The sequence below is a fragment of the Cupriavidus necator genome (assembly GCF_013141915.1).
In the GTDB taxonomy this organism is placed as follows: Bacteria; Pseudomonadota; Gammaproteobacteria; order Burkholderiales; family Burkholderiaceae; genus Cupriavidus; species Cupriavidus necator_B.
In genome coordinates, this window is the sequence record NZ_SROX01000002.1 from 337,703 (window position 1) to 450,456 (window position 112,754).

Annotated in this window: 102 protein-coding genes and 1 tRNA gene; 51 read left to right on the forward strand and 52 right to left on the reverse strand. The window is 67.4% G+C overall.

The window, feature by feature from the left end; genetic code table 11:
* Positions 1-58 precede the first annotated feature (58 nt).
* From aspS to E5S69_RS06595, 12 genes are all read right to left on the reverse strand, one after another.
* Positions 59-1,867, reverse strand: a complete 1,809-nt coding sequence (aspS, locus tag E5S69_RS06540; protein WP_171514201.1) for an aspartate--tRNA ligase — start codon at positions 1,865-1,867, stop codon at positions 59-61.
* Between the two features lie 65 nt (positions 1,868-1,932).
* Positions 1,933-2,646, reverse strand: a complete 714-nt coding sequence (locus E5S69_RS06545) for a DUF502 domain-containing protein (protein WP_171514202.1) — start codon at positions 2,644-2,646, stop codon at positions 1,933-1,935.
* A gap of 14 nt (positions 2,647-2,660) precedes the next feature.
* Positions 2,661-2,999 carry an FmdB family zinc ribbon protein gene (locus tag E5S69_RS06550; protein ID WP_171514203.1) on the reverse strand — a complete coding sequence of 113 codons (339 nt, stop codon included), beginning with the start codon at positions 2,997-2,999 and terminating at the stop codon, positions 2,661-2,663.
* Positions 3,000-3,162: 163 nt separating this feature from the next.
* On the reverse strand, positions 3,163-4,599 hold the full coding sequence (locus E5S69_RS06555) for a sodium:solute symporter family protein (RefSeq protein ID WP_171514204.1): 1,437 nt from the start codon (positions 4,597-4,599) through the stop codon (positions 3,163-3,165).
* Positions 4,600-4,889: 290 nt separating this feature from the next.
* On the reverse strand, positions 4,890-5,510 hold the full coding sequence (locus E5S69_RS06560) for a methyltransferase domain-containing protein (protein WP_171514205.1): 621 nt from the start codon (positions 5,508-5,510) through the stop codon (positions 4,890-4,892).
* A gap of 33 nt (positions 5,511-5,543) precedes the next feature.
* Positions 5,544-7,121 carry a ubiquinone biosynthesis regulatory protein kinase UbiB gene (ubiB, locus tag E5S69_RS06565; protein ID WP_171514206.1) on the reverse strand — a complete coding sequence of 526 codons (1,578 nt, stop codon included), beginning with the start codon at positions 7,119-7,121 and terminating at the stop codon, positions 5,544-5,546.
* A 67-nt stretch (positions 7,122-7,188) separates the two neighbouring features.
* Positions 7,189-7,869 (reverse strand): ubiquinone biosynthesis accessory factor UbiJ, encoded by a 681-nt coding sequence (locus tag E5S69_RS06570; RefSeq protein WP_171514207.1) that lies wholly within the window; start codon positions 7,867-7,869, stop codon positions 7,189-7,191.
* Between the two features lie 124 nt (positions 7,870-7,993).
* A complete protein-coding gene (locus E5S69_RS06575; protein ID WP_171514208.1) occupies positions 7,994-8,989 on the reverse strand; it encodes a Tim44 domain-containing protein in 996 nt (331 codons plus the stop codon).
* 62 nt (positions 8,990-9,051) lie between these two features.
* The gene (gene ubiE, locus E5S69_RS06580) at positions 9,052-9,783 is read right to left on the reverse strand and encodes a bifunctional demethylmenaquinone methyltransferase/2-methoxy-6-polyprenyl-1,4-benzoquinol methylase UbiE (protein ID WP_171514209.1); all 732 of its coding nucleotides are present in this window, start codon (positions 9,781-9,783) and stop codon (positions 9,052-9,054) included.
* Positions 9,784-9,814: 31 nt separating this feature from the next.
* Positions 9,815-10,231: a gamma-butyrobetaine hydroxylase-like domain-containing protein gene (locus tag E5S69_RS06585; RefSeq protein ID WP_171514210.1), complete on the reverse strand. Its 417-nt coding sequence runs from the start codon at positions 10,229-10,231 to the stop codon at positions 9,815-9,817.
* Positions 10,232-10,310: 79 nt separating this feature from the next.
* Complete coding sequence (locus tag E5S69_RS06590; protein WP_171514211.1) at positions 10,311-12,176, reverse strand: ABC transporter ATP-binding protein/permease; 1,866 nt, start codon at positions 12,174-12,176, stop codon at positions 10,311-10,313.
* Positions 12,177-12,312: 136 nt separating this feature from the next.
* Complete coding sequence (locus tag E5S69_RS06595) at positions 12,313-12,750, reverse strand: HIT family protein (RefSeq protein WP_171514212.1); 438 nt, start codon at positions 12,748-12,750, stop codon at positions 12,313-12,315.
* Positions 12,751-12,909: 159 nt separating this feature from the next.
* Between E5S69_RS06595 and E5S69_RS06600 the strand changes: the two genes are divergently transcribed.
* Positions 12,910-13,929, forward strand: coding sequence for a fimbrial protein (locus tag E5S69_RS06600; RefSeq protein ID WP_171514213.1), 1,020 nt, complete (start codon positions 12,910-12,912; stop codon positions 13,927-13,929).
* A gap of 18 nt (positions 13,930-13,947) precedes the next feature.
* Here the strand turns inward: E5S69_RS06600 and E5S69_RS06605 are convergent, their stop codons facing one another.
* A complete protein-coding gene (locus tag E5S69_RS06605; RefSeq protein ID WP_171514214.1) occupies positions 13,948-17,922 on the reverse strand; it encodes a DUF3683 domain-containing protein in 3,975 nt (1,324 codons plus the stop codon).
* A 179-nt stretch (positions 17,923-18,101) separates the two neighbouring features.
* Positions 18,102-18,680 (reverse strand): YqaA family protein, encoded by a 579-nt coding sequence (locus E5S69_RS06610; protein ID WP_171514215.1) that lies wholly within the window; start codon positions 18,678-18,680, stop codon positions 18,102-18,104.
* Between the two features lie 333 nt (positions 18,681-19,013).
* Between E5S69_RS06610 and E5S69_RS06615 the strand changes: the two genes are divergently transcribed.
* From E5S69_RS06615 to E5S69_RS06650, 8 genes are all read left to right on the forward strand, one after another.
* Entirely contained in the window at positions 19,014-19,508 is a 495-nt protein-coding gene (locus E5S69_RS06615; RefSeq protein WP_171514216.1) for a (2Fe-2S)-binding protein, read from the forward strand.
* A gap of 12 nt (positions 19,509-19,520) precedes the next feature.
* Complete coding sequence (locus E5S69_RS06620) at positions 19,521-21,902, forward strand: xanthine dehydrogenase family protein molybdopterin-binding subunit (protein WP_171514217.1); 2,382 nt, start codon at positions 19,521-19,523, stop codon at positions 21,900-21,902.
* Positions 21,903-21,929: 27 nt separating this feature from the next.
* Positions 21,930-22,730, forward strand: coding sequence for an FAD binding domain-containing protein (locus tag E5S69_RS06625; protein ID WP_171514218.1), 801 nt, complete (start codon positions 21,930-21,932; stop codon positions 22,728-22,730).
* A gap of 99 nt (positions 22,731-22,829) precedes the next feature.
* Positions 22,830-23,726, forward strand: coding sequence for an AAA family ATPase (locus E5S69_RS06630; RefSeq protein ID WP_171514219.1), 897 nt, complete (start codon positions 22,830-22,832; stop codon positions 23,724-23,726).
* An 8-nt stretch (positions 23,727-23,734) separates the two neighbouring features.
* On the forward strand, positions 23,735-24,979 hold the full coding sequence (locus E5S69_RS06635; protein ID WP_171514453.1) for a vWA domain-containing protein: 1,245 nt from the start codon (positions 23,735-23,737) through the stop codon (positions 24,977-24,979).
* Positions 24,970-25,527, forward strand: a complete 558-nt coding sequence (locus tag E5S69_RS06640; protein WP_171514220.1) for a CoxG family protein — start codon at positions 24,970-24,972, stop codon at positions 25,525-25,527. Before E5S69_RS06635 ends, E5S69_RS06640 begins: the two co-directional genes overlap by 10 nt.
* Positions 25,500-26,537, forward strand: a complete 1,038-nt coding sequence (locus E5S69_RS06645; protein ID WP_171514221.1) for an XdhC family protein — start codon at positions 25,500-25,502, stop codon at positions 26,535-26,537. Before E5S69_RS06640 ends, E5S69_RS06645 begins: the two co-directional genes overlap by 28 nt.
* Before the next feature lie 18 nt (positions 26,538-26,555).
* Complete coding sequence (locus tag E5S69_RS06650; RefSeq protein WP_171514222.1) at positions 26,556-27,161, forward strand: nucleotidyltransferase family protein; 606 nt, start codon at positions 26,556-26,558, stop codon at positions 27,159-27,161.
* Between the two features lie 117 nt (positions 27,162-27,278).
* On the opposite strand, the gene E5S69_RS06655 is transcribed toward E5S69_RS06650, so the two are convergent.
* The 4 genes from E5S69_RS06655 to otsB form a co-directional block, all read right to left on the reverse strand.
* A complete protein-coding gene (locus tag E5S69_RS06655; RefSeq protein ID WP_171514223.1) occupies positions 27,279-27,629 on the reverse strand; it encodes a 4a-hydroxytetrahydrobiopterin dehydratase in 351 nt (116 codons plus the stop codon).
* Between the two features lie 31 nt (positions 27,630-27,660).
* Complete coding sequence (gene otsA / locus E5S69_RS06660; protein WP_171514224.1) at positions 27,661-29,052, reverse strand: alpha,alpha-trehalose-phosphate synthase (UDP-forming); 1,392 nt, start codon at positions 29,050-29,052, stop codon at positions 27,661-27,663.
* Positions 29,053-29,150: 98 nt separating this feature from the next.
* Positions 29,151-31,016 (reverse strand): glycoside hydrolase family 15 protein, encoded by a 1,866-nt coding sequence (locus E5S69_RS06665; RefSeq protein ID WP_171514225.1) that lies wholly within the window; start codon positions 31,014-31,016, stop codon positions 29,151-29,153.
* Between the two features lie 10 nt (positions 31,017-31,026).
* Positions 31,027-31,839, reverse strand: a complete 813-nt coding sequence (otsB, locus tag E5S69_RS06670) for a trehalose-phosphatase (protein WP_171514226.1) — start codon at positions 31,837-31,839, stop codon at positions 31,027-31,029.
* Positions 31,840-32,127: 288 nt separating this feature from the next.
* On the opposite strand from otsB, the gene ilvA reads away from it, so the two are divergent.
* The 7 genes from ilvA (at position 32,128) to E5S69_RS06705 (ending at position 40,145) form a co-directional block, all read left to right on the forward strand.
* A complete protein-coding gene (gene ilvA / locus E5S69_RS06675; RefSeq protein WP_171514227.1) occupies positions 32,128-33,666 on the forward strand; it encodes a threonine ammonia-lyase, biosynthetic in 1,539 nt (512 codons plus the stop codon).
* A gap of 16 nt (positions 33,667-33,682) precedes the next feature.
* Entirely contained in the window at positions 33,683-34,516 is an 834-nt protein-coding gene (gene queF / locus E5S69_RS06680) for an NADPH-dependent 7-cyano-7-deazaguanine reductase QueF (RefSeq protein WP_171514228.1), read from the forward strand.
* Positions 34,517-34,785: 269 nt separating this feature from the next.
* On the forward strand, positions 34,786-35,520 hold the full coding sequence (locus E5S69_RS06685) for a TetR/AcrR family transcriptional regulator (RefSeq protein WP_171514229.1): 735 nt from the start codon (positions 34,786-34,788) through the stop codon (positions 35,518-35,520).
* The gene (locus tag E5S69_RS06690) at positions 35,517-36,506 is read left to right on the forward strand and encodes an HlyD family secretion protein (protein WP_171514230.1); all 990 of its coding nucleotides are present in this window, start codon (positions 35,517-35,519) and stop codon (positions 36,504-36,506) included. The genes E5S69_RS06685 and E5S69_RS06690 overlap by 4 nt, the downstream gene beginning before the upstream one ends.
* The gene (locus E5S69_RS06695) at positions 36,503-37,471 is read left to right on the forward strand and encodes an ABC transporter ATP-binding protein (protein WP_171514231.1); all 969 of its coding nucleotides are present in this window, start codon (positions 36,503-36,505) and stop codon (positions 37,469-37,471) included. Before E5S69_RS06690 ends, E5S69_RS06695 begins: the two co-directional genes overlap by 4 nt.
* Positions 37,468-38,631 carry an ABC transporter permease gene (locus tag E5S69_RS06700; RefSeq protein WP_171514232.1) on the forward strand — a complete coding sequence of 388 codons (1,164 nt, stop codon included), beginning with the start codon at positions 37,468-37,470 and terminating at the stop codon, positions 38,629-38,631. The genes E5S69_RS06695 and E5S69_RS06700 overlap by 4 nt, the downstream gene beginning before the upstream one ends.
* An 11-nt stretch (positions 38,632-38,642) precedes the next feature.
* Positions 38,643-40,145 (forward strand): efflux transporter outer membrane subunit, encoded by a 1,503-nt coding sequence (locus E5S69_RS06705; RefSeq protein WP_171514233.1) that lies wholly within the window; start codon positions 38,643-38,645, stop codon positions 40,143-40,145.
* A gap of 21 nt (positions 40,146-40,166) precedes the next feature.
* Here the strand turns inward: E5S69_RS06705 and E5S69_RS06710 are convergent, their stop codons facing one another.
* The 6 genes from E5S69_RS06710 to E5S69_RS06735 are packed head-to-tail and all read right to left on the reverse strand — an operon-like array spanning position 40,167 to position 46,667.
* Positions 40,167-43,439, reverse strand: coding sequence for a pilus assembly protein (locus tag E5S69_RS06710; RefSeq protein ID WP_171514234.1), 3,273 nt, complete (start codon positions 43,437-43,439; stop codon positions 40,167-40,169).
* A 50-nt stretch (positions 43,440-43,489) separates the two neighbouring features.
* Complete coding sequence (locus tag E5S69_RS06715) at positions 43,490-44,041, reverse strand: pilus assembly PilX family protein (RefSeq protein WP_171514235.1); 552 nt, start codon at positions 44,039-44,041, stop codon at positions 43,490-43,492.
* A 38-nt stretch (positions 44,042-44,079) separates the two neighbouring features.
* Positions 44,080-45,120: a PilW family protein gene (locus E5S69_RS06720; RefSeq protein ID WP_171514454.1), complete on the reverse strand. Its 1,041-nt coding sequence runs from the start codon at positions 45,118-45,120 to the stop codon at positions 44,080-44,082.
* A 29-nt stretch (positions 45,121-45,149) separates the two neighbouring features.
* The gene (pilV, locus tag E5S69_RS06725) at positions 45,150-45,770 is read right to left on the reverse strand and encodes a type IV pilus modification protein PilV (RefSeq protein WP_171514236.1); all 621 of its coding nucleotides are present in this window, start codon (positions 45,768-45,770) and stop codon (positions 45,150-45,152) included.
* Positions 45,767-46,249, reverse strand: a complete 483-nt coding sequence (locus E5S69_RS06730) for a GspH/FimT family pseudopilin (RefSeq protein WP_171514237.1) — start codon at positions 46,247-46,249, stop codon at positions 45,767-45,769. Before E5S69_RS06730 ends, pilV begins: the two co-directional genes overlap by 4 nt.
* Position 46,250: 1 nt before the next feature.
* Entirely contained in the window at positions 46,251-46,667 is a 417-nt protein-coding gene (locus E5S69_RS06735; protein ID WP_236901237.1) for a type IV pilin protein, read from the reverse strand.
* Positions 46,668-47,062: 395 nt separating this feature from the next.
* Here E5S69_RS06735 and E5S69_RS06740 point away from each other — a divergent pair, with 395 nt between their 5' ends.
* Positions 47,063-47,980, forward strand: a complete 918-nt coding sequence (locus E5S69_RS06740; protein WP_171514239.1) for a MurR/RpiR family transcriptional regulator — start codon at positions 47,063-47,065, stop codon at positions 47,978-47,980.
* Positions 47,981-48,028: 48 nt separating this feature from the next.
* Here the strand turns inward: E5S69_RS06740 and E5S69_RS06745 are convergent, their stop codons facing one another.
* From E5S69_RS06745 to E5S69_RS06755, 3 genes are all read right to left on the reverse strand, one after another.
* Positions 48,029-48,379, reverse strand: coding sequence for a hypothetical protein (locus E5S69_RS06745; RefSeq protein ID WP_171514240.1), 351 nt, complete (start codon positions 48,377-48,379; stop codon positions 48,029-48,031).
* A 47-nt stretch (positions 48,380-48,426) separates the two neighbouring features.
* Complete coding sequence (locus tag E5S69_RS06750) at positions 48,427-49,866, reverse strand: HdeD family acid-resistance protein (protein ID WP_171514241.1); 1,440 nt, start codon at positions 49,864-49,866, stop codon at positions 48,427-48,429.
* Between the two features lie 141 nt (positions 49,867-50,007).
* Complete coding sequence (locus E5S69_RS06755) at positions 50,008-50,511, reverse strand: two pore domain potassium channel family protein (RefSeq protein ID WP_171514242.1); 504 nt, start codon at positions 50,509-50,511, stop codon at positions 50,008-50,010.
* A gap of 713 nt (positions 50,512-51,224) precedes the next feature.
* On the opposite strand from E5S69_RS06755, the gene E5S69_RS06760 reads away from it, so the two are divergent.
* On the forward strand, positions 51,225-51,518 hold the full coding sequence (locus E5S69_RS06760; protein WP_171514243.1) for a hypothetical protein: 294 nt from the start codon (positions 51,225-51,227) through the stop codon (positions 51,516-51,518).
* 86 nt (positions 51,519-51,604) lie between these two features.
* Here the strand turns inward: E5S69_RS06760 and E5S69_RS06765 are convergent, their stop codons facing one another.
* Positions 51,605-51,943: an RcnB family protein gene (locus E5S69_RS06765; protein ID WP_171514244.1), complete on the reverse strand. Its 339-nt coding sequence runs from the start codon at positions 51,941-51,943 to the stop codon at positions 51,605-51,607.
* Positions 51,944-52,333: 390 nt separating this feature from the next.
* Here E5S69_RS06765 and E5S69_RS06770 point away from each other — a divergent pair, with 390 nt between their 5' ends.
* On the forward strand, positions 52,334-53,506 hold the full coding sequence (locus tag E5S69_RS06770; RefSeq protein WP_171514245.1) for a diguanylate cyclase: 1,173 nt from the start codon (positions 52,334-52,336) through the stop codon (positions 53,504-53,506).
* Between the two features lie 147 nt (positions 53,507-53,653).
* Here E5S69_RS06770 and E5S69_RS06775 read toward each other — a convergent pair whose 3' ends face one another.
* From E5S69_RS06775 to E5S69_RS06800, 6 genes are all read right to left on the reverse strand, one after another.
* Positions 53,654-54,469 carry a transporter gene (locus E5S69_RS06775; protein ID WP_236901238.1) on the reverse strand — a complete coding sequence of 272 codons (816 nt, stop codon included), beginning with the start codon at positions 54,467-54,469 and terminating at the stop codon, positions 53,654-53,656.
* A 90-nt stretch (positions 54,470-54,559) separates the two neighbouring features.
* A complete protein-coding gene (locus tag E5S69_RS06780; protein WP_171514246.1) occupies positions 54,560-55,072 on the reverse strand; it encodes a hypothetical protein in 513 nt (170 codons plus the stop codon).
* Between the two features lie 10 nt (positions 55,073-55,082).
* Complete coding sequence (locus E5S69_RS06785; RefSeq protein WP_171514247.1) at positions 55,083-55,901, reverse strand: DUF2092 domain-containing protein; 819 nt, start codon at positions 55,899-55,901, stop codon at positions 55,083-55,085.
* Positions 55,902-56,005: 104 nt separating this feature from the next.
* On the reverse strand, positions 56,006-57,454 hold the full coding sequence (locus E5S69_RS06790; protein WP_171514248.1) for a DUF1254 domain-containing protein: 1,449 nt from the start codon (positions 57,452-57,454) through the stop codon (positions 56,006-56,008).
* Positions 57,455-57,521: 67 nt separating this feature from the next.
* On the reverse strand, positions 57,522-59,270 hold the full coding sequence (locus tag E5S69_RS06795) for a DUF1254 domain-containing protein (RefSeq protein WP_236901239.1): 1,749 nt from the start codon (positions 59,268-59,270) through the stop codon (positions 57,522-57,524).
* Positions 59,198-59,470: an H-NS family nucleoid-associated regulatory protein gene (locus tag E5S69_RS06800; RefSeq protein WP_171514249.1), complete on the reverse strand. Its 273-nt coding sequence runs from the start codon at positions 59,468-59,470 to the stop codon at positions 59,198-59,200. The genes E5S69_RS06795 and E5S69_RS06800 overlap by 73 nt, the downstream gene beginning before the upstream one ends.
* A 91-nt stretch (positions 59,471-59,561) precedes the next feature.
* Here E5S69_RS06800 and E5S69_RS06805 point away from each other — a divergent pair, with 91 nt between their 5' ends.
* Positions 59,562-60,545 (forward strand): AraC family transcriptional regulator, encoded by a 984-nt coding sequence (locus tag E5S69_RS06805; protein WP_236901240.1) that lies wholly within the window; start codon positions 59,562-59,564, stop codon positions 60,543-60,545.
* A 112-nt stretch (positions 60,546-60,657) separates the two neighbouring features.
* Positions 60,658-62,451: a diguanylate cyclase gene (locus E5S69_RS06810; RefSeq protein ID WP_171514251.1), complete on the forward strand. Its 1,794-nt coding sequence runs from the start codon at positions 60,658-60,660 to the stop codon at positions 62,449-62,451.
* Here the strand turns inward: E5S69_RS06810 and E5S69_RS06815 are convergent.
* Positions 62,448-63,002, reverse strand: a complete 555-nt coding sequence (locus E5S69_RS06815) for a single-stranded DNA-binding protein (protein ID WP_171514252.1) — start codon at positions 63,000-63,002, stop codon at positions 62,448-62,450. The genes E5S69_RS06810 and E5S69_RS06815 overlap by 4 nt on opposite strands.
* 227 nt (positions 63,003-63,229) lie before the next feature.
* Positions 63,230-64,480, reverse strand: coding sequence for an MFS transporter (locus E5S69_RS06820; protein ID WP_171514253.1), 1,251 nt, complete (start codon positions 64,478-64,480; stop codon positions 63,230-63,232).
* A 224-nt stretch (positions 64,481-64,704) separates the two neighbouring features.
* Between E5S69_RS06820 and uvrA the strand changes: the two genes are divergently transcribed.
* On the forward strand, positions 64,705-67,566 hold the full coding sequence (uvrA, locus tag E5S69_RS06825) for an excinuclease ABC subunit UvrA (protein ID WP_171514254.1): 2,862 nt from the start codon (positions 64,705-64,707) through the stop codon (positions 67,564-67,566).
* A 143-nt stretch (positions 67,567-67,709) separates the two neighbouring features.
* On the forward strand, positions 67,710-68,486 hold the full coding sequence (locus E5S69_RS06830) for a hypothetical protein (protein ID WP_171514255.1): 777 nt from the start codon (positions 67,710-67,712) through the stop codon (positions 68,484-68,486).
* Between the two features lie 70 nt (positions 68,487-68,556).
* On the opposite strand, the gene E5S69_RS06835 is transcribed toward E5S69_RS06830, so the two are convergent.
* Positions 68,557-69,150, reverse strand: a complete 594-nt coding sequence (locus tag E5S69_RS06835; RefSeq protein WP_171514256.1) for a histidine phosphatase family protein — start codon at positions 69,148-69,150, stop codon at positions 68,557-68,559.
* 115 nt (positions 69,151-69,265) lie between these two features.
* Between E5S69_RS06835 and E5S69_RS06840 the strand changes: the two genes are divergently transcribed.
* The gene (locus E5S69_RS06840) at positions 69,266-69,751 is read left to right on the forward strand and encodes an adenosine-specific kinase (protein ID WP_171514257.1); all 486 of its coding nucleotides are present in this window, start codon (positions 69,266-69,268) and stop codon (positions 69,749-69,751) included.
* 9 nt (positions 69,752-69,760) lie between these two features.
* Here E5S69_RS06840 and E5S69_RS06845 read toward each other — a convergent pair whose 3' ends face one another.
* The 3 genes from E5S69_RS06845 to E5S69_RS06855 all read right to left on the reverse strand — a co-directional run bounded on the left by E5S69_RS06845 (position 69,761) and on the right by E5S69_RS06855 (position 72,875).
* On the reverse strand, positions 69,761-71,440 hold the full coding sequence (locus tag E5S69_RS06845) for a Na/Pi cotransporter family protein (protein ID WP_171514258.1): 1,680 nt from the start codon (positions 71,438-71,440) through the stop codon (positions 69,761-69,763).
* 210 nt (positions 71,441-71,650) lie between these two features.
* On the reverse strand, positions 71,651-72,262 hold the full coding sequence (locus tag E5S69_RS06850; protein ID WP_171514259.1) for a LysE family translocator: 612 nt from the start codon (positions 72,260-72,262) through the stop codon (positions 71,651-71,653).
* 40 nt (positions 72,263-72,302) lie between these two features.
* Positions 72,303-72,875: an adenine phosphoribosyltransferase gene (locus E5S69_RS06855; protein ID WP_171514260.1), complete on the reverse strand. Its 573-nt coding sequence runs from the start codon at positions 72,873-72,875 to the stop codon at positions 72,303-72,305.
* A 184-nt stretch (positions 72,876-73,059) separates the two neighbouring features.
* On the opposite strand from E5S69_RS06855, the gene E5S69_RS06860 reads away from it, so the two are divergent.
* Positions 73,060-73,638 carry a DJ-1/PfpI family protein gene (locus tag E5S69_RS06860; protein ID WP_171514261.1) on the forward strand — a complete coding sequence of 193 codons (579 nt, stop codon included), beginning with the start codon at positions 73,060-73,062 and terminating at the stop codon, positions 73,636-73,638.
* Between the two features lie 98 nt (positions 73,639-73,736).
* Positions 73,737-74,111, forward strand: coding sequence for a ribbon-helix-helix domain-containing protein (locus tag E5S69_RS06865; RefSeq protein ID WP_171514262.1), 375 nt, complete (start codon positions 73,737-73,739; stop codon positions 74,109-74,111).
* 43 nt (positions 74,112-74,154) lie between these two features.
* Here E5S69_RS06865 and E5S69_RS06870 read toward each other — a convergent pair whose 3' ends face one another.
* Positions 74,155-76,134, reverse strand: a complete 1,980-nt coding sequence (locus E5S69_RS06870; RefSeq protein ID WP_171514263.1) for a monovalent cation:proton antiporter-2 (CPA2) family protein — start codon at positions 76,132-76,134, stop codon at positions 74,155-74,157.
* 144 nt (positions 76,135-76,278) lie between these two features.
* On the opposite strand from E5S69_RS06870, the gene E5S69_RS06875 reads away from it, so the two are divergent.
* The 11 genes from E5S69_RS06875 (at position 76,279) to E5S69_RS06925 (ending at position 85,685) form a co-directional block, all read left to right on the forward strand.
* Positions 76,279-77,262: a KpsF/GutQ family sugar-phosphate isomerase gene (locus tag E5S69_RS06875; protein ID WP_171514264.1), complete on the forward strand. Its 984-nt coding sequence runs from the start codon at positions 76,279-76,281 to the stop codon at positions 77,260-77,262.
* A gap of 42 nt (positions 77,263-77,304) precedes the next feature.
* Entirely contained in the window at positions 77,305-77,934 is a 630-nt protein-coding gene (lptC, locus tag E5S69_RS06880; RefSeq protein WP_171514265.1) for an LPS export ABC transporter periplasmic protein LptC, read from the forward strand.
* A gap of 77 nt (positions 77,935-78,011) precedes the next feature.
* Positions 78,012-78,662, forward strand: coding sequence for a lipopolysaccharide transport periplasmic protein LptA (gene lptA, locus E5S69_RS06885; protein ID WP_171514266.1), 651 nt, complete (start codon positions 78,012-78,014; stop codon positions 78,660-78,662).
* A gap of 57 nt (positions 78,663-78,719) precedes the next feature.
* Positions 78,720-79,520, forward strand: a complete 801-nt coding sequence (gene lptB, locus E5S69_RS06890; RefSeq protein WP_171514267.1) for an LPS export ABC transporter ATP-binding protein — start codon at positions 78,720-78,722, stop codon at positions 79,518-79,520.
* 121 nt (positions 79,521-79,641) lie between these two features.
* The gene (locus tag E5S69_RS06895; protein WP_171514268.1) at positions 79,642-81,120 is read left to right on the forward strand and encodes an RNA polymerase factor sigma-54; all 1,479 of its coding nucleotides are present in this window, start codon (positions 79,642-79,644) and stop codon (positions 81,118-81,120) included.
* A 48-nt stretch (positions 81,121-81,168) separates the two neighbouring features.
* Complete coding sequence (hpf, locus tag E5S69_RS06900; RefSeq protein WP_010814386.1) at positions 81,169-81,519, forward strand: ribosome hibernation-promoting factor, HPF/YfiA family; 351 nt, start codon at positions 81,169-81,171, stop codon at positions 81,517-81,519.
* A 350-nt stretch (positions 81,520-81,869) separates the two neighbouring features.
* Positions 81,870-82,325 carry a PTS sugar transporter subunit IIA gene (locus tag E5S69_RS06905; RefSeq protein WP_171514269.1) on the forward strand — a complete coding sequence of 152 codons (456 nt, stop codon included), beginning with the start codon at positions 81,870-81,872 and terminating at the stop codon, positions 82,323-82,325.
* Between the two features lie 81 nt (positions 82,326-82,406).
* Positions 82,407-83,378 carry an HPr(Ser) kinase/phosphatase gene (hprK, locus tag E5S69_RS06910; protein WP_012351664.1) on the forward strand — a complete coding sequence of 324 codons (972 nt, stop codon included), beginning with the start codon at positions 82,407-82,409 and terminating at the stop codon, positions 83,376-83,378.
* A 172-nt stretch (positions 83,379-83,550) separates the two neighbouring features.
* On the forward strand, positions 83,551-83,943 hold the full coding sequence (locus E5S69_RS06915) for a PsiF family protein (RefSeq protein WP_171514270.1): 393 nt from the start codon (positions 83,551-83,553) through the stop codon (positions 83,941-83,943).
* A 108-nt stretch (positions 83,944-84,051) separates the two neighbouring features.
* Positions 84,052-84,933, forward strand: a complete 882-nt coding sequence (rapZ, locus tag E5S69_RS06920; protein WP_171514271.1) for an RNase adapter RapZ — start codon at positions 84,052-84,054, stop codon at positions 84,931-84,933.
* A 92-nt stretch (positions 84,934-85,025) separates the two neighbouring features.
* The gene (locus E5S69_RS06925) at positions 85,026-85,685 is read left to right on the forward strand and encodes an LON peptidase substrate-binding domain-containing protein (RefSeq protein ID WP_171514457.1); all 660 of its coding nucleotides are present in this window, start codon (positions 85,026-85,028) and stop codon (positions 85,683-85,685) included.
* 24 nt (positions 85,686-85,709) lie between these two features.
* On the opposite strand, the gene mutY is transcribed toward E5S69_RS06925, so the two are convergent.
* The 3 genes from mutY to mutM form a co-directional block, all read right to left on the reverse strand.
* On the reverse strand, positions 85,710-86,888 hold the full coding sequence (gene mutY, locus E5S69_RS06930) for an A/G-specific adenine glycosylase (RefSeq protein ID WP_171514272.1): 1,179 nt from the start codon (positions 86,886-86,888) through the stop codon (positions 85,710-85,712).
* A 100-nt stretch (positions 86,889-86,988) separates the two neighbouring features.
* A complete protein-coding gene (locus E5S69_RS06935) occupies positions 86,989-88,941 on the reverse strand; it encodes a dynamin family protein (RefSeq protein ID WP_171514273.1) in 1,953 nt (650 codons plus the stop codon).
* 260 nt (positions 88,942-89,201) lie between these two features.
* Positions 89,202-90,080: a bifunctional DNA-formamidopyrimidine glycosylase/DNA-(apurinic or apyrimidinic site) lyase gene (gene mutM / locus E5S69_RS06940; RefSeq protein ID WP_171514274.1), complete on the reverse strand. Its 879-nt coding sequence runs from the start codon at positions 90,078-90,080 to the stop codon at positions 89,202-89,204.
* A 153-nt stretch (positions 90,081-90,233) separates the two neighbouring features.
* Between mutM and E5S69_RS06945 the strand changes: the two genes are divergently transcribed.
* From E5S69_RS06945 to E5S69_RS06980, 8 genes are all read left to right on the forward strand, one after another.
* Entirely contained in the window at positions 90,234-92,180 is a 1,947-nt protein-coding gene (locus tag E5S69_RS06945) for a tetratricopeptide repeat protein (protein ID WP_171514275.1), read from the forward strand.
* Between the two features lie 90 nt (positions 92,181-92,270).
* A complete protein-coding gene (gene lolB / locus E5S69_RS06950; RefSeq protein ID WP_171514276.1) occupies positions 92,271-92,870 on the forward strand; it encodes a lipoprotein insertase outer membrane protein LolB in 600 nt (199 codons plus the stop codon).
* On the forward strand, positions 92,867-93,757 hold the full coding sequence (gene ispE / locus E5S69_RS06955; protein WP_171514277.1) for a 4-(cytidine 5'-diphospho)-2-C-methyl-D-erythritol kinase: 891 nt from the start codon (positions 92,867-92,869) through the stop codon (positions 93,755-93,757). Before lolB ends, ispE begins: the two co-directional genes overlap by 4 nt.
* Positions 93,758-93,829: 72 nt before the next feature.
* Positions 93,830-93,906: transfer RNA gene (locus E5S69_RS06960), tRNA-Gln, on the forward strand.
* 97 nt (positions 93,907-94,003) lie between these two features.
* The gene (locus E5S69_RS06965) at positions 94,004-94,957 is read left to right on the forward strand and encodes a ribose-phosphate pyrophosphokinase (RefSeq protein WP_171514278.1); all 954 of its coding nucleotides are present in this window, start codon (positions 94,004-94,006) and stop codon (positions 94,955-94,957) included.
* A 134-nt stretch (positions 94,958-95,091) separates the two neighbouring features.
* Positions 95,092-95,709 carry a 50S ribosomal protein L25/general stress protein Ctc gene (locus E5S69_RS06970; protein WP_171514279.1) on the forward strand — a complete coding sequence of 206 codons (618 nt, stop codon included), beginning with the start codon at positions 95,092-95,094 and terminating at the stop codon, positions 95,707-95,709.
* Positions 95,710-95,859: 150 nt separating this feature from the next.
* Positions 95,860-96,456: an aminoacyl-tRNA hydrolase gene (gene pth, locus E5S69_RS06975; RefSeq protein ID WP_171514280.1), complete on the forward strand. Its 597-nt coding sequence runs from the start codon at positions 95,860-95,862 to the stop codon at positions 96,454-96,456.
* A 207-nt stretch (positions 96,457-96,663) separates the two neighbouring features.
* Complete coding sequence (locus E5S69_RS06980; protein ID WP_171514281.1) at positions 96,664-98,535, forward strand: PhoX family protein; 1,872 nt, start codon at positions 96,664-96,666, stop codon at positions 98,533-98,535.
* 115 nt (positions 98,536-98,650) lie between these two features.
* On the opposite strand, the gene E5S69_RS06985 is transcribed toward E5S69_RS06980, so the two are convergent.
* The 5 genes from E5S69_RS06985 to E5S69_RS07005 all read right to left on the reverse strand — a co-directional run bounded on the left by E5S69_RS06985 (position 98,651) and on the right by E5S69_RS07005 (position 103,368).
* The gene (locus E5S69_RS06985) at positions 98,651-98,911 is read right to left on the reverse strand and encodes a YfhL family 4Fe-4S dicluster ferredoxin (protein WP_012351650.1); all 261 of its coding nucleotides are present in this window, start codon (positions 98,909-98,911) and stop codon (positions 98,651-98,653) included.
* A 67-nt stretch (positions 98,912-98,978) separates the two neighbouring features.
* Complete coding sequence (coaD, locus tag E5S69_RS06990) at positions 98,979-99,464, reverse strand: pantetheine-phosphate adenylyltransferase (RefSeq protein ID WP_092307516.1); 486 nt, start codon at positions 99,462-99,464, stop codon at positions 98,979-98,981.
* A gap of 254 nt (positions 99,465-99,718) precedes the next feature.
* On the reverse strand, positions 99,719-100,366 hold the full coding sequence (gene rsmD, locus E5S69_RS06995; RefSeq protein ID WP_171514282.1) for a 16S rRNA (guanine(966)-N(2))-methyltransferase RsmD: 648 nt from the start codon (positions 100,364-100,366) through the stop codon (positions 99,719-99,721).
* 61 nt (positions 100,367-100,427) lie between these two features.
* The gene (locus E5S69_RS07000; protein WP_171514283.1) at positions 100,428-101,810 is read right to left on the reverse strand and encodes a M16 family metallopeptidase; all 1,383 of its coding nucleotides are present in this window, start codon (positions 101,808-101,810) and stop codon (positions 100,428-100,430) included.
* Between the two features lie 10 nt (positions 101,811-101,820).
* Entirely contained in the window at positions 101,821-103,368 is a 1,548-nt protein-coding gene (locus tag E5S69_RS07005) for a M16 family metallopeptidase (protein WP_171514284.1), read from the reverse strand.
* A 229-nt stretch (positions 103,369-103,597) separates the two neighbouring features.
* Between E5S69_RS07005 and ftsY the strand changes: the two genes are divergently transcribed.
* Entirely contained in the window at positions 103,598-104,791 is a 1,194-nt protein-coding gene (gene ftsY / locus E5S69_RS07010; protein ID WP_171514285.1) for a signal recognition particle-docking protein FtsY, read from the forward strand.
* A 69-nt stretch (positions 104,792-104,860) separates the two neighbouring features.
* Here the strand turns inward: ftsY and maiA are convergent, their stop codons facing one another.
* Together maiA and E5S69_RS07020 are read right to left on the reverse strand one after the other, a co-directional pair.
* Positions 104,861-105,508, reverse strand: coding sequence for a maleylacetoacetate isomerase (maiA, locus tag E5S69_RS07015; RefSeq protein WP_171514286.1), 648 nt, complete (start codon positions 105,506-105,508; stop codon positions 104,861-104,863).
* Positions 105,509-105,512: 4 nt separating this feature from the next.
* Positions 105,513-106,214: a fumarylacetoacetate hydrolase family protein gene (locus E5S69_RS07020; protein WP_171514287.1), complete on the reverse strand. Its 702-nt coding sequence runs from the start codon at positions 106,212-106,214 to the stop codon at positions 105,513-105,515.
* Between the two features lie 207 nt (positions 106,215-106,421).
* Between E5S69_RS07020 and E5S69_RS07025 the strand changes: the two genes are divergently transcribed.
* The 5 genes from E5S69_RS07025 to ybiB all read left to right on the forward strand — a co-directional run bounded on the left by E5S69_RS07025 (position 106,422) and on the right by ybiB (position 111,589).
* Positions 106,422-107,063 carry an ANTAR domain-containing response regulator gene (locus E5S69_RS07025; RefSeq protein WP_171514288.1) on the forward strand — a complete coding sequence of 214 codons (642 nt, stop codon included), beginning with the start codon at positions 106,422-106,424 and terminating at the stop codon, positions 107,061-107,063.
* Positions 107,064-107,429: 366 nt separating this feature from the next.
* The gene (locus E5S69_RS07030) at positions 107,430-108,764 is read left to right on the forward strand and encodes a CmpA/NrtA family ABC transporter substrate-binding protein (RefSeq protein WP_171514289.1); all 1,335 of its coding nucleotides are present in this window, start codon (positions 107,430-107,432) and stop codon (positions 108,762-108,764) included.
* Between the two features lie 130 nt (positions 108,765-108,894).
* On the forward strand, positions 108,895-109,698 hold the full coding sequence (gene ntrB / locus E5S69_RS07035) for a nitrate ABC transporter permease (protein ID WP_216621266.1): 804 nt from the start codon (positions 108,895-108,897) through the stop codon (positions 109,696-109,698).
* 18 nt (positions 109,699-109,716) lie between these two features.
* Complete coding sequence (locus E5S69_RS07040) at positions 109,717-110,520, forward strand: ABC transporter ATP-binding protein (RefSeq protein WP_171514291.1); 804 nt, start codon at positions 109,717-109,719, stop codon at positions 110,518-110,520.
* A gap of 76 nt (positions 110,521-110,596) precedes the next feature.
* Positions 110,597-111,589: a DNA-binding protein YbiB gene (ybiB, locus tag E5S69_RS07045; RefSeq protein WP_171514292.1), complete on the forward strand. Its 993-nt coding sequence runs from the start codon at positions 110,597-110,599 to the stop codon at positions 111,587-111,589.
* A gap of 19 nt (positions 111,590-111,608) precedes the next feature.
* Here ybiB and E5S69_RS07050 read toward each other — a convergent pair whose 3' ends face one another.
* Positions 111,609-112,484, reverse strand: coding sequence for a pirin family protein (locus E5S69_RS07050; protein ID WP_171514293.1), 876 nt, complete (start codon positions 112,482-112,484; stop codon positions 111,609-111,611).
* Between the last annotated feature and the right edge of the window lie 270 nt (positions 112,485-112,754).

The following is a 112,754-nucleotide window of genomic DNA, read 5'->3' on the forward strand; positions in this document are numbered from 1 at the left end:
AAGCAAAAAAGCCGCGCAATCGCGCGGCTTTTTTGCGGACCAGACGACCCGGAACCGGTCAGGCGTTGGGCTTGGGCTCGGCGGTGCGCAGGCGGATATGCAGCTCGCGCAGTTGCTTCTCGTCGACCGAGCTCGGCGCCTGCGTCAGCAGGTCCTGGGCGCGCTGGGTCTTCGGGAACGCGATCACGTCGCGGATCGAGTCGGCGCCAGCCATCATGGTGACGATGCGGTCCAGGCCGAAGGCCAGGCCACCGTGCGGAGGCGCGCCGTACTGCAGTGCGTCGAGCAGGTAGCCAAACTTGGCGCGGGCTTCCTCGTCGTTGATGTTGAGCGCGCGGAACACCTTGCTCTGGATGTCCGAACGGAAGATCCGCACCGAGCCGCCGCCCATTTCCCAGCCGTTCAGCACCATGTCGTAGGCCTTGGCCAGGCACTTGCCCGGATCGGTCTCCAGGTACTCCATGTGCTCGTCCTTGGGGCTGGTGAACGGGTGATGCATCGCCACCCAGCGCGCGTCTTCCTCGTCGTACTCGAACATCGGGAAGTCGACCACCCACAGCGGCTTCCAGGCGTCCTCGAACAGGCCGCTGGCCTTGCCGAAATCCGAGTGGCCGATCTTCAGGCGCAGCGCGCCGATCGAGTCGTTGACCACCTTGGCCTTGTCGGCGCCGAAGAAGATGATGTCGCCGTCCTGCGCGCCGGTGCGCTTCAGGATCTCGGCAATGGCGGCGTCGTGCAGGTTCTTGACGATCGGCGATTGCAGGCCATCGCGGCCCTTGGCCACTTCGTTGACCTTGATCCAGGCCAGGCCCTTGGCGCCGTAGATGCCGACGAACTGGGTGTAGGCGTCGATCTCGCCGCGCGAGATGGCACCGCCGCCCGGCACGCGCAGGCCGACCACGCGGCCGTTGTCGCTGTTGGCGGGGCCCGAAAACACCTTGAAGTCGACGTCCTTCATCACCTCGGTCAGCTCGGTGAATTCCAGCTTGACGCGCAAGTCAGGCTTGTCCGAGCCGAAGCGCGCCATGGCCTCGCGGAACTCCATCACCGGGAATTTCGCGTCGAGGTCGACATCGATGGCGTTCTTGAACACCGTGCGCATCATGTCCTCGAACAGGTCGCGGATCTCCTGCTCGGTCAGGAACGAGGTTTCGCAGTCGATCTGCGTGAATTCCGGCTGGCGGTCGGCGCGCAGGTCTTCGTCGCGGAAGCACTTGGTGATCTGGTAGTAGCGGTCGAAGCCCGACACCATCAGCATCTGCTTGAAGATCTGCGGCGATTGCGGCAGCGCGAAGAAGTGGCCCGGGTTCACGCGCGACGGCACCAGGTAATCGCGCGCGCCTTCGGGCGTGCTCTTGCCCAGCATCGGCGTCTCGATGTCGATAAAGCCCTGGGCGTCGAGGAACTTGCGCACTTCCATCGCCACCTTGTAGCGCAGACGCAGGTTGTACTGCATCTGCGGGCGGCGCAGGTCCAGCACGCGGTGCGTCAGGCGCGTGGTTTCCGACAGGTTGTCGTCATCGAGCTGGAACGGGGGCGTGACCGACGGGTTCAGCACGGTCAGCTCATGGCACAGCACCTCGATCTTGCCCGAGGTCAGGTTGGCGTTTTCGGTGCCGGCCGGGCGCGGGCGCACCTTGCCGGTGATGCGGATGCAGAACTCGTTGCGGATCTCTTCCGCGGCCTTGAACATCTCGGGGCGATCCGGATCGCATACCACCTGCACCAGGCCCTCGCGGTCGCGCAGGTCGATGAAGATCACGCCGCCATGGTCGCGGCGGCGCTGGACCCAGCCGGTCAGGGCCACTTCCTGGCCCGAGAATTGTTCGGTCACCAGACCGCAGTAGTGAGTACGCATGGAGGACATAAGGAGATTCCCGGTAAAACGCGGCTGCCCGATTGTATCGGGCAGCCCGTGATCAGTTTGGAGGCTCAAGGATCGGTCGTCTCGACCGGTTCCTCGCTGCTGGCCCTGCCGGCCGGATGGGCGGGGACCGCCGGCCGGGGGGCGCTGCCGTTCTTGCGCGGCAATTCCGCCGGTGCCACCACGCCCATCGAGACGATGTACTTGAGCGCGGCGTCGACGGTCATGTCGAGTTCGATGGTGTCGGCCTTGGGCATCATCAGGAAGAAGCCCGAGGTCGGATTGGGGGTGGTCGGCACGTACACGCTGACGTATTCGCCCTGCAGGTGGTTCTGCACGTCGCCGCCGGGGCGACCGGTCAGGAACGCGATGGTCCACGAGCCTTCGCGCGGGTACTGCACCAGCAGCGCCTTGCGGAAGGCATTGCCGGAGGATGACAGCAGCGTGTCCGAAACCTGCTTGACGCTGGTGTAGATCGGCCCCACCACGGGGATATGGCCCAGCAGCGCTTCCCACCAGCGCACCAGGCGCTGGCCGATAAAGTTATGCGCCAGCAGGCCGACCAGCAGGATGAACAGCAGCGTCAGGATGGCGCCGAGGCCGGTCACGCGCTTGCCGAACATCAGCCGGTCCGGGCGCCAGGCCTCTGGCAGCAGCGCCAGGCTCTGGTCCATCGTGCCGATGATCAGGCTGAGCACCCACAGCGTGATGCCCAGCGGCACCAGTACCAGGAGCCCGGTCAGGAACCAGGTTTTGAGGGCGGAAGTCTTCTTGGCGACCACGGCGCGGGTCCGGCTCAGTGGCAGGCGCAGGCGCTGCCGCAACCGCCGGCGGCCGGCGCCGCGGCAGCCGTGCTGCCCGACGATTCAGCCGCCGCCGGGGCGCTGGCGCTTGCCTCGGCCGCACCGCCGGTGGCGCTGGCGGCCGCTGGCGCGGCGGCGCCGCCGCTGCCGCCGCGGAAGTCGGTCACGTACCAGCCCGAGCCCTTGAGCTGGAAGCCGGCAGCGGTCAGCTGCTTCTTGAACGCGCCGGCGGCGCCGCAGGACGGGCAGTCGGTCAGCGGGGCATCGCTCATTTTCTGCAGCACATCGCGCCCGTGGCCGCAGGCGTCGCAACGGTAGGCATAGATCGGCATGGTGTTATTTCGCGAGAAAACTTCGGAATCGGTACAAGGGCGGACATCGCCGCAAGCCATGGCGGCAGCGGGATATCCCGCTCGGCGATGCAAAGCCTTGAATTATAAACCGTTCCGGGGCTGCCTGATCGGCGGAAATAAGGGGGTGGCGACCGCCGTGCCGTCAGGCGATATGGACTTCCTTGACCGGCGCGTGATCTGCAATCCACTGCGGCAGCAGCGAACCGACCACCATGCCGCTGATCGAGAACATCAGGCCCACCATCTGCGGCGGCACCATGGCGTCGGCAAAGGCGACCTCGCAGGTCAGCCACGACGACAGGCCCAGCAAGATCGCCGCCAGCCCGCCCTGGCGGGTGGCGTGTTTCCAGAACATGCCGAAGGCCAGCGGCACGAACGACGACACCAGCGTGACCTTGTAGGCATTTTCAACCATATGGAAGATCGACAGGTGCGAGTTCAGCGCGAACAGCGTGACCAGCGCGGTGAACACCAGCACCACGGTCTGCATCACCCGCAGGAACTGCTTGTCGTCCAGATGGCGGAAATACGGCCGCAAGATGTTCTCGGCGAAGGTCACCGACGGCGCCAACAGCGTAGCCGAGGCGCAGCTCTTGATCGCCGACAGCAGCGCGCCGAAGAACATCACCTGCGCGAACATCGGGGCGTGCTGCAGGATCAGTTGCGGCAGGATCAACTGCGAATCGGTGTCGATGTACTTTGACACCATGCCCGGGTCGATCATGGTGGCCGAATACGCCAGGAACATCGGGATAAAGGCGAAGCAGAAGTACAGCACGCCGCCCAGCACCGAGGCGCGCCCGGCGATCAGCTCGGTGCGCGACGAGGTCACGCGCTGGAATACATCCTGCTGCGGGATCGAGCCCAGCATCATGGTGAACAGCGCCGCCGCAAAGCCGATGATCTGGATCAGGTCCAGCGACGGCAGGAACTCGAACTTGCCGGCCGCGGCCGCGTGCGACACCACGGCCGTGACGCCGCCGGCCTGGCCGCTGACCTCGTAGCCGATATAGAGCATGCCGATCACGATGATGATCATCTGGATGAAGTCGGTGATGGCTACCGACCACATGCCGCCGAACAGCGTATAGACCAGCACGCTGGCCGCGCCGATCATCATGCCTGCCTCCTGCGACAGCGCGCCGTCCGAGACGGTATAGAACACCAGCCCCAGCGCCTTGATCTGCGCCGCGACCCAGCCCAGGTAGGAAACCACGATGCACAGCGTGGTCAGCACCTCGGCCAGCCGGCCGTAGCGGTTGTGGTAGTAGTCGCCGATGGTCAGCAGGTTCATCCGGTACAGCGGCCGGGCGAAGAACAGGCCGACCAGGATCAGGCACAGCGACGACCCGAACGGGTCCGACACCACGCCCGACAGGCCTTCCTTCAGGAACACGGCGGGGATGCCCAGCACCGTCTCCGAGCCAAACCAGGTGGCGAACACGGTGGCGGTGACGATATGGAACGGCAGGCTGCGCCCGGCGACGGCGAAATCGGTGGTGTTGCGCACGCGCAGCGCCGCCCACAGGCCGATGCCGACCGAGATTACCCAGTAGATGATGACAAACCAGATCAGCATGCCGCTGCCCTATGCAGAAAGTGCCCTTGTGGCGAGAAACCGAATGCCGGGCGGCAGGGCGCGGGGTCGCGCGCGGTGGCCCGGAGTCCAATTCATCGGTCGGGGCCGCATATCGGGGTGCCTGGCGTTGCCCCGACGGGGCGGGCAACGCGGCCGGGGCCCGCGGTCGTAGCCGAATCAAAACGCGGATTATAGCGACGCAGACCCGTCCGGGCGAAAAAAATTCCCCGCTGGCGCGCAGGCGCCACGCGGTGCAGCGCCTTCACCACAGGGGCTGGCCGGTTGGGGCTTCAGCCGCCTCGCCGGCGCCAGACCTGCCACCGCTCCTGCCCCTGGAACACCGGCAGCGGCGCGGCCGAGGGCCGGTCCTCCATGCGCTCGAAGGCGGGGCCCAGCAGTGCGTCAAGGGCCTCGGCCGGCATCGCGAACGGCGGCCCGCCGCGGTTTTCCCCCAGGTAGAAGTAGCCGGCCAGCAGCCCGCCCGGCGGCAGCAGCTGCGCCACCCGGGCGGCATAGTCGGCCCGCATCGCCGGCGGCAGCGCGCACAGGAAGGCGCGCTCGTAGATCAGCTGGCACGCCGGCTGTGGCGTGAAGGCAAAAAAGTCGGCCTGCTGCACCACGGCACCGGCCGGCCCCAGCGCGCGCCGTGCCGACGCCACCGCCTGCGCCGAGAAGTCGATCGCCGTCACCGGCCAGCCGCGCTCGAATAGCCACGCCGCCTCCCAGCCGTTGCCGCAGCCGGGCACCAGCGTGGGACGCGGCTGATGGTCTTCGATAAAGCAGCGAAATTCCTCGGGCACGCCGCCCAGGTCCCAGGGCGTGAAGCCCTCCTTGAAACGCTCGTCCCAGAACGCCGGATCCCCGGCGTTGCGCGTGGTGAAGCCGGGCACGGGCTTGGTGGTATCGCTCATCGGTCTCCTCCCGTCCCCTTGCCGGGGCTGCACTTACCAGTAGCCCGCCCAGCCCAGCACGTGGGTGAGCACGATGCCGGCGACAAAGCCGCCCACCAGCAGCACCGCCGTGCCGAGCAGCCGGTTGGTGCGGCGCTGCTCCAGCACCAGCATCGACAGCAGCTTGTCCTGCTCGCCGTTGCTGGTCAGCGCGCGCCGCTCGAGGAACTGGTGCGCCAGGCGAGGGAAGTCGGGCAGCATCTTGGCCCACAGCGGTGCCTCGACCTTGATCCGCTCCCAGGCCCCCTGCCAGCCCACCTGCTCGTGCATCCAGCGCTCCAGGAACGGCTTGGCGGTCTTCCACAGGTCCAGGTCCGGATCGAGCTGGCGGCCCAGCCCTTCGATATTGAGCAGCGTTTTCTGCAGCAGCACCAGTTGCGGCTGGATCTCGACGTTGAAGCGGCGCGAGGTCTGGAACAGCCGCATCAGCACCATGCCCAGCGAGATTTCCTTCAGCGGCTTGTCGAAGTACGGCTCGCAGCAAGCGCGCACCGCGCTTTCCAGTTCTTCGACGCGGGTCTCGGGCGGGACCCAGCCGGATTCCACGTGCAGCAGCGCCACGCGGTGGTAGTCGCGGCGGAAGAAGGCGATGAAGTTCTGCGCCAGGTAGTTCTTGTCGAATTCGGACAGCGCGCCGACGATGCCGAAGTCCAGCGCGATATAGCGGCCGAAGGTCTCGGGCTGGACCGACACCAGGATGTTGCCCGGGTGCATGTCGGCGTGGAAGAAGCCGTCGCGGAACACCTGGGTGAAGAAGATCTCGACGCCCTCCTCCGCCAGCTGGTGCATGTCGACACCGGCGGCCTTGAGCGATTCCGTGCGCGAGATCGGGATGCCGTGCATGCGCTCCATCACGAACACCGTGCTGCTGCACCAGTCCCAGAACACCTCGGGCACCAGCAGCAGGCTGGTGTCGGCAAAGTTGCGGCGCAGCTGGCTGGCGTTGGCCGCCTCGATCATCAGGTCGAGCTCGTCGTGCAGGTACTTGTCGAACTCTGCCACCACCTCGCGCGGCTTCAGCCGCTTGCCGTCAGCCCAGAAGCGCTCGAGCCAGGTGGCCATGTCGCGCATCAGCGCGAGGTCGCTGTCGATCACCGGCAGCATGCCGGGGCGCAGCACCTTGACCGCAACCTCGCGGCCGTGGCAGGGGCCGCCCTTGAGCGTGGCGAAGTGCACCTGCGCGATCGAGGCGCTGGCCACCGGCTGATGCTCGAAGGTCTCGAACAACTGGTCCAGCGGCCGGCCGAGCGCACGCTCGATGATCTTGACCGCCACCACTGAATCGAACGGCGGCACCTGGTCCTGCAGCTTGGCCAGTTCGTCGGCAATGTCGGGCGGCATCAGGTCGCGCCGGGTGGACAGCACCTGGCCGAACTTGACGAAGATCGGGCCCAGCCGTGTCAGCGCCAGCCGCAGCCGCACGCCGCGCGGCATGTCGAGCTTGCGCCCGATGGTGATGACGCGTACCAGGAAGCGGATCCGGCGGCTGCTGAAGCCCGAGAGCACCAGCTCGTCCAGGCCATAGTAGAGGATAACGAAGAGGATCTTGCCAAGGCGCAGGAGGCGGGTCATTCGGGAGTCTTCACAGGGCCGGGCAGGCAGTCAGGTTGGTGGTGGATGAAGGCGCGGCGCGGCCGGCTCAGCGATGCGGAGACGGCAGCTTGCCGGACGGCCCCGGCGCCGGCGGCGTGGCGCCGCGCTCCAGCCGTTCCAGGCGCTTCTCCAGCCGCGCCAGGCTGTCGCGCAGGCGGCCCACGTCGGCGCCGAAGTCGTCCAGCGCGGCGTGGCGCACCAGCGTCGGGTGTTCGTCGAGCAGGTAGTCGGTGACGTTGTCCACCAGCGCGCGGCCCACGCGCGTGGCCTGGGCATGAACCTCGCGCGCGCCGTCGACCACGCGCTGCGCCACGCTGTCGCTGACCGGCCCGCCCAGGATCCCGCGCAGCGCGCGCGACAGGTCCTCGGCGGCGTCCCAGCGCAGGTTGCGTGCCAGCGTCGACACCGTATTGGCCAGTTCGGCATCGCCCTCGATGCGGACATGGCGCATGGCGGCGGCCTGGCCGCCTTCGGCCACGTCGGCGGCCACCAGCGGCCACTGCTGCACCGGCACGCGCAGCGTCACCGCGGGCGCCTCGGCCGCGGGCGCCAGCTCCGTGCAGCCGTGTTCGGTCACCTTCAGCGACAGCTCGAAGGCGGCGGCATCGAAGCGGATCACGCGCCCGGCGAACGGCGCCAGCTGGTTGCGGGCCCACGGCTCCTGCTCGAGCAGGTGGTTCAGTGCCGAGACGGCAGGCGTGGCCAGGGCGGAAGGCAGAGTATTCATGACAGCGCGGTTGGCGGGCAGGTGGCGACGCGCGGGGCGGCATCGCAACAAAAAGGCCCACGCTTTCACGTGGGCCTCCATTCTAAGCTACTCCCCCCGGCGCATCACCGCCGCGGGTGCGGCATCAGGACTCTTGCTGGATCCCGGCCAGCAGCCAGCCGCCGCTGCCGCTGGCAGGCTTGGCCAGGTTCCAGACCTCGCCGAACGGCTGCGCCGCCTCGCCCGCCTTCTCGCGGATCATGCCCGAGAAACGCACGCTGGCCAGGTGCTGCGCCGGCGCCGACTCGATGCCGAGCAGCTGGGCTTCCAGCGTGACCACATCGGTCTTGTTGACCTCGGCGCCGCGCTCGGACAGGTCCATCTTGATCTCGGCGAACATCTCAGGCGTGGTGAACTCGCGGATATCGTCCAGGTTGCCTGCATCCCATGCGGCCTGCAGGCGCACGAAGTGAACCTTGGCGTTGCGCAGGAAGGCTTCGGTGTCGAAGTCGGCCGGCACGCCCCACGGCTGCTGCGCCACGGCATCGGCCGCGAGCGGGGCCGACGAGGCCGCCGCCAGTACCGGGCTGGCCGAGGGGCTGCCCGACGCGGTGCTGGACGGCAGCGGCGTCGGCTCGCCGCGGAACATCGGCTCCGCGTTGCGGCCCAGGTTCGGCGCATTGCCGGCACCGGCGTAGGCCGGCTGCGGGCTGCGCTTGCTGCCGCCGCGGAACTTGCGGATCAGCCAGATCGCGGCGAACGCTACCAGTGCGATCAGGATCAGGTTGGACAGGAAGCCCAGCGCCGCGCCGCCCAGGCCGAAGTGCGACAGCAGCCAGCCAATGCCCAGGCCGGCGGCGATGCCGCCCAGCATGCCACCCCAGTTGCGCTTGGGCGCCGCAGCGGCGGCCGCTCCGGCGGCACCGGCGGTGGCCGGGGCTGCCTGGGTCGGCTGCTGTGCCGGTTGCTGGGTCGGCGAAGTCGGCTGCGGCGCCTGCTGGCGCTGCTGCGTGACCGTCGACGACTGCTTGCCGATGCTGCGCGAGCCGCCCATGCGCTTGGCATTGGCGTCGAACACCATCCCGAAGGCAAGCGCGGTAATCAGCGACCCAACCAGGAATTTTCCACGAAATGACGACATATTCAGCTATCCCCTGTCAGTTTCACCCCATCTTGGGGCGAGGCATGGCGATTTCAATGCTTCTAATACTTGCGCCCGACGTGGAGCGCCACCACTCCGGCCGTCAGATTGAAGTATTCGACCTTTTCCAGGCCCACATGTTCCATCAAGCGTACAAGTGAAACCTGGTCTGGATGCATTCTGATCGATTCCGCGAGATAGCGATAGCTGGGGCCATCCCCTGCCACACGCTCGCCCAGCCACGGCAGCACCTTAAAAGAATAGACGTCGTAGGCCTTCTCCAGCGGTTTCCAGACCTTGGAGAACTCCAGCACCATGACCTTGCCGCCCGGCTTGACCACGCGGCGCATCTCCGCCAGCGCGGCGTCCTTATGCGTCATGTTGCGCAGGCCGAAGGCCACCGTGACCAGGTCGAAGTAGTTGTCGGGGAAGGGGATCTTCTCGGCGTCGCACAGCGCCACCGGCGTGACGATGCCCTGGTTCAGCAGCCGGTCGCGGCCGACGCGCAGCATCGACTCATTGATGTCGGTCAGCCAGACCTGGCCGGTCGGGCCGGCCTGTCTGGCGAACGCCTTGGCCAGGTCGCCGGTGCCACCGGCGATGTCCAGCACCTTGTGGCCCGGGCGCACGCCGGCCTGGGCAATGGTGAACATCTTCCAGAGCCGGTGCATGCCGCCGGACATCAGGTCGTTCATCACGTCGTACTTGCTGGCCACCGAATGGAACACGCCGGCCACCTTGCCGGCCTTTTCCGTTTCGTCGACCTTTTCGAACCCGAAGTGGGTTTCACTCATCTTTCAAGACTCCAGGATTGTCGGGGGCGGCTCAGTGATGGCCGCAGGCGTGCCCGCCGCCGGCGGCGGGCATCGGGGTGTCGCGGTCGGCGCCGGCCGCTTGCAGGCGCTGCAGGTAGTCCTGCCACAACGCGTCCTGGTTGTCGCCCAGGCGGTACAGCAGGTCCCAGGAATAGATGCCGGTGTCGTGGCCGTCCGAGAAGCGGATCTGGATGGCGTAGTTGCCGACCGGCTCGACCGCCTCGACGCCGACCTCGCGCTTGCCGGTCTGCAGCACCTCCTGCCCCGGGCCGTGGCCCTGGACTTCGGCGGAGGGCGAATAGACGCGCAGCAGCTCGAACGGCAGCCGGAAGCTGCGGCCGTTGTCGAAGCCGATCTCGAGCACGCGCGATTGCGTGTGGACCGTCAGCGCGGTGGGATGGGGGGTGTCTTTTTCCAGGCCTGCCATGATGATCGCGGCCCGATGAGGGGCGCTCGTGAGGGTGATTGCCGCGCAATGCGGCGCTGGCTGCCGCGGCAGCCCCGCGTCACGCTTCGCATACGACCCGATAGCTTACCCCAGGCTCGCCGGCTTGCGCAGCCCGGGCCGCCGCCTCGTCCTGCGGCAGGTAGCGCAGCCGGCGCTGGTGGAACGCGGCTACGGTGCTGCGGTGCGCAATGCTGACGATGGCGGCTTGCGGCAACTGCTGCACCATCAGCTGGTACATGGCGCGCTCGGTATCTTCGTCCAGCGCGCTGGTGGCTTCGTCGAGGAACAGGTAGTCCGGCTTCTGCAGCAGCGCGCGCGCAAAGGCCAGGCGCTGCTGCTCGCCCGGCGACAGCCGCAGCGACCAGTTGTCGAACACGTCGAGCTGGTCCGCCAGCGCCGCCAGGCGGGTCTGGCGCAGCGCCGCCTGCAGGACTTCCTTGCTGTGCTCGGTACCGGCATCCGGGTAGGCCAGGGCATCGGCGAGCGTGCCGATCGGCAGGTAGCTGCGCTGCGGCAGGAACAGCCGGCGCTTGTCTTCCGGCATGGTCACGGTGCCGCTGCCATACGGCCAGATCCCGGCCAGCGCGCGGAACAGCACGCTCTTGCCGCAGCCCGACGGGCCACTGACCAGCCAGCGTTCGCCCGGCGCCACCGCCAGCGAGAACGGCGCCACCAGCGGCCGCTGGCCCACCGCCGCGCCGCGCGCGGCGCGCACCGGCAACGCCAGTGCCAGGCCGTCGATGGCGATACCCTCCTGCGGCCGGCCATGGTAGGCCACCTCGATGTCGCGGCTGCCGTCATGCGATGCTTCCTGGCGCTCGGCCACGCGGATCGCTTCCTGGAAGTCGATCAGGCGGTTGGCCGCCGCCTTCCAGCCCACCAGCGTGGCATAGCTGTCGACAAACCACGACAGCGCGCCCTGCACCTGCCCAAAGGCCGAACTGGTCTGCATCAGCCCGCCCAGCGTCATCTTGCCGGCAAAGTAGCGCGGCGCCGCCACCAGGATCGGGAAGATGATGGCGAACTGCGCATAGCCGGAACTGACGAAGGTCAGGCGCCGCGTATAGCGCATCAGCTGGTTCCAGTTGGCGCGGATGCGGTCGAAGCGTGCACGCAGGCCGGCCTGTTCGGTCGGCTCGCCGCGGTACAGCGCCACCGGTTCGCTGTTCTCGCGCAGGCGCACCAGCGTGAAACGGAAGTCGGCTTCGTATTGCTCCTGCTGGAAGTTCAGGCCGATCAGCGGGCGGCCGACCACGTGCGCCACCAGCGAGCCGATCACCGCATAGCCTGCCGCGAACCACACCATGTAGCCCGGGATGGTCCATTCAGTACCACCCAGCGCAAAGCTGATCGGGCCGGACACGGTCCACAGGATGCCGACGAACGACAGCAGCGTCACCACCGAGTTGAGCAGGCCCAGCGACAGCGACAGCGCGCCGTCGGTGAACAGGCGCAGGTCGTCGGCGATACGCTGGTCGGGGTTGTCGGTGGCATGGGTCTGCTCGATGCGGTAGTAGGCCTGGTGTCCCAGCCAGTGCCCCATGAAGCGGCCGGTCATCCAGGTACGCCAGCGCATCTGCAGCATCATGGTGTAGTACTGCCGCGAGATCGCCGCGACGATAAAGAACGCGGCGATCCACGAGAAACGCAGCAGCAGCACCTTGAACGAGGCATAGTCGCGCTGCTCCAGCGCGTTGTAGAACACGCGGTTCCATTCGTTGAGCAGCACGTTGATATAGACGATGCCCAGGTTGAGCACCACCACCAGTGCCAGCAGCCCGAGCCCGGCGACGCGGTCTTCGGATTTCCAGTAGGGCTTGATCAGCGCCCAGGTGGCGCTCATGCGCAGGCGGCTCTGGATCTTCAGGGCCCTGGCCGGTACGGCGGGGCCCGGTACGGTAACGGAAGTTGGAGTGGAGGACATAGCGGCAGCGCTTGGCCCGGCTGCGCAGCCGGCCGGGCTTTTTGTTCTGGATACCGTGGCGGGCCACGGCGGCAACAGCATTCAGACGGTCACGGCCCTGCGCGGGTTCCGCCCGCGCGGCTTGACGCTGGCGGCCTCAGGCGTCGCTCGCTTCGACCAGCGCCAGCGCCGTGCGCAGCGCCGGCAGCCGGCTGGCCAGTTCCTGCACGCGCACGGCGTCGGCCGCGCGCTGCGGCGCGGCCCAGATCGCCTCGGGGAAATGCGTGTCCCAGCGGTAGCGCGGAATGATATGCCAGTGCAGGTGCGGCACCATGTTGCCGAACGCCGCCAGGTTGACCTTGTCGGGCGTCATCACCTCGCGCACCACGCGTTCGACGCGCGCGACCAGCCGCATCAGCCAGGCCTGGTCAGTCTCGTCGAGGTCGCTCAGCTCGGCCACGTGGTCGTTCCAGACGATGCGGCAGAAGCCGGGGAAACGGTCATGCTCGACCAGGATCAGGCGGGCGCGGTCGCCCATCCAGACCAGTTCACCGCCATCGGTTTCGCACAGGGGGCAGTTGGGGGAGCGGCTCATGAAGCGAATCTTTCCATGGTTATGGCGTGGCCCGTGGTCGTTGGAGAAAGCGGCGGCACTCACGCGCCGTGATCGGGCGTTTTAAGTAACGCCTGATTCTATTACCTTCTTCGGGCTGGAATACTGGTTCTTTCTCCCTCGCCAAGGTCAAGGAAGGCCATGCCTCACCGCCACCACCCGCTCTTACGCAGGGCCATCGTGTCGTGCACATTGGCGCTGGCGGCCCTGTTGCTGTCCGTACCGGCAGCCGCCGATTGCAGCTTCGTCAGCGGCAATGCGCGCGGCATCGCAACCATTTCATTGCCGGTACAACTCAGCGTGCCCCGCAACACCGCAGCGGGCACCATTCTTTACGATTCCGGCTGGGTCACCGCAGGTCCCACCAGCATTCTCTGCACGGGCACCGTCATGCAGAACTGGGGCTATACGAGCCCCATGGTCGCCGTGCCCGGGTACGGCAATGTGTACCGGACGCCGGTAAACGGCATCGGCATCAAGACCGGCTGGGCCAACTGGCTTTCGGGCTCCCCCGATGTCGACAGCACGGCGCTGGTCTGGCCGCAGACTTCACAGGCCGTCGCCAACCCCTCCACGACGCCCTACGGCCCGATGGGACGCTACCGGCTGCAATTCGTCGTGACGGGTCCGGTGATGCCGGGCACCATCACCCTGCCGGCCCTGCTGGCCCAGGCCAGCTATGGCTCGCTGATCGTGAACCAGCTTACGGTGGCGGGCAACACCAACATCGTTGCGCCAGCCTGCGCCGTACAGAATACGTCGGTGGTGGTGAACATGCCGACGGTCAGCGCTGCCGCCTTGCCGGCCGCCGGGGCGACCGCCGGACGAACCGGCTTCAATATCTCGCTCAGTTGCTCCGGGGCGACTGCAATCACCATGACCATCACCGACGCCACCCAGCCTGGCAACGCCGGCAGCAACCTGTCGCTCGGGCAAGGGTCGGGCGCCGGCGGAGTCGCCTACCAGATTCTCTACAACGGCACACCGGTGAGCTTCGGCCCCGACTCGGCCACTGCCGGCAACCTGAACCAGTTTAACGTCGGTACCATTGCCGGCGCCACCACCGTAACGATCCCGCTGGCGGCGCGCTACATACGCACCGGTCCGCTGACGCCAGGGTCGGCGCTCGCCAATGCGACCTTCACCATGAGCTATCAGTAGCCCGGACGCCGGCCATACTCAGACCAGCACGCGCTCGATACCGCCAGCGTTGGCCCGGGCGACATACTCGGGCATCCAGTTCTCGCCCAGCAGGTGCTTGGCCATCTCGATCACGATGTAGTCGGCCTGCACCGACGCATCTTCCTTGTAGCGCGACAGCCCCTGCAGGCAAGACGGGCAACTGGTCAGGATCTTGACGTCGCCGGTAAAGCCGTCGGCGCGCAACTTGTCGGCGCCCTTGGTCATTTCCTCTTCCTTGCGGAAGCGTACCTGCGTCGAAATGTCAGGACGCGTCACCGCCAGCGTGCCCGATTCGCCGCAGCAGCGCTCGTTCTTCTCGATCTTGCCGACGCCGGTATTGCCGCCCATCAGGTCGTTGACCAGCTTGGTCGGGTCCATGGTCTTGATCGGCGTATGGCAGGGGTCGTGGTACATGTAGCGCGTACCGGTCACGCCCTCCAGCTTCACGCCCTTCTCGAGCAGGTATTCGTGGATGTCGATGATGCGGCAGCCCGGGAAGATCTTGTCGAATTCATAGCCCGCGAGCTGGTCGTAGCAGGTGCCGCAGCTGACCACCACCGTCTTGATGTCGAGGTAGTTCAGCGTGTTGGCGACGCGGTGGAACAGCACGCGGTTGTCGGTGACGATCTTCTCGGCCTTGTCGTACTGGCCGTTGCCGCGCTGCGGATAGCCGCAGCAAAGATAGCCCGGCGGCAGCACGGTCTGCACCCCGACGTGCCACAGCATCGCCTGCGTGGCCAACCCCACCTGCGAAAACAGCCGCTCCGAGCCGCAGCCCGGGAAGTAGAACACCGCTTCCGTCTCCGGCGTGGTCGCCTTGGGGTCGCGGATGATCGGCACGATCTCGTTGTCTTCGATGTCGAGCAGCGCGCGCGCGGTCTTCTTGGGCAGGTTGCCCGGCATCTTCTTGTTGATGAAGTGGATCACCTGCTCGCGCACCGGTGGCTTGCCGACCGTGGCGGGCGGATGCGCGGTCTGCTTCTTCGCGATCTTCTTCAGCACGTCGTTGCCCAGGCGCTGCGCCTTGTAGCCCCAGTCGATCATGACCTTGCGGGTCAGGTTGATGGTCTCGGGGCTGGTGGCGTTGAGGAAGAACATCGACGCCGCGGTGCCGGGGTTGAACTTCTTCTGCCCCATCTTGCGCAGCAGGTTGCGCATGTTCATCGACACGTCGCCGAAATCGATCTTGACCGGGCACGGCGTCACGCACTTGTGGCATACGGTGCAGTGGTCGGCCACGTCCGAGAACTCGTCCCAATGCTTGACCGAGATGCCGCGGCGGGTCTGCTCTTCATACAGGAAGGCCTCGACCAGCAGCGACGTTGCCAGGATCTTGTTGCGCGGGCTGTACAGCAGGTTGGCGCGTGGCACGTGCGTGGCGCACACCGGCTTGCACTTGCCGCAGCGCAGGCAGTCCTTGACGCTCTCGGCAATCGCGCCGATGTCGCTCTGCTGCATGATGATCGACTCATGCCCCATCAGGCCGAACGATGGCGTGTAGGCATTGCGCAGGTCGGCGCCGGGCAGCAGCTTGCCCTTGTTGAAGCGGCCCTGCGGGTCGACCTTCTGCTTGTACGCGCGGAAGTCGCCAATCTCTTCCTCGGTCAGGAACTCCAGCTTGGTGATGCCGATGCCGTGCTCGCCCGAGATGACCCCATCCAGCGAACGCGCCAGGTCCATGATGCGGGCCACCGCGCGGTGCGCGTCCTGCAGCATGTCATAGTCGTCGGAGTTGACCGGGATATTGGTGTGCACGTTGCCGTCGCCGGCGTGCATGTGCAGCGCCACGAAGACACGGCCGCGCAGCACCTGCTTGTGGATCTTCTGGGCTTCGTCCAGGATCGGCTTGAACTCGCCGCCGTTGAAGATCTTGCGCAGTTCGGCGCGGATCTCGGTCTTCCACGACACGCGGATGGTGCGGTCCTGCAGCAGGTGGAACACGCTGGCGTCCGGCTGCTGCTGCAGCCGCGCCTCGAACTCCTGCCTCAGCAATCCCAGCCCGTGCCCGATCAGCGAGGCCTTGGCCTGCACCAGGGGCAGGTCCAGGTGGTCCTGCAGGTAGCGCCAGCGTGCGCGGACTTCGCGCAGCAGCGTGAGCGCGTGCTGCACCCGGTCTTCGAGCAGCTCTGCGCTGGGGATCTCGTTGGCGTCGTCGCTGCGTCCCAGCGGCAGGTTGCCGCGCGCGAAGAACGCTTCGAGCGTATCGACCAGCTTGAGCTTGCTCTTGATCGACAGTTCGATATTGATGCGCTCGATGCCGTCGGTGTACTCGCCCATGCGGTTCAGCGGGATCACCACGTCTTCATTGATCTTGAAGGCGTTGGTGTGCTTGGCGATGGCGGCGGTGCGCGAGCGGTCGAGCCAGAACTTCTTGCGTGCCTCGGGGCTGACGGCGATAAAGCCCTCGCCGCTCTTGCCGTTGGCCATGCGGATCACTTCCGAGGTGGCGCGCGCCACGGCATCTTCGTCGTCGCCGACGATATCGCCGATCAGCACCATCTTCGGGAACGCGTTGCGCTTGCTCTTGGTGGCGTAGCCGACCGCACGCAGGTAGCGCTCGTCCAGGTGCTCCAGGCCGGCAAGGATGGCGCCGCCCGGCTTCTTCGTCTCGGCGTCGAGGTAGTCCTTGATCTCGACGATGCTGGGGATCGCGTCGCGCGCCTGGCCAAAGAACTCCAGGCACACGGTGCGGATGTACTTCGGCATGCGATGCAGGATCCAGCGCGCGCTGGTGATGATGCCGTCGCAGCCCTCCTTCTGCACGCCCGGCAGGCCCGCCAGGAACTTGTCGGTGACGTCCTTGCCCAGGCCTTCCTTGCGGAACTTGCGGCCTTCGATGGCGAGCGTTTCGGTGCGCAGCACCTTCTCGCCCGGGGCGCGGTTGCCGTCCGACCACTTCAGCTCGAAGGTGGCCACCGGCACGTCGTGGATCTTGCCCAGGTTGTGGTCCAGCCGGGTGATTTCCAGCCAGTTGCCTTCCGGGTCCACCATGCGCCACCACGCCAGGTTGTCCAGCGCGGTGCCCCACAGCACGGCCTTCTTGCCACCGGCGTTCATGGCAACGTTGCCGCCGATGCATGAGGCGTCGATGGAAGTCGGGTCGACCGCGAACACCAGGCCAGCCTTGTCTGCCGCATCGGCCACGCGGCGCGTCACCACGCCGGCGCCGGAGAAAATGGTCGCGACCTTATGCGACACGCCAGGCAGGTCGGTCTGCTCAACCGGGCCGAGCTGCTCGAGCTTCTCGGTATTGATCACCGCGCTCATCGGCGTCAGCGGCACGGCGCCGCCGGTATAGCCGGTGCCGCCTCCGCGCGGGATGATGGTCAGGCCCAGCTCGAAGCAGCCCTTGACCAGGCCGGCGATCTCTTCCTCGGAATCCGGGGTCAGGACGACGAACGGGTACTCGACGCGCCAGTCGGTGGCATCGGTCACGTGCGACACGCGCGACAGGCCGTCGAACTTGATGTTGTCTTTCTGCGTGACGCGGCCCAGCACGCGCTGCGCGCGCTTGCGCAGGTCATAGGCGGCGGCAAATTCGTTCTTGAAGTCCTCGATCGCCTGCTTGGCGAAGGCGACCAGCTGCTCCACGCGGTGCGAGCGGTCCTCGGCGGCGGGCTCAGCGTGCTCGGCACGGTCGGCGGCGCGGCGCTTTTCGATCTCGGAGAGGCGGTGGTGCAGTGCGCTGACCAGCATCTGGCGGCGCTTGGGATTTTCCAGCAGGTCGTCCTGCAGGTAGGGGTTGCGGCGCACCACCCAGATATCGCCCAGCACCTCGTACAGCATGCGCGCGGAGCGGCCGGTGCGGCGCTCGCTGCGCAGCTCGTCCAGGATGCGCCAGGCTTCCTCGCCCAGCAGGCGGATGACAATCTCGCGGTCCGAGAAGGACGTGTAGTTATAGGGAATTTCACGCAGGCGCGGCGGGGCGTCCTGCGCGGCGAGCTTGGCGTCGAGCACGAGTGGGGCGTTCATTGGGGGACCGCTTCCTGCTGCGCACGGGGACTGTGCGCGAATCGTTCAGTAAAGGGCGATTGTACTGCAACCCCTGGTTTCGCCGCACCGCAGCATGGCGGAATCCTTGTGGGAACAAGGGATTAGAGCCTGAGCGGCGGGCCGGATGGGCCCCTGCAATGGCGCCGGCGGCACGGTGATCAGAACCAGGCCTTCACCGTATGCGCAATGTTCTGCCAAAAACTGTCCGGTATCCACAGCAGGCTGGCGGTCATGGCCAGATAGCGCAGGAACTTGCCGACCGCCATCCAGGCCAGGCTGGGCCAGAACGACAGCCGCAGCCAGCCTGCCAATGTGCACAACGGATCACCAACGCCGGGCAGCCACGACAGCAGCAGCGTGGGCGGGCCGAGCCGCCGCATCCAGCGGAAGTAGCGCGCATCCAGCTTGGGCTTGGGCGGCTTGCGCGCGTGGGCGCGGTGCTGCAGGTGCTCGGCCTCGTGCTCGCGCGCGCGGCGCCGCTTGTGGTAGCGCACCAGCGCCAGCTTGGCCGCGTAGCCCAGCCACCAGTCGATCGCGCCGCCGACGGTGTTGCCGGCGGTCGCCACCAGGATCGCCGCCCAGAACATCTGCGGATTGAGCTTGACGTAGCCGAACACGGCCGGCTCGGACCCGAGCGGCAGCAAGGTCGCCGACACCAGGCTGACCAGGAAGATCGCGGGCAGCCCTACCTTGGGCAAGGCAACGGTTTCAAACAGCCAGTCGAAGAAGGCTTCCATGTATGGGGACAGGGCCGGTGGCGCGGCTCATTCTAGCTGGCCGTGCCCCGGACGGGGCGCGGGCAAACCACATGGCACCTGTGCTGGATTTGTGATTAACTGTTAGAGCCTGTCGCGGCCAATCGTTCGCCGGCCGTGCCAACGCGCCGGCCGCAGCGTGCGCCGGCGCACCCTCAGCAGTTGCAGCGGCAGCACCAATATCACGAATTAGCCGTCCTATAGCCGTTCCAAGCGGCAGTACCAAGCGGCAGTACCGCGTCGTGGCCAGTCCCGCGCAGTGGCTTTCGGGGTTCTGGAATTGGTCATGCGCGTCCACCCCACATGGAGACAAGCATGGCGATTCCGATCCGCCTGACGGTCAACGGCAAGCCCGTTGACGCGCAGGTAGAACCCAACACCCTCCTGGTCCAGTTCCTGCGCGAACAGCTGCGCCTGACCGGCACCCACGTCGGCTGCGATACCGCACAATGCGGCGCGTGCACGGTCCACCTGGATGGGCGGGCGGTCAAGTCGTGCAACTTGCTGGCGCTGCAAGCGGACGGCGCCACCGTGACCACCATTGAAGGGCTGGCGGGCCAGGCCGGCAATGGCCTGCATCCGATGCAGGAAGCCTTCCGCGAATGCCATGGCCTGCAATGCGGCTTCTGCACGCCCGGCATGGTGATGAGCGCGACGGCGCTGGTGCAGGAACATCCGGACGCCGATGCCGCCACCATCCGCGCGCACCTGGACGGCAACCTGTGCCGCTGCACCGGCTACCACAACATCGTGCGCGCGGTGCAGCAGGGCCAGGCGGCCATGCAGGGCACCGCGGCCAGCGCGGAATAACGGAGACCGGCCATGAACGCACCCGAGAATCAACGCCTGGTCGGCGCGCCGGTCAAGCGCAAGGAAGACTACCGCTACCTGACCGGCAACGGCCAGTACACCGACGACATCGTGCTACCGCAGCAGAGCTACGCGTATTTCCTGCGCTCGCCGCACGCGCACGCACGCATCCGCGCGATCGACAAGAGCGCGGCGCTGGCCGCGCCCGGCGTGATCGCCGTGCTGACCGGCGCAGACCTTGCCGCCGACAAGGTCGGCGGCCTGCCCTGCGGCTGGCTGATCCACAGCATCGACGGCACGCCGATGAAGGAGCCGCCGCACCCGGTGATCGCCCACGACAAGGTGCGCCACGTCGGCGACCAGGTGGCGCTGGTGATCGCCGAGACCCTGCAGCAGGCGCGCGACGCCGCCGAGCAGATCGAGGTCGACTACGAAGAGCTGCCGGCAGTGGTCGGCGCCGCCGATGCCGCATCGGCGTCGACGCTGGTGCATGACGAGGTGCCGGCCAACACCTGCTATACCTGGGGCCACGGCGACAAGGCCGCCACCGAAGCCGCCTTTGCCAAAGCCGCGCACGTAACCACGCTGGAGATCGTCAACAACCGGCTGATTCCCAACGCGATTGAGCCGCGCGCGGTCAACGCCAGCTATGCGCGCCAGGACGACAGCTACACCGTCTACGTGGCCAGCCAGAACCCGCATGTCGAGCGCCTGCTGATGGGCGCGTTCGTGCTGGGCCTGCCCGAATCGCGGCTGCGCATCATCGCGCCCGACGTGGGCGGCGGTTTCGGCTCCAAGATCTTCCTGTATCCGGAAGACGTGGCGCTGACCTGGGCCTCGAAGAAAATCGGCCGGCCGGTCAAGTGGACGGCGGACCGGTCCGAGTCCTTCCTGACCGATGCGCACGGCCGCGACCACGTGACCCGGGCCGAGCTGGCACTCGACGCCGACGGCAAGTTCCTGGCGCTGCGGGTGCATACCGTGGCCAACATGGGCGCCTACCTGTCGACCTTCGCCAGCAGCGTGCCGACCATCCTGTATGCCACCCTGCTCGCCGGCCAGTACGCCACGCCGGCGATCTACGCCGAGGTGCAGGCGGTCTTCACCAATACCGCGCCGGTCGATGCGTATCGCGGCGCGGGCCGCCCCGAGGCCACCTTCGTGGTCGAGCGCCTGGTCGAAACCGCGGCGCGCGAGATGAAGATCGACCCGGCCGAACTGCGCCGCAAGAACTTCATCCGCCAGTTCCCGTACGCCACTCCGGTGGGCCTGACGTACGACACCGGCGACTACGAGCCCTGCCTGGCGCGCGCGCAGGAGCTGGCCGACGTCAAGGGCTTCCCGGCCCGGCGCGATGAAGCGAAGCAGCGTGGCAAGCTGCGCGGGCTCGGCTATTCCTGCTACATCGAGGCCTGCGGGCTGGCGCCTTCGAACATCGCCGGCGCGCTCGGCGCGCGCGCCGGCCTGTTCGAGGTCGGCGAGATCCGCGTGCATCCCACCGGCACGGTAACGGTCTTTACCGGCTCGCACAGCCACGGCCAGGGGCACGAGACCACCTTCGCGCAGGTGGTGGCCGACCGCCTCGGGCTGCAGCTCGACCAGGTCGAGATCGTGCACGGCGACACCGGGCGCGTGCCGTTCGGCATGGGCACCTACGGCTCGCGCTCGCTGGCGGTGGGCGGCTCCGCCATCGTCAAGGCGCTCGACAAGATCGAGGCCAAGGCCAAGAAAATTGCCGCGCACTTGCTGGAGGCGTCGGACGCCGACATCGAGTTCAGCGACGGCGTGTTCCGCGTGGCCGGCACCGATCGCACCAAGACCTTTGGCGAGGTCGCGCTGAGCGCCTATGTGCCGCACAACTATCCGCTCGACAAGCTCGAGCCGGGCCTGAACGAAAACGCGTTCTACGACCCGACCAACTTCACCTACCCGTCCGGCGCCTATGTGTGCGAGGTGGAGGTCGACCCCGACACCGGCGCGTCGCAGGTGGTCAAGTTCACCGCGGTGGACGACTTCGGCAACATCATCAACCCGATGATCGTCGAAGGCCAGGTGCACGGCGGCATCGGCCAGGGTCTGGGCCAGGCCATGCTGGAGCAGTGCGTCTACGACAACGACAGCGGCCAGCTGCTGACCGGCTCGTACATGGACTACGCCATGCCGCGCGCCGCCGACCTGCCCGACTTCACCGTCGAGACCGCCAGCGGCACGCCCTGCACGCACAACCCGCTGGGCGTGAAAGGCTGCGGCGAGGCCGGCGCGATCGGCTCGCCGCCGGCCTTTATCAACGCGCTGGTCGATGCCCTGTCGCCGCTCGGCGTGAAGGATGTGCAGATGCCCGCCACGCCGCATCGCGTGTGGCAGGCGATCCGGGCCGCGCAGCCCCAGCCGTGATCCAACCGCATCGCAAAGGAAACCGACATGTACGCATTCAACTTTGAACGCGCCGCGGATGCCCAGGCGGCGGTGGCCAAGCTCAAGGCCGATCCCGACGCCAAGTTCCTCGGCGGCGGCCAGAGCCTGCTGGCGGCGATGAAGCTGCGACTGGCCTCGCCGTCCATGCTGGTCGACGTGGCCAGGATCCCCGGCATGGCCGCAATTCGCGTCGAAGGCAATGAGGTGGTCATCGGCGCCGCCGCGCGCCATGCCGACGTCGAGGTCAACGCCGAGGTGCGCCAGCGCATTCCGGCGCTGGCGGTGCTGGCCGGCGGCATCGGCGACCGGCAGGTGCGGGCGATGGGCACCCTCGGCGGCGCGCTGGCCAATGATGATCCGGCCGCGGATTATCCGGCGGGCGTGCTGGGACTGGGCGCGACCGTGGTCACCGACCGGCGCAGCATCGCGGCGGATGACTTTTTCAAGGCCCTCTATGAAACCGCGCTAGAACCCGACGAGCTGATCACCGCGGTGCGCTTCCCGATCGTGGACCAGGCCGCCTACGTCAAGTTCCGCAATCCCGCCTCGCGCTTCGCGCTGGTGGGGGTGATGGTGGCGCGTACCGGCAATGCCGTGCGCGTGGCGGTCACGGGCGCGGCGGACAGCGTGTTTCGTTGCCAGCCGCTGGAGCAGGCGCTGGCGGCCAATTTCACCGCTCAGGCAGCGCGCGCGGTGAAGGTGGACGCGGCGAGGCTGAACACCGACCTGCATGCGTCGGCGGAATACCGGGCGCATTTGATTCCGGTGCTGGCGGCGAAGGCGGTGGAGGCGGCGCTGAAGGGCTAGCGTTTCTCCACGGCCGCATGTTGTCTCCCCTCTCCCGCAAGCGGGAGAGGGGAGCAAACCGCCGGCGTGCGAGATCCGTCGGCAAACAAGAACGCCCTCATGCTCCCCACCTCCATCGACGACACCCTCGCCCAGCTCGCACACCAGCAATACTTCGCCGACCGCGAAACCGCCACGGTGCTCTACCTCGCGCTGCGCATGCAGCGCCCGCTGTTCCTCGAGGGCGAGCCCGGCGTCGGCAAGACCGCGCTAGCGCAGGCGATGGCGGGCGTGCTCGGCACGCGGTTGCTGCGACTGCAGTGCTACGAGGGGCTGGACGCCGCCAGCGCGCTCTACGAATGGGACTACCCGCGCCAGATCATGGCGCTGCGCCTGGCTGAAGCCCGTGGCGAGCGGCCCGAGGCGCAGTCGCTGTACCACGACGACTACCTGCTCAAGCGCCCGCTGCTGGAGGCACTGCTGCCAGACCCCGCCGCCCCCGAGGTGCCGCGCGTGCTGCTGATCGACGAGATCGACCGCGCCGACGAACCGTTCGAGGCCTTTCTGCTGGAAGTCCTCTCCGAATTCCAGGTCTCGATCCCGGAGATCGGCGTGATCCGCGCCGAGCGGCCGCCGTTGATCGTGATCACCTCCAACCGCACGCGCGAAGTCCATGACGCCCTCAAGCGCCGCTGCCTGTACCAATGGGTTGGCTATCCGGAGCGCGAGCGGGAACTGGAGATCGTCGCGGCGCGCGCGCCCGAGGCCGCGGCCGCGCTGCAGGTGCAGGCCATCGATTTCGTGCACCGGCTGCGCGGCATCGACCTGTTCAAGGCGCCCGGCATCGCCGAGGCCATCGACTGGTGCCGCGCGCTGGCCGCGCTGGGCACCACCGAACTCGACCCGCAATCCGTGCGCGATACGCTGGGCGTGCTGCTCAAGTACCAGGACGACCTGGCACGCGTGGACGGCCCTACCGTCGCCCAGCTGCTGGCGGGCGCCGCGCCCGGAGGCTGAGCGTGGCGATGCTGCATGCCGCCGCACCGCCTCGGCCCGCCCGCTTGCCGGTGCTGGCGCGCAACGTTACGCACTTCATGCGGCTGTTGCGCGACGGCGGCTTCGCGCTGTCGCCCGCCCATGCCGTCGATGCCTTGCACGCGCTGCGCCATGTCGATATCGGCCAGCGCGCCGAAGTACGCGCCGCGCTGGCGGCGCTGGTGCTGTCGGGCCCCGACCAGCGGCCGCTGTTCGATGCCGCCTTCGACCTGTTCTGGCGCGATCCCGACTGGGAAGGCAAGCTGCGTGCGCTGTTGCTGCCGCGGGTCGACGCGGGCGCGCCGCCGCCGAAGCGCAGCAACCGGCTGGCGGATGCGCTGGCGGCGCGCCAGCCCCCGCCATCGTCACGACCGGCACAGGCCGAGGCAGAACGCATCCACGTACCGCTGACCTTCTCCGACCAGGAGCGCCTGGCACAACGCGATTTCGAAACCCTGACCGCGCAGGAATGGCGCGCGCTGCAGCACCTGGTGCGCACGCGCCGCGCCCATCTTGCATTGCAGCGCACGCGCCGGCTGCGCGCCGCCACCTGCGGCACGCACGCCGACCTGCGCGCCAGTGCGCGCCTGGCGGTGCGCCAGCATGGCGAATGGCTGCGCTGGAAATTCCGCAAGCGCGCCGAGCGCAAGCCGCCGCTGGTGCTGCTGCTCGACATCTCCGGCTCGATGAGCCAGTACTCGCGCGCGGTGCTGTACTTCTGCCATGCGCTGATGCAGTCGCGCGAGCGGCTGGCGGTGTTCCTGTTCGGCACGCGGCTGACCAACATCACCCGCTCGCTGCGCGAACGCGACCCAGACGAGGCCGTCGCCGTCATCACCGGTCAGGTGCGCGACTGGGCCGGCGGCACCCGCATCGGCGCGGCCCTGGCGAGCTTCAACCGCCACTGGGCGCGGCGCACGCTGTCCGGGCGCGCCACCGTGCTGCTGGTCACCGACGGCCTGGACCACGAGCAGATCGAACTGCTGGGCGAAGAGATGGCGCGGCTGCGCCGCTTTGCGCACCGCATCGTCTGGCTCAATCCGCTGCTGCGCTACCCCGGCTTCGCGCCCCAGGCGCGTGGCGTGCAGGCCATCCTGCCGCACGTCGACGCCCTGCGCCCCGCCCATAACCTGGACAGCCTGCTGGCGCTCGAGACGCTGCTGTCCGACCACGGCGGCCCGGTCCGGGCCGCTGCCCCCGCCACGCCCCACAAGGAAGCCCCGCCATGGAAATGAACCAGAGCCAGCGCCTGCCGGTCCCGCAGCAGGTGGCATGGGAAGCGCTCAATGACACCGAGCTGCTCAAGCAATGCATCCCGGGATGTGAGAGTATCGAGCCCGACGGTGACCACGGCTACCTGCTGGCCATGACGGCCGCGGTGGGTCCGGTCAAGGCGCGCTTCAAGGGCCGCATGGCGCTGGAAGACATCCAGGCGCCCGACAGCTACACCATCCGTTTCGACGGCCAGGGCGGCGCCGCGGGCTTCGGCAAGGGCAGCGCCCGGGTCAGGCTGGAACCAGACGGTGATGAAACTGTCCTGACCTATACCGTCAACGCGCAGGTGGGGGGCAAGATCGCACAGATCGGCTCGCGGCTGGTGGACGCCGCGGCACGCAAGATGGCAGATACCTTCTTTGCGCGCTTCACCGAGGCCGTCACCCCTGACGCCACCGACAGCACGCCAGCGGCCGAGGGCGCCCCCGCCGCAGCCGCCGGCGATAACGAACCGACAGAGCAAGCGAAGCGGAAACGATCATGGACAGCGTGGATCTCGAAGTCCTGAAGAACAGCGTGCAGTGGCAGCAGCAAGGCCATCGCGTGCTGCTGGTAACGGTAGTGCGGACCTGGGGCTCGTCGCCCCGGCCCGAGGGTGCGATGCTGGCCGTGCGCGACGACGGCCTGGTAGTGGGCTCGGTCTCGGGCGGCTGTATCGAGGACGACATCATCGACCGCGTGCGCCGGCAAGGCATCACGTCGGAGCGCCCCGAAGCGATCAAGTACGGCATCAGCGCCGAGGAAGCCCACCGCTTTGGCCTGCCGTGCGGCGGCACCATCGAACTGGTCGCCGAGCCGCTCAAGCCGGCCAGCGGCATCGCCGAACTGCTCGACGCCGTGGAACACGGCCGCCTGGTGGCGCGCACGCTGGACATGGCCACGGGCGTGGCCACGCTGGGACCGGCCAATGCTACCGACGGACTCGCCTTCGACGGCAAGACCCTGCTGACCATCCACGGCCCGCGCTACCGCATGCTGGTGATCGGAGCCGGGCAGCTGTCCAAGTACCTGTGCCAGATCGCGGTGGGCCTGGGCTTCCAGGTCACGGTCTGCGACCCGCGCGAGGAATACACCGAAACCTGGGACATCCCGGGCGTGACCATGGTGCGGACCATGCCGGACGACACCGTCACCGACATGAAGCTGGACGAGCGCTGCGCCGTGATCGCGCTGACGCACGACCCCAAGCTCGACGACCTGGCGCTGATGGAGGCGCTGCGCACCCGGGCTTTCTATGTGGGCGCGCTGGGTTCGCGCCGCAACAACCAGGCGCGCCGCGAACGGCTCAAGGAGTTCGACCTGAGCGAGCTGCAGCTGGCGCGCCTGCACGGCCCGGTGGGCATCTATATCGGCAGCCGCACCCCGCCGGAGATCGCAATCTCGATCCTGGCCGAGGTGATCGCGGCCAAGAATCATGTCTCGCTGCCCGACATCCTGCAGGTGGAAGGCGCCAAGGCCGCGCGCGAGATGGCCGCCAGCACCGGCAGCAGCTGCGACGTTGCGCCCGATCCTGCCTGACGACCCCGCGAGTACGCCATGACCGCAGCCCCCAACGCTCCCCTGCTTCGCACCGACCTGCCCACCGGCATCCTGCTGGCCGCGGGGTTCGGCCGCCGCTTCGATGCCGCCGGCAAGCGCAACAAGCTGCTCGAGGTCCTGCCGGGCGGCCGCACCGTCGCCTGGCGCAGCGCCCGCACGCTGGCCGCGGCCTTGCCTGAGTCGATCGCCGTGGTCCGCCCGGGCAACCCGGCCCTGGCCGAAGAGCTGCGCCGCGGCGGCTGCCGCGTACTGGAAGCGCCGGAGGCCGAAGCCGGCATGGGCGCGGCGTTGCGCGCCGCGGTAGCGGCCACGCCGGAAGCACGCGGCTGGGTGGTGGCGCTGGCGGACATGCCGTGGCTGCCGATGGAACTGATCCGCGCGGTGGCGCTGACGATCACCTCGCCCGAGACCATCGCCGCGCCATGGCGCAACGGTCAACGGGGTCATCCGGTGGGCTTTGGCGCGGCATGGCGTGAAGCCCTGCTGGCACTGGACGGCGACGAAGGCGGGCGCGCGCTGCTGAAGGACCAGCCGGTGACGCGGATCCTGACCGAGGACGAGGGGGCGTTCCGGGATATCGATACGCCGGCGGATTTGCGCTGAGGCTGAGGCGCTCAACCTGCCGCTTGCGTGCTCCCCTCTCCCGCAAGCGGGAGAGGGGACCGGCTTGCGGTGGTTCAAACGGCAACGCTGCCAGGCAGCTCAGCAGCCGCAGCAGCCTCAGCCGCCCACGTCCCCCTCGGCCAGCTCCGTAGTCTTCACCGCCATGATGAAATCATTCCGGTGCAGCCCCTTGATCTTCTTGGTCCGCCACGACACCGTGGCATGTCCCCAGCCAAAGCTGATCTCGGGGTGATGCCCCTGCGCCTCGGCCAGTTGCCCGACGCCGTTCACGAACGCCAGCGCCTGCGCGAAATTGCCGAAGGTAAAACGCCGTTCAAGCCGCGTGGCGCCGTCCGCCAGTTCCCAGCCAGGGGCCTGCTCCAATAGCGCTTCCGCCTCGGCGGGCGCCAGCGGCGGCACCCCTCCACGGCAGGGCGTGCACGATTGCGTCGCCAGATCTTCGCTCATGGTCTTGCTCCCCGACCGCAAGGCGCGCAGCCTACGCGCCTTCGGTCTCGGTCAATGCGCGCAGGAATTCACGGCTCCACCAGTGCACATCCTGCGCGCGGATGCGTTCCAGCAGTTTCTGGTGGCGCTGCTGGCGCTCGGCCAGCGGCATGTGCAGCGCCTGCTGGATCGCCTGCGCGGTCGCGCGCGTGTCGTAGGGGTTGACCAGCAAGGCCTCGCGCAACTGCTCGGCCGCGCCGGCAAAGCGCGACAGCACCAGCACGCCGGGATCCTCGGGGTCTTGCGCCGCGATGAACTCCTTCGCCACCAGGTTCATGCCGTCGCGCAGCGGCGTCACCAGTGCCACGCGGCTGGCGCGGCACAGCCCGGGCAGCCGTTTGCGCGCGGTGGTGCGGTGGATATAGCGCACCGGCATCCAGTCCAGCTCACCGAACTCGCCGTTGATCGAGCCGCTCAGCTGCTCCATCTCGCGGCGCAGGTCGACATAGGCGTCGACCGATTCGCGCGACGGCGCGGCAATCTGCACCAGCGTCGCGCTCGAGCGATTTTCCGGATACTCGGCCAGCAGCCGGTAGAACGCCTTGAGCCGCTGCGGCAGGCCCTTGGAATAGTCGAGCCGGTCGATGCCCAGCAGCAGCCGGCGGCGCGCATATTGCGCGCACATCATCTCGTAGGTTTCCTGCGCTTCCTCGCCGCGGCCCAGTTCCATGAACTCGTCGACATCGATGCCGATCGGGAACGCCTGCGCCCGCACCGTGCGGTGGAAGGCGCGGTAGCGATGCTCGCCCATCGGCTCGGCCTGCGCTTCGGCCTGCACGTAGCGCGAGAAGTGCTCGACGTCGGCATGGCTCTGGAAGCCGAGCACGTCGTAGGCAAACAGCGCGCGCATCAGCCACTCATGCTGCGGAATCGCGGCCAGGATCAGCGGCGGCGGCAGCGGCACGTGCAGGAAGAAGCCGATCTTCTGCCCGCAGCCGATCGCGCGCAGCTCAGAGGCCAGCGGGATCAGGTGGTAATCGTGGATCCAGATGATGTCGTCGGGCTCCAGCAGCGGTGCCAGCTTGCGCGCGAACAGCTGGTTCACGCGCCGGTAGCCGTTGAGGAAGTTCGAATCGAAATCCGCCAGGTCCAGCCGGTAGTGGAACACCGGCCACAGCACGCCGTTGCTGTAGCCCAGGTAGTAGGCGTCGTGGTCTTCGCGGCTCAGGTCGACGGTGGCCAGCGTGACATTGCCGGCCTGCTGCAGGTGCAGGTCGCCTTCGCCGGGGGTGCCGCCCTGGGCGGTTTCCAGCGCCTTGCCGCTCCAGCCGAACCACAGGCCACCGGTCTGCCGCAGGGCTTCGGACAGCGCGACGGCGAGGCCGCCCGCGGCCACGTTGCGGGGATCTGCGACCCGGTTGGATACCGCTACAAGTCTAGGCATAGATCTTCTTCTTCAGTTCCTTGTTCCTGGTGCTGCTGCTTGCCGGCGCTTTCTGCCGGCGTGGTCTCGAGGTCCTGCGCGCCGCCATGCGTGCCGGATCAGATCACCGTGTCCCACGGCGCTGACAGCCGCATGGCGCCATTGATCAGGCCGACCATCGAATAGGTCTGCGGGAAATTGCCCCACATTTCGCCCGTCACCGGATGCGTATCCTCCGACAGCAGCCCGAGCGGGTTGCGCGAGGCCAGCATGGCCTCGAAGATTTCGCGCGCCTCATCCCGGCGACCGATGCGCGCGAGTGCGTCAATGCGCCAGAAGGTGCAAATATTGAACGCGGTCTCGGGCTTGCCGAAATCGTCCGGCGCCTCGTAGCGGCGCATGTAGGGGCCGTCGCAGAGCGAGGTCTCGAGCGCCTTGACGGTGGCGACAAAGCGCGGGTCGCGCGGGTCGATGAAGTTGACCTCGGCCATCAGCAGCACGCTGGCGTCCAGTTCGCGCCCGCCGAAGCTCTCGGCAAAGGCCTGGCGCGATTCGCTCCACGACTCGGCCAGGATGCGTTCCTTCATGCGTTGCGCGTGGCCCTGCCAGTACGCGGCGCGCTCCGGCAGCAGCAGCTTCTCGGCAATCTTTGCCAGCCGGTCACAGGCGGCCCAACTCATCAACGCCGATGAGGTATGCACGCGTGCCCGCGTGCGCAGCTCCCACATGCCGGCGTCGGGCGTGCCGAACACCCGCACCGCCTGCTCGCCCACCGTTTCCAGGCGGCCGAACTCGGCCGGACCGCCGCGATGCAGCAGCCGGTGGTCGTGGAAAGCCTGTGCCGCACCCAGCACCACGTTGCCATAGACATCATGCTGGAAGTGCTCCTGCGCCTGGTTGCCGACGCGCACCGGTCCCATGCCGCGGTAGCCGGGCAGGTGGTCGAGCATGCTTTCGGGCAGCTCGCGCTCCAGGCCGATGCCGTACAGCGGCTGGATATGGCCGTCCTGCGACTGCATCACCACGTTGGACAGCCAGCGCAGGTAGTCCTCCATGGTGCCGACCTCGGACAGGCTGTTGAGCGCGCGCACCACGAAGAAGGCATCGCGCAGCCAGCAGAAGCGGTAGTCCCAGTTGCGGCCGCTGCCCGGCGCTTCCGGAATGCTGGTGGTCATGGCCGCGACGATGGCGCCGGTTTCTTCGAACAGCGACATCTTCAGCGTGATCGCGGCGCGGATCACCGCGTCCTGCCATTCGCGCGGCACCGCCAGGCGGCGGCTCCACAGGCGCCAGTAGGCGGTGGTTTCCTGCTCGAAGTCGCGCGCGGTCTCTTCCACGCCGTGCGTCAGGGTCTCGTCAGGACCCAGGATGAAGTTGTGCCCGCGCGTGACCAGGAACGGCGTGTGCGACAGCACGTAGGCCATTGGCGCGTCGGTGGTCATGCGCAGGGTCATGTCGTCGCCGATATAGCGCACGTGGCTGCTGCCGCGCGTCGTCTGCGGCGCCTTGCGGCCCCATTCGAAGCGCGGCGCCACCACCACGCGCACGCGCGGCGCGCCGCGCACCGGACGGATGCGGCGGATCAGCGTGGTCGGGCGGAAATAGCGCCCGAGGCGGAAAAAACGCGGCGCAAAGTCAGTGATCTCCAGGCAGTTGCCGTGGGTGTCCGTCAGCCGCGTGCGCAGCACCGCGGTATTGGGTTCGTACCACTGCCGCGACGAATGGAAATCCTCGATCTCGATCGAAAAATGGCCGGCGTTCTCGCTGGGATCCAGCAAGGCATTGAACACCGGGTCGCCGTCGAAGCGCGGCAGGCACGACCAGACGATGCGTCCGCGGCAGTCGACCAGCGCTGAGATGGCGCAGTTGCCGATCATGCCAAGCGACAGCGACGGGTTGGCGAAGCGCGTGCCGCCGTCCACGGTACGGTTGACGCCTGCGGTCGGCGGCTTGCCCAGGTCTCCAGGGCTGCTCGGATTGGTCACGGGTTCTCCCTCACGATGTCGTTGGACGCCGGCCCCGGCCTGGCTCGGCCTCGTGGGGCACGGCGCGCGGCGCGCCGGTGCTGGCGCTTGCGGATGACGCCAGCGCGTGCGCCGAGCGGTGCAGCCAGCTGCGCAGCGCCGCCGGACCGGGCACGCTGACCGCGGCGAGGGTCTCGCGCTGGCCCACCAGCACGCCCAGGCCGCCCAGCTTGCGCACTGCCGCGAAGCCAGGCTCATCGGTCATGTCGTCGCCGGCAAAGAGCGGCACGCGCTCGGCAAAAGGTGCGGCCTTCATGAAGGCCGCGATGGCATCGCCCTTGTCGACCCCGGCGGGCTTGATCTCGACCACCATCTTGCCCGGCAGCGCTTCCAGGCCGACGGCGTGGCGCAATACGTCAGTGACGGCGGCATCGACAATGCCGGCCAACTCGGGCGCCTGCCGGTAGTGGATCGCGACCGCGACCGACTTGCGCTCGAGCCGCAGCGCCGGATAAGCGTGCACCAGCGCTTCCAGGTGGGGAATCAGGGGCTCGAGCCCGGGGGCCGGGGTCTTGGTCACCATGCCGCCGTCGGTGCGGAATTCGGCGCCGTGGATGCCGGCCGCGGGCAATTGCAGCGGCTGCAGGAAGTGGTCGAGTTCGATGATCGGCCGCCCGGAGATGACGGCCAGCGCGCCGTCCAGCCGCTGGTACAGCGTGCGCAGCGTGCCGACCAGTTCTGGTTCGACCTGCACCAGTTCGGGCCGCGGGGCCAGGTCGGCCAGCGTGCCGTCGAAGTCGAGAAACAGGGCGGTATTGGGTTCGATTAGCGGTAGCTGTGGCATCGCGTTACACCGTAACACGTCGTTTTGACCGGCGTCCACCGGGCGCCGTCCTACATGGCGCAAGCGCAACCCGGCGCCGATGCAACCCTGCTGCCAGCCCGGCCGCCCGGCGCGCACTGCGCGCCCAAGTGGATGTCGATCCACTCCCCCGCGCGGCTGCCTGGCGCCGGCCGCGCCTCCGCGGGCCGGGTGCGCCAGGCCGGCATCCTTTATCATTGACGGTTTCCGCCAGAATTTCCCGGCTTTTTTGCGCGCCAGCTGCGCGTGCGCCGGGCCAGCCCCGAGACCATGACCCGCCAGTCCGCCGCCCGACCCGATTACCTGAAGAAGATCCTGACCGCCAAGGTCTATGACGTGGCGCAGGAGACCGAGCTGACCTATGCGCACCAGCTGTCGGCGCGCACCGGCAATTCGGTCTGGTTCAAGCGCGAGGACACCCAGCCGGTGTTCTCGTTCAAGCTGCGCGGCGCGTACAACAAGATGGCGTCGCTGTCGCCGGAGGAACTCAAGCGCGGCGTGATCGCCGCGTCGGCCGGCAACCACGCGCAGGGCGTGGCCCTGGCGGCGGCGCGGTTGCAGTCCAAGGCCATCATCGCCATGCCGGTGACCACGCCGCAGGTGAAGATCGACGCAGTGCGCGAGCGCGGCGGCCAGTGGGTCGAGATCGTGCTGCACGGCGAGTCCTACAGCGACGCGTACAACCACGCCGCGGTGCTGGAGAAGAAGCACAAGCTGACCTTCATCCACCCGTTCGACGACCCCGAGGTGATCGCCGGCCAGGGCACCATCGCCATGGAAATCCTGCGCCAGCATCCGGGCCCGATCCATGCCGTGTTCGTCGCCATTGGCGGGGGCGGCCTGATCTCCGGCATCGCCGCTTATATCAAGGCCGTGCGCCCCGAGATCAAGGTGATCGGCGTGCAGACGGTGGACTCCGACGCGATGAAGCGCTCGGTCGATGCCGGCAAGCGCATCGAGCTGAAGGAAGTGGGCCTGTTCTCGGACGGCACCGCGGTCAAGCTGGTCGGCAAGGAGACCTTCCGCATCACGCGCGAACTGGTCGACGACATCATCCTGTGCGATACCGACGCGATCTGCGCGGGCGTGAAGGACGTGTTCCAGGACACCCGCAGCATCCTCGAGCCGGCCGGCGCGCTGGCCGTGGCCGGCCTGAAGGCCTACGCCGAGCGCGAGAAGCTCAAGGGCGAGCACCTGGTGGCGATCGCCTGCGGCGCCAACATGAATTTCGACCGCCTGCGCTTTGTCGCCGAGCGCGCGGAGGTGGGCGAGGCGCGCGAGGGCGTGTTCGCCGTGACCATCCCGGAAGAGCGCGGCAGCTTCAGGCGCTTCTGCGAGCTGGTCGGCACGCGCAGCGTGACCGAGTTCAACTACCGCATCGCCGACACCAGCATGGCGCATATCTTCGTCGGCGTGCAGATCGCCAGCCGCGCCGAGAACGACAAGATCGCCGCCAGCTTCCGCAAGCACGGCTTCGACACGCTGGACCTGTCCAACGACGAACTCGCCAAGCAGCATATCCGCTACATGGTGGGCGGGCGCTCGGCGCTGGCGCATGACGAACTGCTGTACCGCTTCGAATTCCCGGAGCGCCCCGGCGCGCTGATGAGGTTCCTGTCGAGCATGAGCCCGAACTGGAACATCAGCCTGTTCCACTACCGCAACCAGGGCGCGGACACCTCCAACATCCTGGTGGGCATCCAGGTGCCGAAGAACGAGAAGCGCGCCTTCCGCGCCTTCCTTTCGACGCTGGGTTACGTACACTGGGACGAGACCGACAACCCGGTGTACAAGCTGTTCCTGTCCTGATCCCGCCGAGCGCCCCATGAGCCTTCCCGAACACTCGCCGCTGGGCAAGCCCTCGGCCTACAAGACCGAGTACGACGCCACCCTGCTGTTCCCGATCCCGCGCCAGCCCAAGCGCGCCGAGATCGGCCTGCCCGAGGGCAAGCCGGTGCCGTTCTTCGGCGTCGACATCTGGAACGCGTACGAGCTGTCGTGGCTGAACCTGAAGGGCAAGCCGCAGGTGGCGCTGGCCACCTTCATCATCCCTTCGGACACGCCCAACATCGTCGAGTCCAAGTCGTTCAAGCTCTACCTGAACTCGTTCAACCAGACCCGGATTGCTTCGCCGGAAGCGCTGCAGCAGCTGCTCCACCACGACCTGTCTGAAGCCACCGGCGGCACCGTGCAGGTGCGGCTGGTGACCGAAGCCGAGTTGGGCACGCAGAAGATGGGCGAGCTCGACGGCCTGCTGCTCGACCGCCTCGACATCGAGGTCGACCGCTACGAGCCCGCGCCGGAATTGCTGTTCGCCGACCAGGAAGAAACGCCGGTGGAAGAAACGCTGGTATCGCACCTGCTCAAGTCCAACTGCCTGGTCACCGGGCAGCCGGATTGGGGCAGCGTGCAGATCCGCTACGTGGGTGCGCCGATCAACCAGGAAGGCCTGCTCAAGTACCTGATCTCGTTCCGCAATCACAATGAATTCCACGAGCAGTGCGTCGAGCGCATCTTCATGGACGTGATGCGCCAGTGCAAGCCGGTCAAGCTGGCGGTGTATGCGCGCTATACGCGCCGCGGCGGGCTCGACATCAATCCGTTCCGCACCAACTTCAATACGGCGTGGCCAGATAACAAGAGGAATGCGCGGCAGTAAAGCGTGTTGCTGGTAGGTCTCTGACACTGCCCGTTTGCTCCTAAAGCGACCTGAGGCCGCGACGCGCCGGCCCTCTCCCTAGCCCTCTCCCGCAGGACTGGCATGCGGCATTTGGGGCGGCAACGTTGCTTGCAGCCTCCTTTCGTATCCCCTGAAAACACATTTCCCTCGGGCCTGCATGACGCAGGCCCGAGTTGTAACTGTCCTTGAATTAATTAACGAAAAAATTAATATGAGTTGAACATACCTGCCGCGCCGAGCCAGCCACCATGCCTCGCAAACTCGCCACCTCCAAGGCACCCCGCCGCAGCCCCGGCCGCCCCGCCGCGGGCCAGCCGGGCCAGCGCGAGCGCATTCTCGACGCGGCTACCGACCTGTTCTCGCGACAAGGCGTGGCAGGCACCCCGGTCAAGGCCATCGCGACGCTGGCCGGCGTCACCCCGGCACTGGTGCATTACTACTTCGGCGACCGCGAGCTGCTGCTCGATGCCGTGATCGATGAGAAGGTGCAGCCGCTGGTGGCCCGCTTCTTTGCCGGCAGCCAGGCCGACGACGAGCCGCTGGCGATGCTGGTAGGGATCGCGACCCGGCTGATCCGCGCTGTCGCGGAGGCTCCCTGGTTTCCCGGCCTGTGGATCCGCGAAGTGGCCAGCGACGACGGCGCGCTGCGCGAGCGCGTGCTCAAGCGCTTTGCGCTCGAGCGCGCCGGTGCGCTGATGGCGCCGCTGGCGGCGGCCATCGGCCGCGGGCAGCTCAACCCCGGCCTTGAGCCGGCGCTGGTGGTGCCGTCGCTGATCGGGCTGACGCTGCTGCCGCTGGCTACTACGCATATCTGGCGGCGGCTGCCCGGCGCCGAGGCGGTCGACACGGACGCGCTGGTGCGCCATGTCACCGCGCTGCTGGCCCACGGGCTGGCCGCCCCACCGGCAACGGCAAGCGCGAAGCCGCCCGGCGGCGCCAGGAGGAAAGCCCGCACGGCCAGGCATTCCACGGAGTCCGCATGAACCACGCTGCTTCCCAACCCTCTTCGCGGCCGCGCACGACGCTGCGCGGCACTGCCCTGCTCGCCGCCGTGCTGCTTGTCGCCGCATGCGGCAGGCCGCGCACCGATACCTGGCAAGGCTATGTCGAAGGCGAATTCGTCAGCGTGGCCTCGCCCTTCGCCGGGCGCCTCGACACGCTCGCGGTACAGCGCGGCCAGCAGGTCGGCCAGGGCGCCGCGCTGTTCGCGCTCGAAGCCGACGACGAGCGCGCCGCGCGCCAGCAGGCCGAAGACCAGCTGCGCGCCGCCGAAGCCACGTTGCAGGACCTGAAGACCGGCAAGCGCCCGCTCGAAGTCGAAGTCAGCCGGGCCCAGCTCGCTCAGGCGCAGGCCCAGGCCCAGCGCAGCGCCGCGGCCTTGCGGCGCGACCAGCGCCAGTACGAGATCGGCGGCATCGCCCAGGCGCAACTCGACGAGTCGCGCGCGCAGGCGAGCAGCGACGCCGCGCGCGTGCGCGAGTTGCAGCGCGATATAGACGTGGCGCGGCTGCCGGGCCGCGATGCGCAGCAGGCGGCCCAGGCCGCGCAGGTGGCGGCCGCGCGTGCGGCGCTGGCGCAGGCGGAGTGGAAGCTGTCGCGCAAGACCGTGTCCGCCACCCAGGCCGGCCTGGTCTACGACGTGCCCTACCGCCTGGGCGAATGGGTGCCGGGCGGCAGCCCGGTGGTGCGCATGCTGCCGCCCGGCAACGTCAAGGTCCGCTTCTATGTGCCGGAAACCGTGGTGGGGACGCTGCGCAACGGCCAGCCGGTCCAGGTTCGCTGCGACGGCTGCCCCGCGCCCGTGGCCGCCACCATCAGCTATGTCGCCAACGAGGCGGAATACACGCCGCCGGTGATCTACAGCAACGAGACCCGGCGCAAACTGGTGTTCCTGGTCGAAGCGCGCCCGTCTGCGGCCGATGCCGCCAGGCTGCGGCCCGGCCAGCCGGTGGAAGTGGTGCGGCCATGAGCGCGCCCGCCAACGGCAAGGGCAACGGCCTTGCCATCGACGTGCGCGGCCTGAACAAGCACTTCGGCGACAAGCATGTCGTCAGTGACCTCAGCATGCAGGTTGGGCGCGGCGAGATCTTCGGTTTCCTCGGACCCAACGGCAGCGGCAAGACCACCTCGATCCGCATGATGTGCGGACTGCTGACGCCTGACTCGGGCGAAGGCACTTGCCTGGGCTACGACATCCGGACCGAGTCCGACGAAATCAAGCGCCGGGTCGGCTACATGACGCAGAAGTTCTCGTACTGGGACGACCTGTCGATCCGCGAGAACCTGGACTTCGTCGCGCGCGTGTACGGCATGCCGAACCGGCGCGAGGCCGTCGACCGCGCGCTCGAGGGCCTGGGCCTGGCAACGCGCGCGGCCCAGCTGGCCGGCGCGCTGTCGGGCGGCTGGAAGCAGCGCCTGGCGCTGGCGGCCTGCCTGCTGCACGAGCCCGAGCTGCTGCTGCTAGACGAACCCACTGCCGGCGTCGACCCCAAGGCGCGGCGCGACTTCTGGGAGCAGCTGCACCAGCTGGCCGCGCGCGGCATCTCGGTGCTGGTCAGCACGCACTACATGGACGAGGCCGAGCGCTGCCACAAGCTCGCCTATATCGCCTACGGCAGGCTGCTGGCGCAGGGCACCGCCGAGGAAGTGGTGGCAAGCCAGAACCTGTCCACCTGGAGCGTGGAAGGCGACGACCTCGCGGCACTGTCGACGCAGTTGCAGGGCGCGCCGGGGGTGGAGCAGACGGTGGCGTTCGGCACCGCGCTGCATGTCACCGGGCGCGATGCACGCGTGCTGGCCGATACCCTCGCGCGCCTGGCCGGCCCGGACCGGCGCATCGAGCAGACCCAGACCAGCCTGGAAGACGTGTTCATCCACATGATGAGCGGGGCCGAGGACAATATGGCGGCCCGCAAAGGCAAGGAGGCGCCATGACCGCCGCCGCCCGCAAGCCGGCCGCGCCACCGCGCTTCTCGCTGCAACGGTGGTGGAGCATCGTGCTCAAGGAGTTCCTGCAACTGCGGCGCGACCGCGTTACCTTCGGCATGATCGTCGGCCTGCCGATCATGCAGCTGCTGCTGTTCGGCTTTGCCATCAACACCGACCCGCGCCACCTGCCCACCGCGGTGATCGCAGCCGACCAGAGCGAATTCACGCGCTCCTTCATCGCCAGCATGGAACAGTCGACCTATTTCAAGCTGGTCGGCACGCTGCCCGACGAGCGCGCGGGGCGCGAGGCGCTGATGAAAGGCGAGGTGCAGTTCGTGCTGACCATTCCGCCCGACTTCACGCGCCGGCTGCTGCGCGGCGAGCGGCCCGCGCTGCTGGTCGAAGCCGATGCCACCGACCCGGGCGCCACCGGCCAGGCCATCGCCGCGCTGGCGCAGCTGCCCTACCGCGTGGCCGCACAAGACCTGAAGGGCGCGCTGGCGCCGCTGGCCGGCGGCAAGGCGCCGTTCGAGGTGCAGGTGCAGCGGCTCTACAACCCCGAGGGCATCACCCAGTACAACATCATTCCCGGGCTGATGGGCGTGATCCTGTCGATGACCATGGTGATGATGACCGGCCTGGCGATGACGCGCGAGCGCGAGCGCGGCACCATGGAGAACCTGCTGGCCACGCCGGTGCGGCCGATCGAGGTGATGACCGGCAAGATCGTGCCGTACATCTTCATCGGCCTGATCCAGTCGACCATCGTGCTGCTGGCGGCGCGCTGGATCTTCAGCGTGCCCTTTGTCGGCTCGGTGCTGGCGGTGTACCTGGCGGCACTGCTGTTCATCGCGGCCAACCTCACGGTGGGCATCACGCTGTCGTCGCTGGCGCAGAACCAGTTGCAGGCGATGCAGCTGACCTTCTTCTACTTCCTGCCCAACATCCTGCTGTCCGGCTTCATGTTCCCCTTTGCCGGCATGCCGGGCTGGGCGCAGGCGATCGGCAACATCCTGCCGATGACCTACTTCCACCGCATGGTGCGCGGCATCCTGCTCAAGGGCAACGGCTGGGTCGAGCTATGGCCCAATGTGTGGCCGATGGCGCTGTTTATCGTCGTGGTGATGGCGATCGCGGTGCGCTTCTACCGCAGAACGCTCGATTGAAGGGGCCGGCCATGCATCGCTTCATGCCTGTGTTTGCCGCCGCGGCGCTGCTGTGCGGCTGCGCCGTCGGCCCCGACTTCCGCGCGCCGGCGGCGCCGGACGACGCGGGCTACGTGCCCGGTCCGCAGCCCGTGGCGACCGTTGCCGCCGACCCCTCGGACGGGTCCGGCCAAGCGCACGCGCAAACGCTCGCCGCCGGCGCCGACGTCCCGGCGCAATGGTGGGCGCTGTTCCGCAGCTCCGCGCTGGATGCCACCATCCGCGCCGCGCTCGACGCCAGCCCCACGCTGGCGCAGGCGCGCGCGCGGCTGCGCGAGGCGCAGGAGAACCTCGCCGCGCGCACCGGCGCCACGCGCTGGCCCGCCGTCGACGCGAAGCTGAACACCACGCGCCAGCAAGTCGATTTCCAGTCGCTGGGCATCACCGCCATCCCCAGCCCCGGCCCGTTCACGCTCTACGGCGCCACGGTGCAGGTGTCTTACGTGCTCGACCTGTTTGGCGGCCAGCGGCGCGAGCTGGAGGGCCTGCAGGCCGTGGTGGACTACCAGCGCTATGAACTCGAGGCGGCGCGCCTGGCGCTGGCGGCCAACATTGCCACCGCGGCCATCCGCGAGGCCGGCCTGCGCGCCCAGCTGGCGGATATCGCCGCGGTCGCGGCGGCCCAGCAGCGCCAGCTCGGCATCACCGAAGCACGACTGCGCGCGGGCGGCGTCGCGCGCGTCGAGGTGCAGCGCCAGCGTGCCGAACTTGCGCAAACGCAGGCACTGCTGCCTGGCTTGCAACGCCAGCTCGATGCCACGCGCCACCAGCTCGCGGTCTACACCGGCCAGACCCCGGCCGCGGCCACGCTGCCCGAATTCCACCTCGACGCCCTGCACCTGCCCGAGACGCTGCCGCTGAGCCTGCCCGCCACGCTGGCGCGCCGCCGGCCCGATATCCGCGCGGCCGAGGCGCTGCTGCACCAGGCCTCGGCCAATATCGGCGTGGCCACCGCCAACCTCTACCCGCAGGTCACGCTGAGCGCCAGCGGCGGCACGCAGGCCACCGCCGCGCGCGACCTGTTCAGCAGCCTGAACGTCTGGAGCCTGGCCGCGGGGCTGGTGCAACCCGTGTTCCGCGGCGGCGAACTGCAGGCACGCAAGCGCGCGGCGGAAGCGGCGTATGAGCAGTCGCTGGCCGCGTATCGCCAAGCGGTACTGCAGGGGCTGCAGGACGTGGCCGACTCACTGCGCGCGCTCGAAGCCGACGCGGCCGCGCTGCGCGAGCGCGCCGACAGCGCGCGGCAGGCGCGCGATACGCTGGCGGTGGTGTCGGAGCAGTACCGGCTCGGCGGCGTCAGCCAGCTGACGGTGCTGGACGCCGAACGCCAGTCGCGCCAGGCGGCGCTGGAACTGGCGCGGGCGCGCGCCGACCGGCTGGCGGATTCGGCGGCGCTGCTGCAGGCGCTGGGGGGTGGGTGGTGGGACGAGGAAGCGGCGACGAACACCAGCGCGGCGGCAGCGGCACCGCGCTAAGCGCGGCCCCGATGGCGCCAGTCACTTCCTGTCGGTCTGGGTGTACCAGTAGGTGCGCTTGCGCTTGCCGATCCCCGGCGGCGAAATCTTCTGCGCGCCCAGCGACGAGGTATTGTCGCCCCCGCCGGGACCGGTCTGGTTGCCGCCGCCGATCAGCACCGGCACGTTGCTGGTATTGCCCGCGTTGTCGGTCACCGCAACCACGCCGAACACCGGCGAAGGCGGCAGGCCACCATTGTTGAACACCACGTAGCGGTTGTTGTTGATTCCCTTGCCGGTCAGGAAAGACACCGCATAGCCGCGCGCGGTGCCAAGGTCCGGATAGCAGGCGCCGGGCTTGGGAACACTTGGCTGGTTGGTGCCGAAGTACGTGTAGCCGGCGACCGTGAGCGGCGCGTTGACCACCTTCTCGCCGGTGCCCAGGGTCAGGTAGAACCCCTTGGCCGTGGTGGTGTCGGCATATTCGGTCGAGGTGGCGTCAAACAGGCTGCTTTCGGTCAGCGGCGTCCAGGTCGAGGGCAGCCCACCGGTGAGCGCCGTGTCCTTCAGCATGTAGAAGCGGTTGACGACGTTGTAGGCGAGTCCCGGCGTGGTGCTGGTGGTGTACAGCGGATGCTCGCGATCGCCGCTGCCGATCATCACCGCATCGTAGGCCCCGGTAGTGATGATGTCGGGCGGATACATGAACTTGCGGGCGTTGTTGGAGTTCTGTGCGCCGCCCAGCGAGGCCAGCTTGCCGAGCGTCCACGCAGCCGATCCGGAGCCGGCTTCGGTCTCGAAATCCAGACGCCAGACGTTGCCACCGACATCGCCGACATAGCCCTTGTCGATCAGCGTGTCGCCGTTGCGGTCGACCACCGCCACGTCGGACGGGATCGCGCGGTTCATGCCGGCCGGCGTGCTGCAGACCGTGTCGGCCAGACCGCTGCAGTTCGCCAGCCATGCCCGTACCACACTGCCGTCGAACGCATCGAACACGATCACGCCACGTCCCTGTGCGTCGCTTCCCCCGCCTTTCGACGGCTCCGCGTCCTCGCCGGGGTCGTAGCCCGCGCCCATCACCACCAGCGGGTTCGCATAGCCCTTGACGCGGATCACGCGCGGCTGTGACCAGGTCTGGCCGAGCTCCGCGATTGCGGTGCTGTCTGACTTCCACAGGAATTGCGGCGCCTTCGGATCGGTCACGTCCAGCGCGTAGACCAGCCGTCCGCCACGGCGCGCAGTCAGGTAAATCACCACGCGCGGCTTCGCCGGATCACGCAGGTCCTGGTACACCGTGGTGGTGCCGTCGAAGAAATAGTCGCGCGGCTTGGCGCCGGTGCCGGTGGGCGAACCGCTCAACTGCACCTCCGGCGCATTGGTGTAGAGCCGGCTGAGCTTGCCGTAGAACTCCGGCGGAACAAAGCCCCACAACTCGCCACCGGGACGCACGCCGCCGATGCCAGCGGTCTGGTTGCCGTTGACCGCATGGAACACGCCGTCGTTGGCACCGTAGAACACCACCACGCCGGTGCTGCCGCCATAGTTGATCACCACCGGACGGGAATGCAGCACGTCGCCATGGACGGAGCCGCGCACTGTGACGTCGCCGCCGGGGCCTGCCTGCATGTCCTTTGCGGCCACCGTGCTTTCCTTGAGCGCATAGACGTCGCGGCCGCGCACCCAGTTGATCAGGTTGGCAACATCGCCGGCGGTGCTGTTCAGCGCTGCCTGTCCGGCCGAGCCGGTCAGCGCCGCATTCGCCGTATCGAACGACACCAGCGTGTTGTTGGTCTTGCTGCAGCCGCCATCCGGGCAGGTATAGAGCTTGCGCGTCGACTGGTCCTTGACGATCTGCGCCCGCAGCATCTCGCCCGCGCCGCCCTTCTCCACGATCTCGCCGTCGCCGCCGACGATGCCGCTCACGCCGTCGGCCGAATCCAGCGGACCCGCCGCGCCGGAGGGGCTATTGACCCAGAAGCCCTTGGCTGGCCACCCCGCCACCGCGCTGCCGGTATAGCTGCTGCCGCTGAATGCAAGGGGAGGCTCGGCGGTCCAGAAACTTTTGGCGTTGGGCGAGATGAAACCCGTGCCGGCATTACTGATCGCGCTCTGCTGGTTTGGCCCGGGAGGGTTGGCGTCCAGCACCACGATCTGGTTCTTGTTGTCGTAGCCGAGCTTGTACTGCTTCAGGTTGCCCATCCAGCGCGGCGCCGCGGTGGCGTCGGGCCGGAACATGCCGATATAGATCTGGTTCAGGTACGAGCCCTGTCCGTTGACGCTGACCGGCAGACTCACCGACGAGAACACGTTATTGATTGCCTGCATCTCGTTGAAGATCTGCAGCAGCGCATCGACCATCGCCTGGACGTCGCCCAGCTCTACCACATAGCGCTTGCCGCCGGCGTTGTCGGCCATGCTGCGCGTCGACTCGACATAGTCAGGGTTCTTGCCGTCGGTGACCGCGATCGTATAGGTGATGATGTTCTGGCTGTTGTCGAGGTTGCCGTTGACGTCGGTCTCGTACATGAACCGCGCCCATTCATCGCCCCAGTTGCTGGCGTACAGGTCCTTGCCGGCTTCGAGCTTGAGCGGGGTCAGTTGCCTGGTGGTGGCCCCGGCCGCCACCAGTGCATCGTAGGCCGAATTGCCGGTGTCCTGCGGCTTGCCGTTGTTGACGGCGTTGGCAATATAGATGACGAAGTTCTTCTGGCAGGGGTTGACGATGGGCGAGGCGTACTTGGTGCCCGACAAGCCGGTCCTGCCGGAAAAAAACGCCCAAGCTTCCTGCATGCCGCCGCCGACCTGGGAATTGTTGGAGTTGTCGGCCTGCCGGTCAATCGTCTTGATGTAGTCCAGAAACTTGGGACCGTTGGTGGCGTCCATCACCGGCAGCGTGTACGGGGCCGTCGCGGGATAGCGGAAGCTGCCGCCGACGTTGTCGGCGGTGCCGAACATCATCAAACCCATGTTGATGTTGCCGGCCAGCTGCGGGTTGGTCACCAGCGTGTTGACCGCGCGGTACAGCGCGCACTGGATCGCGCCGACATCGGTGCCCGCGTTATTGGCGCTGACTACGCTCGGCGTGTCGCAGCCCTTGATGGTCGTGGAGGCATTCCAGGTCGACGCATTGTCCACCAGCAACAGGACATTGGGCTTGGTGCCGGCATTGGTCTGCAAGCCGGTGAACAGGTCGATGTCTTCGGCATGCGCACCCTGCCATCCGGCGAGGGCCAGCAGCACGGCACAGGCGGCATGGGCGTGCAGGCGGCGAATGGCCTGGAAGGCGCGATGGCGGCGGGCTGGGTCGGTCATGCGGGTTCCGGTGCGAGGCATGGTGAAAAGATGGCGATGCGTATCCGGCTTCACGGGCATGCCGAGCCGGTCGGCATCCGCACCGCCACGCCCTGGTGTACGGTCGCCGCGGCCCCCGTGCCGGCGGCGTCGTCGACCGTGGCGGCGACGTCCCACTGCGTGGCATTGCACAGCGAATTGCCGCCGTTGTTGCTGGCCGTCACGATGCCGGTGTTCTGCACGTTGCTGCCCACGAAGCACGACACGTCATCCGGGTTGGCCAGGTCCAGCTCGACGTTCTTCATCGGCTTGGACGCCAGGCACTCCGGCTTGGCCACTTGCGCCACGTAGTCGGCCTTGCCGTCGCCGCTGACGTCCACCGGCACGCTGACCGCGGCAGGCGCCTTGGTGAAGTCACTCGAGATCACCTGTTCGACGGCCTGCTGCGCGACGTCGCGCGCCTCGGTCGCATGCTGCTGGTTGGCGGCGACCTTGACGTTGACCAGCCCGGAGTTGACCATCGCCACCGCGATCAGCAAGAACAGCACCATGAACACCAGGGTCACGACCAGCGTGACCCCGGTTTGCCTGCGGCGCAGCGGACTGCCTGATGACGTCTTCATTGCATGCCCTTGACGGAATCGGTGATGGCGGTATCGGCCTATTGCTCGCGCAGCCCGGCGACGTTGACCAGGCGCGCTACCTGGGCGTAGACATGGCGCTTGTAGCCATCGTTGAAGGGGCCGCTCGCCGTCGCGCGGCCCAGGTTGTAGGTGCGGTTGTCCGCCTGGCCGCCCGAAGGCCGCAACGTACGGGCCAGCAGGTCGACACGCACGGTCGTGACGTTGCGCCAGTTGGCGAGCGCATTGGTCCAGTCGTAGCCCGGAACGGTTGCACACGCGGCTGCGTTGTTGGCGCCCGGGTTTTCCACATAGCAGTCGGCCGAGCCGTTGCTGTCGAGATCGACGCCGTAGCGGACATGCATGTCTTGCACGCCCTGTGCGACCGACCGTGCCTGGAAGGCACCATTGACCAGCTCGGCCATCTTCAGCGTCGGGATGCCGTCGCCGCCGCCACTGCAGCGGTCGCAGCCGGCGAGGTAGAAAATGCGGACCACGGCCTGGCGCAGCTCCGCCCGCACGCCCGGATCGCAGGCCTTGGTGCGCAGCGGGAAGGCCGCCGCCGCGCTGGCGTCGAAGACAAAGGACGCGCTGTCCTCGGGGCAGCCGGAAACCTGCAGGTACGGCACCCCCGGCGCGGGCACCGCCACGGGCGTGGTCGACACGCGCCGTATCGCCAGCACCTCGGAGGTGGCAGCAATATCGGACAGGCAGGGCGCGGCCACGCCGGCGGCATAGCCGGTGAGCGCCAGCGGCACGGTGCTGCCGGCGACGAAGCCGAGCGCGGCCGGATCGGTGGCGCACAGCGCCGGGCCGGCCACGGTCGCGCCCCGCGCAATGCTGCCCACACCGTAAAACCCCGCCAGTTCCACCTCGTGCCGGATCTGCTCCAGCGCATAGCGGCCGTTCTCGACCTGCTCGGCGGCCTTGACGAACTCGGTGCGCGACAGGCTGTTGGCGTAGTACAGGCTGGCCAGGGCGGTCAGCAGCACCAGGCCGATGGTGATGCCGATCATCAGCTCGATCAGCGAGATGCCGCGCTGGCGGCGCAGGCGCGCAACGGGCTGCCGGAGGCGGCGCATGGAGGCGTGCGGACGGGTGCGCGGCACGGTCATGACACGCTCCCGAGGGTGCCGATACGGATTTGCGTGCTGACCGCGCGGCGATAGGCGTCGTTGCCGTACTGGTCCTTGCCGCAAGCCAGCGCCGGTGCGCCGGTGGTAGCCAGGCCCTGCCACGCCACGGTGATGCGGTAGATATTCTTGACGGCGTCGACGGTCTCGATGCAGCCGCGCGCGCCGATCATGGCGCCAACCGCCTGCGCGGGCTGGGCGGCGCTGGCGCCGGGGCGCTGCTCGGCGCTGCCCAGCAAGGCGGTGTTCCAGGCCTGCAGGTCCGCATTGGCGGTCGCGTTCTGCGCGGCGCTGCCCTGCGTGCACGCGGCCGGCGGCGCCGCCGCGCTGCCCAGTTGCATGCCGGCCGCGCCGTTGGCATAGCACGAGGCGACCTGGCGGTTGGCGTTCAGTCGAGCGGCCATGTCCTGCAACAGCGCCAGCGCCTGCACGCGCTGGTAGGACTCCATCTCGGTCTGCCCGGAGCGCGCCACCAGTCCGGCGGTACCGAGCAGAGCGACCAGCAGGATGACCACCGCCACCAGCACTTCGATCAGGAGAAAGCCTGCCTGCGCGCGGCGCGCCGGCCGGCGCAGGCGGAGCGACGTCGAGCGCTTCATGTGCAGGCTCCGGTGGCAGAGGCGACCCGGCCGGTCTCGCTGACCTGCACGCAGACGCGTGCCGCGGCCGACGCATCGCCGCTCGGTGCGACCTCGAATGTCATCGCCGCGCCGGTCAGACGGCCGTCGTTGCCCAGCGCCAGGCCTCCGGCCGCGCTCGGCGTAATGGTCAGGCCACTATAGGGCCCGAATGTACGTACCATCTGGGCGCCCGCGGTCACCGTCCATCCGGAAGTCCACGCGGCGCCGGCCGGTGCCAGCGAAACCGTGGCATTGCGCTTGACCGCTTCGCTGCGCGCGAGCACCAGCGCCGAGGTCAGGTCCAGCGCGGCGCCGCGCGCCCGCTGGCTGGCGATCAGGGTGGCAAACGAAGGCGCCGCGGCGACCGCCAGGATCGCCAGCACCGACACGGCGCACATCAGTTCGATCAGCGTAAAGCCGCGGCGGCGCTCATGCGGGCAGGAACGGAGGGGCCGCATGTCAGTTCCAGCAGTCGGTACCGGCGCCGGACGCGGATTTCGCGCCGGCGCTGGTCAGCGTCAGCGTGCCGCAACCGGTGTCGCTGAGCTGGCTGCCCTTGGGCGTGGCCACGATGCTGTAGCCGGGTGGCAAGGCCGCGTTCGGTGTCACCGTGACGTCGTAGCGGGTCGCCAGCGAGGCCGGCACCGACATGCCCAGCGCGCCAAGATTGGCGGCATAGGCGCGGTTGTCGACCAGGTAACGCTCCTGCGCGCCCGAGACTTCCAGCATGAAGGATTCGATCGCGGCCCGGTTCGAGCGCACGACATAGCGGCTGTAGTTGGGAATGGCGACGGCTGCCAGGATGGCGATGATCGCCACCGTGATCATCACCTCGATCAGCGTGAAGCCATGCGGCGGCCTGCCCCGGCATGACATGCCGGCAGCCCCCTGAACCCCGCCGGGCTGGATTCCGATGCTGGATCCGACCCCCGGGATGACCCTGAATTTGACCCGAGACGGCGGGTTGACCCTCCCGCCGTGTCGCACTGCCGGGCTTCTATGTCCCATGCTCGCGCTCCGATACTTTTATGTTCCGGACGACCTAATGCCGGAGGTTATGGCGCGGAGTGTAAGTCACGATCTGCCAGGTGGGTAAGGAAAATACGATGCGGTGCGGATGGCGTTGTAGCGAACAGACAGTGCAGCCGGGGTTCTGTGCGCGAGGGGATACAGCTTCGGCCCGTTGTGGACGTTGATCCTCACGCCGCTTCCGCGGTGCGTAACCGCGGACAGCTGTGCAACAATCGTTACATCCCGAAACCGGAGCACGCATGCCGTCCGATCCTTCCGCCTCGTCCCGGCCTGGGCCGTCGGCGCCGCCCAACGACCTTGAGTCATTGCTGGAATCGCTGCGCCGCGGCTTTCCCGCCCTCAGCACCCAATTCCAGGGCGGCGCCCGCTACCTGCTCGACCATCCGCAGGACGTGCCGGTGCTGTCGATGCGCAAGATCGCAGCCAGCGCCGGCGTGCAGCCCGCCACCCTGGTGCGGCTGTCGCAGCACCTGGGTTTCGATGGCTGGCAGGCGATGCGCGAACTGTTCGTCGATGCGCTGCGCGGCGGCACCCAGCCGTATGCGCGCCGCGCGCGCAAGGTGGTGCGCGAAAGCAGCGCCAGCCGCATGCTGGGCGAGATGCTCGAGGCGCAGCACCAGAACCTCGACCGGATCGCCGGCAGCAACGAAAAGACGCTGCCGCACGCCGCCGAACTGCTCTCGCAAGCCGCCTGCGTGCATGTGGCGGGGTTTCGCTCGTGCTTCCCGATCGCGTTCACCTTCCATTATGTCTACCGGCTGTTCCGCAGCACCGTGCATCTGATTCGCGCCGAGGCCGGCACGCTTGAAATGGAGTTGCGCGGCCTGGCGCCCAAGGATGCCGTGGTGGTGGTCAGCTTTGCCCCGTACTCGCAGGAAAGCCTCCGCGTGGCAGCGGCCGCGCGCGAGTGCGGCTGCAAGGTGATCGCACTGACCGACAGCACGGTGGCGCCGATCGCGCTGGCCGCGGATTGCACGCTGCTGTTCTCGATCGAAAGTCCGTCGTTCTTCCCGTCGATCACGGCGGGCGTGGCGGTGGTCGAGGCGCTGGTCGAACAACTGCTGGCCCGCAAGGGCAAGGGCGCCATCCGCGCGCTGGAGCAGGCCGAAGGCGAACTGCACCGCACCGGCGCCTACGTGGCGCCCGGGCGTGGCTGAGCGCCTGCGCTGGCCGCGCGGTGGCCGGCGCAGGCGCGGCGGGACGGCTTACTGCGTGCATTTCTCCCGATACGCCTGCTGCAGCGACTTCCTGGGCCGGTCCCGTTCCAGCTCCGGCACCATGCGGCCTTGCGCGGTCTCGATGGCCGGCTCGGTGGCGCGGTACTCGCGCTTGGGCGCCTGCGCGATCTGGGCGGCCAGCGCCCGGCACTCGTCCGACTGGAGGCTGCCCGGCGTCGCGGCGGGATCGGGTCGGTAAGGGCTGGTGCCTTGTTGCACGGCTTCATTGATGGCGGCGGCGGCGCCGCCCTGGTCCGGCCTCTGCGCCTGCGCGCCGCATGCCACCGCGAAGGCGGCGACGGCGGCAACGCAGAGCAGGGCTCGCTGGGGTCTCGGCATGATGAAGTTCCTCCTTGGCTCGGCGGGTTTTGGCAAACACAGCGACTTTAATCGTTCGCGCCCCGCGTGGCATTACGCGCGTTTGCGGCATTTGCGGCATTGTCGGGGGCGGGGCCGTCGCCGGCGGCCGCCCTGCCCGCGTGCCAGTCCTGGCGCTGGCGCCGCATCTGTCCCAGCGCCATGCGGGTCATGCTGGCCCATCCGGACGGCCGCGGATCGGCCAGCATGCTGAGCGCGCGGGCGTAATCCAGCGTCAGCCCCGGGGTCCAGGCCATGGTCTTGGCGCGCTTGCGAATCTGCGCCGCCACCCATAGCTCGGGCGTGGCCAGCAGGCGCCACAGCGGCCGCCAGCCCCGGGCCAGGCGCCAGACCCGCGCCGAAGCGCCCTCCAGCGCCGCTTCCAGCGCGTGCGAGACCGTACTGGAACAATTGCGGTAGGTCAGGTTGTAGGTGGTGTCCTGGCGGTACGCCTCCCAGAAGCGGCGCAGGCGCTCGGCATCGTAGTTGCGGATGCGCACCTGCACCGTCGACGGGCACCAGGCGCGCGCTTCGGTCTCGTAATCCGGCTGGAACTTGCCCGCCACGTCGTTTTCGCGGGTGGCGCGCAGAATGCGGGTGAATTCGTCCGGCGACCGGTCGATCTCCTCGGCCGGGTACAGGCTGATGTAGATGCCCTCCGGCGATTCCAGTGCCGCGTGGCCCGTGGAGATGACGCCGTCGCGGTCCACCGCGGCGATATAGCGGTCCACCAGCGGCTGGCGGCGCGCTTCGCCGCGCGCCGATCCCACTGGCGTCCAGACATGCACCGCGAGCGCTCGCTCGCCTGGCCCGGGCGGGCCTTCCCACAGGGTCAGCTCGGGCGCGTCGCCGGCGGCGTGGGCGGCCGGCGTGGCATGGGCCGGCGCCGCGTCGGCCTCGTCCATGCCGGGGTTATGGTCCAGCCGGCGCAGGCGCGATGCCAGCACCAGCAGGTTCCAGCCGCCAAAGATCAGCCCCAGTCCAAGGCAGTACGGCACCGTGCCGACGTAGTGGGTCGGATACGGCTGGAAGAAGAAGATCGCGACCAGGATCTCGAACCCGCCGACGGCGACCGCCAGGCGCCAGGTGCGAAAGCGCACCACCCGCGCCGAAACGATCTGCAGCAGCCCGTCGGCCAGGAACAGCGTGCCGAAGATCATCGACAGCACGAAGTTGCCGTGATGGTGGCCGGCCAGGATCAGCAGCGCGGCAAAGCAGAACGACGCCCCCTTGACCTGGCGCAGCGTGCGCTGCCCACCCATGCCGCTGCGCGCCACTACCAGCGTGGCCAGGCCTTCGAGCAGCAGCACCACCGCGAACGGCGTCATCGGGAAGTAGATGGCGTTGTCCAGCGCATCGACGAACAGCACCACACCCAGCAGCACGCTCGCGCAACCCAGCCACAACAGGCCGCGCCAGCGCGTGCGCAGGTAATCCACGCCCAGCAAAATCATCACCAGTCTTGCCATGTTCGCTTCCCCTTGTTGTTGGCCGCCGGGTGCGGCACGTGGCTCCGGCACAGACGAAAGCGCGGAGACAGGTGCGATCGATGCCGATCGATGTTGCCGGAGGTGCGCTGCCGGCGGGCGATGCCGCCACGCCTTCGGACGCTAGCCGCGGCGATGCTCGCCTTCGTCGCGCTCCAGTTCCCAGTCGCGGCGCATCATGACGTAGGTGAACGAGGTGGACCAGCCGATCAGGATCAGGCCGACCAGCGGCTCGATACTGGCGATCAGGCGGCTGGCACCCACCGGAACGATATCGCCCAGGCTCTGGGTGGTAAAGGTTTCCAGGGCGAAGTAGGCATAGACCAGCGCGCCGGGCTGCGCGTGCACGCCCGACGCCTCGACCCCAGGCACGGCGACACCGGCCAGTCCGCCCAGACCCAGCACGCGATCGGCAAACCAGAAGCCCGCGGCGAACAGCAGCGCCTCCAGGCAATGGACCAGGATGATGCAGACGATCAGCACGCCGATATTCATGCGCCCGCTCCAGCGGCGCGGGTGCATCGCGGACAGCAGGCGCAGCGCCTCGTAGTGGATGCCGACCACCGCCACGGTCAGCACGGCGGCGCACAGCAGGGCCAGCGAATAGTGTTCGGCAGAGGTTTCCATGCGCAGGGGCACTCCCGTGGGGCGTCGGCACGATCGGGATGGTAAGGATCAGCCCGGGCAAAAAAATGACGCCCTCCAAAATAACACCGGAAGGCGTGGGGGAAAACCAGGGCACGTTTCGCGGCCCGCGCGCATGGTGCGGCGGCGGCCCTGGCAGAGGGTTGATGGCGGCCTGGCGGCCGCGTGGTTGGGCGGGTGCGATACGGAGCGGGTTCAGTTACCGGGCTTGCACGACAGGCTCACGTACAGCCCGCCGCCCCCCCGGTTTTCTGATGCCCCCGGATCGTTGCCGGGTAGCTCCAATCTATAAGGAGAAGGGGCCGCGATAAATCGTGCATTGGCATGGGCTGTTTCAACCGTGAAGCGCCCCGGACAACAGTAAAACGGCCGCCACCATGCCGCCCGTGGCGCGAGCGGCCGGCCTGCGGCAAGCCGCGCCAGCCCGGGCGCCCACGCGGGGCTGCCGGCCTCGCGGCACGTTATCGTCGACTCCGCTGCGAATATGCGTGCGAGTACCGTTCCCGGACCCTGGCGCGGGTGTCGCCCAGACGGCTGAACAATGGATGAATGACGAATGGCATGGCCTGTGAACGGCCGGTGCGAAAGCGTTCAAGCGCGCAACAAATAATCCCGGCTTACCCTTTTTATGAGGGTGATGTGCCGTGCCGCCAGAATGCGCGGGGCATGGTCCGGCAGACGTCTCCGGGGCGGTCATGCACTATGCTGAAGACTCCAACTGCTTTTGCGGGGAGGCCACTGTGCGTAAGTTCTTTCCAATCGTCACGGCAATATTGCTGTGCGGCGCGAGCAGCATGGCATTCGCCCACAACTGTCCAAACGAGATGAAGGCCATCGACGCCAAGCTGTCGTCCAAGCCCGCGCTGTCGCCCGAAGATGCCGCCAAGGTCGCCAGGCTGCGTGCCGACGGCGAGGCCTATCACAAGGCCGGCAAGCACGATGAAGCGATGAAATCGCTGCTCGAGGCGAAGAAGATCCTGGGCATCTGATAGCCGATGCCCGGCACAAGGTAAAACCGCCACGCGTTGAAGCGTGGCGGTTTTTTAATGTTTGCCGTCAAGCACCGGAAGGGGCCTCAGGACCCTGACCCGACCTGCTGGATCACGCCATTGGGCGCCACCAGGTAATACTCGGCTCCGATTCCGACCCAGCGCGTACCCTTGCGCGGCGCCGGCAGGTTGTACTGCTTGTAGTCGTCGATCACATACTGGCGATCGCGGAACTCGGTGGGCAGCCGGTCGCCCTTTTTCCACTGTTGCACCTGGCCATAGGGCGAGTTCTGCGCCTGCGGCGCGGACGCCGCCATGGGATCGGTCATCGGCCTGGACCTGGCACCGCCCTGCGCCATCGCGAACGGCGCCGCCAGCACGCTTGCCGCCAGCAACAACACTGGCATCGCTTTCTTGGTCTTCATCGTGATCTCCTTGCGTACGGGAAAACCGAACTGCCGGAGGATCCGACAGTATCTACCAGATTAGTCACAAATGCCGGCAAGTGGGCACCACGTGCTACCTGGCTGGGTTGACCTGGCTCGCTTTGTTCACAATTGTTTGCCCCCTGAGCCCCAATGGGGGGAGTCCCCGGCCGCCACCCGTGACTAGAATGCACCCCGACAGAAACACTTTGTTACCAGCGGTTGCCGTCCAGTTCGGTGGCGGCGGCCCGCAAGGCGGGCGCGTCGACGGCGCGACACAGCGCTCGCGCGGGCGCCCGCCGCTTTCCATGTTCCCTGGCTCACGCGCTTTCACGCGCCTTGCAAGCGGGCTTTTTCCCTGCCAGAGAACACCAAGACAGGGGACGCTCCGTGTTGCACGATGCCGGTCATTTCCTGGCCCTGGTCATTCCCGCCATGGCCTTGCTGCTTGCGCTCAGCTTCCTGTTCGCATGGCACCATGAGCGCACGCGGCCCTACCTGCTACAGGTGGGCGCCTGCTACCTGCTGTACGCGACGGCGATCGGGATGCAGATCCTGTGGCCGCCGCGCGCCGGCGCCGGCCATGCCACCGTCATCGGCGCGCTCTACCTGGGCAGCGCCGTGCTGCTCCTGCACGGCATGCTCGCGCGCATCGGCGCGCGCCCCGGCCGCTGCGCGGTGGTGGCACTGCCGCTGGTCCTGTGCGGCATGCTGGCGTGGTTCGAACTGGTCCAGCCCAGCCTGGTCGCACGGGTCTACATCGCGAACGTCGGCATGGCGCTGATCCTGTTGCTGGGCATCGCGCCCCTGGCCGGTCTGCGCAAGGGCCGGACCGTGGACCGCGTGCTGTTCTGGGTGTTCGTGGGATTCGCGCTGCAGTTCGTGCCGCGCACGGTGCTGACGCTTGCGCCAGCCGGGGTAGCCGACGCCGCCGCGCTGCCACGCACCGCCTACGGACTGTGGCTCCAGGCCACGCTGGCGTTGCTGCTGCTGACGCTCGCGCTGGCGCTGCTGGCGGCCACAGCGCAGGATGTCATCGACGGCCTGCGACATGAACGCGACACCGACCCGCTGACCCAGCTGCACACGCGCCGCAGCCTGGAAACCCTGGCGGCGCGCCAGATCCCGCCACGTCCGGGCGAGCCACTGAGCGTGGTGCTGTGCGACCTGGACTTCTTCAAGTTCATCAACGACAACTACGGCCACGGCGCCGGCGATGCGGTGCTGACGCAGGTCGGCCGCATCATTGCCGCGGGCATCCGCCGCCGCGATATCGCCGCGCGCCTGGGTGGCGAGGAATTTGTCGTGCTCTTGCCCGACACCCCGCACGACGCGGCGCTGCAGCTGGCCGAACGGCTGCGCCAGACGCTCGAGCAGGCCAGCATTGACGCCCTGCCCGGCATGCGCAAGGTCACCGCCAGCTTTGGCGTGGCCACGCTGCGGCCCGGCGAAGACCTGGAAGCGCTGCTGCTGCGTGCGGACAACGTGCTGTACACGGCCAAGAACAACGGCCGCAATTGCGTCGAGTGGGAACGGGAGTCCGGCCTGGCGGTGCCGGCATGACGCGGCAACAGAGCCGGCGCAGCCGGTCTATATCGCAGATCTGTTGCTGGCAGCGCGGCCCGGGTCGCATCCAGCGATGCCGCAGCGCAGCATGTGCTTGATTCCGGCCGCGTCGCTATCGTGGCGCTCGCCCGCGTGGAGGCAGGGCTACTTCGGAAACAGCAATGTCACGACGGCGCGGCCGCCCCAGCCATGGGGCGCCGATTTCGGCCCCTGCGCCCAATAGGTGGCGAACAGACCGAAACTGACCGGCCGTTCCCCGATCTTGACCAGCTTGCTGGCTCCGGCATGAATCGGCACGGTCCACTGCGACTGCCGCCAATCATAGGTGGCTTCCGTATTGAGCGTGTAGGTCCATGCCGTGGGCGTGGTGTAGGACAGGAATGGCTGGATGAAGGTGCTGCTCACCGCAGGCCGTCCGTTGTCGCCGGCGACGGACCAGATGTGATTGCCCAGCGCCCCATAGGTCCAGGGGCCATGCTGTATCAATCCGACCGCGGTCGGTCCGAGCCCCCACTTACGCCCGCTGAGCTGGTTCTCAGTGCCGGTGGGCAGCGACAGTGCAGGCCCCACGCCCCAGATCAAGCCGGACGCGGTGGGAGCCTTGGGAGAGAAGAACAGGCTCTGCACCGTATCGCCAAGGCCGGCCTGAGAACCCGAGCCCGGCGTGATCGACGACTGATAGGTCACCGGCACGATGGTGCGGGAGATCAGGTTCCAGTCCTCGCTCAGAGAAACCGGTACCACCGGCTGGAAGTTCATGGTCCAGCGCTCGCCGTCGCGCGCCGGCCCGATGCCTCGGTCGTAGTTGAACTGGAACGGTACGCTGACCAGCGCCGCCACGGGGTTGCTGAGTTTCTTTGCCAGTTCCTCCGAGTCTTCGGCATGGACTGACGGCGCCAGACCGATCAGAACCGCAGCAGCCATCCAGACCGGCCGCACCGGAAATAGTGGAATAGACATGGTCGGATTCGACTTCACCAATATCCGGAATCGAGCCTCGCCTGGCCTGCGCCATGCCGAGCCTGGTGCAGCGGGCCCCTTTCTATGGCATCAGTAGGGGGCATTGACGACCACGTACTGCGAGCCCTGCGGCTGATACCAGGTACTGCCGCACTGCTGGTAGACCATGCCCCCATAATTGACCGGCACGCAGCCCGGCGGCACGGAGCGAACCAGGGAACCCACGACCGCAGAGGTGACCGCCACCGTCGCGGTCACAGCCGCCGCCGTGGCGACGGGGTGGTAGTCATTGTCCCAGCCCCCGTGGCAGCAACCGCCGTTCTCCACGTTTACGTTGACATTGCGGTTCGAGTTGATGTTGACGTTGCGGTTGGCATTTACGCTGTTAACGCTGGTGCTGCGGACATTGTTGGTGCGCGCATCCGCGTGCCGGCTGTCGACTTGCCGCGCCCCGCCGCCGGCATGCGCCGCCTCGGCCCGAGGAGCGCCGCCGTGGGCACCGCCGCCGCGATTCGGGCGGGCCTCCGCGGTGATGCCGACTGCCACCGACAACATGGCGGCAGCCGTCCACATGGCAATACCTTTTCCAATTGCGTTTGTCATGGTGGCTCCTTTAACGGCCCTGCAGCGGCACGAACTTTGCCGGCATGGCGCCCTTCGGCGGAGTGAACGTAAACCGGGAATCAGCGAGCCTGGGATTCAGGTTCCACCGGATCGACGACACCGACTGCGGGCGCGCCTCATCGTTGCGATTGGTGATCACCAGCCGCTGCGGCAGCGGCCGCGGGCCGGTTGCGATCCAGATCTGCCAATCGATATCCCCCTGGCGAAATGCAAAATGGTCGCAGAGCGTATTGCCGACCATGTCCTGACCGGCGCTCATCGCCGAACTCATGCCTTCCAGCGGCGCCTGGGGCGTGCCCCACAGGAACAGATCCGCCATCGGGACCTCGACCCCGAACCGCTCTCTCAGGCGAGTCACCAGGTCGGCAAGGTTGTCGGTGAACGGAACCTGCGAGTAGTACTTCTGCTCGGGCATATAGAGCACCACGGTCTTGCCGTCATACAGCAGGTCGCGCGCGGAGCGCGCGCTGCGCATCTGTGCGCGCAGCTTGTTCGGGCGCTGTACGTCGACCCTGGCCGTGGCGGTATGCAGCAGCTTCTGTCCATCGGCCAGCACCCGCTCGCCGGACAAATCCACCTCGACCTCGAACCGGTTGAGCGTCTGCAGGTATTTCCCCATGTCGCGCAGCGCCTGGACCGCTGTGGGATCCACCGCATTGGCGGGTGCCGCGCCGCTGGGGGCCGGCGATGTCGCAACCGCCGGCGCCGCCGAGGGCGCGGATACCGGGTTGTCGCTTTTGGTCTGCGGCGCGCTGCCACATGCCGCCAGGCCAGTCGCAAGCACGCAAAGGACAGCTATGCGTCTCATCACAGTCTCCTCGATTCGAAAATCCAAAATACGGCTTGTCGCTTGGCGGTCCGTTTGGGTGGGGCCCGCGTCGGCTGCGCTGGCATGCGCCGGCGGTGCCGGTCTCAATTGACCTTTTCAAAATCGGGCAGCACCCAGGTCTTGTCGAAGAACGGCTTGGTCGGCCCGTAGAATCGGAAATAGCTGAACCATCCCTTTCCCGGCGTGGTTTGCACCCAGTTAGCTTCCTTGCCCGCGGGAGCTTTCTGCCCGAAGTACACATCGACGGAACCGTCACTGTTCCTGACCAGATCCTCCTTGCGCGAAGAAATGTCGGGACGGCCCTGTGGCGTGACGCCCATTTGCCGCGTGTCTTCATCGTAGGCGGTCACCGACCAGAATTGCCTGGTGGGTGGATTCGGCGGAATGCGCAGCCGGTATGTGCTTGCCCCCGTCAGCCAGTTGCCGTCATGGTCCTTGTACGAGGCGAGATAGCGTTGCCCCACGCCTGGCGTCTGGGTCAGCATTCCTTTCGAGATCACCACCGCCTCATAGAACCAGGCCGCGCGCTCATCCAGCTGGTCATACCCCGGCATGCGCTGATCGACCGAGACCACCAGCGCGTGCTTCCAGTTCGAGCCTGGCCAGAAGGGTGGCTCGACACGCTTGTCAGAGGTATTGGCCTTGGCCATGGCTTCGCCCACCACGACTGCGTCTTCCAGGATTTTCTTCTGCCGGGCGTCCGGGTTGAAAGGCTTGCCCTTTTCAATGCCAAGGAACCGCAGCTGCGCCAGGATCAGGCGGTCCCGCTCCATCACCGGCTCGCTCTGCACCACCTTGTTCAGACTCTCCCAATAAGCCATGCCGCGCGGCGGCATCTGGCTCCACTGGAGGTCGCCGGCATGGCGCACGCGCATGACGTCGACCTTACCGTTGGGCGACCACTTATATGTCTTGATGCCGGGGATCAGCTCACGTATGGCCTTTTCCTTGTCCGCATCGAGCAGGCGAACTCCGGCAAGCACCGTCCTGCCGGGGGACTGGACCACATAATAGCCCTTGGGCTTCACCGGCTTGTGCCCGGGCGGCAGGATCAGGTACTTGCCGCCCTTGCCCTGGTCGGGGCCGACCACGCCGAGATCGGCGAGAACGCGCTGCCAGGCATCGAGGATCATGCCGGCCATCAGGCCGGGCGGCAGTTCCACGACGATGGGACCGCTCTCCTGCAGGTCGACCAGCGTAGCGATATAGGGGGTGGTGTAGTTGGGCGTGAGGATGCCGAGCTTCTCCTTGAAATCGAGATACGACAGCATCTCGCCATTCTTGCCCTTGAAGATATCGCGGTGTGCCAGTCGCCATTCGGCCAGCCCGACCGCGGGAATGCCCCAGATATACGCCTGGGTGGCGCGCTGGAAGTCCATCTCGTCGTAGAGCTTGGCCACGGTTTGCTGGGACGGATATCCGCTTTCAAAGGTCAGTTTCCCGATGCGGGTGTCGACACTCTGCTGTGCAATGGCGCTCGAGGCAGCCAGGGCGAAGGCTGCGTGGACAATGAAAGCACGGAGCGGTGGCATGTTGGGTCCTTGCAGGATGCGCCAGCGCATGGCTGGCTGATCGAAGGGATAGGAGCCTTTGGCAGGCCTAATTGATCTTTTCGAAGTCCCCGGGTTTCCAGCTTCCGTCGATGGCCGCCTTAGCAGGCGCGTATAGACGCAGGATTGCAAAGAACCCGCGCCCCGGCACCGTGGCAAGCCAGTTGCCTTCGGCGCCTTTTGGCGCCTTGGGCCCGATATACAAGGTGGTGCTGCCATCGCCGTCCTGCTTCGGATGGTTGAGCTTGCCCAGTGACGGGAATGGCTGGCCGTTGTCCAGGCCCGCGGCATTTTCCGATTCGTAAAGCGTGACCGACCAGAACAGCTCGGCGGGAATGCCGGGCGGCAGCTTGATTCGATAGCTGTGGGATCCGGCCAGCGGACGACTCGCGCTGTCATTAAACGCGACCATGTAGAACGCTCCCTTGCCGGGCGTCATCGAGACCATGCCCGGGCTGAGCGAGTAGTAGTCGGTAAAGAACCACGTGCGGGCGTCCAGATCGCGGTAGCCGCCCTGGTTCGATTGGAAGGCCAGGTCCAGGGGAGCGTTGGGCCAGCGCGAAGACAGGTTGTTGACCGGATTGACCCATTGGCGGTCCGCGAATACGCGATAGTCGGTGCTTCCGCTCCGGTTCTGCAGCCCGATTACCCGGCTCATGTTGTAGCCCGTCCTGGCGGCGGCATCGAGGATCTTCGTGGTGCCGCCGTCCGGCTCGAAGGGCTTTCCGGCGGCGATGCCCAGGCCCGCCAGCATGCCCAGCCAGTCCGCCTCCGCAAGATGGCGGCCTTCCGTGTCGACCAGATACTTGAGCTGGCGGAAGGCGGTGGCATCGGTGCGCGGCAGCATCTCGTGCGGCTTGCCGGAGGCGTCGTAGAACTTCATCTTCTCGGCACTGTCTTTCTTGCCCAGCGGATAGAGCACCGACTGCTTCAGGATATCGACCGCCGGCCCGATATTGGCGAGATCGTTATAGAACGAGCGCAGGAAGATAAAGACATTGTTGGTGCCGGACCGATAGACATAGTAGCCCGGTGGAACCTCGCCGCTATAGCCCGGCGGCAGCAACAGAAACTTGCCGCCTGCGCCACCATCCGGGCCTGGCAGGCCGACGTCGCCAAAGAACTTGCCGCCGTCATGCGGGATCGGACGCTGCCAGAAGTCGAGCAAAATGCCCTGCAACTTGGGTGGCGCCTCGAACACGAGCGGTCCGGTGTCGGCAAGGTTGACGAACACCATGCCGTAAATCAGATCGGAATTCGGCGTGGTAATGCGCGTCTTGGCATCGAGGCGCTTCTCCCAGATCGCCATGGTGTGGTAGCCGGTGCCGAACGATTGCGCGAAACCGTCGCGCATGCCCATGGTGTTTAGTAGCGGTAGCGCCCAAAGGTAGGTCTGCGTGGCGCGCTGGAACGTCAATTCTTCTTGCAACGTCCTGGCGGTCTTGTCGGTCGGACGGTTCTCCTTGAACGGCAGTTTCGCGATGGACTCGAAGCGGCCGGTCTCGCCCTGGGCCCGCCCGGGCATCGCTAGAGCCAGTACCGACGAGACGGCGAGCGCAAACAAGGTATGGGCGGGGCGTGTCATGGCATTGTCGTCCGATGGATGCGGCCAGTTGCCGGCACAACGTTGCGGGCAACTGGCATGGCTTGGGAAGTGAAACTTTTTGTCTGGCTGATTTAGTCTTTTTGCAGTGCTCTGGTCTCCACCGGACGATCGTAGGAAAATCAACCATCGACGCGGAATTTCTCCCAGTCCTGGCCGCGGATCCACGCCGGTGGGCGCCCATGTCCGTTCCATGTTTTGCCGGTGCCGGGATCCCGGTATTGCACGAGATCGGACAGGTCAGGCGCGAACAGTTCGTCGGGCGTTATTCCGTAGGCGCGGATCTGCTGGCGTACGGTGCGGATAACCTCCTTCAGTTCCCGTCTGCGCAGTGCCTCTGCCTTCGCCTCGAGCTCCCTGATATGCGCTTTCAGTTGCCGATAGGTATCTGACATGCACGGATTCCGGTGGGAGGTTACGGTGCCTAGCTTAGGCAGCGGCGGAAGCGGCCACTATCCAGAAAGCGAAAAACCCGGAGGCTCCGGTTTGACAGCTTCGTCGGCGTACTTCCTGCACACCTACTCCGGGTTCGAGCCGTTGCAGGCGTTCGATATCGTCTACGGCGGGCATTTCGAGCATCGCCTGCTCCGCGCCGGCAACACCACAATGGAGCACCAGCGCCTGCAACTGGGTGAGGTGCGCCTGGAGTCTGGTTGCTACGACTTCCCGGTGATCGCGCAGGGCAGCATGCCCGACGACGCCCTCTGCATTGGCTTTGTGCTGAACGGCCACGACACGACGCGCTACAACCTGACTGATATCGCGGCCGACGACATTCAGCTTTATCCCGGCGGCGTCGAACTGCTCTACCACGCCCGTCGCGCCTCGCGATGGATCAATTTCACGACCACGGAAACGTTGCTGCAGCAGACCGCCCTGCAAAGACGCGGACGACCGCTGCCGCTGCGGGGTGGAGCGGCGCACTCCATTACCTTGCCTGCCGGACGGCGCGGTTATCTGGGCCGGGTCGCAATGGACGCCTTCGCCCTGGCGCGGTCGCTGGCGTCGACGGGCGGCATCGGCGAGGCGCTGGAACGCGATATGTCGGCATCGCTGCTGGGCTGCTATGTCGACGCGCTGTCAGACGCCGGCCATGCGCTTTGTCCGCATGACACGGCGGTGGGGCGGCATCAGCATCTGATCCGTGCCTGCGAGCGGCTCTTGGTAGAAGGCGGCGACGCGGACATCGCGCTCGGCGAGATCGCCCGCCGCAGCGGCTACAGCCATCGGGCACTGCAGCTCATTTTCCGGCGCAGCGTCGGCATGACGCCCGGCAGATGGTTCCTGGGCGTGCGTCTCAATGGTGCGCTGAGGGACCTGATCACGGCTCCTGCTTCGTGCACCGTATCCGAGGTTGCCACGCGCTGGGGCTTCCATCATTACGCCAGGTTCTCGGCGCAATACCGTGACGCTTTCGGAGAGTTGCCAAGCCGCACGCTGCAGCGCAACCGCGCACGGTTAAGCGGCTAGTCAGTGTTCCGGCGGCGGCACGCCGGCGCCCGCCGGCCGGCTCGGCAAAAGTGATCAGGCAGCTTTTCCCCCTTTACGATAGCCAATGCAGGCAAGAGCCCGCTCAGCGCAGATGACCTCGCCCCTGGATACCCCGGCCGCCACGCACGACGCCTTGCCATCCGCGCTTTGGCGTGCGCTCGCCGGGCACCCCCGACGCTTCGTTCTGGTCTCGTTCGGCCTGGCGCTGGCCCTGCTGCTGGGGATGCTGTGGTGGGGGCTGCTGCTGGCGCAGGGCCGGGAGCTCGAATCGCTCAGGCAGATGCAGGCGCTACGCGCCGGCAGCATCGATGCGCTGCTTCATCTCGAAGCCCAGCGCCTCCTCAGCCTCAGGAACTTCGCGGAACACCTGTTGGCGCTACCGCGGCACTTGCCGAGGCCCACGGACGCGGATTTGCGCAGCGCGTTCTCTCGCCGGCACGATCCGGTATGGGCGGTTGCATCGCGCGATACCGCATCGGTCTACGGTTTCGGGCCGGAGCAACTTCATGCCATGCCCGGCTTTGCGCGACATGACGAAACGTTGCTGGCTGAAATGACGGTGGCCCGCGGCTTAAGTCATTTGCTGAGCGCCGCGCCGAAGGATCCGGCCTTCCAGCGACGCATGACCTGGATATCGAGCAACGGATTGATCGTCACCGCTCCGCCGGTTCCGCAACAGGACGCGGTGGCGTTGCTGCGGCGCTATGGCGCCGCAGCGGCCTTCCGGCAGGGCCCGACCGCAAACGTTGCCGACGACCACCTGCGCTGGGAAGTGGCAGCCGCTACGGCCGAACCCGACGACATCTCGCTCTTCTTGAGCGTACCGGTCTATACGGAGAAGATGTTGCTCGGCATCGCCATGCTGGAGATTCCCCGAAGCAGCCTCGACGACTACCTGGGCGCCGCGCCTTACCATGAGCTCGCCAGCTATCTCACCGATCGCAACGGCAAGCTGCTCGCGGCCAGTACCCGCAGGGTACGTCCCGGCGAATCGCTGCATGCCGCGCTCGCCGGCAATTGGCCGCCCGGCGCCCTGACCGCCATCATCGCGTCGGCCTCTGGCCTGGAAGCGGACGGCAGCGGCCATCAATTGCTGGTCCGATCCATTGCCCGCGGCAACCTGCGGATGGTCGATGAAGTGTCGACCCGGAAGTTACTGGCGGCCAGCGCCGCGCGCCTCGGCGGCGTGGTTGGCGCCGCGGCGCTGGCACTGGTCATCCTGCTGGGCATCACGCTCGCCATCGTCCATACCTTGTTCAAGCACTATCAGGCGCGCGGGGAAGCGCTGCGCAGCCTGGCGGAGACCGATGCGCTGACCGGGCTGGCCAATCGCCGCACCTTTGCCCACCGGTTCGACGCGTGGGCGGCGCAGGGCAAGCACCGGCACATGCCGCTCTCCGTGATCCTGCTCGATATCGACCATTTCAAGAAGATCAACGACCACTGGGGGCATGCGAGCGGCGATGCGGTGCTGCGCGCGCTGTCGGACGCGCTGCGCGGCAATGTGCGCAAGGACGACCTGCCTGCACGGCTTGGCGGCGAGGAATTCGCGGTGCTGCTGCCGGGCACTGATATCGACAGTGCGGCCGCTGTTGCCGAGCAGCTCAGGCTGATCCTGCAGGCCCTGCGTTGCCGGCCCGCCGAGGATGCCCGCCTGATGAAGGATATCCGCTTTACCGCATCGTTCGGCGTGGCTGAAATGCAAGCCGACCACGCCAGCGCACGCGATGCGCTGGTGATGATCGCCGACCAGCGGCTCTATGCAGCGAAGACGGGCGGGCGTAACCGCGTGGTATCGCGCCGGCCAGCAGACGGCAGCAATGAAGAAGCCCGCACAAGCGGGCTCCACGGTGAAACTTGCCAGACGGAGAACGGCAGGCGTTAGAACGGGATATCGTCGTCCATATCCTCGAAGCCATTCGACGCCGGCTGCTGCGGCCGGCGCGCCGCGCCACCGCCCTGGCCGCCGCCCTGACCACCCTGACCACCCTGGCTGCGCCCGCCGCCGTAGCCGCCGCCCGACGCTTCGCGGCTGTAGCCACCGCCACCGCCAGCGCCGCCGCCGTAGCCGCCTTCGTCACCGCCAGCGCCAGCGCCGCCCTGGCGCGAGCCCAGCATCTGCATCTGGTCGGCAACGATTTCGGTCGAGTACTTGTCCTGGCCGGACTGGTCCTGCCACTTGCGGGTGCGGATGCGGCCCTCGATATAGACCGACGAACCCTTGCGCAGGTACTGGGCGGCGATCTCGGCCAGCTTGCCGAACATCGCCACGCGGTGCCATTCGGTGGCTTCCTTCATCTCGCCGGACTGCTTGTCCTTGTAGCGGTCGGTGGTGGCCAGGCGCAAGTTGGTGACGGCGTCGCCGCTGGGCATGTAGCGCGTTTCCGGGTCTGCGCCGAGGTTGCCGACGAGAATGACTTTGTTGACCGATGCCATGTGAATGTTCTCCAAAAGCCACGCGCGGTGTTGAAAAGCGTGGCAATACGATGACGGTAAAAGCGGGTTGTAGTGTGACGCGATACGGCGGCGACGTAAACGAAACCACGTAAACGAAACAACGTAAACGAACATCGCGCCCCCGCCAGGATGCCGGGTGGCGCGATGATGCTAGGCCTCTTTCGGGCCCGAATGCTTTACGAAGTGATGCGAAGCCGGGAGCAGGATCAGGCCGCGGTGGCCGGTGCGGCTTGCTGGCCCCGTGCCGGCGGCGCCTTCATGCTCCACGCGATTATAAGCCAGAGCAACAGCACCGCCGCGCAGCCCACGAATACGGCGCTGCGGCCCTCGTGCTTGAGCAGCCAGCCGCCGGCGGCACCACCCAGGAACAGGCCCAGCGCCTGGGTGGTGTTGTAGACGCCGAGCGCCGCGCCGCGCGCGGCCGCGGCGTAGCGCGACACCAGCGACGGCTGCATCGCCTCCAGCACGTTGAAGGCGACAAAGAACAGCAGCAAGACCCCGACGATCGCCCACAGGCCATGCACCGCGGCAAACAGCAGCTGCACCGCGGTCATCAGCGCGACCGCGCCCAGCAGCACCGGGCGCACGCGGCCGTAGCGCTCGGCTGCCATCATCGGGCCCAGCATCAGCACGAACGACACCAGCACCACCGGCAGGTAGACCTTCCAGTGCTGGTCCAGCGGCATGCCGGCATCGGCCAGCATCGCCGGCACCACCATGAACATCGCCACCTGCGACGCATGCAGCGCCAGCACGCCCACGTTGAGGCGCGCCAGGTCGGCATTGAGCAGCACCTTGCGGAACGGCAGGCGCACCGGGTGCGGCGGCGGCGGGGTCGGCACCAGGAACACCGTCACGCCGATGGCGATCACGCCCAGCACCGACATCAGCCCGAAGATGCCGGACATGCCGATGCTGTGCAGCAGTGGCGAGGCAATCACCAGCGACAACGCGAAGGTCAGCCCGATGCTGCCGCCCACCATCGCCATGGCCTTGGTGCGATGGCGCTCGCGGGTCAGGTCAGCGATGCAGGCGGTGATCGCGGCCGAGATCGCGCCCATGCCCTGCAGCGCGCGCCCGGCAATGATGCCGGAGAGCGTGTCGGAAAACGCGGCCACCAGGCCGCCGGCGATGAACAGCAGCAGGCCCGCCACCATCACCGGCTTGCGCCCGATGCGGTCGGACAGCCAGCCCAGCGGGATGTGCAGGAAGGCCTGCATCAGGCCGTAGATGCCCATGGCCAGGCCCACGCGCTGGGCGTCGTGCCCATCGGGCAGTCCGCGGGCGTATTCGGCAAAGACAGGCAGGATCAGGAACAGGCCCAGCATGCGCAGCGCAAAGATGCTGGCCAGCGATATCGCGGCGCGCAGTTCGGCGCGCGTCATGCGTTCGCGCGTGGGGGCTTGGGATGCGTCGGCGGCACCCGTATCCGGAGAAGAAGACTGGATCGACGGCATTGCGATCGTGGGATCGTGTGGATTCGGGATGGGGCTGGTTGCCGGTGGGCGGCAACGGTCGGGTCCGCTCGTGGCCGGACAACCCCGGAAACCGAAGTTGGGTATATTAACAGGTTTGCTCCTTCGCGCTTCCCGGGTCACCTGGCCATGCCAGCTGCCCTCAGAGGTGCGCCCGGGCGCGCATTCCGGCCGGGGCGGCCTGCCTGGCGACGACTTTTCGGCATATGGAAGAAATCAAGATCCGTGGGGCGCGTACCCACAACCTGAAGAACATCAATCTCGACCTGCCGCGCAACCGGCTGATCGTGATCACGGGCCTGTCCGGCTCCGGCAAGTCTTCGCTCGCCTTCGATACGCTCTATGCCGAGGGCCAGCGCCGCTACGTGGAATCGCTCTCGGCCTACGCGCGCCAGTTCCTGCAGCTGATGGAAAAGCCCGATGTCGACTTGATCGAGGGGCTGTCGCCGGCCATCTCGATCGAGCAGAAGGCCACCAGCCACAACCCGCGCTCCACCGTCGGCACCGTCACCGAGATCCACGACTACCTGCGCCTGCTGTACGCGCGCGCCGGCACCCCCTACTGCCCCGACCACAACCAGCCGCTGCAGGCGCAGAGCGTGTCGCAGATGGTTGACGCGGCGCTGGCGCTGCCCGAGGACACCAAGCTGATGATCCTGGCGCCGGTGGTGGTCGACCGCAAGGGCGAGCACTCGGACCTGTTCGACAGCATGCAGGCGCAGGGCTTCGTGCGCTTCCGCATCCGCTCCGGGGGCGGCACCGCGCATGAGGCGCAGGCCCGGGTCTATGAGGTCGATGCCCTGCCCAAGCTGAAGAAGACCGAGAAGCACAGCATCGACGTGGTGGTCGATCGGGTCAAAGTACGCGCCGATATCAAGCAGCGCCTGGCCGAGTCGTTCGAGACCGCGCTGCGCCTGGCCGACGGCCGCGCGCTGGCGCTGGAGATGGACAGCGGCAAGGAGCACACCTTCAGCTCGCGCTTTGCCTGCCCGATCTGCTCGTATTCGCTGCAGGAACTGGAGCCGCGGCTGTTCTCGTTCAACAACCCGATGGGCGCGTGCCCGAGCTGCGACGGGCTGGGGCAGATCACGTTCTTCGATCCGAAGCGCGTGGTGGCCTTCCCCAACCTGTCGCTGTCTTCGGGGGCGATCAAGGGCTGGGACCGCCGCAACCAGTTCTACTTCCAGATGCTGCAAAGCCTGGCGGCGTACTACGACTTCGACACCGAGACGCCGTTCGAGGAGCTGCCGGAAAACGTGCAGCAGGTGGTGCTGCACGGCTCCGGCGAACTGGAAATCCCGTTCACCTATATCAACGAGCGCGGCCGCACCACGGTGCGCGAGCACGTGTTCGAAGGGATCATTCCCAACCTGGAACGCCGCTACCGCGAGACCGACTCCGTGGCCGTGCGCGAAGAACTGGCCAAGTACCAGAACAACCAGCCCTGCCCGGCCTGCCACGGCACCCGGCTGCGCACCGAGGCGCGCCACGTCAAGCTGGGCGACGGCGAGCAGGCGCGCGCGATCTTCGAGATCAACGGCTGGCCGCTGCGCGATGCGCTGACCTACTTCCTGACGCTGGACATGCACGGCGCCAAGCGCGAGATCGCCGACAAGATCGTCAAGGAGATCACCGCGCGGCTGAACTTCCTCAACAACGTGGGCCTGGACTACCTGTCGCTGGAGCGCAGCGCCGACACGCTGTCGGGCGGCGAGGCACAGCGCATCCGGCTGGCGTCGCAGATCGGCTCGGGCCTGACCGGCGTCATGTACGTGCTGGACGAACCCTCGATCGGCCTGCACCAGCGCGACAACGACCGGCTGATCGGCACGCTAAAACATCTGCGCGACATCGGCAACTCGGTGCTGGTGGTCGAGCATGACGAGGACATGATCCGCGCCTGCGACTACGTGGTCGATATCGGCCCGGGCGCCGGCGTGCACGGCGGCATGATCGTGGCCGAGGGCACGCCGCGGCAGATCGAGGCCTCGCCGGCTTCGCTGACCGGACAATACCTGTCCGGCCAGCGCCGCATCGAAGTGCCGAAGCAGCGTACCGCGCCAGACGACGAGCGCTTGCTGCGCATCGTCAATGCCAGCGGCAACAACCTGCGCAACGTCACCGCCGAAGTGCCGGTGGGCCTGCTGACCTGCATCACCGGCGTGTCCGGTTCAGGCAAGTCGACGCTGATCAACGACACGCTCTACCACGCGGTGGCGCGCCACCTGTACGGCTCGACGCCGGAGCCGGCGGCACACGACCGCATCGAGGGGCTGGAGCACTTCGACAAGGTCATCAACGTCGACCAGAGCCCGATCGGCCGCACCCCGCGCTCCAACCCGGCCACCTACACCGGCCTGTTCACGCCGATCCGCGAACTGTTCGCCGGCGTGCCGGCGGCCAAGGAACGCGGCTACGACCCGGGCCGGTTCTCGTTCAACGTCAAGGGCGGGCGCTGCGAGTCGTGCCAGGGCGACGGCGTGCTCAAGGTCGAGATGCACTTCCTGCCGGACGTGTACGTGCCGTGCGACGTCTGCCACGGCAAGCGCTACAACCGCGAGACCCTGGAGGTGCTGTACAAGGGCAGGAACATCTCCGAGGTGCTCGACCTGACCGTCGAGCAGGCGCATGAGTTCTTCAGCGCGGTGCCGGTGGTGCGGCGCAAGCTGCAGACGCTGCTCGACGTGGGGCTGGGCTATATCCGCCTGGGGCAATCGGCGACCACGCTGTCGGGCGGCGAGGCGCAGCGCGTGAAGCTTTCGCTGGAACTGTCCAAGCGGGATACCGGTCGCACGCTCTATATCCTCGATGAGCCGACCACCGGCCTGCACTTCCACGATATCGAGCTGCTGCTCAAGGTCATCCACAAGCTGCGCGACCAGGGCAATACGGTTGTCATCATCGAGCACAACCTGGACGTCATCAAGACTGCCGACTGGCTGATCGACATGGGGCCGGAGGGCGGCGCCGGCGGCGGGCAGGTGATTGCGCGCGGTACGCCGGAGGCCGTGGCGAAGAGCAAGGCCAGCTTTACGGGGAAGTACCTGAAGCCGTTGTTGGCGCGATAGGGCCTCGGGAATTTTCTTGCGATGCCCCGGTAAGAATCCTCGGACTGGCCCGCATCAGCGGTTAAGTTAATTGCCTTGCATCAAGATGTGGTGACATTGATGGCTTAGGCGCTCGCTCCATCTCCTAACGTGAGGATATGGACGTGTCCCATCACGTCCTTCCTTTACTGAGCAACGAGGAGACGCCGATGCGAAGTCGAATTCAGTATGCGCTCAAGATCACCGCGCTCGGGGCTGCGGCAAGCATGACATCCGCCCTTGCGCAGAATGCGCCTGACAATGCGATACCCAATGCCGATGGGTCCCGTACCATCCTGCGGTCGCAACAATTGCCTGAAGCCAATGAGCGCCACGCGCGCTGGTGCAGACTGCACGGCGGGGTAGACATCACCAATGACGGCGACGTGACGCTCGGTCAGAAGACGCTGGATGCAGTGGTCTGCCGGCGGCTAGATCCTTCCGCGCGGGGATTCTCCGGCGCCTATATCCCCAAGAGTCTCGACAAGAACGTCATCTCGCCCGACGCTGAGATGGAGAAGGCGCCCTTCATCATTCCGCAGTCCCCGCGGATGTCGCCCGAACAGGACGGCCGCTTGGCCCCCCATTCATCGGCTGTAGTTCCTACCATCAGCGTCTACCCCAACAACGGCTATACCACTAAGAGAGACACCCTCTTCTATCCCGCTTCCTACGCAATCTTCTATGATTTCACAGGCAGCCCTAAAGGACGCGTCGTATCGAAGATTCCTTCATTGGGATGCCAATGGAGCTGGGAAGGTCTGATCCAATGGAATCCGCACCAAGTCGATGGCTTCACCGCCTGCATGGCGCCATCGTTTCAAGCAGTGGTTGGAACCAATATCGAAGCATGTGTGGGCTTGTGGTGCGCGCGCGGTGAAGGGTCTTTTGTCGTTGAATAGCCTTGTCACACCGAAGGCCAACGGCGCGGTACTAGCCTTGGCAGCCGGCGGCAACGTCCACAGCCCGCTTTCAATCCAACCCGGTAGCCGGCAACACCCGCGTGCGCCGCGCCGTACCGTCCTGCTGCAACTCGATCACCACACCACCACCGCTGTCGGCACCATGGCCTGTCAGCGCGGTGATCACCACCTGGTGCGTGACCATCAGGTAAGGCCCGCCGCGCGGGTCGAGCCCGTCGATCAGCCGCGACAGCTGCGCCACCTGCGCGTCGCGGCGCTGCGCCTCTGCGCCGAAGAATGAATTGAGCAGCGGCTGCACCTGTACCGGCGCCAGCCCCATCAGGCGCGCCGTGTCCAGGCAGCGACACCATGCACTGCTCCACACCTGCGTCGGCCCGAAGCCAGCCGCCTTCCAGCTTGCCCCCAGCCGTGCCGCCTGCTCGCGTCCGCGCGCGTCGAGGTTGCGCTGGGTGGCGCAATCGGCCAGCGGGAACCCGGGCGGGTCGCCCACGCCCGGCGCGCTGGCATGGCGCAGCACCACCACGACATTGGGGTGCCGCAGCTCGGTCACTGCGATCTCGCGCTGTGATGCCGGAGCGACCTGTGCGGCAGCAAGCGTCGGGACCATGGCAAGCAGCGCAAGCCATCTGCAAAAGGCGGGCATCGGCGGCTCCGGTGATGGGCCAACCCCTCCGGTTATAGCAGGCGCCGGCTTGCTTTCGCCACCTCGCGCCCTACCATGAACCGGACGGCGACACGCATCGCACAGGAGCCCAGCCATGGAACTGACGGTCGTACCGGTCACCAAGCCGGAAGCCACTAACTTCATCCTGGGGCAGTCGCACTTCATCAAGACTGTCGAAGACCTGCACGAAGCGCTGGTAAGCACGGTGCCCGGCATCCGCTTCGGACTGGCGTTCTGCGAGGCCTCGGGCAAGCGCCTGGTGCGTTGGTCGGGCACCGACGAGAGCCTGATCGACCTCGCCTGCGAGAACGCGCGCGCGATCGGCGCGGGGCACAGCTTCCTGATCTTCCTCGGCGACGGCTTCTTTCCGGTGAACGTGCTGGGTGCGGTGCGGGCGGTGCCGGAGGTGTGCCGGATCTACTGCGCCACGGCCAACCCGACGCAGGTGATCGTGGCACAGACCGATGCCGGGCGCGGTGTCATGGGCGTGATCGATGGCGCCTCGCCGCTGGGGATAGAGACGGAGGCCGATGTGGCCGAGCGCAAGGCGCTGTTGCGCAAGATCGGCTACAAGCTGTAGCCGCGCCGCTCAGGACCGCGCTGCCTGTACGGTCGAAACAGGCGGCACATCGTCTTCCTTCATCCGGCTGCGGTTAAGCACGCCGGCCTGCTCCAGTACCGGATAGGAAGTCGCGCAGAACAGAGAATTCAGCCGCTTCAGCTCGCTGATCACGTCCAGGTGCAGCGAGCTGGTCTCGATGCTTTCCGCGGTTTGCACCGCCACGCGCTGCAGATGGGTGCGCGCGTACTTGCGCTCCAATTCGCGGAAGTTCGCCTTCTCCGCCATCAGCGCCTGCGCGCTCTTGAGGTCGCCGTTGAGAAACACCGACAAACCCAGCCGCAGGTTGGCGACCAGGCGCGCGTGCATTTCGGCGATCTCCTGCATGCCGGCCTCGGAGAACATCAGGTTGTGGGCGATCTTCTTGTCCTTGGTGTCGAGCAGGATGCGCTCGATGATATCGCCAGCGTGCTCCAGGTTGATGGTGAGCGAGATGATCTCGGTCCAGCGCTGGCCGTCGCGCTCGTCCAGCGCTTCCAGGCTGATGCGGGTCAGGTAGAGCTTGATCGCGGTGTAGAGGTCGTCGACCTCGTTGTCGATGCGGCAGGTGGCGGTGGCCAGCTTGGCATCGTTGGTGCGCAGCACGCGCAGCATGTTGTCCAGCATCTGCTCGATGCGGTCGCCAATGCGCAGCACCTCGCGCGCGGCGTTGGACAGCGCCAGCGCGGGCGTGGACAGCGCGGCGGTATCGAGATGCCGCGGCGTGACCTGGCTGTCGCCGGTATTGCGCCCCGGCAGCACGCGCTCGCACAGCCGCGCCAGCGGCGCCGTGGCGCCGAGCAGCAGCACCGCCAGCGCGACATTGAACAGCAGGTGGAAGTTGACGATCAGCCGTTGCGGCTCATGGTCGACCAGCGCCAGCAGTTCCTCGGCCTGGCCCAGCAGTGGCAGCGCGATCAGGCAGCCAAGCAGGCGCGACAGCAGGTTGCCCAGGGTCACGCGCTTGCCCGGCTGGTTATTGCCGGAAGTGGTCAGCAGCGCCGACACGCCCGAGCCCAGGTTGGCCCCCAGCACCAGCGCCAGCGCCACGTGGATCGACACCACGCCAGCCGAGGCCAGCGCGCCGCAGAACAGCACCACGGCCAGGCTGGAATAGCACAGGATGGTCAGGAAGGCCCCGACCAGCATGTCCAGCCCCGAATCACCGGTCAGCGAGGCGAACAGCACCTTGACGCCCGCGGCCTGCACCACCGGCCGGGTCGCGATCGAGATCAGTTCCAGCGCCAGCGTGATCAGGCCCAGGCCGATCAGCACGCGGCCCACATGGCCGGGCTTGCTGCCCTTCCAGGTCAGGTGGCAGATCACGCCGACGAAGATCAGCAGCGGCGACAGCCACGACAGGTCCAGCGAGAACACCTGCACCATCAGCGCGGTGCCGACGTTGGCGCCCAGCATGATCGCCAGCGCCGGCGCCACGGCAATCAGGCCCTGGCCGACGAAGGAACTGACGATGACCGCGGTGGCATTGCTGCTCTGGACCAGGCCGGTGACGCCCAGGCCAGCAAGAAAGGCGGTGAAGCGGTTGGAGACGCTGGTCGACAGCACGTGGCGCAGGTTGGCGCCGTAGACGCGCAGGATGCCGACCTTGACGATGTTGGTGCCCCAGACGAGCAGGGCAACGCCTGATAACAGGTGAAGGAGAACGCCCATGGTGCGCCTTTGTGTGACCGGTGCCGAATACTGAACGGAGGCTCCGCCCGGTCATCGTGTCGTTGTCAAGGGCTCATTATGCGCCTGGGCCCCGGCACCGGCAACGCCATGGCCCCGCGCTGCGGGCCGCTTGCAACACGGCAGCGCCGCCGTCGGCAGCCACGGCGACGATGCGGCAGCGCAGCGTGCGCCGGCTGCGAGCGGCGCGGCTCAGGGCAGCGCGACCTTGATGCCGAGCCCGACGAAGATGGCCCCGGCGGCCCGGTCCAGCCAGCGCCCCGTGGCCGGCCGGCGGCGCAGCCATCCGCCCAGCCAGCCCGCGCACAGCCCGAACAGCGAGAACACCACCGCGGTCTCCAGCATGAAGACCACCCCCAGCAGCAGGAACTGCAGCCCGGGGTGCGCCGCATCGGCACGCACGAACTGCGGCAGGAACACCAGGAAGAACAGTGTCACCTTGGGGTTCATCATGTTGCCCAGCACACTTTGGCGGAACACGCGCGCCAGCGGCACGGCGTCGACATCGCCGCCCTGTGCCAGCCCACCCTTCGCCCGCAGCGCCTGGATGCCGATCCAGATCAGGTAGGCGGCGCCGGCGTACTTGATCAGCTGGAACGCCAGCGGCGACGAGCGCAGCACCGCGGCCAGCCCGACCGCGGCAATCACGGTATGGAACAGGCATCCGACCGAAAAGCCCAGCGCCGCCACCAGTCCCGCGCGCCGCCCCTGCGCCATGCCGCGCGCCAGCACCTGCAGGTTGTCCGGCCCGGGGGCCACGGTCACGGCGACGGAGGTCAGCAGGAACAGCAGCAAGTCAGGCATGAAAATTCCTTGCGAGGGTTTCGGTGCGGGCACGCATCGCTCAGTGCCCCTCGAACTTGCACACGGTGAACAACGGCAGACCGGCGCCGTGCAGCAGCTTCGATCCGCCCAGTTCCGGCAGGTCGACGATGGCGGCACCCTCCACCACCGTCGCACCCAGGCGCTCCAGCAGCTTGCGTCCGGCCATCATGGTGCCGCCGGTGGCGATCAGGTCGTCGACCAGCAGCACGCGGTCGCCGGCCTTGCAGGCGTCGGCGTGGATCTCGACCGTGGCACTGCCGTACTCCAGTTCGTATTCCTCGGCCACGGTCTGGAACGGCAGCTTGCCCTTTTTGCGGATCGGCACGAACCCCAGGTTCAGCTCATACGCGACGATCGCGCCCAGGATAAAGCCGCGCGCATCGATGCCGGCGACCAGGTCCAGTTGCGCATCCATATAGCGGTGCACGAACACGTCGATCAGCACGCGCAGGGTCTTGGGGTTCTGCAGCAGCGGCGTGATGTCGCGGAACATCACGCCCGGCTGGGGCCAGTCCGGCACGGTTCGGATGCGCTCGCGCAGGTAGCCGGTGACGTCGCCAAGGTCGGGGGACTGGGTGATGGAATCTGCCATGGAGGTCGGGGAACGAAGGCGCGGCGCGCCGGTAAGAAAGCGGTGGCAGCCGGATGCGGCCGGCGCGGTAGCCAGTTACCACCCGCGCCACCGGGCCGCCAAGCAAAATGGCCAGACCGGCGGCCCGGACCGGCCTGCCGCGTCCGGCACCCGCCGGACACCCGTAACCATACAGGAGACCACGATGGCAAAAAAGATTCTGATGCTGGTGGGCGACTACGCCGAGGACTACGAAACCATGGTGCCGTTCCAGGCGCTGCAGATGGTGGGCCACGCCGTTCACGCGGTGTGCCCCGACAAGCAGGCGGGCGACGCCTGCGCCACCGCGATCCACGATTTCGAGGGTGACCAGACCTACAGCGAGAAGCGCGGCCACAACTTCACCCTCAACGCCACCTTCGCCGAGATCGACCCGGCCGGCTACGACGCGCTGGTCATCCCCGGCGGCCGCGCCCCCGAGTACCTGCGCCTGAACGCGCGCGTGCTGGAGATCGTGCGGCATTTCGCCCAGGCCGGCAAGCCCATCGCCGCGGTGTGCCATGGCGCCCAGTTGCTGGCGGCAGCGGGCGTACTGGAAGGCAAGACCTGCTCCGCCTACCCCGCCTGCGCGCCCGAAGTGAAGCTGGCCGGCGGCACCTATGCCGATATCCCGGTCGACCAGGCCCACACCGACGGCAACCTCGTCACCGCCCCGGCGTGGCCGGCGCATCCGGCCTGGCTGGCGCAGTTCCTTGCGGTGCTGGGCACGCGGATCGTACATTAGTGCTTTCCGCACGCGGCGCCCCACCCGTGACGCATGGCTTGCCGGCCCGGCCGGCCATGCCCAGCCTGCCCACCGCGCCGCTCGCCAGGGAGCCTTTGATGTGTGAAATCTTTATCCGCGCCAATCCGGCGTCGTACCAGAGCCAGTCGCGCTCGCTGCGCCTGCACGGCGCGGCCACCAGCATCCGGCTGGAAAGCCTGTTCTGGGAAGTCCTGGAAGAACTGGCGCAGCGCGACGGCATGACCGTCAACCAGCTGATCACGCGCCTGCACGACGAACTGACCGAACACCGCGGCAGCGAGGCCGTCGCGGCCAATTTCTCGTCTTTCCTGCGGGTGTGCTGCCTGCGCTACCTGATGCTGCAGGGCGAAGGCCGCATCCCGGCCAGTCGCGACGTGCCGATCCGCTCCCTGGACCCTCGCGTGGTGCTCGACAACCTGCCCGATTCCTGGGTCGAGCCGCGGCCGCACTGAACCCCGCGCCGAGCCGGCGGCGCGCTCCTGCCCGTGCCGGCGCTCAGCCGTTCAGGATGCTTGTCTCGGCGGCCTCCAGCGCCTCGGGCGGGCCGCGCAGCACGACGATATCGCCGGGCTCCAGCACGGTTTCGGGCTGCGGGTCGAAGGCGCGGATGCCGCGCCGGCGCACCGCTGTCACCTCGACCCCGATGCGCTCCAGCCCCAGCACGCCCAGGCGCCTGCCCACCGCGGTGGACTGCGGCCCGAGCGACACGGAATGCAGCCGCACCGACTCGCGCTCGACCATGTCCTCTTCGTCGTCGCGGCCGTGGAAATAGCCGCGCAGCAGGCTGTAGCGCGCGTCGCGCGCCTGCTGCACGCCGCGCACCACCCGGCGCATCGGCACGCCCAGCAGCACCAGCGCGTGCGACGCCAGCATCAGGCTGCCTTCGATGATCTCGGGCACCACCTCGGTGGCGCCGGCCTTCTGCAGCGTGTCCAGTTCGGAATCGTCGACCGTGCGCACGATCACCGGCAGCGCCGGCGCCAGCTCCTGGACATGGTGCAGCACCTTCAGCGCCGACTGCGTGTTGGCATAGGTCACGACCACCGCGGCGGCACGGTGGATACCCGCGGCAATCAGGGCCTCGCGCCGGGCCGCGTCGCCGTAGACCACGGTATCGCCCGCGCTGGCGGCCTCGCGCACGCGGTCGGGGTCCAGGTCGAGCGCCACATAGTTGATGCCCTCGCGCTCGAGCATGTGCGCCAGGTTCTGTCCGCTGCGGCCGAAGCCGCAGATGATGGCGTGCTTCTCGGTCTGCAGGCTTTGCGCGGCGATGCGGGTCATGTTCAGCGACTGCATCAGCCATTCGTTGGCGGCAAAGCGCAGCACGATGGCGTCGCTGTACTGGATCAGAAACGGCGCGGCCAGCATCGACAGCAGCATCGACGCCAGGATCACCTGGATCAGCACCGGATCGACCAGGTTCAGGCCGTCGATCTGGTTCAGCAGCACGAAGCCGAACTCGCCCGCCTGCGCCAGCCCCAGCCCGGTGCGGATGGCCACGCCCTGGCGCGAGCCGAACACCCGCGCCAGCACCGTGATCAGCACCAGCTTGAACAGCACCGGCACCACCAGCAGCGCCAGCACCAGCCAGATGTGGTCCAGCACCACGCGGATATTGAGCAGCATGCCGATGGTGACGAAGAACAGCCCCAGCAGCACGTCGCGGAACGGCTTGATGTCTTCCTCCACCTGGTGGCGGTACGGCGTCTCGGAGATCAGCATGCCCGCCATGAAGGCCCCCAGCGCCATCGACAGGCCCAGCCGCTCGGTCAGCGCCGCCATGCCCAGCGTCACCAGCAGCAGGTTCAGCATGAACAGTTCCTGCGAGCGGCGTGCCGCCACCACATGGAACCAGCGGCTCATCAGGCGCTGGCCGAGGAAGAAGATGGCGCCCAGCGCGACCACGATCTTGAGCGTGGCCAGGCCGAGCGCCTTCATCAGGTCGCCCGGATCCTGCGACAGCGCCGGAATGACGATCAGCAGCGGCACCACCGCCAGGTCCTGGAACAGCAAGATGCTGATGATATTGCGCCCGTGCTCGCTCTCCAGCTCCATGCGCTCGGACAGCATCTTGGACACGATGGCGGTGGAAGACATGGCCAGGGCCCCGCCCAGCGCCACCGAGGCCTGCCAGGACAGCGGGAACAGCCAGTTGAACGCCCAGCTCGCCGGCACCACCGCCAGCATCGACAGCACCACCTGCGAGCCGCCCAGGCCGAACACCAGCCGCTTCATCGCGCGCAGCTTGGCCAGGCTGAATTCCAGCCCGATCGAGAACATCAGGAAGACCACGCCGAACTCGGCCAGGTACTTGGTCTGCGCGGTGTCGCTGGCCAGCCCCAGCGCATGCGGGCCAATCAGGATGCCGACGGCCAGGTAGCCCAGCATGGGCGGCAGCTGCAGCATGCGGAATGCGACCACGCCGAACACGGCGGCGGCCAGCAGCACCAGGGTCAGTTCCAGCGGAGAATGCATCAAGGCGGTCAGGGTGACCGGTGAGGCGCGCGGCCGACCCGGCACGGGCACCCAGCCGGCGGACATACGGCGAGCACGGGCGAGCACGACGCACGCCATGGGCCGGGCCAGGTGCCGTCGCATTCGTTGGTATACTTCGTCGCCATGATAGCCAATTTCGATGCGGATCGAGCACTCAGGCTCGCCCGCGACACACTCCAGACTGAAGCCGACGCGGTTTCCGCACTTTCCGCCCGCCTGAACGGCGACTTTGCCCATGCCGTGCAGCTGATCCTGCAATGCACCGGGCGCGTGGTCGTTTCCGGCATCGGCAAGTCCGGCCATATCGGGCGCAAGGTTGCGGCCACGCTGGCCTCGACCGGCACCCCCGCGTTCTTCGTGCACCCCGCCGAGGCCAGCCACGGCGACCTCGGCATGGTCACGCGCGACGACGTTCTGATCGCCTTCTCCAATTCCGGCGAGACCGGCGAGCTGCTGTCGATCATCCCGATCGTCAAGCGCATCGGCGCGCGCCTGATCTCGGTCACCGGCAACCCGGCGTCCAACCTCGCCAAGCTGGCCGACGTCCACCTGGACGCGGCGGTCGAGAAGGAAGCCTGCCCGCTGAACCTGGCGCCGACCGCCAGCACCACCGCCGCGCTGGCGCTGGGCGACGCGCTCGCGGTAGCAGTGCTCGATGCGCGCGGCTTCGGCGAGGAAGATTTCGCCCGCTCGCACCCCGGCGGCGCGCTCGGACGCAAGCTGCTGACCCACGTGCGCGACGTGATGCGCACCGGCAACGCCGTGCCCGAGGTGCGCGAAAGCACGCCGCTGGCCCAGGCGCTGATGGAAATCACCCGCAAGGGCATGGCCATGACCGCGGTGGTCGATCCCGACGGGCGCGCCATCGGCGTGTTCACCGACGGCGACCTGCGCCGCCTGCTGGAAACCCCGCGCGACTGGAAGACCGTGCCGATCGGCGAGGTCATGCACCGCAACCCGCACGTGGTCAACCAGGATCGGCTGGCGGTGGAAGCCGTGCAGGTGATGGAAGCCAACCGCATCAACCAGTTGCTGGTGGTGGACGACGAAGGGCGCCTGACCGGCGCGCTGCATATCCACGACCTGACCCGCGCCAAGGTCATCTGAGCGGCCGCGGGCCGCCACCACCAGGATTACGCCAAGGACACCATGCAGGCACTCCTCGCCTCCCTCAGCGGCATCGTCATGCGGCTGCTGCCGCTGCTGCTGATGGCCTTCGTGGCGGGCAGCACGTTCTGGCTGGTCCAGATCAACTCCCCCAAGGAAGACCAGGCCGCGCAGGCCACCAAGAAGCACGAGCCGGATTACTTCATGGACCGCTTCTCGGCCACCGAGCTGGCGCTGGACGGCAGCACCAAGATCCGCTTCACCGGCGAGCGCATGGTCCATTTCGAGGATGACCAGACCTACGAGGTCACGCGTCCCGCCATGCGCGCCTATGAGCCGGACCGCCCGCCGGTGACCGCGCGTGCCGACACCGGCCGCATGAACGCCGAAGGCACGGTGATCGACCTGTACGGCAATGGCTACGTGCTGCGCCAGCAGGGCACGGACCCGTCCAAGGACCCGCAACTGACCGCGGCGTCGAGCTATTTCCAGCTGCTGGTCAATGACGACATCGTCAAGACCGACAAGCCGGTCAAGCTGACGCGCGGCCCGTCGGTCATGACCGCCAACGGCCTGATCTTCAACAACGTCACTCGCGAAGTACAATTGCTCGGCAATGTACGCGGCACCATCATCACCGGGCCGTCGCCGGGCCGGGCGCCAGGGTCCTGAGCCCCGCGCCGCGCGCACCAATTTCCGCGCAATCCGCACCATCACGCATCCAGACGCCCTCAAGCAACCCTGTTAACATGACCGCTTCCCTGACGACATCGTCCCGTCGACGCACCGCCCCGGCCCTGCTCGCGCTGGCCATGGCCTTCGGCCTGCTGGCCCAGCCTGCTTTTGCCGAGCGCGCGGACCGCGACAAGCCGATGGTGCTCGAGGCGGACAACGCCAGCTACGACGACGTCAAGCAGATCTATACGCTGAGCGGCAACGTGGTGCTGACCAAGGGCACCATGATCCTGAAGTCCGACGCCGCCGAACTGCGCACCGACCCGGAGGGCTACCAGTTCGCCGTGGCCACCTCGAAGCAGGGCAAGCAAGCCTATATCCGCCAGAAACGCGAAGGCGTCGACGAATACATCGACGGCTGGGGCGACCGCATCGAATACGACGGCAAGCAGGAATTCTCCAAGCTGATCGGCAACGCCCGCATGGCGCGGTTGCAGGGCGCCAAGCAACTCGACGAGATCCGCGGCGCGGTGCTGACCTACGACAGCCGCAAGGAACTCTACACTGCCGCCGGCGGCGGCAGCGGCGATGCCGCGGCAGCCAATCCGTCCGGCCGGGTGCGCGCGGTGCTGTCGCCGCGCCAGGACCAGAAGTCCGGCGCCGCGGGCGGCGGCGGCTCGCCGCTGGACCTGAAGCCCGCGCCCGCGCCCGCCAACAAACCCTGACGCCAGTGGCCGGCCCCCGCGCCGGCGACTGCCACGCCTGAACGCCTGACCGTACCCATGACCGATAACGCCACCCTCGCCGAGAAGCCTTCCGTCGCAGCCAACGCCGTCCTGCCCGGTGGCAGCACGCTGGTCGTGCGCCACCTGAAGAAGCGCTATGGCTCGCGCACGGTGGTCAAGGACGTCTCGCTCGACGTGAAGAGCGGCGAGGTGGTCGGCCTGCTCGGCCCCAATGGCGCCGGCAAGACCACGTCGTTCTACATGATCGTTGGCCTGGTGGCCCTGGACGAAGGCGACATCGTGCTCGACGGCGACCACATCAGCGGCCTGCCGATCCACGAGCGCGCGCGCATGGGGCTGTCGTACCTGCCGCAGGAAGCCTCGGTGTTCCGCAAGCTCAATGTCGAGGAAAATATCCGCGCGGTGCTGGAGCTGCAGCAGGACCAGGGCAAGCCGCTGGCCAAGGCCGAGATCGAGCGTCGCCTGGATTCCCTGCTGGACGATCTGCAGATTGCCCACCTGCGCAACAACCCGGCACTGTCGCTGTCCGGCGGCGAGCGCCGCCGCGTTGAAATCGCCCGCGCACTGGCGTCATCGCCGCGCTTTATCCTGCTGGACGAACCCTTCGCCGGCGTGGACCCGATTGCCGTGGGCGAGATCCAGCGCATCGTCAGCTTCCTCAAGGCACGCAATATCGGCGTGCTGATCACCGACCACAACGTGCGCGAGACGCTCGGCATCTGCGATCACGCCTACATCATCAGCGAAGGCACGGTGCTGGCTTCGGGCCAGCCGGAAGACATCATTGCCAATGACGCCGTGCGGCGCGTCTATCTGGGCGAGAACTTCCGCATGTGACAAGGCGGCCGCCCCGCGCGGGCGGCCCTGGCGGCGTGGCAGAGAGCCAGCGGCGATCACGGCGCATCAGCGATAGCAATTTCCGTTCCAACATCGGAAAGATGCGCATAAAATAGGTCGCATGAAACCGTCGCTACAGCTTCGCCTCTCCCAGCACCTGGCACTGACTCCGCAGCTGCAACAGTCGATCCGGCTGCTGCAGCTTTCCACGCTGGAACTGCAGCAGGAAGTCGAACAGGCGCTGACCGAAAACCCGCTGCTCGAACGAGAGAACGACTGGATCGAAAGCCCGCTGCGCGTGGCGGCCGATGGCTCGGTCAACTTACAGAGCGCCCCCGCGCCCGCCCCGGCCGAGCCCCAGGGCAATGGCGACGCGCGCGCCGACGGCGCCGCCGATGACAGCTACGGCGACAACAGCAGCGGCGACGACTACAGCAATGGCGACTGGAGCCTGGACGACTTCGCCCGGCGCCCGCAAGGCGACGAAGATGAAAAGACGCCGATGCAGCTGCGCGATGCCGAGCCCACGCTGCGCGAATACCTGATGGAGCAGTTGACACCGCTGAAGATCTCGGCGCGCGACAAGGGTCTCGCCATCTTCCTGATCGAATCCCTCGATGACGATGGCTACCTGAGCGCCTCGCTCGAAGAGATTTTCGCGGAACTGCCCGAAGAGCTCGAGTTCGACCCCGACGAAGTCCACGCCATCCTGACCCTGCTGCAGAGCTTCGATCCGCCCGGCGTGGGCGCGCGCAATGCCGCCGAATGCCTGGCGCTGCAATTGCGCCGCCTGACCCACCCGCAGCGCGAACTGGCGCTGACCATCGTTACCCATCACCTGGAACTGCTTGCGGTACGCGACTACACGCGGCTGAAGAAGGCACTGCAGGTCGATGAAGTCGCGCTGAAGGCCGCGCACGACCTGATCCGCTCGCTGGCCCCCTACCCGGGCCATGCGTACAGCCGCCCCGAAGCCGATTTCGTGGTGCCCGACGTGTTCGTGCGCAAAGGCAGCGGCGGCTGGACCGCGCAGCTCAATCCCGATGTGATGCCGAGGCTGCGCATCAACGATATGTATGCGCAGATCCTGCGCGGCGCCAAGGGCGAAACCGGCACCGCGGGGCTGCAACAGAAGCTGCAGGAGGCGCGCTGGCTGATCAAGAACATCCAGCAAAGGTTCGACACCATCCTGCGTGTCTCGCAGGCCATTGTCGAGCGTCAAAAGAACTTTTTCACCCACGGTGAAATCGCCATGCGCCCCTTGGTTTTGCGGGAGATTGCCGATACACTGGGTTTACACGAGTCAACCATCTCCCGGGTGACGACCAATAAATACATGGCTACACCGATGGGTACTTTCGAATTGAAGTACTTCTTCGGTAGCCACGTGTCCACCGAAACCGGTGGCGCGGCTTCATCAACGGCCATCCGCGCCTTGATCAAGCAACTGATAGGAGCCGAAGACCCGAGGAATCCCCTTTCCGACAGTCGCATCGCCGAACTGCTGGGTGAGCAAGGCTTCGTTGTCGCACGCCGCACCGTTGCCAAATATCGCGAAGCCCTGAAGATCCCCGCAGTGAATCTCCGCAAGTCTTTGTAGCCGAGCCCACCGCCTGCCTGGTGAGGCTCTTTCAGAAGGAGAAGCGCTATGAACTTCAAGATCAGTGGACACCACCTGGACATCACGCCCCCTCTGCGTGAGTACGTGGAAACGAAGCTGGAGCGAATCGTCAGGCATTTCGATCAAGTCATTGGCGTTAGCGTGCTGCTCTCTGTCGACAATCACAAGGAAAAGGACCGGCGCCAGTACGCGGAAATCAATCTGCATCTCAAGGGCAAGGACATCTTTGTCGAGGCGCATCACGAAGACCTGTATGCGGCGATCGACGCACTCGTCGACAAGCTGGACCGTCAGGTGATTCGCTACAAGGATCGCGTGCAAGGCCACGACCGCGAAGCGGTCAAGTACCAGATGGCCGCCGCGCAAATGCAGCAGTAACCGTGCCCGGCAGCCCGAAACGGGCTGCTGAACCAGGATTCCACAGGCAAGCCGCGCCGCGAAGCGCGGCTTTTTTGCGCCTTGGCGCCGGCTCGGCTGTGGCAGCGGAGCCAACCCTGTCACGCATAGGAACCCGAGGTGTTCGCAAGCGCAGCGCCAAGGTGTATGCTGCGCCATACAAAGAGAGAGAAAATCGTGGCCGCGCCTGCTCGCGCTGCACCGCACAATGCGAGCCGAGCCGCTGCTCTATAATGGGCCGGACGCCTCCCAGCCGCGCCGGCGGCGGCCAGGGAGCCGTCCGTTGCCCGGCGGAACGGTCCGCCCGCTAACTGAAATCCTGCGCATCGCCCATGAATCGTTTGGCCAAATTGCTGCCACCCGGCAACATCACCCTCGACGTCAGCGTCACCAGCAAGAAGCGTGTGTTCGAGCAGGCCGGCCTCCTCTTCGAGAACAATCATGGCGTGGCGCGCGCCATCGTGACCGATAACTTGTTCGCGCGCGAGTCGCTGGGCTCGACCGGACTCGGCGCCGGCGTGGCGATCCCGCACGGGCGCATCAAGGGCCTCAAGCAACCCCTGGCCGCCTTTATGCGGCTGGGCGAGCCGATTCCGTTCGAATCGCCGGACGGCAAGCCGGTTTCGCTGCTGATCTTCCTGCTGGTGCCGGAACAGGCCACGCAGCAGCACCTGGAAATTCTGTCCGAGATCGCACAACTGCTGTCGGATCGCGACATGCGCGAGGGCCTGGCGACACTGCCCACGCCCGATGCCGTGCATGAACTGCTGATCGCATGGCATCCCTGATCCACTGATTCCCCAGAGCGGGCCGGCACCAGACCGGGCAGGCGCCACGCGCTTCGCAGTCCGCCTTACCAGTCAACCCGCATGGAACTCACCGGCGTCACCTCCCAGTCTATCTTCGACGACAACGCAGCCGACCTCAAACTCTCGTGGGTCGCCGGCCTGGAAGGCGCGGACCGCGCCTTTGACGTAGAGTTCGCCCGCGAAGCGACCTCCGCCGCAGACCTGGTGGGCCACCTCAACCTGATCCACCCGAACCGGATCCAGGTGCTTGGCAAACCCGAGATCACGTACTACCAGCGGCTGGACGACGAGACCCGCAAGCGCCAGATGGGCGAGCTGATCCTGCTGGAGCCGCCCTTCCTGGTGATCGCCGACGGCATGGAGCCGCCTCCGGACCTGGAACTGCGCTGCACGCGCTCGTCGACGCCCCTGTTCACTACGCCGGTGTCGTCCGCGGCGGTGATCGACCACCTGCGCCTGTACCTGTCGCGCATCTCGGCGCCGCGCGTGACCATGCATGGCGTATTTCTCGACATCCTGGGCATGGGCGTGCTGATCATGGGCGAATCGGGACTGGGCAAGAGCGAACTTGGCCTGGAACTGATCTCGCGCGGCCACGGGCTGGTGGCCGACGACGCGGTCGATTTCGTCCGGCTCGGGCCCGACTTCATCGAAGGCCGCTGTCCGCCGCTGCTGCAGAACCTGCTCGAAGTGCGCGGCCTGGGGCTGCTCGACATCAAGACCATCTTCGGCGAGACCGCGGTGCGGCGGAAGATGAAGATCAAGCTGGTGGTGCAGCTGGTGCGGCGCAACGATGGCGAGTTCGAGCGGCTGCCGCTGGATTCGCAATACCTGGACGTGCTCGGGCTGCCGATCCACATGGTCAAGATCCAGGTTGCGGCCGGCCGCAACCTTGCCGTGCTGGTCGAGGCCGCCGTGCGCAACACCATCCTGCGCCTGCGCGGCATCGACACGCTGCGCGATTTCATGGATCGCCAGCGCGCCGCGATGCAGGCCGATGCTGTCTCGCGCGGGCAGGGTCGGCTGCTCTAACGCCACCGCCGACCGCGGCTTTCAATTGCTTACAACGGCGTAGCAACCTCCCGTCAACGTTTGTCAGGCATGCTTCGTTTTGTGCTGTAATGGGCATCACGCCCGTTACCTGAGCTGCAACGCCGACCCCGGCGCGCGGCCATGAAGTTTTCCACCCCCGAGGAGAGCAAGCATGAAGACCCTGATTGCAATATGCGCGCTGGTGACCCCCTTGTTCGCGGCCAGCGCATTTGCGCAGACCGCCACGCCGGCCACACCCGCTTCGCCGGCCAAGCCATCCGCGACCGCCCCGGCAACGCCTGCGATGCCCGCCACGCCTGCTACCCCGGCCAATCCGGACAAGCCAGCGGCCAATACCCAGCAAGACAAAATGAAGTCTTGCAACACGCAAGCCTCCGGCAAGAAAGGCGATGAACGCAAGGCGTTCATGAAGGAATGCCTGTCGAAATCGGGCGCACCGAAGACCCAGCAGGACAAGATGGCTTCGTGCAGCAAGTCCGGCAAGGGCAAGAAGGGCGACGAATACAAGGCCTACATGAAGGAATGCCTGTCGAAGGCAGCCTGAGCGCCGCCACTGGCGAAGCAGCATGGCGAACCGGAAGGTTCGCCATTTTTATTGGTGTCAACGTGCTGTCATGACGCAGCCAGCACCTGATGCTATGCTTCAGGTGCTATGCGCATCATCCTCATCACCGGCATATCCGGTTCCGGCAAGTCCGTCGCACTGAACGTCCTGGAAGATGCAGGCTATTACTGCGTCGACAACTTGCCAGCCCAGTTCATCCCTGAACTGACCCGCTACCTCGACAGCCAGGGCTATACGCACCTGGGCGTGGCCACCGACATCCGCAGCCGGGAATCGCTGGACCAGTTGCCCGACACCGTGCGCGCGCTGGCCCCCGAGCACAAGGTCGAGGTCATTTTCCTGACCGCCAGCACCGATGCCCTGGTGCAGCGCTACTCCGAAACGCGCCGGCGCCACCCTCTGTCGGCGCGCACCGACGGCGCCGCTCCGGGCGAAGCCCCGGCCTTCAATGACACGGCGCTGATGGAAGCGATCGAGATGGAGCGCGCGCTGCTGAGCCCGCTGGCCGAAGCCGCGCACCGGATCGACACCAGCAATGTGCGCACCAATACGCTGCGCAGCTGGATCAAGGAGCTGATCCGCGACGACAGCCAGCGGCTGACGCTGCTGTTCGAATCGTTCGGCTTCAAGCACGGCGTGCCCAGCGACGCCGACATGGTGTTCGACGTGCGTTCGCTGCCCAATCCGTACTACGACCTGGCGCTGCGGCCGCTGACGGGCCGCGACACGCCGGTGATCGACTTCCTGCAGGCCCAGCCAATGGTGCTGGCGATGGCCGAGGATATCCGCGCCTACGTGGAAAAGTGGCTACCAAGCTTCATCGCCGACAACCGCAGCTACCTGACCGTGGCGATCGGCTGCACCGGCGGCCAGCATCGCTCGGTCTATATTGCGGAAAGGCTGGCCAACTATTTCCGGGCACATGGTAATGTGCTGGTCAGACACCGAGAGCTCGCACCGGCGGGCTGACGCACGCGGCATGGCCGCCCGGGCTTCACCGGGCACCTGAGCGCAGCGTCGGCCTGGCGGCCCAAATGCTGCGCGACCCCAAGCCTGCACGCATGTCCTCGACCGACCTCTACCGTCCCACAGGGTCAGAAGACCCGCCCCGGACGCTCGACAACCTGCCGCTGTTCCCGTTGCACACGGTGCTGTTTCCCGGTGGGCGGCTGCCGCTGCGCGTGTTCGAGGCGCGCTATGTCGACATGGTGCGCAACTGCCTGCGCGACAGCGCGCCATTCGGCGTGTGCCTGATCGCCAGCGGCGACGAAGTGGCCCGGCCCAACCAGGCCACCGTGCCCGAGCTGGTCGGCTGCCTGGCCGAGATCGTCGACTGCAACATGGAGCAACTTGGCGTGCTGCTGATTCGCGCGCGCGGCCGCGAGCGCTTCCATATCCTCAGCCATGAAACCCGCGACGACGGCTTGATGGTGGCGCGCGCCGAGCAGCTCCCGCCCGACATCATCGACTGCAAGCTCGAATTGCTGGGCGAATGCCTGGACGCGCTGCGCCGCATCGTCACGCGGCTGCACGCCGAGCAGCCCGACCGGCTGCCTTTCGACGAGCCCTACCTGTGGGACGACCCGAGCTGGGTTGCCAACCGGCTGTGCGAGCTGCTGCCGGTGCCGCTGAAGGCCAAGCAAATGCTGATGGCCTTGCCCGACGCCGGCATGCGCATCGAGATCGTGCACCGCTACATGCGCCAGAACCACATGCTGTAGGCGGCGTTCCGCCCTGCCCCAAGTTCAGAACAAGCCCACCCGCGCCTGGTCTTCCAGCAGCCGGCGCACTGGCGCGGGCGTGCCTACCGCATCGAGATCGTCGAGCGAAAGCCAGCGTAGGCCGGATGGCGCCGCGCGGTCCTGCTCCAGCAGGTTGGCATCGCCCGCGCTCAGGTCAACGCGGATCGCGCGGATCAGCAGGCGGAAGTGCGTGAACACATGGGTCAGCTCGCCGCTCAGCGCAGCGCGCGCGGGCGTGCCGAAAGCGCGCGCGTAGTCGAGCGCCCGGGTCTCGGCGTCTTCAGCATCGAACGGCACGGTGTCGACCGGCATCTCGGGCAGGCTCCACAGGCCGCCCCAGATGCCGCTGTCCGGACGCAGGCGCAGCAGCACTTTGCGCTCGCGCCGCACCAGCAGCATCACCGTGCTGCGCTCGGGGATGGCTGCGCGCGCCCTGGGTGTGGGCAGCACGCCGGTCAGGCCGTCGCGGCGCGCCACGCAATCGGCCGACAGCGGGCACGCGCTCGCATCGGCCAGGCAGGCCGGCTTGCCGCGCGAGCACACCGTCGCGCCCAGGTCCATCAGGCCCTGCGTATAGGCCACCATGTCCTCGGCCTGGCGCGGGCCTGACGCCGGCAAGGCCTGTTCCGCCAGCTGCCACATGCGCGTTTCCACCGCGCGCTGGCCCGGATGGCCATGGATGCCGAAGCAGCGCGCGAACACACGCTTGACGTTGCCGTCCAGGATCGGCGAGCGCACCCCCGCGCTGAACGCGGCAATGGCCGCCGCGGTGGAGCGGCCGATGCCCGGCAACGTAACCAGCACCGCGGGATCCGTGGGGAAGCGGCCGCCGTGCTCGCTGACCACCTGCATGGCGCAGCGATGCAGATTGCGCGCGCGCGAGTAATAGCCCAGCCCGGCCCACAGCGCCATCACCTGGTCGGCAGGCGCCGCCGCCAAGTCCTGCACCGTGGGCAGCTGCGCCACAAAACGCTGGAAATAGTCGATCACCGCGGTGACCTGGGTCTGCTGCAGCATGATCTCGGACAGCCAGATGCGGTACGGATCGCGGGTGTTCTGCCACGGCAGGTCGTGCCGTCCATGCTGTCGCTGCCAGTCGACCACGCGCGCGCCGAAGCCGGGCGGCACGCAGAGGTCATCGGGCAGGGCGGGAAGGGTGCGGGGGGCTGGTTTGCGGGGCATCGGTGTGCAACGGCCTGGCGCGCGGACATGGAGTCGGCGCGCCAAAGAAAAAGGCGCCGCAAGGCGCGGCGCCACATGATATACCGTCCCGCAAAGCGGGCTAGGCCACCGCCAGACTGGTGCTGTCGGAGCCTGCCGCCGGCCGCATCAGCCGCTGGACAAAGCCTTCGATGCGCCCGCTGCGTTCGTCCAGCCCGTTCAGCACTTCCTCCAGCTCGGCGATGCGGCTTTCCAGCGTGTCGGTGGCTTCATGGATGCGTTCGATCGAATCGACACGCCGGCGCAGTTGCTTCTGGTGTTCGCGCACCTGCGCCTCCAGCGGCGTCATCACCGACTTGAGCCAGACTTCGATATCGCGGTTCAGGCCACGGAAATTCTCCAGCACGCGGCTGGCCATGGTGTTGAACGCGCTTTGCACCAGTTGCGGGCGCGACCGCGTCAGCATGCTGATCGTGCCGAAATGCGCCTGCACCAGCCGCAGCGTCTCCTGCAGCTCGGCCAGGTAGCGCTCGGCGGTGAACTGCATCGGCGCGGGCAGCGTGAAGCCGTGCTCGGCATTGAAGCGCCGGTACATGCTTTCGATCAGTTGGTGCAGCTGGCCGATCTTGTTGTCGGCATCGCTCACCAGCCCGCTCAGCTGCGCGAACAATGCCTCCATGTCCTCGCGCAGCCCGCGCGAGAAGAAGCGCTCCTTCATCTGCTCGCGCGCGCTGCGCATGGTGCGGCGCACGTCGCGCAATTGCAGGCTCTTGATGATGTCGGCACTGTGCCGGCCAAAGACCAGGCGCAGCGCCTGGAACTTGCTGATGCTCTGTTCGAATTCGTCCTTCTCGCCCTGCACCCGCATCAGCATGTGCTTGACCATCGCATGGTTCTTGCCGCGCAGGCCGCGCAGTTCGAACAGCTGCTCGACGATGTCGCGGCGGCGGCTCTGCAGCAGCTGCTGCGCGGCGCGCGCCATGTCCTGCACCAGCCGGTACACCTGGTCCGAGACGATCTCGCGCCGGCGCGGAATCAGCTGGTCCGACAGCACGTGCTCGAATTCCGGCAGGCCGCTGCGCGCGAGCAAGCCATCGTCATGCGTGACCTTGGCCACCAGCCCCTTCTGCGCCGACACCGGATACACGCGCGACTGGTCGATGCCCAGCACCTGCGCCGTGGTCGACACCTGCCGCGCGATCTCCTGCGCGATCTCTTCCGGCTGGCGCAGCGGATCCCACAGCCCGTCGATCTTGTTCAGCACCGCCAGGCAGCCGCGCCGGTGCCCGGCGCCGACATGGCTGCGCCACAGCTCCAGGTCGCTCTTGGTCACGCCCGCGTCGGCGGCCAGCACAAATACCACCACATGCGCATCCGGAATCAGCCGCAGCGTCAACTCGGGCTCGGTGCCGATCGCGTTCAGCCCTGGCGTGTCGAGGATCACCAGGCCCTGGCGCAGCAGCGGGTGCGGAAAATTGATGACGGCGTGGCGCCAGCGCGAGATCTCGACCATGCCCTCGGCGTCGACCGCGTAGGCGGCATCGGGATCGTTCTCGTGGTACAGCCCCAGCGCCTCGGCCTGCTCGGGCGGCACGCGCATGGTCTGCACCACATGCTGGAATGCCTCCAGCATGCCCTCGGGCGAGGACGGATCGAGCGGCACCGAATGCCAGTGCGACGCCGACGTGCCGGCCTCGAGGAAGTCAGCGGTCGAGGCGTCCTGCAGGCGCGTCTCGATCGGCAGCAGGCGGATGCTGGGCGGCTCGGCCTCGTCGTAGCGCAGTTCGGTCGGGCACATGGTGGTGCGCCCCGCCGACGACGGCAGGATGCGGCGCCCGTAGTCGGCAAAGAAGATGGCGTTGATCAGCTCGCTCTTGCCGCGCGAGAACTCGGCGATGAAGGCGACCTTGAGGCGGTCGCTGCGCAGCACGCTATGGATGCGCTGCACGCGCTCGTCGGCCTGCGCATCGTACAGGTCGTGCTGCTGCAGCCACGACTGGAATTCGGCCAGTGACTGGAGGACTTCGGTTCTCCAGGCGCCGTATTGTTCGAATTGGTGGGCGAGCGTTGTCATGGACCTGTTGGGCTGACTTGGTTTTACCTCGGGGCGGCCACCCTGTGCGGCATGCCCGTGGTCACGCAATGCCGGTCCGCGCCCTTTCTGCATGGCATGCGGCCGGCCATTTTGTAACTTTTTATGACTGCGCACACGATACAGGTTTCCACGGCGCTTTTGTGGAATTCGCGCCCCTCGGACGGCGGCGGCCACGCCAGTGTTGCGCCGACCCATCGACTCATGACGGCGCGGCGTACCCTGCAGCACTCCGCCGGCTGTCAGCGCTGGCAGTTGGGGCAATAGAAGGTAGAGCGCTGGCCCTGCACGATCTGGCGCACCGGCGTGGCGCAGACCCGGCACGGCAGGCCGGCGCGATCGTAGACAAAGCAGTCCAGCTGGAAGTAGCCGCTGGCGCCGTCGCTGCCGACAAAATCGCGCAAGGTGCTGCCGCCGCGTTCAATGGCCTGCGCCAAGGTGTCGCGCACGGCTTGCGCAAGCCGCTCGCAACGCGCGCGGCTCAGGCGCCCGGCCGGGGTGGTCGGACGGATACCGGCGCGAAACAGGCTTTCGGACGCGTAGATGTTGCCCACCCCCACCACGATGGCGCCAGCGAGCAGCACGGTCTTGATCGCGGCACTGCGGCCGCGCGTGTGGCGGTGCAGCCAGGCGCCGTCGAAGGCAGGATCGAAAGGCTCGATGCCGAGGGTGCTCAGCAGCGGATGCGACGGCAGTTCCGCCTCCGGCAGCGTGGTCCAGAGGATGGCGCCGAAGCGGCGCGGATCGCGAAAGCGCAGCACGATGGTGCCAGGCTGCTGGCCTGGCACTGCCCCGGGCGCGGCGTCGAGCACCAGGTCGAAGTGATCGTGCACGCCCGGCGGCGGTGCCTCGGGCAGCACCCGCAGCGTGCCCGTCATGCCGAGGTGCACCAGCAGCCAGCCCGCAGGCTGCGCCGCGTCGGGACTGACGCATTCCAGCAGCAGATACTTGCCGCGGCGCTCGATGCGGCGCACCACGCGCTGGGCCAGGCTGGCCTCGAGTTCCGTGTCGACCGGCCAACGCAGGCCGCGGTGGCGCACCGTGACCGCGGCGATGCGCCGCCCCACCACATGCGGCAGCAAGCCGCGCCGGGTCACCTCGACCTCAGGCAATTCAGGCATCGAACCTCTCCGTTGGTTACCGCTCAAAACTGCTGCAGCGCCTGCCGGCGCCGGCCTGCGGCGGCAAGCAGCGCATTGTAGCGGCAGGCTACAATGCCCTTATCAATGCGCAATCTCCCATCCTTCGCCAGCGCGCGCCGGAGCACTCAATACATGTCGGACCTGATGCCGGACCTGATGCCGGACTCCACGTTGCCAGCCACCACGGGCGGCGGCCTGACCACATCGCCGGGGGGCGCCAACTCGCGCACGGCGCGCCGTGCCAGCCGCCTGGCCCACTGGTGGCAGGCTCCCCAGCGCCATGCGCGCGCGCTCGCCGCCGGCGCCCTGCTGGCTGCGGCGGCAAGTGCCACCCACGCCGCGCCCGCCGTCGGCGCGGGTGCGCTGCCCATGCTGCAACTGGCCGCGGCGGACACCCCCGCGGCCAAGCCGGCGCGGCCGGCATTGCCATCGCTGGAACTGACCGACGATATCGTCTATATGGTGCTGGCCGCCGAGATTTCCATCCAGCGCGGCCTGGTCGGGCCGGCCTACCGCACTTACCTCGAACTGGCGCGCCAGACCCGCGACCCGCGCTTCGCCCAGCGTGCCACCGAGATCGCCTTCAACGCGCGCATCCCGCAGCAGGCGCTTGACGCTGCACGCCTGTGGAAAGAGATCAGCCCGGCCTCGCCCGCGGCCGGCCAGGTGCTATCGACCCTGCTGGTGCTCAACGGCCGCTGGGACGACGCCCGCCCGCTGCTGCAGCAACAACTGGCTGCGGTGCCGGCCGGCCAGCGCGGCGAGGCCATCCTTCAACTGCAGCAGCAGCTGTCGCGCACCAGCGATCCGGCCGGCGCGGCCACGCTGCTGCAGGACCTGACCCGCAACGAAGTCAAGCTGCCGGAAACCCAACTGGCACTGGCGCGCGCGCGCGAAGTCGCCGGCGACGAACCTGGCGCGCTGGCCGCGCTCGACCAGGCCTTGCGGCTGCGGCCCGGCTATGAAGCGGCTGCGTTGATGTCGGCAGAATTGCGCGCCGAGAAGCAACCTGACGAAGCCGTGGCGGTGCTCAAGCGCTTTCTGGAAAAGTCGCCCGAATCGGTCAACGGCCATATCACGCTGGCGCGGCTGTACCTGCTGAAGAACGACATGCCGGCGGCTCGCCAGGAGTTCGAGACGCTGCGCAAGGTGGCCCCCGCCGACCCGCGCGTGCCGCTGGCACTGGGCTTGACCAGCCTGCAGGCCAGGAACCTGGGCGAGGCCGAGCAGTACCTGCAGGAATACCTGCGGCTGGTCGAAAACCAGCCGAGCGCCAATCCCGATATCGCGTATCAGTACCTGGCGCAGATCGCCGAGGAACGCAAGGACTACGCGGGCGCGATCCGCTGGCTCGATCGCATCGAGGACATCCGCCTGGCGCCGGCGGCAACCGCCAAGCGCGCCCAGTTGCTGGCGCGCATGGGCAAGCTCGATGACGCGCAGGCGCTGTTCGGCGAGATGCTCAGCGACGCCGAGGATATCTCCGACCCCGGCCAGCGCTCGCAGCGCGTGACCGCCATCCGCCAGGCCGAAGTGGCCACGCTGATGGAGAACAAGGCCTACGACCGCGCCCGCAAGGTGCTGAACGACCGCGTCGCGGCGGAGCCCGACAACGCCGACTGGATCTATGAGCTGGCCATGCTCGACGAGCGCCAGAAGCGCTACGCCAGCATGGAAACCGGCCTGCGCCGCGTGATTGCGCTGCAGCCGCAGCAGAAGCAGGGCTACAACGCCCTCGGCTATTCGCTGGCGGACCGCAACGAGCGCCTGCCCGAGGCACTCAGGCTGCTGGAGCGCGCCTCCGAGCTGGGACCGGACGATCCGTACATCATGGATAGCCTGGCCTGGGTCAAATTCCGCATGGGCGACCTGCGCCCGGCGGCCGACCTGCTGCGCAACGCCTATTCCAAGGCCCCCGAGGCCGAGATCGGCGCGCACCTGGGCGAGGTGCTGTGGCACCTCGGCGAGCACGACGAGGCCCGCAAGACCTGGACCGAGGCGGTGCGCATCGATCCCGAGAACGAGACCCTGGTCGACACGCTGCGCCGCTACAAGGTTAACGTGCAGCAGTCAAAGTAAGCCCGCGCGCCGCAGCCCGCAAACGGGGCCCGCGGCGCCGGATCCCCGTCAGCCGGCGGCCGCCGCGCCGCCGTCCTCACGACCACGCCCATGAACCGATCCCGACGCCTGGCGCTGCTTTGCCTTGGCGTGCCCCTGTTGCTGCAGGCGTGCGCCAGCGTGGCGCCGTCGCGCAGCTTTGATGTCGACCACGATGCCGCCAGCCAGCATTACACCGGCCGCTTCTCCGCCAACTACGTGCGCTACGGGCGCGACGAGGGCGTGCAGGGCAGCTTCCGCTGGGAGGAGCAGGGCCGCAACGTGCGGCTGGACCTGGTCTCGCCGCTTGGCCAGACCCTGGCCGTGGTCACCGCCACGCCCTCGGGCGCCACGCTCGATCTGCCCAACCAGCCACCGCGCAACGCGCCCGAGGTCGATACCCTGATGGAGGAAGCGCTGGGCTTTGCGCTGCCGGTGGCCGGCATGCGCGACTGGCTGCACGGGCGCCCCACCCGGGGCACCCCGGCACGCGCCACGCGCGACGAGCAGGGCCGGCTGGCGACGCTGGCGCAGAACGGCTGGACCGTGCGCTACGTCGCCTGGCAAGACAGCGCCGCGCCGACGCCAGTGCCGCGCCGCATCGACCTGGCGCGCGACGCCGGCAGCAATCCGCTGTCGGTGCGGCTCGTGATCGATCCCTTGACACCATGAACCGCGCCACCCGCAGCAGCCATCCCCTGCCCCCGCCCGAACTGCGCGACTGCCCCGCGCCGGCCAAGCTCAACCTGTTCCTGCACGTGACCGGCCGCCGCGCCGACGGTTACCACACGCTGCAGACCGTGTTCCAGCTGGTCGACTGGTGCGATACGCTGCATTTCCGCCGCCGCGACGACGGCGTGGTCGCGCGGATCACCGAGGTGCCGGGCGTGCCGGCCGAAACAGACCTGGTGGTGCGGGCCGCGCGCGCCCTGCAGGCCGCCACCGGCACCACGTTCGGCGCCGACATCGCCATCGACAAGGTGCTGCCGATGGGCGGCGGCATCGGCGGCGGCTCTTCCGACGCCGCCACCACGCTGCTGGCGCTGAACCACCTGTGGGGCCTGGGGCTGCCACGCGCCGAACTGATGCGGATCGGGCTGACGCTGGGCGCCGACGTGCCGGTGTTCGTGCTCGGACAGAACGCCTTTGCACAGGGCATTGGCGAGGACCTGACTCCGGTCGAGCTGCCCGACAGCTGGTTCGTGATCATCCATCCGAAGCAGCATGTCCCCACCGCTGAAATTTTTTCGGACGCGTGCTTGACAAGGGATACGCCGCTCTCCATAATTGCGGTCTTCGCTGCTCGTGCAAACAAATTCGATTTCGGTCGCAACGATCTGGAACCGATCGCAACAGCGAAGTTCGGCGAAGTCGCCCGAGCCCTGGCATGGCTGAAGCAACACAATCAGCATGCCCGGATGACCGGATCCGGAGCCTGCGTGTTTGCGCGTTTTCCCGACGCAACGACAGCGCAGCAGGTTTTGGAAAGGTTGCCGCCCGCATGGGATGGCAGGTGTGTGAGAAGTCTGGCACAACACCCGCTCGCGACGTTCGCATAGCAAGTTTTCGTTCGGCGCGGTATGACACTGTCACATGGCAGTCTGGTACCACGAAGAACGGCCCGGTTGTGTAGGGGAGTCGCCAAGTTGGTCAAGGCACCGGATTTTGATTCCGGCATTCGAAGGTTCGAATCCTTCTTCCCCTGCCATTACTTCCTATAGTGTCCTAACGGAACACGATATCTTCCAAGTCACCGGCTTCGCCGGTGACACCAAGCTCCCCCAGCAGCAAGACAGGTGCCCCGAATGAGCAGCGAAGGCTTGATGGTATTTACCGGCAACGCCAACCCCAAACTCGCGGAGGCTGTCGTACAGCACCTCGGCATTCCGCTAGGCAAGGCCCAGGTTGGCCGCTTCTCCGACGGTGAAGTCCAGGTCGAAATCCAGGAAAACGTTCGCGGCAAGCACGTCATCGTGCTGCAGTCCACCTGCGCGCCGACCAACGACAACCTGATGGAACTGATGGTGATGGTCGATGCGCTCAAGCGCGCTTCGGCACGCAGCATCACCGCCGCCATGCCCTACTTCGGCTATGCCCGCCAGGACCGCCGCCCGCGCTCGGCGCGCGTCGCGATCTCGGCCAAGGTGGTGGCCAACATGCTCGAGGTCGCTGGTGTCGAGCGCGTGCTGACGATGGACCTGCACGCCGACCAGATCCAGGGCTTCTTCGATATTCCCGTCGACAACATCTACGCTTCGCCGGTACTGCTGGGCGACCTGCGCGAGAAGAACTACGGCGACCTGCTGGTGGTCTCGCCGGACGTCGGCGGCGTGGTCCGTGCCCGCGCGCTGGCCAAGGAACTGAACTGCGACCTGGCGATCATCGACAAGCGCCGTCCCAAGGCCAACGTGGCCGAGGTGATGAACATCATCGGTGAAGTCGACGGCCGCAACTGCGTCATCATGGACGACATGATCGACACCGGCGGCACGCTGTGCAAGGCCGCCCAGGTACTGAAGGAGCGCGGTGCGCTGAAGGTCTTCGCCTACTGCACGCACCCTGTGCTGTCGGGCGGCGCGGCGGCCCGCATCGCGGATTCGGCACTGGACGAAGTGGTGGTGTGCGACACCATCCCGCTGTCCGAGGAAGCTGCAAAGTGCACCAAGATCCGCCAGCTCTCGACCGCCCCGCTGCTGGCCGAGACCTTCACCCGCATCGTCAAGGGCGACTCCATCATGTCGCTGTTCGCGGGTTCCTGATAGAATCTTTGGCTTTACTGCGTTGATCGCCCTGGTTTGGCGGTCAACGTGACCTGATCGGCGCATGGTTTGCTGATTTGCGCCGCAACGAGGCTGTCTGGTCGCGGACAGCCTTCTTACTTTTTGGAGTCATCATGAAAGTTGTCGCTTTCGAGCGTAGCGTACAGGGAACGGGTGCGAGCCGCCGCCTGCGCAATTCGGGCAAGACCCCCGGCATCATCTACGGCGGCGCCGCCGAGCCGAAGATGATCGAACTGGATCACAACGCGCTGTGGCACGCCCTGAAGAAGGAAGCGTTCCACTCGTCGATCCTGGACCTGGAAGTGGCCGGCAAGAGCGAAAAGGCCCTGCTGCGCGCATTCCAGATGCACCCGTTCAAGCCGCTGGTGCTGCACGTTGATTTCCAGCGCGTGTCCGCCAACGACAAGATCCACGTCAAGGTGCCCCTGCATTTCATGAACCAGGAAGTCGCTCCTGGCGTGAAGCTGGGCCACGGCATCGTCAACCACATCGTGAACGACCTGGAAGTGTCGTGCCTGCCGGCCGACCTGCCCGAGTTCATCGAAGTGGACGTCGGCGCGATGGAGCTGGGCCAGACCCTGCACCTGTCCGACCTGAAGCTGCCGAAGGGCGTGACCGTGATCACCCACGGTGACGACAACCCGGCCATCGCCAGCATCTCGCAACCGGCTGGCGCCGTGTCGGAAGCTGCCGAAGGCGGCGAAGCCGCTGGCGAAACCCCGGCTGCCTAAGCTGCCGCAGCGGTGGCGGCCCGCGGGCCGCGCCACGAAGAAACCGCCGCTCTTGCGGCGGTTTTTTTTCGCCCGGCAGCGGACTGCCGGTTTTTCGGTATCCTTGGCGCCTGTGGCGCAGTCCCGCGCGCCAACGACCCAGTCAAACGCATGATCAAGCTTATCGTCGGCCTCGGCAATCCCGGTGCGGAGTACGAGGCCACCCGACACAACGCCGGCTTCTGGCTGGTGGACCAGCTGGCCCGCATGGGCGGCGCCACGCTGCGCGTGGAGGGCCGCTTCCATGGGCTGGCCGCGCGCGCCCGGCTCTGGGACCAGGAGGTCTGGCTGCTCAAGCCGTCAACCTTCATGAACCGCTCCGGATTGGCGGTGGTATCGCTGGCGCGCTTCTACAAGATCCTCCCCGACGAGATCGTGGTCGTGCATGACGAGATGGACCTGCCCGCTGGCGCCGCCAAACTCAAGCGCGGCGGCGGCGCGGGCGGCCACAACGGTCTCAAGGACATCTCCGCCCACCTGACCACGCAAGACTACTGGCGCCTGCGCCTGGGCGTGGGCCATCCGCGCAATGCGCCCGGCGGTGCCGGCGCGGGCCGCGAGGACGTGGTGAACTTCGTGCTCAAGCCGCCGCGGCGCGAGGAGCAGGAAGCCATCGATGCCGCGATCGACCGCTGCATCGAGCCGCTTGGCCTGCTGGCCCGCGGCGACGCCGAGCGCGCCATGGCGCAGCTGCACACCACGCGCTGACCACCGCAGGGCATCCACGCATATTCCTGCGACATCAGCATGAAAACGGGCCGCATCCGCGGTCCGTCGTCGTTTGGCCGCACCAGTCTGCTGTTGCAGACATGGTGTCATCAAAGTGCCATGGGCGGCACCTACATTGCGGGGTTTCCAATCGCGTCGGTATCGCATGGTTGCCGATGCGCATGACATCCCACAGGAGGAAAGCCCATGTCGTACCTGACCGACGAAGCGCGCGCCGCAAGCCGCGCCGCCAAGCCCGACGTTGACGTGCCCGGCCAGAGGCTCGAGGATATCGTCGCCGCCAACCCGGCCCGCCGCCGGGTGCTGCGCGGCGGCCTGGGCCTGTCGCTGGTCTCGGCGTTCGGCAGCGGCCTGCTGGCCGCCTGCGGCGGCGATGACGATCCCGCTCCGGCGCCCGCACCCGCCCCGGCTCCGGCTCCGGCTCCGGCTCCCGCGCCCGCCCCGGCACCGTCCCCGGCCACGCCGAGCTACGAGGTCACCTTCGAGCCGATCGCCAAGTCCACCGCCGATACCGTGGTGGTGCCCAGCGGCTACAGCGTCGACGTGCTGTTCTCCGCCGGCGACCCGGTCGAAGCCGGCGCCACCGGCTATGCCGGCGCGTTCCAGTCGTCGGCCGAGACCGAGCGCCAGGCCGGCGGCAACCATGACGGCATGCACTACTTCGCACTGCCCGGCGTCGACCCGCAAAAGGGCGGCCTGCTGGCGATCAACCACGAGCTGCCGGACTACAACATCCTGTTCCCGACCGCCTACGTTGCCGCCACCGCAAGCCCCGAGCAGAAGCGCATCGCCCTGTCCGCGGTGGGCATCTCGGTGATTGAAGTGGAACTGGCCGCCAGCGGCAAGTGGCAGGTCAAGCGCGACTCGGTCTACAACAAGCGCTACACCGGCAACACGCTGTACCGCGTCGGCGGCCCGGCGGCGCCGGTGGTGGGCGCGACCGTGGTCGGCATGCTCAACAACTGCTCGAGCGGCTATACGCCGTGGGGCACCTACCTGACCTGTGAAGAAAGCACTGACAACTACATCGACCCGACCCAGGCCGAAAACGGCTATGGCTGGGTGGTTGAGATCGACCCGTACGGCACGTTGGGGGCGCCGGCCAAGCGCACCGCCATGGGCCGCTTCGACCATGAGAACGTCGCCTTCATCACCGATGCCAGCCACAACGTCGCCTTCTACATGGGCGACGACGGCACGCCGGGCTGCATCTACAAGTTCGTGCCGAGCAAGGCGTTCGACCCGAACAACCGTGCCGCCAACGCCAACCTGCTCGACAGCGGCACGCTCTACGTGGCGAAGTTCAATGCCGACGGCAGCGGCCAGTGGATCGAGCTGGCGCAAGGCAAGAACGGCCTGACGGTCGGTGCCTCGGACCCGGGCAACTGGACCCAGTCGGCGGTATCGCCGGCGCCGACCACGGTGGACTTCGCCACCCAGGCAGACGTGCTGATCAACACCAAGTCTGCCGCGCGCGTGGCCGGCGGCACGCTGATGGACCGCCCCGAGTGGATCACCGCCGCACCGGACAACACGCTCTACTGCACGCTGACCAACAACGGCGGCCGCCAGCAGACCGACGCCGCCAACCCGCGCAAGAACAACCTGCACGGCCATATCGTCAAGTGGAATGAAGCCGGCAATTCGCCGCTGGCCACGACCTTCACCTGGAGCATCCTGCTGCAGGCCGGCGACCCGTCGCTGGCCACCGACAACCTGAAAGGCAACATCAACGGCGACACCTTCTCCAGCCCGGACGGCCTGCGCGTCGACCCGAAGGGCCGCCTGTGGGTGCAGACCGACTCGAGCACCAGCGCCACCTACACCGGTACCTTCGGCAACAACAGCATGTACTACATCTCGCCGACGGGCCAGTCGAAGCGCTTCCTGGCGGGCCCGACTGGTTGCGAGATCACCGGCATCGCCTACACGCCGGACCTGACTACCTGCTTCATCAACATCCAGCACCCGACCGGCAAGTGGCCGGACGCGGCCAAGCCGCCGCGCTCGTCCACCATCGTGGTGCGCCGAGCGGACGGCAAGCCGATCGGCGCCTGACCGCGCAGTGCAGTAGGCAGTAACCGTAGTAATTGGGGAAAGGTTAAGCCCCCGTCACCTTGCGGTGCCGGGGGCTTTTTTTGCGCGGCGGAAGCGGTGCAGCGCGTGCCAGGAGTCAGGCCGCGTGCCGGGCCGCCGTCAGCAGCCGGTACCGCTGCATCAGGACCTCATGGGTCTCGACGCGGTTCGGATCCTTGGGAATGCAGGCAACCGGGCAGACCTGCTGGCATTGCGGCTCATCGAAATGCCCGACGCACTCGGTGCACTTGTTGGGGTCGATTTCATAGATCTCGGGCCCCATCGAAATGGCTTCGTTCGGGCACTCGGGTTCACAAACGTCGCAGTTGATGCAGTCGTCGGTGATCATCAGCGCCATGGTGTTTCCTTCCTGCGGACACGCCCGCGCCCGACTGGCCGCGGTCTGACGTGTCTGAAGCCGTATTTTATTCCGGTTTGGCGATTTTCTCTTGCAGCCAGCGCTCCACCGACGGGAACACGAACTTGCTGACGTCGCCCCCCAGCACCGCGATCTCGCGCACGAAGGTGCCGGAGATGAACTGGTACTGGTCCGACGGGGTCAGGAACATGGTCTCCACGTCGGGCAGCAGGTAGCGGTTCATGCCCGCCATCTGGAACTCGTACTCGAAGTCGGACACCGCGCGCAGGCCGCGCACGATCACGCGCGCATTGTTCTTGCGCACGAAGTCCTTGAGCAGTCCGGAAAAGCCCTCGACCCGCACGTTGGGATAGTGCCCGAGCACTTCGCGGGCGATGCTGATGCGCTCTTCGAGCGAAAAAAACGGGCGCTTGTTGGGGCTCTGCGCCACGCCGACCACCAGTTCGTCGAAGATATTCGACGCACGGCGGACCAGATCCTCGTGTCCCCGGGTCATTGGATCGAAGGTGCCGGGATAGACCGCGCTGACCATACTTCCTCCTTGATCTGCCCGCTGCCGGCCCTGGATGGGCCGCCGCTTGCGCCGGCCGGGCCGGCGTGGGTGCTGCGTCGCGAGCGTTGTGACAGCGGCGTAGTGTAACCCTAAATGCCCCGCCAGGAAGTCGCGGGAGGCACCGTTTTGCGGCAGTGCAGCTAAGAATCGGTTCCGCAATCAGGAAGGGGCCCTTCCCGGTTTTGGAACCGCGACGCCAGGCGCGGTGCCGCGCACCGGCGAATCAGGCTGGATCAGGCCGCGCCGTTGCCCGGCACACGGTGCTGCAGCAGGTGGAAATGGACCGCCCCGGCGCGCGCGTGCCGCACGATCTCGAGCGCTGCCGGCACCGGCGCATCGGCGCCGGTCAGCGGGTGGTCGGTCTCGACATAGACCGCCCCGCCCGGCCGCGACAGCCGTGCCGCGTGCGCCAGCGACGGGCCGATCCAGTCCTCGGCGAAGGGCGGGTCCAGGAACACCACGTCGAAGCTGGCATCCGGCAGTTGCGCGGCAATGGCAAAGGCGTCGCCTTGCAGCACCCGCACCTGCGGCGCCTCGAGACGGGTCAGGTTATCGCGCAATTGCCGGGCCACGCGCGCATTGGATTCGACCAGCGTCACCGCGGCGGCACCGCGCGAAGCAGCCTCGAAGCCGAGCGCGCCGGAGCCGGCGAACAGATCCAGGCATTCCAGCCCGGACAGGTCCTGGCCCAGCCAGTTGAACAGGGTCTCGCGCACCCGGTCAGGCGTGGGGCGCAAGCCCTGGGCATCAGGCACCGGCAGCAGCGTGCGCTTCCAGCGTCCGCCAATGATGCGGACCTGAGCGGGTGCCTGGCGCGGCACCGGAGACACGGGAGATCGCCCGCGCGGGGCGGGCGAGGGCAAGCGGGAACGCGAATTCATGCCGTGATTGTAGAGCCTGCGGCGCGGTCCGCCGCAAGCGATGCCGCCGTCGCCGCCGGCATCACTGCCGGGCAGCCGTGGGCGCGGCGCCGACCGGCCCGCCGACGATCACCGTGGCCATGTTGTCCGGGTGCACATGGCGCTGGAACGCCGCCCTGACCTGTTCGCGCGTGACCTTGCCAATCTGCGCGGTCCAGGTATCGAGGTAGTCGAGCGGCAGCCCGTACCAGCCGATATTGGCCACGTTGGTCAGCAACTTGCGGTTGTTGTCGATGCGCAGCGGAAAGCCGTTGACCAAGTTGTCCTTGGCCGCGCGCAGCTCCTTTTCGCTCGGGCCTTCGGCGACAAAGCGCGCCAGCACCTGGCGCACCAGCGCCAGCGCTTCGTCGGTCTGCGTCTTCTTGGTCTGCAGGCTGATGCCGAACGGCCCCGGCTGCTTGGAGGGCGCGAAGTAGCTGTCCACGCCGTAGGTCAGGCCGCGCTTTTCCCGCACTTCGTCGGTCAGGCGCGAGCTGAAGCCGCCGCCACCCAGCACATAGTTGCCCACCAGCAGGGCGAAATAGTCCGGGTCGCCCCGCGCGATCGCCGGCTGGCCCAGCGCCACGCTGGACTGCTGCGCCGGGTGCGGCAGGCGCTGCTCGCTGGGCGCGATCTTCAGCCGCACCTGCGGCAGCGCTGGCGCGGCGCTGCCTGGCGGCAGCCCGCGCGTCAGCTGCTCGGCGATGGCCTCGGCCTGCTTGCGGTCGACCGCGCCGATCAGCGTCACCACCGCGCGCTGCGCGCCATAGTTGTCGCGCCAGAACCGGACGATGTCGTCGCGCGTGATCGACGCCACGCTGTCCGGGGTCGCGGCAACGCCGTAGGGATGGTCGGGATACATGGCCCGGGCCAGCGCCTTGTCGGCGATTACGCCAGGCTTGGTGTCGGCTTCGCGGATGGCGGTGATAAGGCGCTGCTTCTCGCGCCCGACCACGGCGTCCGGATAGGTCGGCGCCTTGATCAGCTGCGCCGCCAGCGCGACCGACTGGTCCAGCTCCGGCTGCGCGGTCAGCGTGCGCAGCCCGATGCCGCCGCGGTCGCCGCCGGCCGCGCCGCCAAAGGCGGCACCGGTATCGGCAAAGGCATCGGCAATCTTCGCCTCATCGCGCGCCGGCTGGCCGTCCTGCGCGGCGGCGCCCTTGTCCAGCAGGGCCGCGGTCAGCGTGGCCAGCCCGGCCTTGCCCTGCGGGTCATAGCGGCTACCGGCGTCGAAGTCGATGTTGATGTCGAGCATCGGGATCGACGGGCTATGCACGAAGTACACCCGGGCACCCGTGGACGCGGTCCAGTGTTCGATCGGGATCGCTGCCTGCGCCAGCTGCGCGGCCAGCAGCAGGGCGGCACCCAACGCGGCGCCGGCAAGTTTGCGCAGCGAGCGCGGGGCGGAAGTGACGGACTGGGTCATCGCCTTGTTCTCAGTGGCGCAGGCCCGAAGGGGCCTGGGACTTGGGCTTGTTCGGATCGATCGGCTGCGGCACCAGCGTGGCCACGGTCAGGTTGTCGTCATTGAAATACTTGGCGGCGACGGCCTGCACCTGAGCTGGCGTGACGGCCTTGATCTTGTCGAGCATGCGGTCGATCTGGCGCCAGGAGATCTCCGAGATCTCGGACACGCCGATCTCCATGCCCTGGCCGAATACTGAATCGCGCTTGTAGATCTGGCCGGCCACCACCTGCGCCTTGACCCGCTTGAGCTCTTCGGGCGACACACCTTCCCTGGCGATGCGCTCAATCTCGGCGCGCAGCGCGCGTTCGATCTCTTCGGTGTTGTGGCCCGCGGCCGGCGTGCCGTCAAGCACGAACAGCGACTCGCCGCGGTTGATGCTGTCGTAGCCGACATTGACGTCGTCGGCCAGGCGCTGCTGGCGCACCAGTTCGCGCGTCAGGCGCGCGTTGTCGTAGCCGTTGAGCACGGCCGACAGCACCTCGAGCGCATAGGGATCGACGTCTTTCTCTACGTCACGCAGGCGCGGCACCTTGTACGCCATCACCATGTACTGGTTTTCAGCGGGCGCCTTGACCCAGATGCGCTTGATGCCCTTCTGCGCCGGCTCTTCCTGGTCCTTGCGCGGCGGCAGCGCGCGCGGCTTGAGCTTGCCGTAGTAGCGCTCGGCCAGCGCACGCACTTCGTCGGCCTTGACGTCGCCGGTGACGATCACCATGGCGTTGTTGGGCACGTACCAGTGGCGGTACCAATCCTTGACGTCGTCCACGCGCATGTTGACCAGGTCGTCCATCCAGCCGATCACCGGGTGGCGGTAGGCGGCGGCGGTGTAGACCGTGGCCAGCAGCTGCTCGTAGACCGTGCCGCGCGCGGAGTCGTCGGTGCGCAGGCGACGTTCTTCCATCACCACCTTCATCTCGCGCTCGAACTCATCCTTGGTGATGACAACGTTGGCCATGCGGTCGGCTTCCAGCTCCATCATCTTCGGCAGGTACTGCTTGCCGATCTGCTGGTAGTACATGGTGAAGTCGCGATTGGTCATGGCGTTCTCGCGCCCGCCCAGGGCCGCCACCTGCTTCGAGAATTCGCCCACCCCAACCTTGGGCGTGCCCTTGAACATCATGTGTTCGAGCATATGGGCCACGCCGGTGGTGCCGCTGACTTCGTCGATGCCGCCGACGCGGTACCAGACCTGGTGCGCCACCGTGGGGGCGCGGTGGTCTTCCTTGACGATCAGCCGCAGTCCGTTGGACAGGCGGTATTCGGTCGTGCCTTGCGCGGTCGCGCCGGCCGGCGCGGTCTGCGCGCCCGGCATCGGCGAGGCCACCACGCCTTGTGCCGCCGCCGGCATGGACCAGGGCAGCGCGGCCACGAGCAACGCGGGAATGACTCGCCGCGCCAGCCGCGCTGCGTTTGCGGATAAGACCTGGAAAGGTGATGCGTGGCGCCGGATGCGCGCTTGGACGCCGGCTTCGGCGCCTGGTGCGCCCGCTGTGGTCAGGACAGCGCAATGGTTCATGCGACCCCGTCTGCTAGAATTTTGCCGATCGATCCGCGTGCGCAAACGCCGCGCGCGAATCCGCCGTGTAGTAAACCCATGTAGCGAACTATACGCAATCGCCGGCCGGGACCACAACGGTTTCTCCCCAGCCATCGCGAAGCCTGCGTAACCCCTTGATTAATCACCGGTTGCCTGTTGGCATTGGCAGCCGCCAGGGTTTCGGCCCCGATATTGACCCCGTTCCCCAATGTTTAGTTTCTGGAAGAAGCGCAAGGCCGAGCCGGCGCCCGTCGAGGCGCCCATCGAGGCGCCAGTCGCGGCGCCCGCGCCAGCGCCGGCCCCCGCTCCGGAGGTGCCCGCTCCCGCTCCGGCGCCAGCCCCGACGCCAACGCCCGCGCCGGTTCCGGCATCCGTGCCGGTGCCGGTCCCGGTGCCGGCGCAAGTGCCCCCGCCCGCGCCGGCGCCCGTGGCCGCCGCAATCCCGGTGCCCATGCCGGCCGAGTCGCTGGAACTGGTGCCGCCCCCGGCGCCCAGCGCGGAAGCCCGGCAGGGCTGGATGCAGCGCCTGCGCACCGGCCTGTCCAAGACCAGCCGCAATCTCGGCACGCTGTTCGTCGGCGTCAAGGTCGACGAGGACCTGTTCGAGGAACTGGAAACCGCGCTGCTGATGGCCGACGCCGGCGTCGAAGCCACCGAGTACCTGCTGGGCGAGCTGCGCAAGCGCGTCAAGGCCGAACGCATCGAAACCGCCGACGGCGTCAAGGCGGCCCTGCGCGAGCTGTTGACGCAGCTGCTGCGCCCGCTCGAGAAAACCATGGCGCTGGGCCGCGAGCAGCCGCTGGTGATGATGATCGCGGGCGTCAACGGCGCCGGCAAGACCACCAGCATCGGCAAGCTGTGCAAGCACTTCCAGCGCTATGACCAGAAAGTGCTGCTGGCCGCCGGCGACACCTTCCGTGCCGCCGCGCGCGAGCAACTGACGATCTGGGGCGAACGCAACAACGTCACCGTGGTGGCCCAGGAAAGCGGCGACCCCGCGGCGGTGATCTTCGATGCCGTCAACGCGGCCAAGGCGCGCGGCCTCGACATCGTCATGGCCGACACCGCCGGGCGCCTGCCGACCCAGCTGCACCTGATGGAAGAGCTGAAAAAGGTCAAGCGCGTGATCAGCAAGGCCATGCCGAGCGCGCCGCACGAGGTGCTGCTGGTGATCGACGCCAACACCGGCCAGAACGCCCTGCAGCAAACCCGCGCCTTCGACGACGCGCTGGGCCTGACCGGGCTGATCGTGACCAAGCTCGACGGCACCGCCAAGGGCGGCATCCTGGCGGCGATCGCGCGCCAGCGTCCGGTGCCGGTGTACTTCATCGGCGTGGGTGAAAAGGTCGAAGACCTGCAGCCATTCAGGGCGGACGAGTTCGCCGAGGCGCTGCTGGGTTAAATCCCGTCATGCTCCACGCAAAACGCCCCGGCAGTGCCGGGGCGTTTGTGCTTTGCGGCTTGCCGGCGGCTAGTCCGCGTCAGGCTGCGACTTCGGCTCCGCCTTCTGGAACGCCGGCAAGGCCATGCAGGATTCGAAGACCTTCGCGATCGCCGGATAGCGGGTCACGTCGATATTGAAGCGCTGCGCGTTGAACACCTGCGGCACCAGGCACAGGTCGGCCAGCGTGGGCGTGTCGCCGAAACAGAAGCGCCCGGCCTTGCCGTTGCGCTCAAGGTTGGCTTGCAACGAGGCGAAGCCCAGTTCGATCCAGTGGCGGTACCACGCATCCTTGACCTCGTCGGTCACGCCGACCGTGTGCTTCAGGTACTTCAGCACGCGCAGGTTGTTCAGCGGATGGATCTCGCAGGCGATTTCCTGCGCCAGCCCGCGCACATAGGCGCGGTCCAGCGCCGTGCCGGGCAGCAGCTTCGGCTCGGGGTGGACCTCGTCCAGGTACTCGATGATCGCCAGCGACTGCTGCAGCACGTGCTCGCCGTCGGCCAGCGCCGGCACCAGGCCGTCCGGGTTCACCGCGCGGAACTCGGGCTTGAGTTGCTGGCCGCCTTCCTTGATCAGGTGCACCGGCACGTAGTCATAGGACAGGCCCTTGAGCTCCAGCGCAATACGCACGCGATACGAGGCCGAACTGCGGAAATAGCTGTAAAGCTTGAGCATCGGTTCAGACTACCTTGATGATGAGATCGCCCACGCCGCCGACGTGGCACCGCATGACATCGCCCTTGACCACCGGGCCCACGCCCTCGGGCGTGCCGCTGAAGATCAGGTCCCCCGGCTGCAGCTCGAACAGCTTCGACAGGTACGACACCATCTCCGGCACCGACCAGATCAGGTCCGACAGGTCGCCGCGCTGCTTTTCCGCGCCGTTGACCGACAGCGTGACCTCGCCCTTTTCCGGATGGCCGATGGCCGAGACCGGCACGATCGGGCCGATCGGCGCGGATTTGTCGAAGGCCTTGCCGGTCTCCCACGGGCGGCCGGTCTTCTTCGATTCGTTCTGCAAGTCGCGGCGCGTCATGTCCAGGCCCACGGCGTAGCCGAACACATGGCCGGCCGCCTGTTCGACCGGGATATCGCGGCCGCCCTTGCCGATCGCCACCACCAGCTCCACTTCATAGTGGCAGTTGCTGGTGCCTGGCGGGTAAGGGAAGGCGCCTTCGGTGCCGTCGGCGACATAGCTGACCGCATCGGACGGCTTGCAGAAGAAGAACGGCGGCTCGCGGTCGGGGTCCGAGCCCATTTCCCGGGCGTGGGCGGCATAATTGCGGCCGACGCAGTACACGCGCCGGACCGGGAAACTGGCGTCGCTGCCGCGCACAGGCACGCCAACGGGCGCGGGCGGGGCGAACACGAATTCGGTCATGCATCTCTCCAGATAGTTCTGATCGGTGCTGCGACGTAGCCCGGTGCCGGGCGCAGCAGGGCAACAGGATACACCGCGGGCTGCCTCTGCGTACGGGCGCATACAATGAATTCAGGCACGCTCGCGGCGCCGCTGCACCGGACTGGCGCACCCTGTTTTGCGCTGCCCGGCGCGAATCTTGCATGGCGCACTGCAACAGAGCCAGCCATGACACGACGCCATCCGCCCCCAACGCCCACGCCCGCGCCTTCGCCCCCCGCCACGGGTCGGGTGCTGCGTATCCTCCTCGTGCGCGACCCGCTCGACACCGACCCCCTGAACGTCGAGACGATCCGCAGCGGGCTGGTGAACGCGGGCTTTAGCGAGATCCAGATCGTCGATGCCGACCTGCGGCTCCCCGACGTGATCACCGCCACCCAGCCCGACATGCTGATCATCGCGTCGGAGTCTGCCGCGCGCGACACCATCGAGCATGTGTGCGTTTCGACCCAGCACGCCCCGCGCCCGATCGTACTGTTCACCGATAACGACGACACCCAGCGCATCAAGGCCGCCCTGAGCGCGGGCATTACCGCCTATATCGTCGATGGCCTGCGCGCGGAGCGCGTCAAGACCGTGCTAGACGTCGCCTATGCGCGCTTTGAACTGGACCAGCAGCTGCGCGCCGAACTCGACGCCACGCGCTTGAAGCTGACTGAGCGCAAGGTGGTGGAACGTGCCAAGGGCCTGCTGATGCAGGCGCGCGGCCTCAGCGAGGAAGACGCCTACCAGCGCCTGCGCAGCATGGCGATGGAACGCGGACTGAAACTGGTTGACGCCGCCCAGCGCGTGATCGACGTGATGGGCTGAGCCGCCCTGGCGCGCAGCCGCGGTGCGTAGCCGCACGCGGCTGGTGCGCCGCAGGTTCGTCGCGCCACGCCGGGGCCCGCCCTGCCCGCCCCGCTCGATTCGGAATGCGGCGGCCATCTCCGCGTACGCACCGCCCCCGCCCATTTCGCCCCGTTCCGGCACAAGATGCCCGGAAATGTTGCACCGCACAGTGCTGGCATACCGCTTGCGTCATGCAGGCATCGGCCAACGGCGGCCGATCACCCAATCAGGCGGATGCGGCCAACGCGGGCCGTATCACGCCACGGACAACGGCGTCCCCACACCGCACCGGTCTTCTGGCGAAGCCGGCCGCGCCGGGGACGCTTTTTTTCTTGGAGCCATGCAATGCCCTCTCGCCTCTGCCATGCCAGGCCGCTGCACGCAGCCGTCCACAACGCCGACGCCGCTGCCGCTGCCGACGCGGTACCGGCCAGCAGCGGCCGCCGCCGCGCACTCGCGACCATCGCCGGTGCCAGCGTGATGACGCTGGTCGACCCGCTGGTGCGCGCTGGCGCCTGGGCGGCGGGCTCTGACGCACCCGAGAAGACCGACGTGCGCATCGGGTTTATCCCGCTGACTGACTGCGCCTCGGTAGTGATGGCGGCCGCGCTCGGACTCGACAAGAAGTACGGCATCAAGATCACGCCGACCAAGGAAGCCTCGTGGGCAGGCGTGCGCGACAAGCTGGTCAATGGCGAGCTGGACGCGGCCCACGTGCTCTACGGCCTGGTCTATGGCGTGCAGCTCGGGATCGGCGGGCCGAAGAAAGACATGGCCGTGCTGATGAGCCTGAACCAGAACGGCCAGGCGATCACGCTGTCGGCCAAGCTGGCCGAGCAGGGCGTCAGGGACGGCGCCAGCCTGAGGGCGCTGATGACGAAGGAGAAGCGCGACTACACCTTCGCCCAGACCTTCCCCACCGGTACCCATGCGATGTGGCTGTACTACTGGCTCGCCGCCAACGGCATCGATCCGATGCGGGACGCCAAGGCCATCACGGTGCCGCCGCCGCAGATGGTGGCCAACATGCGCGTGGGCAATATGGACGGTTTCTGCGTGGGCGAGCCGTGGGGGGCGCGCGCAATTGCCGACAAGATCGGCTTTACCGCCGAAACCACGCAGGCGATCTGGAAGAACCATCCGGAAAAGACCCTGGGCACCACCGCGGAGTTCGTGCAGAAGTATCCGAATACGGCGCGTGCGATGGTGGCGGCGGTGCTGGAGGCGTCGAAGTTCATCGACGCCTCCGCCTCCAACCGCCGCAAGACCGCTGAAACCATCGCCGCCAAGTCTTACGTGAACACCGACATGGACATCATCCTGGACCGCATGCTGGGCCGCTACACCAATGGGCTGGGCAAGACCTGGGACGACCCCGACGCGATGAAGTTCTACCAGGACGGCAGCGCCAATTTCCCATACCTGTCCGACGGCATGTGGTTCCTGACCCAGCACAAGCGCTGGGGCCTGCTCAAGGCCCACCCGGATTACCTGGCGGTGGCGAAGCAGGTCAACCGCATCGATGTTTACAAGCAGGCCGCCGCCGCGGCACAGGTGCCGCTGCCCGCGAGCGACATGCGCAGCGCCAAGCTGATCGACGGCGTGGTCTGGGACGGCAAGAACCCCAAAGCCTACGCCGATGGTTTCAAGATCAAGGCCCGCAGCCAGCCTTCCGATTGACTCGCAGTGCCCCTGACGAAAGGAGCCAGACGTGAATGCCATTGTCCCCACTACGCCCGATGCCGCAAGCGCCGTCGCCGCCAACCCCGACACCAAGGAGCGCGCGCGTCGGCGCGAACACGAGATCGCCATGCAGGCGCGGCGCGCGCAACGCCGCGACGCCGTCGCCGCACTCGTGCTGAAGGCCGTGCCGCCGCTGCTGGGCTTCGCCTTGTTCGTGCTGGCCTGGCACGGCATCGCCACCATGATCCCGGCCATCCCCACGCCGGGCGCGACGTGGCACGCCGCGGCGCCACTGTTTGCCGACCCGTTCTACCGCAACGGGCCCAATGACCAGGGCATCGGCTGGAACGTGCTGGCATCGCTGGCGCGCGTGGCGGCGGGCTTCGGCCTGGCCGCGCTGGTCGGCATACCGGCCGGCTTCGTGATCGGGCGCTTTGCCTTCCTGAACGCCATGACCGCACCGGTGATCAGCCTGCTGCGGCCGGTCTCGCCGCTGGCGTGGCTGCCGATCGGGCTGCTGCTGTTCAAGGCGGCCAACCCCGCCGCGATCTGGGCGATCTTCATCTGCTCGATCTGGCCGATGGTGATCAACACCGCGGTGGGCGTCACGCGCGTGCCGCAGGACTACCTGAACGTGGCGCGCGTGCTCGACCTGTCGGAATGGAAAGTGTTTACGCGCGTGCTGTTTCCCGCGGTATTGCCCTACATGCTGACCGGCGTGCGGCTGTCGATCGGCACGGCCTGGCTGGTGATCGTCGCGGCCGAGATGCTGACCGGCGGCACCGGCATCGGCTTCTGGCTGTGGGACGAGTGGAACAACCTGAAGGTGGAGCACATCGTGATCGCGATCTTCGTGATCGGCCTCATCGGCCTGCTGCTGGAGCATGCGCTGCTGGCGCTGGCCCGGCGCTTCAGTTACGGCACCCATTGATATTGCGGGAGAGACGCCATGGACAAGTTCGTCAGCATTGAAAACGTCGGCCAAACCTTCAAGACTCGCAAGGGCCCGTTCGTCGCGCTGCGCGACATCCACCTGCAGGTCGCCGAGGGTGAATTCATCACGCTGATCGGCCACTCCGGCTGCGGCAAGTCGACGCTGCTGAATCTGCTGGCGGGGCTGGCCACGCCCACCACCGGCGCGCTGATCTGCGCCGGGCGTGAAATCGCCGGGCCCGGCCCGGAGCGCGCGGTGGTGTTCCAGAACCATTCGCTGCTGCCGTGGCTGACCTGCTTCGAGAACGTCTACCTGGGCGTGGAGCGTGTGTTTGCTGCCAGCGAGGACAAGGCGCAGCGCAAGGCGCGCACGCACGACACGCTGGCGCTGGTGGGACTGAGCCACGCCGAGGGCAAATACCCGCACGAGATCTCCGGCGGCATGAAGCAGCGTGTGGGCATTGCCCGCGCCCTGGCGATGGCGCCCAAGGTGCTGCTGATGGACGAGCCCTTCGGCGCGCTGGATGCGCTCACGCGGGCGCACCTGCAGGACGAGCTGCTCAAGATCGTGGCGCGCACGCGCAGCACGGTGGTAATGGTGACGCACGATGTCGACGAAGCCGTGCTGCTGGCCGACCGCATCGTGATGATGACCAACGGCCCGGCCGCCACCATCGGCGAGATCCTGAAGGTGGACCTGCCGCGCCCGCGCGACCGCGTGGCGCTGGCGCACGACCCGGCCTACCATCGCTGCCGCACCGCGGTGCTGGACTTCCTCTACCGCAAGCAGCGCAACCCGGCGCTGCCGCAAGCGGCGTAGCAGCACCGCCGGCGGCGATGGGCGAGGCCGCCGGGCTCCGCTATCATGAACCCAGCACACACTACCCCACGCCGCCATGACCACCACCGCCGCCCCATTTCCCGCCGCCCGCTATATCAAGGAGATCGGCCGCGGCGTCAACGGCGCGCGCGCCCTGCCGCGCGAGGACGCGCAGGCGCTGTTCGACGCCATGCTGGCCGGCCGCGTCTCTGACCTGGAGCTGGGCGCCATCCTGATGGCCTACCGCATCAAGGGCGAGGCGCCGCACGAGCTGGCCGGCATGCTCGAGGCCGCCCATGCGCATTGCCAGCCGCTGCCCGCGCCGCCGGACCGGCAGGTGGTGGTGATTCCCAGCTATAACGGCGCGCGCAAGCAGCCCAACCTGGTGCCGCTGCTGGCGCAGCTGCTGGCCCGCGAAGGCATCCCCGTACTGGTGCACGGGACGCGCGTGTTCGAAGGCCGCGTGACCAGCATGGCGCTGTTCGAACAGCTGGGTGTGCCCTTGTGCGCCAGCACTGCCGAAGCCTCGGCACGGCTGCGCGACGGCGACGGCAATGGCCCGCTGGCGGTGCTGCCGGTCGACGTGCTGTCGCCCGGACTGTCGCGGCTGCTGGAGCGGCGCACCGTGATCGGCCTGCGCAATTCGTCGCATACGGTGGCCAAGATGCTGCAGCCGGTGGGCGAGCATTCGCCCGCCGAAGGCCTGCGGCTGTACAGCTACACGCACCCCGAATACCGCGAGACGCTGACCGACTACTTCTCGCACGAGCCCGCCAACGTGCTGCTGGCACGCGGCACCGAGGGCGAAGTGGTGGCCGATGCCCGGCGCACCAGCCGCATCGACTGGCTGCATGAAGGCCACCAGCAGACATTGGTTGGCCAGGCCGGCGGCACCATCGGCGACGTGCCGGAACTGCCGCCGGGCAGCGATGGCGGCCTGACCGTGGCCTGGATCCGGCGCGTCCTGGACGGCGCGGTGCCGGTGCCGGCGCCCATCACCATCCAGGTCGAGGCGATCCGCGAATGCCTGCGCCAGGGCACGCGCGTGACCTGGGCCAGCCCGCTCTGAGCCGGCCCGGGGACAACGCTCAGGGCTTGCGCGGGGGCAGCGGGATACGCTCGGTCTCGCCCGGCACGTGCGGGAACTGGTCGTCCTCCCAGCGCTGGGCGGCAGCCTCGATCGCCACCTTGCTGCTGGCCACGAAATTCCAGAAGATAAAGCGGTGCCCGTCGGTCGGGTCGCCGCCCAGCAGCATCACGCGCGACGGCGCCGTGGCCGTCAGCGTTGCCGGGCGGCCCGGCGTGAGCACCACCATGTGCTCGGCCGGCAGCGGCTCGCCGTCAAGCGCGACCGCGCCGTCGACCGGGTAGATGCCGCGCTCGGCATGGTCGTCGGGAATCTCCACGCTGGCGCCCGCGTCCAGCTCGATCGCCACGTACAGCGTGCGGCTGAACACTTTCACCGGCGAAGTCTCGCCAAACGCATCGCCGGCAATCACCACCATGCGCAGGCCGGGCCGTTCGATGCGGGGCAGCGTGGCCGCCGGATGGTGGAAGAACGACGGCTCGGCGGTTTCATGGGCCTGCGGCAGCGCCACCCAGGTCTGGATGCCGTGCAGCCGGGCCCCAGCCGGGCGCACATGCTCCGGCGAACGCTCCGAGTGGACGATGCCGTGGCCCGCGGTCATCCAGTTGACGTCGCCGGGGCGGATCGCCTGGTCGCTGCCCAGGCTGTCGCGATGGATGATCTCGCCCTCGAACAGATAGGTGACCGTGGCCAGGCCGATATGAGGATGAGGACGCACATCGGCGCCCTGGCCGGCCGGCAGCTGGACCGGGCCCATATGGTCGAAGAAGATAAACGGCCCGACAGTCTGTGTAGCGGCGGCTGGCAGCAGCCGGCGCACGGTGAAATCGCCCAGGTCGCGCACATGCGGCTTGAGCAAGTGTTCGATAGCAGACATAACTCCTCCGTTCCGATAAGAGAGGCTCGCAAGCATGCCATTGCGCCGCCCGCCGGTCGAGTGTAGCCGGTGCTGGAACGCAGCATTGCACCAGCGCGTAGAACCCGTTTGCCCGCGCGCGCTCTAACTACAGTGCGAGATGGCACCGGTACCGTAGCCGTCTCTTGCCAAGCCTCCTGGCTATCCGAACAGGCAGGTTAATAAGCGGGAACTATCGGGGTCATCGGAACTCCAATTAGCACTCACCCGGCCAGAGTGCTAAGATGTGTT

What these genes read in the sequence shown, in the direction of transcription:
- aspS (WP_171514201.1), bottom strand. Translation starts at nt 1,867, where the DNA reads ATGTCCTCCATGCGTACTCACTACTGCGGTCTGGTGACCGAACAATTC.
- E5S69_RS06550 (WP_171514203.1), bottom strand. Translation starts at nt 2,999, where the DNA reads ATGCCGATCTATGCCTACCGTTGCGACGCCTGCGGCCACGGGCGCGAT.
- E5S69_RS06555 (WP_171514204.1), bottom strand. Translation starts at nt 4,599, where the DNA reads ATGCTGATCTGGTTTGTCATCATCTACTGGGTAATCTCGGTCGGCATC.
- E5S69_RS06560 (WP_171514205.1), bottom strand. Translation starts at nt 5,510, where the DNA reads ATGAGCGATACCACCAAGCCCGTGCCCGGCTTCACCACGCGCAACGCC.
- ubiB (WP_171514206.1), bottom strand. Translation starts at nt 7,121, where the DNA reads ATGACCCGCCTCCTGCGCCTTGGCAAGATCCTCTTCGTTATCCTCTAC.
- E5S69_RS06570 (WP_171514207.1), bottom strand. Translation starts at nt 7,869, where the DNA reads ATGAATACTCTGCCTTCCGCCCTGGCCACGCCTGCCGTCTCGGCACTG.
- E5S69_RS06575 (WP_171514208.1), bottom strand. Translation starts at nt 8,989, where the DNA reads ATGTCGTCATTTCGTGGAAAATTCCTGGTTGGGTCGCTGATTACCGCG.
- ubiE (WP_171514209.1), bottom strand. Translation starts at nt 9,783, where the DNA reads ATGAGTGAAACCCACTTCGGGTTCGAAAAGGTCGACGAAACGGAAAAG.
- E5S69_RS06585 (WP_171514210.1), bottom strand. Translation starts at nt 10,231, where the DNA reads ATGGCAGGCCTGGAAAAAGACACCCCCCATCCCACCGCGCTGACGGTC.
- E5S69_RS06590 (WP_171514211.1), bottom strand. Translation starts at nt 12,176, where the DNA reads ATGTCCTCCACTCCAACTTCCGTTACCGTACCGGGCCCCGCCGTACCG.
- E5S69_RS06595 (WP_171514212.1), bottom strand. Translation starts at nt 12,750, where the DNA reads ATGAGCCGCTCCCCCAACTGCCCCCTGTGCGAAACCGATGGCGGTGAA.
- E5S69_RS06600 (WP_171514213.1), top strand. Translation starts at nt 12,910, where the DNA reads ATGCCTCACCGCCACCACCCGCTCTTACGCAGGGCCATCGTGTCGTGC.
- E5S69_RS06605 (WP_171514214.1), bottom strand. Translation starts at nt 17,922, where the DNA reads ATGAACGCCCCACTCGTGCTCGACGCCAAGCTCGCCGCGCAGGACGCC.
- E5S69_RS06610 (WP_171514215.1), bottom strand. Translation starts at nt 18,680, where the DNA reads ATGGAAGCCTTCTTCGACTGGCTGTTTGAAACCGTTGCCTTGCCCAAG.
- E5S69_RS06615 (WP_171514216.1), top strand. Translation starts at nt 19,014, where the DNA reads ATGGCGATTCCGATCCGCCTGACGGTCAACGGCAAGCCCGTTGACGCG.
- E5S69_RS06620 (WP_171514217.1), top strand. Translation starts at nt 19,521, where the DNA reads ATGAACGCACCCGAGAATCAACGCCTGGTCGGCGCGCCGGTCAAGCGC.
- E5S69_RS06625 (WP_171514218.1), top strand. Translation starts at nt 21,930, where the DNA reads ATGTACGCATTCAACTTTGAACGCGCCGCGGATGCCCAGGCGGCGGTG.
- E5S69_RS06630 (WP_171514219.1), top strand. Translation starts at nt 22,830, where the DNA reads ATGCTCCCCACCTCCATCGACGACACCCTCGCCCAGCTCGCACACCAG.
- E5S69_RS06635 (WP_171514453.1), top strand. Translation starts at nt 23,735, where the DNA reads ATGCTGCATGCCGCCGCACCGCCTCGGCCCGCCCGCTTGCCGGTGCTG.
- E5S69_RS06640 (WP_171514220.1), top strand. Translation starts at nt 24,970, where the DNA reads ATGGAAATGAACCAGAGCCAGCGCCTGCCGGTCCCGCAGCAGGTGGCA.
- E5S69_RS06645 (WP_171514221.1), top strand. Translation starts at nt 25,500, where the DNA reads ATGGACAGCGTGGATCTCGAAGTCCTGAAGAACAGCGTGCAGTGGCAG.
- E5S69_RS06650 (WP_171514222.1), top strand. Translation starts at nt 26,556, where the DNA reads ATGACCGCAGCCCCCAACGCTCCCCTGCTTCGCACCGACCTGCCCACC.
- E5S69_RS06655 (WP_171514223.1), bottom strand. Translation starts at nt 27,629, where the DNA reads ATGAGCGAAGATCTGGCGACGCAATCGTGCACGCCCTGCCGTGGAGGG.
- otsA (WP_171514224.1), bottom strand. Translation starts at nt 29,052, where the DNA reads ATGCCTAGACTTGTAGCGGTATCCAACCGGGTCGCAGATCCCCGCAAC.
- otsB (WP_171514226.1), bottom strand. Translation starts at nt 31,839, where the DNA reads ATGCCACAGCTACCGCTAATCGAACCCAATACCGCCCTGTTTCTCGAC.
- ilvA (WP_171514227.1), top strand. Translation starts at nt 32,128, where the DNA reads ATGACCCGCCAGTCCGCCGCCCGACCCGATTACCTGAAGAAGATCCTG.
- queF (WP_171514228.1), top strand. Translation starts at nt 33,683, where the DNA reads ATGAGCCTTCCCGAACACTCGCCGCTGGGCAAGCCCTCGGCCTACAAG.
- E5S69_RS06685 (WP_171514229.1), top strand. Translation starts at nt 34,786, where the DNA reads ATGCCTCGCAAACTCGCCACCTCCAAGGCACCCCGCCGCAGCCCCGGC.
- E5S69_RS06690 (WP_171514230.1), top strand. Translation starts at nt 35,517, where the DNA reads ATGAACCACGCTGCTTCCCAACCCTCTTCGCGGCCGCGCACGACGCTG.
- E5S69_RS06695 (WP_171514231.1), top strand. Translation starts at nt 36,503, where the DNA reads ATGAGCGCGCCCGCCAACGGCAAGGGCAACGGCCTTGCCATCGACGTG.
- E5S69_RS06700 (WP_171514232.1), top strand. Translation starts at nt 37,468, where the DNA reads ATGACCGCCGCCGCCCGCAAGCCGGCCGCGCCACCGCGCTTCTCGCTG.
- E5S69_RS06705 (WP_171514233.1), top strand. Translation starts at nt 38,643, where the DNA reads ATGCATCGCTTCATGCCTGTGTTTGCCGCCGCGGCGCTGCTGTGCGGC.
- E5S69_RS06710 (WP_171514234.1), bottom strand. Translation starts at nt 43,439, where the DNA reads ATGACCGACCCAGCCCGCCGCCATCGCGCCTTCCAGGCCATTCGCCGC.
- E5S69_RS06715 (WP_171514235.1), bottom strand. Translation starts at nt 44,041, where the DNA reads ATGAAGACGTCATCAGGCAGTCCGCTGCGCCGCAGGCAAACCGGGGTC.
- E5S69_RS06720 (WP_171514454.1), bottom strand. Translation starts at nt 45,120, where the DNA reads ATGCGCCGCCTCCGGCAGCCCGTTGCGCGCCTGCGCCGCCAGCGCGGC.
- pilV (WP_171514236.1), bottom strand. Translation starts at nt 45,770, where the DNA reads ATGAAGCGCTCGACGTCGCTCCGCCTGCGCCGGCCGGCGCGCCGCGCG.
- E5S69_RS06730 (WP_171514237.1), bottom strand. Translation starts at nt 46,249, where the DNA reads ATGCGGCCCCTCCGTTCCTGCCCGCATGAGCGCCGCCGCGGCTTTACG.
- E5S69_RS06735 (WP_236901237.1), bottom strand. Translation starts at nt 46,667, where the DNA reads ATGTCATGCCGGGGCAGGCCGCCGCATGGCTTCACGCTGATCGAGGTG.
- E5S69_RS06740 (WP_171514239.1), top strand. Translation starts at nt 47,063, where the DNA reads ATGCCGTCCGATCCTTCCGCCTCGTCCCGGCCTGGGCCGTCGGCGCCG.
- E5S69_RS06745 (WP_171514240.1), bottom strand. Translation starts at nt 48,379, where the DNA reads ATGCCGAGACCCCAGCGAGCCCTGCTCTGCGTTGCCGCCGTCGCCGCC.
- E5S69_RS06750 (WP_171514241.1), bottom strand. Translation starts at nt 49,866, where the DNA reads ATGGCAAGACTGGTGATGATTTTGCTGGGCGTGGATTACCTGCGCACG.
- E5S69_RS06755 (WP_171514242.1), bottom strand. Translation starts at nt 50,511, where the DNA reads ATGGAAACCTCTGCCGAACACTATTCGCTGGCCCTGCTGTGCGCCGCC.
- E5S69_RS06760 (WP_171514243.1), top strand. Translation starts at nt 51,225, where the DNA reads ATGCACTATGCTGAAGACTCCAACTGCTTTTGCGGGGAGGCCACTGTG.
- E5S69_RS06765 (WP_171514244.1), bottom strand. Translation starts at nt 51,943, where the DNA reads ATGAAGACCAAGAAAGCGATGCCAGTGTTGTTGCTGGCGGCAAGCGTG.
- E5S69_RS06775 (WP_236901238.1), bottom strand. Translation starts at nt 54,469, where the DNA reads ATGTCTATTCCACTATTTCCGGTGCGGCCGGTCTGGATGGCTGCTGCG.
- E5S69_RS06780 (WP_171514246.1), bottom strand. Translation starts at nt 55,072, where the DNA reads ATGACAAACGCAATTGGAAAAGGTATTGCCATGTGGACGGCTGCCGCC.
- E5S69_RS06785 (WP_171514247.1), bottom strand. Translation starts at nt 55,901, where the DNA reads ATGAGACGCATAGCTGTCCTTTGCGTGCTTGCGACTGGCCTGGCGGCA.
- E5S69_RS06790 (WP_171514248.1), bottom strand. Translation starts at nt 57,454, where the DNA reads ATGCCACCGCTCCGTGCTTTCATTGTCCACGCAGCCTTCGCCCTGGCT.
- E5S69_RS06795 (WP_236901239.1), bottom strand. Translation starts at nt 59,270, where the DNA reads ATGGAACGGACATGGGCGCCCACCGGCGTGGATCCGCGGCCAGGACTG.
- E5S69_RS06800 (WP_171514249.1), bottom strand. Translation starts at nt 59,470, where the DNA reads ATGTCAGATACCTATCGGCAACTGAAAGCGCATATCAGGGAGCTCGAG.
- E5S69_RS06810 (WP_171514251.1), top strand. Translation starts at nt 60,658, where the DNA reads ATGACCTCGCCCCTGGATACCCCGGCCGCCACGCACGACGCCTTGCCA.
- E5S69_RS06815 (WP_171514252.1), bottom strand. Translation starts at nt 63,002, where the DNA reads ATGGCATCGGTCAACAAAGTCATTCTCGTCGGCAACCTCGGCGCAGAC.
- E5S69_RS06820 (WP_171514253.1), bottom strand. Translation starts at nt 64,480, where the DNA reads ATGCCGTCGATCCAGTCTTCTTCTCCGGATACGGGTGCCGCCGACGCA.
- uvrA (WP_171514254.1), top strand. Translation starts at nt 64,705, where the DNA reads ATGGAAGAAATCAAGATCCGTGGGGCGCGTACCCACAACCTGAAGAAC.
- E5S69_RS06835 (WP_171514256.1), bottom strand. Translation starts at nt 69,150, where the DNA reads ATGCCCGCCTTTTGCAGATGGCTTGCGCTGCTTGCCATGGTCCCGACG.
- E5S69_RS06840 (WP_171514257.1), top strand. Translation starts at nt 69,266, where the DNA reads ATGGAACTGACGGTCGTACCGGTCACCAAGCCGGAAGCCACTAACTTC.
- E5S69_RS06845 (WP_171514258.1), bottom strand. Translation starts at nt 71,440, where the DNA reads ATGGGCGTTCTCCTTCACCTGTTATCAGGCGTTGCCCTGCTCGTCTGG.
- E5S69_RS06850 (WP_171514259.1), bottom strand. Translation starts at nt 72,262, where the DNA reads ATGCCTGACTTGCTGCTGTTCCTGCTGACCTCCGTCGCCGTGACCGTG.
- E5S69_RS06855 (WP_171514260.1), bottom strand. Translation starts at nt 72,875, where the DNA reads ATGGCAGATTCCATCACCCAGTCCCCCGACCTTGGCGACGTCACCGGC.
- E5S69_RS06860 (WP_171514261.1), top strand. Translation starts at nt 73,060, where the DNA reads ATGGCAAAAAAGATTCTGATGCTGGTGGGCGACTACGCCGAGGACTAC.
- E5S69_RS06865 (WP_171514262.1), top strand. Translation starts at nt 73,737, where the DNA reads ATGTGTGAAATCTTTATCCGCGCCAATCCGGCGTCGTACCAGAGCCAG.
- E5S69_RS06870 (WP_171514263.1), bottom strand. Translation starts at nt 76,134, where the DNA reads ATGCATTCTCCGCTGGAACTGACCCTGGTGCTGCTGGCCGCCGCCGTG.
- E5S69_RS06875 (WP_171514264.1), top strand. Translation starts at nt 76,279, where the DNA reads ATGATAGCCAATTTCGATGCGGATCGAGCACTCAGGCTCGCCCGCGAC.
- lptC (WP_171514265.1), top strand. Translation starts at nt 77,305, where the DNA reads ATGCAGGCACTCCTCGCCTCCCTCAGCGGCATCGTCATGCGGCTGCTG.
- lptA (WP_171514266.1), top strand. Translation starts at nt 78,012, where the DNA reads ATGACCGCTTCCCTGACGACATCGTCCCGTCGACGCACCGCCCCGGCC.
- lptB (WP_171514267.1), top strand. Translation starts at nt 78,720, where the DNA reads ATGACCGATAACGCCACCCTCGCCGAGAAGCCTTCCGTCGCAGCCAAC.
- E5S69_RS06895 (WP_171514268.1), top strand. Translation starts at nt 79,642, where the DNA reads ATGAAACCGTCGCTACAGCTTCGCCTCTCCCAGCACCTGGCACTGACT.
- hpf (WP_010814386.1), top strand. Translation starts at nt 81,169, where the DNA reads ATGAACTTCAAGATCAGTGGACACCACCTGGACATCACGCCCCCTCTG.
- E5S69_RS06905 (WP_171514269.1), top strand. Translation starts at nt 81,870, where the DNA reads ATGAATCGTTTGGCCAAATTGCTGCCACCCGGCAACATCACCCTCGAC.
- hprK (WP_012351664.1), top strand. Translation starts at nt 82,407, where the DNA reads ATGGAACTCACCGGCGTCACCTCCCAGTCTATCTTCGACGACAACGCA.
- E5S69_RS06915 (WP_171514270.1), top strand. Translation starts at nt 83,551, where the DNA reads ATGAAGACCCTGATTGCAATATGCGCGCTGGTGACCCCCTTGTTCGCG.
- rapZ (WP_171514271.1), top strand. Translation starts at nt 84,052, where the DNA reads ATGCGCATCATCCTCATCACCGGCATATCCGGTTCCGGCAAGTCCGTC.
- E5S69_RS06925 (WP_171514457.1), top strand. Translation starts at nt 85,026, where the DNA reads ATGTCCTCGACCGACCTCTACCGTCCCACAGGGTCAGAAGACCCGCCC.
- mutY (WP_171514272.1), bottom strand. Translation starts at nt 86,888, where the DNA reads ATGCCCCGCAAACCAGCCCCCCGCACCCTTCCCGCCCTGCCCGATGAC.
- E5S69_RS06935 (WP_171514273.1), bottom strand. Translation starts at nt 88,941, where the DNA reads ATGACAACGCTCGCCCACCAATTCGAACAATACGGCGCCTGGAGAACC.
- mutM (WP_171514274.1), bottom strand. Translation starts at nt 90,080, where the DNA reads ATGCCTGAATTGCCTGAGGTCGAGGTGACCCGGCGCGGCTTGCTGCCG.
- E5S69_RS06945 (WP_171514275.1), top strand. Translation starts at nt 90,234, where the DNA reads ATGTCGGACCTGATGCCGGACCTGATGCCGGACTCCACGTTGCCAGCC.
- lolB (WP_171514276.1), top strand. Translation starts at nt 92,271, where the DNA reads ATGAACCGATCCCGACGCCTGGCGCTGCTTTGCCTTGGCGTGCCCCTG.
- ispE (WP_171514277.1), top strand. Translation starts at nt 92,867, where the DNA reads ATGAACCGCGCCACCCGCAGCAGCCATCCCCTGCCCCCGCCCGAACTG.
- E5S69_RS06965 (WP_171514278.1), top strand. Translation starts at nt 94,004, where the DNA reads ATGAGCAGCGAAGGCTTGATGGTATTTACCGGCAACGCCAACCCCAAA.
- E5S69_RS06970 (WP_171514279.1), top strand. Translation starts at nt 95,092, where the DNA reads ATGAAAGTTGTCGCTTTCGAGCGTAGCGTACAGGGAACGGGTGCGAGC.
- pth (WP_171514280.1), top strand. Translation starts at nt 95,860, where the DNA reads ATGATCAAGCTTATCGTCGGCCTCGGCAATCCCGGTGCGGAGTACGAG.
- E5S69_RS06980 (WP_171514281.1), top strand. Translation starts at nt 96,664, where the DNA reads ATGTCGTACCTGACCGACGAAGCGCGCGCCGCAAGCCGCGCCGCCAAG.
- E5S69_RS06985 (WP_012351650.1), bottom strand. Translation starts at nt 98,911, where the DNA reads ATGGCGCTGATGATCACCGACGACTGCATCAACTGCGACGTTTGTGAA.
- coaD (WP_092307516.1), bottom strand. Translation starts at nt 99,464, where the DNA reads ATGGTCAGCGCGGTCTATCCCGGCACCTTCGATCCAATGACCCGGGGA.
- rsmD (WP_171514282.1), bottom strand. Translation starts at nt 100,366, where the DNA reads ATGAATTCGCGTTCCCGCTTGCCCTCGCCCGCCCCGCGCGGGCGATCT.
- E5S69_RS07000 (WP_171514283.1), bottom strand. Translation starts at nt 101,810, where the DNA reads ATGACCCAGTCCGTCACTTCCGCCCCGCGCTCGCTGCGCAAACTTGCC.
- E5S69_RS07005 (WP_171514284.1), bottom strand. Translation starts at nt 103,368, where the DNA reads ATGAACCATTGCGCTGTCCTGACCACAGCGGGCGCACCAGGCGCCGAA.
- ftsY (WP_171514285.1), top strand. Translation starts at nt 103,598, where the DNA reads ATGTTTAGTTTCTGGAAGAAGCGCAAGGCCGAGCCGGCGCCCGTCGAG.
- maiA (WP_171514286.1), bottom strand. Translation starts at nt 105,508, where the DNA reads ATGCTCAAGCTTTACAGCTATTTCCGCAGTTCGGCCTCGTATCGCGTG.
- E5S69_RS07020 (WP_171514287.1), bottom strand. Translation starts at nt 106,214, where the DNA reads ATGACCGAATTCGTGTTCGCCCCGCCCGCGCCCGTTGGCGTGCCTGTG.
- E5S69_RS07025 (WP_171514288.1), top strand. Translation starts at nt 106,422, where the DNA reads ATGACACGACGCCATCCGCCCCCAACGCCCACGCCCGCGCCTTCGCCC.
- E5S69_RS07030 (WP_171514289.1), top strand. Translation starts at nt 107,430, where the DNA reads ATGCCCTCTCGCCTCTGCCATGCCAGGCCGCTGCACGCAGCCGTCCAC.
- ntrB (WP_216621266.1), top strand. Translation starts at nt 108,895, where the DNA reads ATGCAGGCGCGGCGCGCGCAACGCCGCGACGCCGTCGCCGCACTCGTG.
- E5S69_RS07040 (WP_171514291.1), top strand. Translation starts at nt 109,717, where the DNA reads ATGGACAAGTTCGTCAGCATTGAAAACGTCGGCCAAACCTTCAAGACT.
- ybiB (WP_171514292.1), top strand. Translation starts at nt 110,597, where the DNA reads ATGACCACCACCGCCGCCCCATTTCCCGCCGCCCGCTATATCAAGGAG.
- E5S69_RS07050 (WP_171514293.1), bottom strand. Translation starts at nt 112,484, where the DNA reads ATGTCTGCTATCGAACACTTGCTCAAGCCGCATGTGCGCGACCTGGGC.